At 27.0% G+C, this 115,343-nt stretch carries 108 protein-coding genes, 3 pseudogenes, 1 riboswitch and 2 other annotated features (1 of these 114 running past the window's edge); of the genes and pseudogenes, 97 read left to right on the top strand and 14 right to left on the bottom strand.

The window, feature by feature from the left end; translation table 11 throughout:
- The 24 genes and pseudogenes from IR151_RS14825 to IR151_RS14940 all read left to right on the top strand — a co-directional run.
- Positions 1-239 (top strand): hypothetical protein (locus tag IR151_RS14825; protein ID WP_227435838.1); only part of this gene is annotated, 239 nt, incomplete at its 5' end.
- An 18-nt stretch (positions 240-257) separates the two neighbouring features.
- Positions 258-596, top strand: coding sequence for a hypothetical protein (locus IR151_RS14830; RefSeq protein WP_227435840.1), 339 nt, complete (start codon positions 258-260; stop codon positions 594-596).
- Positions 596-733 carry an XkdX family protein gene (locus IR151_RS14835; protein ID WP_227435842.1) on the top strand — a complete coding sequence of 46 codons (138 nt, stop codon included), beginning with the start codon at positions 596-598 and terminating at the stop codon, positions 731-733. The genes IR151_RS14830 and IR151_RS14835 overlap by 1 nt, the downstream gene beginning before the upstream one ends.
- Positions 734-742: 9 nt before the next feature.
- The gene (locus IR151_RS14840) at positions 743-1,195 is read left to right on the top strand and encodes a hypothetical protein (RefSeq protein WP_227435844.1); all 453 of its coding nucleotides are present in this window, start codon (positions 743-745) and stop codon (positions 1,193-1,195) included.
- Between the two features lie 13 nt (positions 1,196-1,208).
- Positions 1,209-1,886: a hypothetical protein gene (locus IR151_RS14845; RefSeq protein ID WP_227435846.1), complete on the top strand. Its 678-nt coding sequence runs from the start codon at positions 1,209-1,211 to the stop codon at positions 1,884-1,886.
- Positions 1,887-1,902: 16 nt separating this feature from the next.
- Complete coding sequence (locus IR151_RS14850; RefSeq protein ID WP_227435848.1) at positions 1,903-2,193, top strand: hypothetical protein; 291 nt, start codon at positions 1,903-1,905, stop codon at positions 2,191-2,193.
- The gene (locus IR151_RS14855; protein WP_227435858.1) at positions 2,193-2,375 is read left to right on the top strand and encodes a hypothetical protein; all 183 of its coding nucleotides are present in this window, start codon (positions 2,193-2,195) and stop codon (positions 2,373-2,375) included. Before IR151_RS14850 ends, IR151_RS14855 begins: the two co-directional genes overlap by 1 nt.
- 37 nt (positions 2,376-2,412) lie before the next feature.
- Complete coding sequence (locus IR151_RS14860; protein ID WP_227435859.1) at positions 2,413-2,643, top strand: hemolysin XhlA family protein; 231 nt, start codon at positions 2,413-2,415, stop codon at positions 2,641-2,643.
- Between the two features lie 15 nt (positions 2,644-2,658).
- The gene (locus IR151_RS14865) at positions 2,659-2,916 is read left to right on the top strand and encodes a phage holin family protein (RefSeq protein WP_227435861.1); all 258 of its coding nucleotides are present in this window, start codon (positions 2,659-2,661) and stop codon (positions 2,914-2,916) included.
- Positions 2,916-3,728 carry an N-acetylmuramoyl-L-alanine amidase gene (locus IR151_RS14870; RefSeq protein ID WP_227435863.1) on the top strand — a complete coding sequence of 271 codons (813 nt, stop codon included), beginning with the start codon at positions 2,916-2,918 and terminating at the stop codon, positions 3,726-3,728. Before IR151_RS14865 ends, IR151_RS14870 begins: the two co-directional genes overlap by 1 nt.
- 61 nt (positions 3,729-3,789) lie before the next feature.
- On the top strand, positions 3,790-3,930 hold the full coding sequence (locus tag IR151_RS14875; RefSeq protein ID WP_227436121.1) for a DNA methyltransferase: 141 nt from the start codon (positions 3,790-3,792) through the stop codon (positions 3,928-3,930).
- A 167-nt stretch (positions 3,931-4,097) separates the two neighbouring features.
- Positions 4,098-4,841 (top strand): annotated as a pseudogene (locus IR151_RS14880) (ABC transporter ATP-binding protein); the annotation flags it as partial.
- Positions 4,838-5,521 (top strand): ABC transporter permease, encoded by a 684-nt coding sequence (locus IR151_RS14885; RefSeq protein ID WP_227435865.1) that lies wholly within the window; start codon positions 4,838-4,840, stop codon positions 5,519-5,521. The pseudogene IR151_RS14880 and the gene IR151_RS14885, both read left to right, overlap by 4 nt.
- A complete protein-coding gene (locus IR151_RS14890) occupies positions 5,518-6,234 on the top strand; it encodes an ABC transporter permease (protein WP_227435867.1) in 717 nt (238 codons plus the stop codon). The genes IR151_RS14885 and IR151_RS14890 overlap by 4 nt, the downstream gene beginning before the upstream one ends.
- Before the next feature lie 96 nt (positions 6,235-6,330).
- Positions 6,331-6,585 carry a helix-turn-helix transcriptional regulator gene (locus tag IR151_RS14895; RefSeq protein WP_227435869.1) on the top strand — a complete coding sequence of 85 codons (255 nt, stop codon included), beginning with the start codon at positions 6,331-6,333 and terminating at the stop codon, positions 6,583-6,585.
- Complete coding sequence (gene def, locus IR151_RS14900) at positions 6,566-7,021, top strand: peptide deformylase (RefSeq protein ID WP_227435871.1); 456 nt, start codon at positions 6,566-6,568, stop codon at positions 7,019-7,021. The genes IR151_RS14895 and def overlap by 20 nt, the downstream gene beginning before the upstream one ends.
- Positions 7,022-7,072: 51 nt before the next feature.
- Entirely contained in the window at positions 7,073-7,534 is a 462-nt protein-coding gene (locus IR151_RS14905; RefSeq protein WP_227435873.1) for a pyrimidine dimer DNA glycosylase/endonuclease V, read from the top strand.
- Positions 7,535-7,583: 49 nt separating this feature from the next.
- Positions 7,584-8,486: a radical SAM protein gene (locus IR151_RS14910; protein WP_227435883.1), complete on the top strand. Its 903-nt coding sequence runs from the start codon at positions 7,584-7,586 to the stop codon at positions 8,484-8,486.
- 351 nt (positions 8,487-8,837) lie between these two features.
- Positions 8,838-9,668: a class I SAM-dependent methyltransferase gene (locus tag IR151_RS14915; RefSeq protein ID WP_227435884.1), complete on the top strand. Its 831-nt coding sequence runs from the start codon at positions 8,838-8,840 to the stop codon at positions 9,666-9,668.
- A 244-nt stretch (positions 9,669-9,912) separates the two neighbouring features.
- Positions 9,913-11,139, top strand: a complete 1,227-nt coding sequence (locus tag IR151_RS14920) for an RtcB family protein (protein WP_227435886.1) — start codon at positions 9,913-9,915, stop codon at positions 11,137-11,139.
- 239 nt (positions 11,140-11,378) lie between these two features.
- Positions 11,379-11,834, top strand: coding sequence for a MarR family winged helix-turn-helix transcriptional regulator (locus IR151_RS14925; protein WP_227435888.1), 456 nt, complete (start codon positions 11,379-11,381; stop codon positions 11,832-11,834).
- Positions 11,835-11,940: 106 nt separating this feature from the next.
- Entirely contained in the window at positions 11,941-13,284 is a 1,344-nt protein-coding gene (locus IR151_RS14930; protein WP_227435890.1) for an MATE family efflux transporter, read from the top strand.
- Between the two features lie 216 nt (positions 13,285-13,500).
- Complete coding sequence (locus IR151_RS14935; protein WP_227435891.1) at positions 13,501-14,283, top strand: PhzF family phenazine biosynthesis protein; 783 nt, start codon at positions 13,501-13,503, stop codon at positions 14,281-14,283.
- A 195-nt stretch (positions 14,284-14,478) separates the two neighbouring features.
- Complete coding sequence (locus tag IR151_RS14940; RefSeq protein WP_227435893.1) at positions 14,479-14,898, top strand: YjdF family protein; 420 nt, start codon at positions 14,479-14,481, stop codon at positions 14,896-14,898.
- Positions 14,899-15,008: 110 nt separating this feature from the next.
- Here the strand turns inward: IR151_RS14940 and IR151_RS14945 are convergent, their stop codons facing one another.
- Complete coding sequence (locus IR151_RS14945) at positions 15,009-15,269, bottom strand: DUF1294 domain-containing protein (protein ID WP_227435895.1); 261 nt, start codon at positions 15,267-15,269, stop codon at positions 15,009-15,011.
- Positions 15,270-15,508: 239 nt separating this feature from the next.
- Here IR151_RS14945 and IR151_RS14950 point away from each other — a divergent pair, with 239 nt between their 5' ends.
- From IR151_RS14950 to IR151_RS15070, 25 genes are all read left to right on the top strand, one after another.
- Positions 15,509-16,210 carry a B3/4 domain-containing protein gene (locus IR151_RS14950; protein WP_227435897.1) on the top strand — a complete coding sequence of 234 codons (702 nt, stop codon included), beginning with the start codon at positions 15,509-15,511 and terminating at the stop codon, positions 16,208-16,210.
- Between the two features lie 82 nt (positions 16,211-16,292).
- The gene (locus IR151_RS14955) at positions 16,293-16,901 is read left to right on the top strand and encodes an NUDIX hydrolase (protein WP_227435899.1); all 609 of its coding nucleotides are present in this window, start codon (positions 16,293-16,295) and stop codon (positions 16,899-16,901) included.
- Positions 16,902-17,365: 464 nt separating this feature from the next.
- Positions 17,366-18,382 (top strand): type I glyceraldehyde-3-phosphate dehydrogenase, encoded by a 1,017-nt coding sequence (gene gap / locus IR151_RS14960; RefSeq protein ID WP_227435901.1) that lies wholly within the window; start codon positions 17,366-17,368, stop codon positions 18,380-18,382.
- Positions 18,383-18,763: 381 nt separating this feature from the next.
- Positions 18,764-19,933 carry a hypothetical protein gene (locus IR151_RS14965; protein WP_227435909.1) on the top strand — a complete coding sequence of 390 codons (1,170 nt, stop codon included), beginning with the start codon at positions 18,764-18,766 and terminating at the stop codon, positions 19,931-19,933.
- Between the two features lie 387 nt (positions 19,934-20,320).
- A complete protein-coding gene (locus tag IR151_RS14970; protein WP_227435912.1) occupies positions 20,321-24,577 on the top strand; it encodes a 2-hydroxyacyl-CoA dehydratase in 4,257 nt (1,418 codons plus the stop codon).
- A gap of 142 nt (positions 24,578-24,719) precedes the next feature.
- A complete protein-coding gene (locus IR151_RS14975; protein ID WP_227435913.1) occupies positions 24,720-25,214 on the top strand; it encodes a methylated-DNA--[protein]-cysteine S-methyltransferase in 495 nt (164 codons plus the stop codon).
- 86 nt (positions 25,215-25,300) lie between these two features.
- On the top strand, positions 25,301-25,678 hold the full coding sequence (locus IR151_RS14980; RefSeq protein ID WP_227435923.1) for a C-GCAxxG-C-C family (seleno)protein: 378 nt from the start codon (positions 25,301-25,303) through the stop codon (positions 25,676-25,678).
- 327 nt (positions 25,679-26,005) lie between these two features.
- Positions 26,006-26,446: a SufBD protein gene (locus IR151_RS14985; RefSeq protein WP_227435925.1), complete on the top strand. Its 441-nt coding sequence runs from the start codon at positions 26,006-26,008 to the stop codon at positions 26,444-26,446.
- Between the two features lie 92 nt (positions 26,447-26,538).
- Complete coding sequence (locus IR151_RS14990) at positions 26,539-26,871, top strand: helix-turn-helix domain-containing protein (RefSeq protein WP_413927368.1); 333 nt, start codon at positions 26,539-26,541, stop codon at positions 26,869-26,871.
- Positions 26,846-27,043 (top strand): GyrI-like domain-containing protein, encoded by a 198-nt coding sequence (locus tag IR151_RS14995; RefSeq protein WP_227435928.1) that lies wholly within the window; start codon positions 26,846-26,848, stop codon positions 27,041-27,043. Before IR151_RS14990 ends, IR151_RS14995 begins: the two co-directional genes overlap by 26 nt.
- A gap of 530 nt (positions 27,044-27,573) precedes the next feature.
- The gene (locus IR151_RS15000) at positions 27,574-28,881 is read left to right on the top strand and encodes a hypothetical protein (RefSeq protein WP_227435930.1); all 1,308 of its coding nucleotides are present in this window, start codon (positions 27,574-27,576) and stop codon (positions 28,879-28,881) included.
- 86 nt (positions 28,882-28,967) lie between these two features.
- Positions 28,968-29,228: a binding site (T-box leader), on the top strand.
- Between the two features lie 132 nt (positions 29,229-29,360).
- Complete coding sequence (locus tag IR151_RS15005; RefSeq protein WP_227435931.1) at positions 29,361-30,164, top strand: amino acid ABC transporter substrate-binding protein; 804 nt, start codon at positions 29,361-29,363, stop codon at positions 30,162-30,164.
- A 37-nt stretch (positions 30,165-30,201) separates the two neighbouring features.
- Positions 30,202-30,813 carry an amino acid ABC transporter permease gene (locus tag IR151_RS15010; protein WP_227435933.1) on the top strand — a complete coding sequence of 204 codons (612 nt, stop codon included), beginning with the start codon at positions 30,202-30,204 and terminating at the stop codon, positions 30,811-30,813.
- 32 nt (positions 30,814-30,845) lie between these two features.
- Complete coding sequence (locus IR151_RS15015) at positions 30,846-31,517, top strand: amino acid ABC transporter ATP-binding protein (protein ID WP_227435935.1); 672 nt, start codon at positions 30,846-30,848, stop codon at positions 31,515-31,517.
- Positions 31,518-31,975: 458 nt separating this feature from the next.
- Positions 31,976-32,338 carry an arsenate reductase family protein gene (locus tag IR151_RS15020; RefSeq protein ID WP_227435937.1) on the top strand — a complete coding sequence of 121 codons (363 nt, stop codon included), beginning with the start codon at positions 31,976-31,978 and terminating at the stop codon, positions 32,336-32,338.
- Positions 32,339-33,162: 824 nt separating this feature from the next.
- Positions 33,163-33,864 carry a DUF4253 domain-containing protein gene (locus IR151_RS15025; protein ID WP_227435938.1) on the top strand — a complete coding sequence of 234 codons (702 nt, stop codon included), beginning with the start codon at positions 33,163-33,165 and terminating at the stop codon, positions 33,862-33,864.
- Positions 33,865-34,228: 364 nt separating this feature from the next.
- Complete coding sequence (larE, locus tag IR151_RS15030; RefSeq protein ID WP_227435940.1) at positions 34,229-35,047, top strand: ATP-dependent sacrificial sulfur transferase LarE; 819 nt, start codon at positions 34,229-34,231, stop codon at positions 35,045-35,047.
- A gap of 53 nt (positions 35,048-35,100) precedes the next feature.
- The gene (locus tag IR151_RS15035; protein ID WP_227435943.1) at positions 35,101-36,249 is read left to right on the top strand and encodes a THUMP domain-containing class I SAM-dependent RNA methyltransferase; all 1,149 of its coding nucleotides are present in this window, start codon (positions 35,101-35,103) and stop codon (positions 36,247-36,249) included.
- 147 nt (positions 36,250-36,396) lie between these two features.
- Complete coding sequence (locus IR151_RS15040; protein WP_227435946.1) at positions 36,397-37,776, top strand: hypothetical protein; 1,380 nt, start codon at positions 36,397-36,399, stop codon at positions 37,774-37,776.
- A 28-nt stretch (positions 37,777-37,804) separates the two neighbouring features.
- Entirely contained in the window at positions 37,805-38,503 is a 699-nt protein-coding gene (gene walR / locus IR151_RS15045) for a cell wall metabolism DNA-binding response regulator WalR (protein ID WP_227435949.1), read from the top strand.
- A gap of 2 nt (positions 38,504-38,505) precedes the next feature.
- A complete protein-coding gene (walK, locus tag IR151_RS15050; protein ID WP_227435951.1) occupies positions 38,506-39,939 on the top strand; it encodes a cell wall metabolism sensor histidine kinase WalK in 1,434 nt (477 codons plus the stop codon).
- A gap of 21 nt (positions 39,940-39,960) precedes the next feature.
- A complete protein-coding gene (gene truA / locus IR151_RS15055) occupies positions 39,961-40,701 on the top strand; it encodes a tRNA pseudouridine(38-40) synthase TruA (RefSeq protein WP_227435953.1) in 741 nt (246 codons plus the stop codon).
- Positions 40,702-40,806: 105 nt separating this feature from the next.
- Positions 40,807-41,014: a binding site (T-box leader), on the top strand.
- 262 nt (positions 41,015-41,276) lie between these two features.
- A complete protein-coding gene (locus IR151_RS15060; RefSeq protein WP_227435954.1) occupies positions 41,277-42,476 on the top strand; it encodes an argininosuccinate synthase in 1,200 nt (399 codons plus the stop codon).
- Positions 42,477-42,873: 397 nt separating this feature from the next.
- Positions 42,874-43,926 (top strand): BtrH N-terminal domain-containing protein, encoded by a 1,053-nt coding sequence (locus IR151_RS15065; protein ID WP_227435957.1) that lies wholly within the window; start codon positions 42,874-42,876, stop codon positions 43,924-43,926.
- Positions 43,927-44,152: 226 nt separating this feature from the next.
- Positions 44,153-45,316: a MerR family transcriptional regulator gene (locus tag IR151_RS15070; protein WP_227435959.1), complete on the top strand. Its 1,164-nt coding sequence runs from the start codon at positions 44,153-44,155 to the stop codon at positions 45,314-45,316.
- 55 nt (positions 45,317-45,371) lie between these two features.
- Here IR151_RS15070 and IR151_RS15075 read toward each other — a convergent pair whose 3' ends face one another.
- The 5 genes from IR151_RS15075 to IR151_RS15095 all read right to left on the bottom strand — a co-directional run bounded on the left by IR151_RS15075 (position 45,372) and on the right by IR151_RS15095 (position 49,127).
- Entirely contained in the window at positions 45,372-45,752 is a 381-nt protein-coding gene (locus IR151_RS15075) for a DUF4363 family protein (protein ID WP_227435961.1), read from the bottom strand.
- A gap of 2 nt (positions 45,753-45,754) precedes the next feature.
- On the bottom strand, positions 45,755-46,414 hold the full coding sequence (locus IR151_RS15080) for a DUF421 domain-containing protein (RefSeq protein WP_227435963.1): 660 nt from the start codon (positions 46,412-46,414) through the stop codon (positions 45,755-45,757).
- A 107-nt stretch (positions 46,415-46,521) separates the two neighbouring features.
- Positions 46,522-47,493: a 3'-5' exonuclease gene (locus IR151_RS15085; RefSeq protein WP_227435965.1), complete on the bottom strand. Its 972-nt coding sequence runs from the start codon at positions 47,491-47,493 to the stop codon at positions 46,522-46,524.
- A 40-nt stretch (positions 47,494-47,533) separates the two neighbouring features.
- The gene (locus IR151_RS15090; RefSeq protein WP_227435968.1) at positions 47,534-47,884 is read right to left on the bottom strand and encodes a hypothetical protein; all 351 of its coding nucleotides are present in this window, start codon (positions 47,882-47,884) and stop codon (positions 47,534-47,536) included.
- 286 nt (positions 47,885-48,170) lie between these two features.
- The gene (locus IR151_RS15095) at positions 48,171-49,127 is read right to left on the bottom strand and encodes an L-threonine 3-dehydrogenase (RefSeq protein ID WP_227435970.1); all 957 of its coding nucleotides are present in this window, start codon (positions 49,125-49,127) and stop codon (positions 48,171-48,173) included.
- A gap of 441 nt (positions 49,128-49,568) precedes the next feature.
- Between IR151_RS15095 and IR151_RS15100 the strand changes: the two genes are divergently transcribed.
- From IR151_RS15100 to IR151_RS15115, 4 genes are all read left to right on the top strand, one after another.
- Complete coding sequence (locus IR151_RS15100; protein WP_227435972.1) at positions 49,569-49,739, top strand: hypothetical protein; 171 nt, start codon at positions 49,569-49,571, stop codon at positions 49,737-49,739.
- Positions 49,740-50,180: 441 nt separating this feature from the next.
- Positions 50,181-50,549 (top strand): C-GCAxxG-C-C family (seleno)protein, encoded by a 369-nt coding sequence (locus tag IR151_RS15105; RefSeq protein ID WP_227435975.1) that lies wholly within the window; start codon positions 50,181-50,183, stop codon positions 50,547-50,549.
- A 418-nt stretch (positions 50,550-50,967) separates the two neighbouring features.
- Positions 50,968-51,213, top strand: coding sequence for a hypothetical protein (locus IR151_RS15110; RefSeq protein ID WP_227435977.1), 246 nt, complete (start codon positions 50,968-50,970; stop codon positions 51,211-51,213).
- Positions 51,214-51,318: 105 nt separating this feature from the next.
- Positions 51,319-51,582 (top strand): DUF1883 domain-containing protein, encoded by a 264-nt coding sequence (locus IR151_RS15115; protein WP_227435979.1) that lies wholly within the window; start codon positions 51,319-51,321, stop codon positions 51,580-51,582.
- 283 nt (positions 51,583-51,865) lie between these two features.
- Here the strand turns inward: IR151_RS15115 and IR151_RS15120 are convergent, their stop codons facing one another.
- Together IR151_RS15120 and IR151_RS15125 are read right to left on the bottom strand one after the other, a co-directional pair.
- Positions 51,866-52,813 (bottom strand): 4Fe-4S dicluster domain-containing protein, encoded by a 948-nt coding sequence (locus IR151_RS15120; RefSeq protein ID WP_227435981.1) that lies wholly within the window; start codon positions 52,811-52,813, stop codon positions 51,866-51,868.
- A 2-nt stretch (positions 52,814-52,815) separates the two neighbouring features.
- Positions 52,816-54,447, bottom strand: a complete 1,632-nt coding sequence (locus tag IR151_RS15125; protein WP_227435983.1) for an FAD-dependent oxidoreductase — start codon at positions 54,445-54,447, stop codon at positions 52,816-52,818.
- A 127-nt stretch (positions 54,448-54,574) separates the two neighbouring features.
- On the opposite strand from IR151_RS15125, the gene IR151_RS15130 reads away from it, so the two are divergent.
- From IR151_RS15130 to IR151_RS15140, 3 genes and pseudogenes are all read left to right on the top strand, one after another.
- Positions 54,575-55,480, top strand: a complete 906-nt coding sequence (locus tag IR151_RS15130) for a LysR family transcriptional regulator (protein WP_227435985.1) — start codon at positions 54,575-54,577, stop codon at positions 55,478-55,480.
- Between the two features lie 1,151 nt (positions 55,481-56,631).
- Positions 56,632-56,943: pseudogene (locus IR151_RS15135) on the top strand (DUF1835 domain-containing protein); the annotation flags it as partial.
- A gap of 430 nt (positions 56,944-57,373) precedes the next feature.
- Positions 57,374-57,940, top strand: a complete 567-nt coding sequence (locus IR151_RS15140; protein ID WP_227435989.1) for a hypothetical protein — start codon at positions 57,374-57,376, stop codon at positions 57,938-57,940.
- A 51-nt stretch (positions 57,941-57,991) separates the two neighbouring features.
- Here IR151_RS15140 and IR151_RS15145 read toward each other — a convergent pair whose 3' ends face one another.
- From IR151_RS15145 to IR151_RS15160, 4 genes are all read right to left on the bottom strand, one after another.
- Positions 57,992-58,309, bottom strand: a complete 318-nt coding sequence (locus IR151_RS15145; RefSeq protein ID WP_227435991.1) for a hypothetical protein — start codon at positions 58,307-58,309, stop codon at positions 57,992-57,994.
- 804 nt (positions 58,310-59,113) lie between these two features.
- The gene (locus IR151_RS15150; protein ID WP_227435993.1) at positions 59,114-59,695 is read right to left on the bottom strand and encodes a TerD family protein; all 582 of its coding nucleotides are present in this window, start codon (positions 59,693-59,695) and stop codon (positions 59,114-59,116) included.
- A 41-nt stretch (positions 59,696-59,736) separates the two neighbouring features.
- A complete protein-coding gene (locus IR151_RS15155) occupies positions 59,737-60,303 on the bottom strand; it encodes a TerD family protein (RefSeq protein WP_227435995.1) in 567 nt (188 codons plus the stop codon).
- Between the two features lie 510 nt (positions 60,304-60,813).
- Positions 60,814-61,674, bottom strand: a complete 861-nt coding sequence (locus IR151_RS15160) for a YitT family protein (protein WP_227435997.1) — start codon at positions 61,672-61,674, stop codon at positions 60,814-60,816.
- A 148-nt stretch (positions 61,675-61,822) separates the two neighbouring features.
- Here IR151_RS15160 and IR151_RS15165 point away from each other — a divergent pair, with 148 nt between their 5' ends.
- From IR151_RS15165 to IR151_RS15175, 3 genes are all read left to right on the top strand, one after another.
- Positions 61,823-62,713, top strand: coding sequence for an MBL fold metallo-hydrolase (locus IR151_RS15165; RefSeq protein ID WP_227435999.1), 891 nt, complete (start codon positions 61,823-61,825; stop codon positions 62,711-62,713).
- A 251-nt stretch (positions 62,714-62,964) separates the two neighbouring features.
- Positions 62,965-63,648, top strand: a complete 684-nt coding sequence (locus tag IR151_RS15170; RefSeq protein ID WP_227436001.1) for a methyltransferase family protein — start codon at positions 62,965-62,967, stop codon at positions 63,646-63,648.
- 249 nt (positions 63,649-63,897) lie between these two features.
- Positions 63,898-65,643: a cell wall-binding repeat-containing protein gene (locus tag IR151_RS15175; RefSeq protein ID WP_227436003.1), complete on the top strand. Its 1,746-nt coding sequence runs from the start codon at positions 63,898-63,900 to the stop codon at positions 65,641-65,643.
- 87 nt (positions 65,644-65,730) lie between these two features.
- Here IR151_RS15175 and IR151_RS15180 read toward each other — a convergent pair whose 3' ends face one another.
- The gene (locus IR151_RS15180) at positions 65,731-66,333 is read right to left on the bottom strand and encodes a flavodoxin family protein (protein WP_227436006.1); all 603 of its coding nucleotides are present in this window, start codon (positions 66,331-66,333) and stop codon (positions 65,731-65,733) included.
- A gap of 677 nt (positions 66,334-67,010) precedes the next feature.
- Between IR151_RS15180 and IR151_RS15185 the strand changes: the two genes are divergently transcribed.
- From IR151_RS15185 to IR151_RS15195, 3 genes are all read left to right on the top strand, one after another.
- The gene (locus tag IR151_RS15185; protein WP_227436008.1) at positions 67,011-68,222 is read left to right on the top strand and encodes a pyridoxal-dependent decarboxylase; all 1,212 of its coding nucleotides are present in this window, start codon (positions 67,011-67,013) and stop codon (positions 68,220-68,222) included.
- A 232-nt stretch (positions 68,223-68,454) separates the two neighbouring features.
- Positions 68,455-68,607, top strand: a complete 153-nt coding sequence (locus IR151_RS15190; protein WP_227436015.1) for a hypothetical protein — start codon at positions 68,455-68,457, stop codon at positions 68,605-68,607.
- Between the two features lie 268 nt (positions 68,608-68,875).
- Positions 68,876-71,275, top strand: a complete 2,400-nt coding sequence (locus IR151_RS15195; protein ID WP_227436016.1) for a cell wall-binding repeat-containing protein — start codon at positions 68,876-68,878, stop codon at positions 71,273-71,275.
- Between the two features lie 866 nt (positions 71,276-72,141).
- On the opposite strand, the gene IR151_RS15200 is transcribed toward IR151_RS15195, so the two are convergent.
- Positions 72,142-72,615: a DUF2798 domain-containing protein gene (locus IR151_RS15200; protein WP_227436019.1), complete on the bottom strand. Its 474-nt coding sequence runs from the start codon at positions 72,613-72,615 to the stop codon at positions 72,142-72,144.
- 650 nt (positions 72,616-73,265) lie between these two features.
- Between IR151_RS15200 and IR151_RS15205 the strand changes: the two genes are divergently transcribed.
- From IR151_RS15205 to IR151_RS15370, 35 genes and pseudogenes are all read left to right on the top strand, one after another.
- Positions 73,266-73,643: a BlaI/MecI/CopY family transcriptional regulator gene (locus IR151_RS15205; RefSeq protein ID WP_227436021.1), complete on the top strand. Its 378-nt coding sequence runs from the start codon at positions 73,266-73,268 to the stop codon at positions 73,641-73,643.
- 530 nt (positions 73,644-74,173) lie between these two features.
- Positions 74,174-74,842, top strand: a complete 669-nt coding sequence (locus IR151_RS15210) for a histidine kinase (RefSeq protein ID WP_227436022.1) — start codon at positions 74,174-74,176, stop codon at positions 74,840-74,842.
- Between the two features lie 1,129 nt (positions 74,843-75,971).
- Positions 75,972-76,313, top strand: coding sequence for a LytTR family transcriptional regulator DNA-binding domain-containing protein (locus IR151_RS15215; RefSeq protein WP_227436024.1), 342 nt, complete (start codon positions 75,972-75,974; stop codon positions 76,311-76,313).
- 383 nt (positions 76,314-76,696) lie between these two features.
- The gene (locus IR151_RS15220; protein ID WP_227436026.1) at positions 76,697-77,116 is read left to right on the top strand and encodes a DUF1653 domain-containing protein; all 420 of its coding nucleotides are present in this window, start codon (positions 76,697-76,699) and stop codon (positions 77,114-77,116) included.
- 205 nt (positions 77,117-77,321) lie between these two features.
- Positions 77,322-77,963, top strand: a complete 642-nt coding sequence (locus IR151_RS15225) for a histidine phosphatase family protein (RefSeq protein WP_227436028.1) — start codon at positions 77,322-77,324, stop codon at positions 77,961-77,963.
- Between the two features lie 24 nt (positions 77,964-77,987).
- Positions 77,988-79,241 carry an NAD(P)/FAD-dependent oxidoreductase gene (locus IR151_RS15230; protein WP_227436030.1) on the top strand — a complete coding sequence of 418 codons (1,254 nt, stop codon included), beginning with the start codon at positions 77,988-77,990 and terminating at the stop codon, positions 79,239-79,241.
- 48 nt (positions 79,242-79,289) lie between these two features.
- Positions 79,290-79,940, top strand: a complete 651-nt coding sequence (cmk, locus tag IR151_RS15235) for a (d)CMP kinase (protein WP_227436041.1) — start codon at positions 79,290-79,292, stop codon at positions 79,938-79,940.
- Positions 79,941-79,991: 51 nt separating this feature from the next.
- A complete protein-coding gene (locus tag IR151_RS15240) occupies positions 79,992-80,588 on the top strand; it encodes a lysophospholipid acyltransferase family protein (RefSeq protein ID WP_227436043.1) in 597 nt (198 codons plus the stop codon).
- Positions 80,589-80,600: 12 nt separating this feature from the next.
- A complete protein-coding gene (locus tag IR151_RS15245) occupies positions 80,601-81,440 on the top strand; it encodes a 4-hydroxy-3-methylbut-2-enyl diphosphate reductase (protein ID WP_227436045.1) in 840 nt (279 codons plus the stop codon).
- A gap of 270 nt (positions 81,441-81,710) precedes the next feature.
- Positions 81,711-82,865, top strand: coding sequence for a putative manganese transporter (locus IR151_RS15250; protein ID WP_227483118.1), 1,155 nt, complete (start codon positions 81,711-81,713; stop codon positions 82,863-82,865).
- Positions 82,866-83,159: 294 nt separating this feature from the next.
- Entirely contained in the window at positions 83,160-84,857 is a 1,698-nt protein-coding gene (gene ade, locus IR151_RS15255; RefSeq protein ID WP_227436046.1) for an adenine deaminase, read from the top strand.
- A 257-nt stretch (positions 84,858-85,114) separates the two neighbouring features.
- Positions 85,115-85,573, top strand: coding sequence for a thioredoxin-dependent thiol peroxidase (bcp, locus tag IR151_RS15260; protein WP_227436048.1), 459 nt, complete (start codon positions 85,115-85,117; stop codon positions 85,571-85,573).
- A gap of 15 nt (positions 85,574-85,588) precedes the next feature.
- A complete protein-coding gene (gene yaaA / locus IR151_RS15265) occupies positions 85,589-86,332 on the top strand; it encodes a peroxide stress protein YaaA (protein WP_227436050.1) in 744 nt (247 codons plus the stop codon).
- A 129-nt stretch (positions 86,333-86,461) separates the two neighbouring features.
- Positions 86,462-89,119 carry a calcium-translocating P-type ATPase, PMCA-type gene (locus IR151_RS15270; protein WP_227436052.1) on the top strand — a complete coding sequence of 886 codons (2,658 nt, stop codon included), beginning with the start codon at positions 86,462-86,464 and terminating at the stop codon, positions 89,117-89,119.
- Positions 89,120-89,172: 53 nt separating this feature from the next.
- A riboswitch (SAM riboswitch) is annotated at positions 89,173-89,275 on the top strand.
- Between the two features lie 109 nt (positions 89,276-89,384).
- Positions 89,385-90,650, top strand: a complete 1,266-nt coding sequence (locus IR151_RS15275; RefSeq protein WP_227436055.1) for an O-acetylhomoserine aminocarboxypropyltransferase/cysteine synthase family protein — start codon at positions 89,385-89,387, stop codon at positions 90,648-90,650.
- Positions 90,651-90,679: 29 nt separating this feature from the next.
- The gene (locus tag IR151_RS15280) at positions 90,680-91,570 is read left to right on the top strand and encodes a homoserine O-succinyltransferase (RefSeq protein WP_227436057.1); all 891 of its coding nucleotides are present in this window, start codon (positions 90,680-90,682) and stop codon (positions 91,568-91,570) included.
- 152 nt (positions 91,571-91,722) lie between these two features.
- Positions 91,723-92,355 (top strand): TetR/AcrR family transcriptional regulator, encoded by a 633-nt coding sequence (locus IR151_RS15285; protein WP_227436059.1) that lies wholly within the window; start codon positions 91,723-91,725, stop codon positions 92,353-92,355.
- Positions 92,356-92,653: 298 nt separating this feature from the next.
- Complete coding sequence (locus IR151_RS15290) at positions 92,654-93,097, top strand: MarR family transcriptional regulator (RefSeq protein ID WP_227436061.1); 444 nt, start codon at positions 92,654-92,656, stop codon at positions 93,095-93,097.
- A 30-nt stretch (positions 93,098-93,127) separates the two neighbouring features.
- Positions 93,128-94,945, top strand: a complete 1,818-nt coding sequence (gene ftsH, locus IR151_RS15295; RefSeq protein ID WP_227436062.1) for an ATP-dependent zinc metalloprotease FtsH — start codon at positions 93,128-93,130, stop codon at positions 94,943-94,945.
- 298 nt (positions 94,946-95,243) lie between these two features.
- Positions 95,244-97,946 (top strand): sensor histidine kinase, encoded by a 2,703-nt coding sequence (locus IR151_RS15300; RefSeq protein ID WP_227436064.1) that lies wholly within the window; start codon positions 95,244-95,246, stop codon positions 97,944-97,946.
- Between the two features lie 34 nt (positions 97,947-97,980).
- Complete coding sequence (locus IR151_RS15305) at positions 97,981-98,679, top strand: response regulator (RefSeq protein ID WP_227436066.1); 699 nt, start codon at positions 97,981-97,983, stop codon at positions 98,677-98,679.
- A 313-nt stretch (positions 98,680-98,992) separates the two neighbouring features.
- Positions 98,993-99,949, top strand: a complete 957-nt coding sequence (locus IR151_RS15310; RefSeq protein WP_227436068.1) for a CorA family divalent cation transporter — start codon at positions 98,993-98,995, stop codon at positions 99,947-99,949.
- Positions 99,950-100,417: 468 nt separating this feature from the next.
- Positions 100,418-101,431: a 3-deoxy-7-phosphoheptulonate synthase gene (gene aroF / locus IR151_RS15315; protein ID WP_227436070.1), complete on the top strand. Its 1,014-nt coding sequence runs from the start codon at positions 100,418-100,420 to the stop codon at positions 101,429-101,431.
- Positions 101,432-101,452: 21 nt separating this feature from the next.
- A complete protein-coding gene (aroB, locus tag IR151_RS15320; protein WP_227436072.1) occupies positions 101,453-102,517 on the top strand; it encodes a 3-dehydroquinate synthase in 1,065 nt (354 codons plus the stop codon).
- Complete coding sequence (gene aroA / locus IR151_RS15325) at positions 102,517-103,830, top strand: 3-phosphoshikimate 1-carboxyvinyltransferase (protein WP_227436081.1); 1,314 nt, start codon at positions 102,517-102,519, stop codon at positions 103,828-103,830. Before aroB ends, aroA begins: the two co-directional genes overlap by 1 nt.
- Entirely contained in the window at positions 103,808-104,887 is a 1,080-nt protein-coding gene (aroC, locus tag IR151_RS15330) for a chorismate synthase (RefSeq protein ID WP_227436083.1), read from the top strand. Before aroA ends, aroC begins: the two co-directional genes overlap by 23 nt.
- A gap of 2 nt (positions 104,888-104,889) precedes the next feature.
- The gene (pheA, locus tag IR151_RS15335) at positions 104,890-106,086 is read left to right on the top strand and encodes a prephenate dehydratase (RefSeq protein ID WP_227436086.1); all 1,197 of its coding nucleotides are present in this window, start codon (positions 104,890-104,892) and stop codon (positions 106,084-106,086) included.
- A gap of 45 nt (positions 106,087-106,131) precedes the next feature.
- Positions 106,132-106,941: a shikimate dehydrogenase gene (gene aroE / locus IR151_RS15340; RefSeq protein ID WP_227436087.1), complete on the top strand. Its 810-nt coding sequence runs from the start codon at positions 106,132-106,134 to the stop codon at positions 106,939-106,941.
- 11 nt (positions 106,942-106,952) lie between these two features.
- Positions 106,953-107,486: a shikimate kinase gene (locus IR151_RS15345; protein WP_227436091.1), complete on the top strand. Its 534-nt coding sequence runs from the start codon at positions 106,953-106,955 to the stop codon at positions 107,484-107,486.
- Positions 107,487-107,501: 15 nt separating this feature from the next.
- Positions 107,502-108,341 carry a prephenate dehydrogenase gene (locus IR151_RS15350; RefSeq protein WP_227436093.1) on the top strand — a complete coding sequence of 280 codons (840 nt, stop codon included), beginning with the start codon at positions 107,502-107,504 and terminating at the stop codon, positions 108,339-108,341.
- A 367-nt stretch (positions 108,342-108,708) separates the two neighbouring features.
- Positions 108,709-109,386: pseudogene (locus IR151_RS20520) on the top strand (cache domain-containing protein); the annotation flags it as partial.
- 54 nt (positions 109,387-109,440) lie between these two features.
- On the top strand, positions 109,441-110,793 hold the full coding sequence (locus IR151_RS20525) for a putative bifunctional diguanylate cyclase/phosphodiesterase (RefSeq protein ID WP_413927369.1): 1,353 nt from the start codon (positions 109,441-109,443) through the stop codon (positions 110,791-110,793).
- Positions 110,794-110,826: 33 nt separating this feature from the next.
- Positions 110,827-114,276, top strand: a complete 3,450-nt coding sequence (locus IR151_RS15360) for a diguanylate cyclase domain-containing protein (protein ID WP_227436105.1) — start codon at positions 110,827-110,829, stop codon at positions 114,274-114,276.
- A gap of 16 nt (positions 114,277-114,292) precedes the next feature.
- On the top strand, positions 114,293-115,030 hold the full coding sequence (locus tag IR151_RS15365) for a YdcF family protein (RefSeq protein WP_227436106.1): 738 nt from the start codon (positions 114,293-114,295) through the stop codon (positions 115,028-115,030).
- Positions 115,031-115,308: 278 nt separating this feature from the next.
- Positions 115,309-115,343, top strand: the 5' end (the start) of a protein-coding gene (locus IR151_RS15370; protein WP_227436109.1) for a DUF6442 family protein. The gene runs 277 nt beyond the window's last position; only the first 35 of its 312 coding nucleotides appear in the window; it begins with the start codon at positions 115,309-115,311; the stop codon falls past the right edge of the window.

A 115,343-nucleotide genomic window follows, 5' to 3' on the forward strand; every position in this document is an offset into this window, starting at 1 on the left:
GTGGTGTATATTCAGTATGTGTAGATTTACAGAATAATATATATAGTGGAGGCAATGATAATACCATTAGAAAAATATCTTCTAATGGAGCAGAAATTTGGAAATATTCAAACTACAAAGATTGGGTGTTGAGTATATGTATTGATTTAGAAAATAATATAATTACTGGAGATAGAAGCAACTTAATAAAAAAACTACAAAACACACATACAGTACAAAAAATAGCTTATTATAGTTAAACTCGGGAGGTAATAAAAATGAACAATCAAAAATATTTAACAGGATTAGAACACAAAGAAGGAAATATATATAAGGTAAATTTAATACACAATATGCCTTTTGACCAAACATATGGGTTAAATAAATCAGCTCAAGAATTGGAGCTAAATGGGATATTGGTTGATGAAGTAGTAGAAGCAGAGCAAAGAGAAGGTTTTGCATCTATTATGTATGTAGATAAGGTAACAAAAGAGATTACATATGAGTATGTGGAAATACCTCTAACACCAGAACAGGAAGCACTAAAAAAGATTAAAGAATTAGAACAGGAAAATGCAAACATAAACTATAGCTTAATGATGGGGGGATTAATATAATGTTAAATTACGATAAAATAAAATATTATTATGATAATAAAATGTGGACTAAAGAAATGGTTAAAAATTCAGTAGGTAAGAATAAAATAACTGAGGTAGAATATAGAGAAATAACGGGTGAGGACTATATAGGATAGTTCTTTTTTATGTTCAAAATAGAGAGTTACTCTTGTAGCTCTCCAAATAAAAAAGAAGGTGATAAATTGTTAAATGAAGATGTGGTAAAAAAATTAAAAAATGTACCTGGTAATACTAGTAATGAAATTGAAAAAGTTAATACAAATATAGAAACTACTAAGACAGAGATTAACACTAAGATAGGTGATACAACACTACTTGAAACAACAGATAAAACAAATATAGTTAGTGCATTAAATGAGGTAAAAACTAGTGTAGATAGTATAGAAACAACAGCAGATAAAACAAGTATAAAAGATACAGATAACTTATTTGAAAGTGATAATGTTGAGGGAGCATTAAATCAACTAGCAAGAAATTATAATACATTATCAGAAAAACAGAATAATTTAGAAACAGAAGTAAAAGGACAGAGAGCTAAGGGTATTACAATAGCAAATAATCTAATAGACATGATATAAGTGAGGTGAAGATATGACAGAAAAATTAACTGAAAATTCTAGTTTAAGTGAACTTATGATAGCATTTGAAAGTATAAAAAATGACTTACAGATAGGAAAAAATAATGTGGCAAGTACATTAGGAAGCCCTTTTACTGGGACAGATAAGTTAAACATAACTAAAACAAAAATAGAAACTTTAAAAAATACTTTTGCAGCAAATTTGACAAATAAAAATGTTTCTGCAAATAAAACTGAAAGTATGCAAAATTTAATAGATAAAGTGTCAAGCATAAAAAATATAATAAAAACAGCAAAGAGCGAAAGCAATTATATTACAATGAAGCCAAGCTATGTCTTGCCATATGGTCAAACGGATTCAGTGAGACGTGTCTCTCTTGAGATTAATTCGTTGTCTTTTAGACCTAATTTAGTTTTCATGACTACAAAAGATAACTATAGCAACTATACAACTATCGCTTTTGACTCTACCATGAATTTAATGCCTAATTTAATATTATGTATTAGTGAAGAGTACAGGTCTGGTAATAGACAAAATATTGGTAGATTTCAAAATCGCATATTTGACACAGATACTTATTCTAATTCTACCAGTGGTGGATTTTTTACAAATGGTTTTAGAACACCAATTTATTTAAATGATACCAGTATATATGCAGCCGTTAGTTGGTTCGCTATAAAGTACGAATAAAAAAGGAGGACTAAAAATGGAAATAGGAAGAAGAATAATCTTTGACCAAGACGGAGAAATAATTGCAATATATGGAGAAATGGAAGGAGATGTCATACCAAGAAAGGCTATATCAAAAATAGATTATATTGACATTCCTTTTAAATCAATAGCTGATAATTGTTATATAGAAAAGATAGATGTAGTTAATAATGTACCAATCATAAAAGAGATAAAAAGAGAATTAACAGAAGAACAAAAGAGAATACAAGAATTAGAAAATCAGATTTTATTAAATGAAAATGAAAAAGTAGGAGGATTATTATAATGAATATAAACAATGTTGTAGTAAGGATATTGGCAGAGAGGATTCTAAACAAGGGATTAAATCCGTTGAAAAATCGAGAATTTGAATTAGATGATGTAACTAACACGGAGTATAGAAAAGCAGTAGAAGATTATATTATAGAGCATAGTGGAGTAGTAGAAGGAGCAGAACCTACAATTTAAGAGGTTCTTTTTTATTTCAATTAATAAGGAGGTTTTCATGAATGAAGAACTTTTCAAAGATAATTTGAAACGACATGAGGCAACAATAAATAAACATAATGATGAAATAGATGAATTAAAAGTGGCAAATATAGAGTCTAAAGCAGAACTAAAGGCACTATGTGAGAACTTAAATTCACTTACAAGCATGTTGAAATGGCTAATTGGAACAATGATTACAACACTTGTAGGGTTCTTTATATTTGCAATACAGAGAGGAATATTTTAATTAGGAGGAAAATAAATGGATAATTTAATAAGTTTCATACCAGAGCAGTTACTAATTTTAGTTGCTGCTCTTTATGTTATAGGGGCAGGTTGTAAGAAGTACAAACAGTTAGATAACAAGTATATTCCAGTAGTATTACTAGCACTTGGAGTAGGCTTCTCAATATGGATGTTAGGATTAAATGCTGATGCAGTCTTACAAGGTGTAATTTGTTGGGGTATATCAATAGGTATAAATCAAACTTACAAACAGTTGAAGGAGGAAAATAAATAATGAAAATATGTATTACAGTAGGACACAGTATTTTAAAAAGTGGAGCATGTACTTCTGCTGATGGAGTAGTTAACGAGTATCAATACAATAAGTCACTTGCACCAGTATTAGCAGATACATTCAGAAAAGAAGGTCATAAGGTGGACGTAATAATATGCCCCGAAAAGCAGTTTAAAACTAAGAATGAAGAAAAGTCATATAAAATACCTAGAGTTAACGGTGGAGGTTATGACTTACTTATAGAGTTACATTTAAATGCAAGTGATGGTCAAGGAAAAGGCTCAGAGGTGATATATTATAGTAATAAAGGTCTAGAATATGCAACTAGAATATGTAAGAAACTAGGCACAGTATTCAAAAATAGAGGTGCTAAATTAGATAAAGGATTATATATTTTAAATAGTTCCAAACCTACAGCCATATTAATTGAAAGTTTCTTTTGCGATAATAAAGAAGATTATGAGAAGGCTAAGAAACTTGGATATGAAGGTATGGCCAAGTTAATTGTAGAAGGTGTATTGAATAAAAATATAAAAAATGAGGGAGCCAAAGAGATGTATAAACACACTATAGTTTATGATGGAGAAGTTGACAAGATACCTGCAACAGTAGTCGGCTGGGGGTATAGTGACGGAAAAATATTAATATGTGACATAAAAGATTATATACCAGGTCAAACAGAAAATTTATATGTTGTAGGGGGTGGAGCATGTAATAAAATAAGTTCTATTACCACAGAGCATTATTCTGAAATAGTAGGAAAAGATAGATTTGATACTATTAAAAAAGTATTGGCATTCATAAGCAAGTAAAATATAAATAAATACCATATCTAGATTCAACTTGAATAAGACATAATATAAAGAAAATTATATTGTATTAGATAGCTTTGGAAGTGGTGCAACTGGTGTCGCATACGCAAATACTAAAAGAAAGTTTATAGGTATAGAGTTAGATAAGGATTATTTTCAACAAGGTAAAAATAGAATAGAAAGAGCAACAATTTATAAATAAAAAAAGAAGGTGATAGTTAAAAGCTATTGCCTTCTTTTTTATGCTTAAATTTACAATTAAGATGCTAAGGATTAGCTATATAAAGTATCGAAGAAAGTTTCTAAGTGTCTTAAAAACGATTTTAAAAGGTTGTTTTCTAGTAATTTTTTTGTATTAATATATTATTACCATCTGGAGCAGGTAAATCAACGTTACAAAAAATTCTAATTGGTATGATAACCAATTATGAAGGAAGTGTATTTGTAAATGGAATAGAAAGCAAAAAACATTCAAATAAATTTTATGAGAATATAGGCGTTGATTTTGAATTTCCTAGTTTATATGAAAAATTAACTGCAATAGAAAATTTAAAATACTTTGGATCTTTATATTCTAAAAAATTCTTACCAATTGATGAACTACTAAAATCAGTAGGATTAGAAAGTGAAGCAAATAAAAAAATATCAGAATATTCAAAGGGTATGAAATCAAGACTAAATTTTATAAAAGCTTTATTACATAATCCAGATATATTGTTTTTAGATGAACCAACAAGTGGACTTGACCCATCAAATAGTAAGATTATGAAAAATATGATTTTGTCAGAAAAATCTAAAGGTAAAACTATTATTTTAACAACTCATAATATGTTGGATGCAACAGAACTTTGTGATAGGGTAGCATTCATTGTAAATGGGAAAATATCTGCATTAGATACACCACATAATCTTATTATGTCAAAAGGTGCTGTTAAAATTAGATATACATATTTTGATAATGAAGAAAAAACTTCTGAATGTTTTTTAAATGATACTAGTAATGACAAAAAATTAAATATGCTTATTAAGGAAAATAAGCTCTTATCAATACATAGCAGTGAACCGACATTAAATGATATTTTTATTGAGATAACAGGGAGGAATTTACAATGAGATTAAAAAATCTTATCTTAGGAGATGTAAAGTTTCAATTTAAATATGGATTTTATTTTTTATATGTTACTTTAAGTATTGTATATATTTGTTTGCTTAATGCCTTTCCAACATTATTGAGAGAAAAGGTAGCTATAATTATGATTTATTCTGACCCAGCAGCAATGGGACTATTTTTTATGGGAGCAATTGTACTTCTTGAGAAGAGTCAAAGAGTTTTAAATTCCCTAGCTGTATCTCCCATAAAAATATCAGAATATATTTTATCAAAGGTGATTTCATTGTCAATAATATCTAGTATTGTATCTATGGTAATTGCAATTACAGCAAATTTAAATAATATTTTGATAGTAATTATGGGAACTTTCTTTGCATCCATAATATTTTCATTACTTGGGCTTATACTTGCAAGTAGAGCATCAAGTTTAAATCAATTTATTGTTTTAACTATTCCTATTGAGATTGTCTGCTTTGTGCCACCAATAATTAATGTATTGATGGATTTAAGTGTATTCACCAATTTGTATCCTTTTAATATATGTATTTCTCTTATTAGTGGAGATAAAAATTCTTTAGTAACTAATATATTAATTTTAATATTGATGACTATAATAGTTTACTTTATAACATATTATTTTGTTTGTAGTATTTGGAAAAAGGTAGGTGGTATAAAGTTATGATAAAAATTATTAATGCTTTTAGACAAGAATTTGAGCAAATAAAAGGTGATGCTATGCTTTTTGTAGTATGTATTTCTCCAATATTATGTGGAGGACTTATAAAATTTGGAATACCATTAATTCAAAATATATTAATTGATAGTTCTTATTATAAATTAACTTTAGAACCATATTTTTTAGTATTTGACTTGCTTTTAGCTTTTATAACACCTTTTATGTTCTTTTTTGCTTCTACTATGGTTATGTTAGGAGAAATTGATGATAATATTTCAAAATATTTGATAATCACTCCTATTGGAAAAAGTGGTTATCTTATTTCAAGACTTGGAATACCAGCTATATTAGCCTTTGCCATTACAGTAATTTTATTATTAACTTTTTCGCTAACTAAAATTTCTTTTTTATTAAATTTGGCAATTTCTTTAGTATCTTTGACTCAGGGAATTATTATATCAATATTAATAATTTCTTTATCATCAAATAAATTAGAAGGTATGGCACTTACAAAGTTATCAGGACTTTTTATGTTAGGTATTCCAGCACCATTTTTTATTTTAAATAAAATACAATATATTTTACTTTTCTTACCATCATTTTGGTTAGCAAAGGCATTTAAAGATAGTAACTACATATATATTTTTACCTCATTTATTGTATCATTAATTTGGATTGTTTTATTACTTAAAAAATTCAATAAAAAAATATCTAGTTAAATAGATTATCAAAATAAATGTAAGGTTGACTTGACATAAAAATTAGAAAATGTTACAGTTTAAATGTAAGGTTAACATTACATGAATGGAGTATATATGAAAAATAAAATCAAGGTATTAAGAGAAAAATTGGGGTTAACACAAGAACAACTAGGAGAATTAGTTGGAACATCTAGGCAGGCTATAAATGCTATAGAGACTGGAAAAAATGAACCTTCAATATGGTTAGCATATGATATTTCAAGAGTTTTTAATGAACCAATAGAAAGTATATTTTTATTTGAACAAAGTAAGAGAAAATCAAGAGCTCAGATAAGTAGGGGGGAATATTATGGCTCTAAGAGAGATTAGAACTTTTGACGATGAAATTTTAAGAAAAAAGAGTAAGAATGTAGAAAAAGTAGATAATAAGATAAGAGACCTATTAAACGATATGGCAGAAACCATGTACAATACACCAAATGGTGGGGGTTTAGCTGGATGCCAAGTGGGAATATTAAAACGTTTAGTTGTTATAGATTTAGGAGAGGGACTTATTAAACTTGTCAATCCTGAAATTATTAAAGAAGAAGGAGAGCAAATTGTTGTTGAAGGTTGTTTAAGTTTTCCTGATGTATGGGGAAAATTAAAAAGACCTAAAAAAGTTACAGTTCAAGCTTTAAATGAGAATGGTGAGAAAATAATAATTAAAGGTTCAGGACTTATGGCAAAATGTCTTTGTCATGAGATAGACCATTTGGATGGCATAGTTTTTACAGATAAAATTATTGAACGTGTAAAACTATAAGGTAATTTAAGTACTAAATTTAGATAATATTTTATAGTGAGGAGTTAGATTATGAGATTATGGCATAAAGATTTGATTGATGTATTACCAAAAAATCAATTAGTAAGTCAATGGAGAGAACTATTCGCTATAAAAGGTTCTATAGAGAAAAAAGGTACTCCAAATCATCTATTAGTAAATAAAGTATTAAATTATAGTATTGATGAATTTAAATTTTATGCTAAAGTTGTACATGATGAAATGGTAAAAAGGGCTTATAGACCTAATGAAACTAAGTTTATAGAAATGCTAAAATGGAACAATAACAATTTCTCAATGGATGTATCTGTAGTATATAATCTAAATTTAGAAAATTTATATAGAGATTGGCATAATGAAATATATTTAAAGCAATGTCTATATAATTTAGAAGAAAAAGCAGTGTGTGGAGGAATATCCATGAATGAATGGGATATATTACTTTGTAAATACGGTGATGACTATGAATTATGGCATGGTAATAACTTACTTTAATTACTATAATTTAATATTATGATATTATTAGATGTAAAGAGGTGATTGTTTGTATAATAAAGTAAAATATATTCCAATAAATTGTGAAACTGCTTGCAATAAACTAAAAAGAAGTATTCCATATAAATGGGATTTAAATATTTATCGTGGATGTGAACATGCATGTAAATATTGTTATGCTATCTATTCACATAAGTATATTAATTCTAATAATTATTTTGAAGATATCTATGTAAAAACAAATATAGTAGAAATGCTTGAGAAACAATTGAGTAGCAATAAGTGGAAGCGAGAAGTAATTAATATAGGTGGAGTGACAGATAGTTATCAACCTATAGAAGCTGAGTATAAAATTATGCCAGAAATATTGAATCTATTAATCAAATATAAAACCCCAGCAATTATTTCTACAAAATCGGATTTAATTTTAAGAGATTATGATTTGGTTGATAAATTATCTAGAATTACATATATTAACATAGCATCTACAATTACGACTGTAGATGAAAAGACACAAAAGCTCATTGAGCCAAATGGAGTAGATTCAATGAGAAGATTTGAAATGTTAAAAGAATTTAGAAAAACTAACGCTTCAGTTGGTCTTCATATTATGCCAATGATACCTTATATTACAGATAATTTTGATAACATAAATTCATTATTTAGATATGCAAAAGAAAGTAATGTACACTATGTGCTATCTGGAACTCTGTATTTAAGAGGTATAACTAGAGGTGTTTTTTTTGACTTCATTAAAAAAGAATTTCCTGATTTATTTGATAAATTATCAGTATTGTACAGTACAGGTTCAGCTAATAAAGAGTATAAAAACCAACTTTATAAAATGGTCAATCAACTTAGAAATAAGTATTCTTTATCAAGTAGTTATGACAAAGTAATGAAAGAAAAATTAAAACATTCAAGCGATATTCAGTTGTCTTTTTTTGATTAATTTTAGATACAATAGTGTACTTTTTAATTTAATATTATAAATTATTTAAACTGAAATTTATTGACAAATAGAGATAGTAAGTATACAATACATCTATAAAATAAAAATATGAAAGGATGATGTTGTTCGGGGTACTTGATATCATAAAATCGTTGATGTAAGTATTGCTGGAAAAGAGTAAATAAAATCAAATTTAATAAGTAAACAAAATAAAGCGATAGTTTTATTGTTGTGCTTAAAAATATTTGATTCTATTTTACTCTTATTTAAACTCATCTTTTTGAAGTTAAACCACAGAGTAAAATCTGTGGTTTTTTTATTTTATAAATAAATTTTAAGGAGTGGTATGTTTTGTTAAACAAATTATGCATGTATTTAGAAAAACCAGAACTTTATAAGGAAAGTAAAGTTAATTTTTGGGATGATGAATATATCTCAAAACAGTTATTAAAAGCACATTTAGATGTTGATTTTGAAGGAGCAAGTAGAAGTCTAGACTTTATTAATGATTCTGTAGATTGGATAGTTAAAGTTGCATCTCCAGATAAGTATCCAAATTTAATCGATTTAGGATGTGGTCCAGGATTATACTCAGAAAGATTTGCACAGAAAGGTTATAAAGTAACTGGAATTGATTTTTCAAAACGTTCTATTAATTATGCACAAAGTAGAAATGAAAAGAAAAATCTAAATATAACATATTTATTTCAAAGTTATTTAAATATGAATTACAGTGAAGAATTTGATATAGCTACTTTAATTTATTGTGATTATGGAGCTTTATCAACTAAAAACAGAAGTCTATTGATGGAGAATATTTACAAGAGTTTAAAACCTGGAGGAAAGTTGATATTAGATGTATTTACAATAAATAAATACGATGATTTTAAAGAAGTTAAAATATGGGAAATAAATGAAAATGGAGGCTTTTGGAGTAGTGAAAGATATATGTGTATACAAGATAATTGCAAATATAGTGATTACAATACATTAGAACAAACTCTTGTTATAACAGAAGGAAGTGCAAATGTATTTTATATTTGGAATAAATACTTTTCAAAAGAGAGTTTTTTTACAGAAATTAAAGATATTGGCTTTAAATCTATTGAAATTTTTAATAATGTCAAAGGTGAAGCATATTCTGATGATAGTATGACTATGGGATTGGTTTTACAAAAATAGTAAAAAAATAATGAATATATTTAAATGAATAAAAACTTGAAATCTACAATGATATCACATAAGAAAAGTATATATATTGAAATATGGATATTTTTATGTTATTTTTAATACATTATAAATTTGATTATATAAAAATAAAAGCAATATTTTTGTTATTATTTTTTATATAAAATTTATTTGAATATATTTTTTTAAGAGAATATGATATTAAAATTAATATATAGTTTAGAAGGATGTGGTATTAGTGCTAGAGATTCAAGGAAAATACAATAAAGCAAAAATATTTACAGATAATGTAGATAGTACAACAATAAGTCAAATAATAGAATTATGTAATCAGGAATTTACAACAAAATCTAAGATAAGAATAATGCCAGATTGTCATGCAGGTTCTGGCTGTGTAATAGGTACTGTAATGACAATACAAGATAAAATAGTCCCAAATCTTGTTGGAGTAGATATAGGGTGTGGGGTTATATGTGTAAATCTGGGTAAAGTTGATTTGAATTTGAAACAGATAGATGATTTTATAAGAAAAAAAATACCTCATGGATTTAATATAAATAAATATAGTAAAGCAAACTATAAAAAAGAGATAGAATCATTATATTGTATAAAAGGTATAGGAAAAGCTACAGAGGAATATAATCGAGCTATTGGAAGCCTTGGAGGGGGAAATCATTTTATTGAGTTAAATGAAGATAGTGAAAAAAATAAATATTTAATAATACACTCTGGTAGTAGAAATCTTGGCAATAGGGTAGCAAAATACTACCAAAAAAAAGCTTATGATTACTATGTCAGAATTAGCAATAGCTTTGAGGAAGACAGTAAAAGACTTGTTGAGCAGTACAAAAAGGAAAATAGAGAAGAAGAAATTCAGGATGCATTGATAACGCTTAAAGAAGAACATAATTTTACCCCTAAAATACCAAAAGATTTATGCTATTTAGAAGGAAAATTGATGGAAGATTATCTTCATGATATGGATATTATACAAAAATATGCTGAACTAAACAGAAATACAATGGCTAAAAGAATAATTGAAGAATGTATAGGTCTTAAGTTCAATGATTTAGACCATTTTCAAACTATACATAATTATATAGAAATTGAAAACAGAATACTAAGAAAAGGAGCTATAGCATCGTATGAAGGAAGAAAGTTATTGATTCCTATAAATATGAGAGATGGTGTTATCTTGGGAGTAGGAAAAGGAAATTTAGATTGGGTTAATTCTGCACCTCATGGAGCAGGACGTATACTTTCAAGAGGAGAAGCCAAAAGAAGTATAAATATGAAAGATTATGAAGATTCTATGAAAAATGTATTTACAACGAGTGTAAATATTAAAACCATTGATGAAGCACCTCAAGCGTATAAGCCAATTGATGAGATTGTAGAAAATATAAGAGAAACAGTTGACATAATTAATATATTGAAACCAATTTATAATTTTAAGTCAAATTAACAATTTGGAAGATTAAGATAATATAGTAATCTTAATCTATATAAAAAATAAAATTTATAAAAAAGGAGTACAAAAAATAGTACTCCTTTTTTATATGGAGGTTCAGAAATAAGGATTCATTCAATTATGAAAATAAATCCTTGGATATTTCTTAAAGAGAAACTTGACAATTGATAAGTAAAGATATAATATGTATAGTAACTAAACAGTAATGAAACTAAACAAATAGAGGTGAAAGTATGAGAGATTATTCTAAACTAATTACATTGATGGAACGTATTATTCACAAATACAATCAGTGGGAAGATAAAAAGCGAACTTATGGAACAGAGATTCTATTATCAAAATCAGAAATTCATACAATATCAGCTGTTGGTGATAATCCTGGAATAAACATTACATCTCTTGCAGATGTTTTGGGTATTACAAAAGGAGCAGCTTCTCAGATGATTTATAAACTAGTAGATAAAGGAACTGTAGTAAAAAAAGTATCTCCTGATTCTGATACAGAAGTAGTTTTGAGCCTTACAGATGATGGAATGAAAAATTATAAAGCTCATCAAGAATATCATAAGCAAACTAATGATGAATCACTCAAACTGTTAGATGATATGCCAGAGCCTTTTTATGAGTATATGTTGAGTTATTTTTCTGCTTTTGAAGAAAGTATTGATAAAAAATTAGAAGAAAAGTAATGGCTGTGTGTGAAAAAATTGCTATCGTAGAGGGTAGCAATTATTTTTAAAAATATGTTTAGTAACTATACTGTATTGAAACAAAACATTTGAAAGGATGATTGATATGAATGGAAATCAAAAAAGAATCTATCTTTTAGAAAAAGAAGATGTAAGGAAATCACTGTTAAAATTAGGAATGCCTACTATGATGGGGATGATAGTATCAGCATTATATAATATTGTTGATGCTTTCTTTGTAGGTCGTTTGGGGACACTGCAAACTGCTGCAGTATCCTTAGTATATCCATTAACTATGGTTGGTACTGGAATAGGATTGCTTTTTGGAAGTGGTGCAGGTTCTTATATTTCAAGGCTTCTTGGTAAAAAAGAATATGAGGAAGTAAAGGCTTGTAGTAGTATAGCTTTCTTTTCAGGTATATTTTTAATCACTGTTTTGGTTACAATTATGCTATTATTTTTTAATCCTCTTATGAATATTTTAGGGGCAACAGATAGCACACTTTATTATGTAAGAGAATATGGTTTGATATATATTTTGGGGCTTATATTCAATGTTTTAAATATAATGATGAATAATATGATAGTTGCAGAAGGGAGTTCTTCATTTAGTATGACTGCTATGTTGCTTGGTGGATTAACAAACTTCATATTAGACCCAGTTTTAATATTTGGATGTCATATGGGAGTTTCTGGTGCAGCTATTGCAACATTAATTTCACAACTTGTCTCTACCTCATTTTATGGATTTTATATTTTAAAAGGGCATACATTTTTGAAAATTTCTTTTAGTTATTTTAAAATCAAGCGTACTATTTACACAGAGATTTTCAAAATCGGTCTACCAGTTTGCTTCTTCCAATTTTTGACTGGTGGGGCAGTGAGTTTAACTAATATTGTTGCTAAACCATTTGGAGAAGCTGCTATTGCAGCTATGGGAATTGTTAACCGCCTTATGTCTTTGGAATCAAATGCTTTATATGGTTTTTTAAAAGGTTATTCTCCTCTGATTGGATATAACTATGGTGCAGGAAAAATAGATAGAGTTGAAAGAGCTACTAAGACAGCAATATATTGGAGTACTGTTGTAAATGTATTGTTTGGAGCTTTGTGCATTTTATTTTCAAAGCAATTTATTTATATATTTAATCAAGAATCAGTTAAAGTATTGGAAATTGGAAGAACTGCTTTAATTGTTGATGCTATTTCATTTATGACATTAGGGGTTCAAATTGTCATAGGAAATTACTTTTTAGCAATTGGAAAAGCAAAACAAGGTGGTATGCTAAGTATATGTCGTCAAGGTTTGCTGTTCATTCCATTTTTGTTGATCTTCACAAATTTATGGGGTATGAAAGGTCTTATTGCAACTCAATTGGTAGCAGATGTATGTGCAACAATTATTACTGGCATAATGTGGTTTAAAGAAAAGTCACTACAATTAGTATAGAAGAGATTTATAGAAGAGATTTTATCAGAAAAGAAAATATTATTGAAATATTGATAAAGAAGTATTCTAGTTTTGTATTTCAATAAATACTTGTCGAGAGTAAGATATTGAATTATATAAATTCATAAGAAATAGTAATTTGTTTTGATTATTTAAATATGGGATAATATAATATGAATGTATTCCTAACTTTAAATTAGAAAGAAGGTGTGAATAATGAAATATTATGTAGTTGATTCATTTACAAATAGATTATTTAAAGGAAATCCTGCTGGTGTTTGTGTTCCTGAAAAGAGATTATCACTAGAATTAATGCAGAAAATAGCAACAGAGAATAATCTTCCAGAAACAGCTTTTGTAGTTAAAAATAATGGAAATTATGACTTACGATGGTTTACACCTAAAGAAGAAATTGATTTATGTGGTCATGCAACTTTAGCTGCAGCTTATGTTATATCCAATTTTATTGATATAGATATTAAGAAAATTTGTTTTTTTACTCAAAGTGGAACTCTTGAAGTTACACGAAATGGGAATCTATATGAAATGATATTTCCAAACAGAGAACCTATTGAAATTGAATTATCAGTACAACAACGTAGTTTACTGGGTTGTACACCAGTGGCTATCTACTCTTCAAGAGATTTAATATTGTTACTAAGTAATGAACAAGAAGTTATAGACTATACACCTAATTATCAAGATTTACGTAAATTAACAGGTTGGCTAGGTGTTATAATTACATCACAAGGAACTGATACAGATTTTGTATCTCGATATTTTTGTCCAGAATTAGACTCAGAAGATTCTGTTACAGGTTCATCTCATTGTAGTCTTATACCATATTGGGCTGAAAAGTTGGGAAAAGATAAAATGATAGCATCACAACTTTCTAATCGTGGTGGCATTATTCAGTGTGAATTATTAAAAGATAATGATGTAAAAATTTCTGGAGAAGCAGCTTTGTTTATGCATGGAGAAATAATGGATAATATTTAAAGTTGTTAATAGCAATAGTAAGGAAGATAAATTTATATCAACATTGACAAATTAAAATAAAAAAGTTAATATTTAACTGATGAAGATAAAAACACAGTCTGGTTGGTAGTCCAGACGCAGCAATTGCTGTCAGTAACCTGCCTCCTTGGTTGTCCATTCTTTAGAAATAAAGCAAATAAATAGGAGGAACTAGCAATGGATAATGTTAGTGGAAAATTAACAGTCTTATTTGAAGAACCGTTTTGGATAGGTATATTCGAAAGACAAGATGGTAAAAAATATGAGGTGTGTAGGGTAGTTTTTGGAGCAGAACCTAGGGATGTAGAAGTATATGAATTCATACTTGAAAAGTTCTTTTCATTAAATTTTGGAAGTATCAAATTGGATAAAAATGTATCTAAAGACAACATTGGATACAAAAGGATGCGGAGAAAAGTAAAAAAAGAACAGTCTAAAGAAACTATAGGAACTAAAGCGCAAAATGCTCTTAAGATTCAACATGAAGAAAGAAAACAAGATAAAAAAATACTAGCTAAGTCTAGAAAAGAAGAAGAAAAAGAAAGACTTTTTACTTTGAAACAAGAAAAAAGAAAAGCCAAACATAAAGGTCATTAATTTAATTGGTTAGATTTTTATGAATTGCTAGATAATAGGTGTATAAAATTAAAAAATTTATACACCTTAAATTATTAATAAAAATAGAATTATTATATTTAAAAATCACTTTAAAGCATATAATAGAATAATAACAATTGTAGTAATATTATAAATGGTATCCCAAGTGTAAATTTAATATGCTTAGTTTTATGTCTAAAAGAATACATTCCAATGATAGAACCGATGCTACCTCCAATTATTGCTATGGCAAGAAGGGTAGCTTCTTTTATTCTCCATTTATTTTTTATTGCTTTTTTCTTATCAATATACATTGAAGATAAACCAATAATATTAATAATTATAAAATATATAGAAATCAAATTTTTCACAATATTACCTCCATAAGACGTATAATAAAAATATATTATACATTATAAAGCAAGAATATTTTTTTTAAAAGCTTAATCTATAATTACTATATATAAAATATTTCATAAGAACTAATATTGTATTAATTGGAAAATTTAAAAAAATTAAACAATTGCTAAAATAGGGGGTATATTTATAAGACATAAAGTGATAAAATTTACTTAGAAAATAATGTAAAATAACAGGAGGACAAGGCAAAATGAAATTCATAGTAGAAAAAGAAGTATTTGATAAATTAGAAAATGTATGTTTTGGTGTAGTAGTTGCAAAAGGAATAGACAATACTAAAGAAATTGAAAGAATAAATAATCTTTTAGATATAAGCATAGACAGAGTAGAAGAGTACTTTAAAGATAAAAAGGTAAAAGAAGCAGAAGAAATTATACCATACAGAGAAGCATTTAGAAGTTTAGGGATGAATCCAAATAAATTTATGAGTTCGATAGAAGCAATGACAACAAGAGTTGCTAAAAATAAAAAGCTTCCACATATAAATCCTATTGTAGACTTAGGAAACTCTATTTCTTTAAAATATCTACTTCCAATGGGTGCACATGATATGGATTTTAGAGATGATGATGTATTTGTTAGATTTTCAAAAAAAGGGGATAAATTTATTCCATTTGGAGAAACTGAAGTTGAGTTGATGGAAGAAGGAGAATTAATTTATTCTGTTGGAGATATGGTAAAAACTAGAAGATGGATATGGAGACAAGGTGAAGAAGGAAAAATTACAAGTAGTTCAAAAAATATATTTTTCCCTATAGATGGTTTTACTAATGCAAATTTAGATCAAGTAATGAGTGCAAGAGAAGAGTTAGCAAAATTATTAAAAGAAATATTTGATTGTGAAATTAAAGTAGGGTTCATAGATAAAGATAACTTAGAAATGGAGATATAAGAAACTGTATCCAATACTTATTTTAAAGTATTGTGTCTATAATTACTTAAGGATATTTAAATAAAGAGAGGTCGTAGTAAATTTGAAAAAAACTATAATAAAAAATATAAATCCATTGGTTGAAAGTAAGTTTATGGGACTTTTTGAAATTGAGTATAAAAATAAGCTAGATGAAGATAAGATATGGATGGTAGCATCAAGAAAAAGCAGTGAACAACTAAAAAGTATTTATCTTGAAAATAAAGAAGATAGTGCAGATGCAGTTGCAATAGTAGGTCTTCATAAAAGTAGTAAAAAATTAATTTTAATAAAACAATTTAGAGTACCCATTAATGGATATATATACGAATTGCCAGCAGGTCTTATCGATAAGGGTGAATCTATAGATATTTCTGTTGAAAGAGAACTTAGAGAAGAAACTGGGCTTGCTCTTTTAGAAATTCAAAAAAATAAGAGTAATGAGAAAGTATATCTATCTCCTGGTATGAGTGATGAATCGATTGCATTTGTTTACTGTATATGCGATGGTAATATAACTGATGAATTCTTAGAACCAGATGAAGATATTGAAGCTATTTTAGTTTCACAAGATGAAGCAAAAGAAATTTTACAGAGTAATCATAAGATAGATACAAAAGCATTTTTAATTTTACAAATGTTTGTAAGTTTAGGAACTAAATTATTTGAATAATTATACAAAAAAGAGATTGTATTATGTAAGTGAGTAAAGTATAAAAATTTATTTTATTCATATAATGATATAATCTCTTTTTTGTTTTATTTTTTAAGATGTAAAGTAATCAATACAAAAATTTAAGGGTTATTTTTAGGTAATTTTTAGATGTTTTTGTATTGAGAGATAATCTTTTAATACATATTGTATTTTCAAATATAGATATAGTTTAAAAATTCAAAAAAATGGTGGTGAAATATGTCCCAAGGGACATTGGGCAAAATACGTCCCTCCAGCCTCTTTATATTAAAAAGTATATACTAAATAAGGGTTAAAAGAGATAAAAATGATACACTAATTGTCTTTTGACAATAAAAAAACACAGAATTTAATTATTTAATCTAGAAAAAGTATTGAACAAATGAATTATTTAGTGTACAATAATCATGTAAAAACATAGTAATGGAGGGAGACATTTCATAATGAAAATTAAGGTAGGAATGAACGGATTTGGAAGAATAGGAAGAGCTGTGTTGAGAATAGCTCAAGAAGAATTAGGAGATAATATAGAAATTGTAGCCATAAATGCAAGAGCAACAACAGAGTCTTTGGCACATTTATTTACATATGATTCATGTTACGGAACTTTTAGAGGTGAGGTAGAAGCAAAGGATGAAGATACACTAATAGTAAACTCTAAAGAAATAAAAATACTGAGATACAATGACCCGGAAGAATTACCATGGAAAGAGTTAGGGGTTGATATAGTTATAGAATCAACAGGATTATTTACACAAAGAGAAAAGGCAGAAAAACACATTAAAGCAGGTGCAAAAAAAGTAATAATAACAGCTCCAGGAAAAAATGAAGATATAACTATAGTTGTTGGAGTTAATGAAGAACAATATGATAATGAAAAGCATAATATAATCTCAAATGCATCTTGTACTACAAATTGCCTAGCACCATTTGCTAAAGTATTGGACGAAAAATTTGGTATAGTAAAAGGTTTAATGACTACTGTACATTCATATACTAACGATCAAAGAATATTAGATAAGAGCCACAAAGACCTGAGAAGAGCGAGAGCAGCGGCTGAATCTATAATACCTACCACTACAGGAGCAGCAAAAGCTGTGTCAAGAGTATTACCACAATTAGAAGGAAAATTAAATGGTTTTTCACTTAGAGTGCCAACACCAACAGTTTCACTTGTTGATTTAGTATGTGAACTTAAAGAAAACGTTACAGTTGAGCAAGTGAATTCTGTATTAAAAGAAGCTGCTGAAGGAGAATTAAAGGGTGTTTTAGGATACTGTGACAAACCACTTGTTTCTATAGATTATAGAGGCGATTCAAGATCATCTATCATAGATGCTCTGTCCACAATGGTTATAGAGGATAATATGGTCAAAGTAGTTTCATGGTATGACAATGAATGGGGATATTCCTCAAGAACTGTTGATTTAGTAAAATATATAGCTGAAAAATTAAAATAATACATAACTAAAAAAAAATTTTTGAAAAAAATTTATAAAAATAGAAAAAAAGATTATGAAAAATATTGAAGGAAAAAATTTTTCATAATCTTTTTTGATTAATATAAAAGTTATAAGTTACAACTTGTTATTAGATATTAGGTCGTTAGAGGAGGTTATATCTATTTAGTAAGAAATTGTATCATTTTATATATGAAAGATAATATGTCGAAAACTTGCAGAAATCTGAAAAATTTTTATTATTGGAATACTGGTTTTCATTTTATTTATGATAAAAAAATGACAAATAAAGTTGCAAAGAGTAATATTTATAAGTATAATTAAAAAAGAGAAAAGGTTTTGTTAAGCTTTACAACAAAAGAAAAGAAGGGATGATTCAAAATGGAGAAGTTAACAGACAGGAGACAGGTTAAGGCAGTAAGCATGGAGACATTCGTTTTCATAATATTACTAATAGTTGGATTTGGCTATGTTGGTAGTATTATGGGCGCAGGAATGATGTTTAAAGTAATAATGAGTACAGCACATGCTTTACTATTAGAGACAGTTTTCTTAATTATGGCTATGGCAGTTCTTGCAGGCGCATTAAGCGCACTACTTTCAGAGTTTGGAGTAATAGCATTAATTAATAAAATTTTCGCTATATTTATGAAGCCTTTATACGGATTACCTGGTGCTAGTATAGCAGGGGCTATAACAACTTATTTATCAGATAATCCAGCTATTATACCTTTTGCTAAAGATAAAACATTCACACAGTATTTTAAACAATATCAAGTTCCAGCACTATGTAATTTAGGAACAGCTTTTGGTATGGGACTTATCTTAACAACGTTTATGATATCTCAAGGTACAGAATATGTATTGCCAGCATTGATTGGTAACTTAGGTGCAGTAATAGGTAGTGTTGTAAGTGTTAGAATAATGTTGACATTTACTAAGAAGTTCTATAACTATAATCCAGAAGAAGATAAAGCAGCAGGAATATTAGAGAAAAAAGCTGAATTTAGAGAAATAAGAGAAGGAAATGTGTTCCAAAGAGGCCTAGATGCTATTCTTGAAGGTGGTAAGATGGGTGTAGATATGGGAATGGCTATAATCCCTGGTGTCCTAGTAGTATGTACATTAGTTATGCTATTAACTTTTGGACCATCTACAGACCCTGCTACAGGTCAAGAGGTTTATACAGGAGCTGCATATGAAGGAATAAAATTACTTCCAGTTCTTGGGGATAAGCTTGGATTTATATTAGAGCCATTATTTGGATTTACATCACCAGAAGCAATAGCATTCCCTATAACTTCATTAGGAGCTGTTGGAGCAGCAATGTCTTTAGTTCCAGAATTTATAAAATCAGGAGCTATAACTCCTAATGATATAGCAGTATTTACAGCAATGGGTATGTGTTGGAGTGGATATTTAAGTACACATATTGGTATGATGGATGCATTAAATGCTAGACAATTAGCTGGAAAAGCAATTCTTTCTCATACAATAGGTGGTTTATGTGCAGGAGCAGCAGCTCACTTTATATTTATGCTCGTATCATAAATATGATAAATAGAAGTAATTAAAATAAAAATAATATACAAAAAAATGGTTGTCTATATGCAATAAGGAATTGTGTACTGACAACCATTTTTTTTGAATGAAGATATTTTATAATATACGAACATTAAATTGGTATTAGAGTTAAGTTATATTTATGTAAAAAGTAACAAAAATCTGTAGAAATTTATGACAAAATTTAGTACACTAACTATATGTTCTTATTTAAAATTTAAAGGTATTATTAGAAATTACCTAGTAGAGTAAGCTTGGTTAATAAAAGAATCATAAAATAAAAATATTAATCATAAAAATTATAAAATAACTTACTTAAAATAAAGCCATAGAACTTACAAAAATTAAAAAAGCATATAAGTATGGAGGGGTACAATGGATGAATTATTTCATATAGGAATTGATGTAGGTTCTACAACAGTAAAGGTTGTGGTACTTAATAATAACAATATAGTTCATAAAGAATATAAAAGACATTATTCTGATGTGAAGAAATCAGTTAAAGAAGTACTAAATGGAATATACGAAAAATTGGGAGATATAAATGCAACCATTATAATAACTGGTTCAGGAGGAATTGGAATCTCAAAAAAACTTGGGGTAAAATTTGTCCAAGAAGTTATATCTAGTACAAAATCAATAGAATATTTCCATCCGGAAACTGATGTTGTTATAGAACTTGGAGGAGAAGATGCAAAAATAACCTATTTAAGTGGAGGAATAGATCAAAGAATGAATGGTATATGTGCAGGTGGCACTGGAGCATTCATAGACCAAATGGCTTCCCTTTTAAAGACAGATGCTAGTGGTTTAAATGAATTAGCTAAAGGCTACAATGTTATTTACCCAATAGCCTCAAGATGTGGTGTTTTTGCTAAAACAGATATTCAACCTCTTATAAATGATGGAGCTAAGCAGACTGATATAGCAATGAGTATTTTTAATGCAGTTGTCGTACAAACAGTAAGTGTTCTTTCTTGTGGAAGAAAAATAGAAGGCAATGTTGCATTTTTAGGTGGACCATTGTATTTTTTATCTGAACTTAGAGAAGCTTTTAAAAGAGTACTAAATTTAAAAGATGAAAATGTAATTTTCCCAGAAGATGCACAGCTTTATATTGCTATTGGAGCAGGATTATTATCAGTAGATGAAGATAGTATAAAACTTAAATCTCTAATAGAAAAACTAGACAATATAAAAAATATTGAAGATGGAGAAGTAAATTTATTAGAACCTTTATTCAAAGATAAAAACGAGTATGAAGAATTTTTAAGAAGACATGAAAAAGAAAAAATAGATTATGTAGATATAAATTCAATTAAGAAAAATTGTTATCTAGGAATTGATGCAGGTTCTACTACTACTAAGGCTGCGCTTATTGATGAAGATGGGAATCTAGTATATTCTTACTATAATAGTAATGAAGGGAATCCACTAAAAACAACAATCAAGGTCATAAATGAAATATATGATATATTACCAAAAGACGTTAAAATCTTAAGTTCAACTGTAACTGGATATGGAGAGGGACTTATTAAAAAAGCATTAAAAATAGATAATGGAGAAATAGAGACTATAGCACATTATAAAGCTGCTAAATTTTTTAATAAAGATGTAGACTTTATACTTGATATTGGTGGTCAAGATATGAAGTGTTTAAAAATAAAAGAGGGTGTAATTGATAATATAATATTAAATGAAGCTTGTTCATCAGGTTGTGGTTCATTTTTAGAGACATTTGCAAGTTCTTTATCTATGACAATCGAAGAATTTGCACATGAAGGTATCTATTCTCAAAGCCCTGTCGATTTAGGTTCAAGATGTACTGTGTTTATGAATTCGAGAGTAAAACAATCTCAAAAAGAAGGGGCAAGTGTTGGAGATATATCAGCAGGCTTATCTTATTCTGTAATAAAGAATGCTTTATTTAAAGTAATAAAAATCAGAGATTTAAATGAGATTGGAAATAATATTGTTGTACAAGGTGGAACATTTTACAATGATTTAGTACTTAGAAGTTTTGAAAGGTTAATTGGCAAAAATGTAATTAGACCTAATATTTCTGGAATTATGGGTGCTTTTGGTTCAGCTCTTATAGCTAGAGAGAAGTATGAAAGTGGATATCAAACATCTTTATTATCTAAAGAAGAATTGAATAGTATAAAATTAGAATCAAGTGTAATTAGATGTAAAGGATGCTCAAATCATTGTCTTCTTACAATAAACAAATTTTCTGATAATGAAATTTTTATTTCAGGAAACAGATGTGAGAAGGGAGAAGCTATTTATGGCGATAAAAAGATAGGTTTAGAAAAGAAAAACCCCATAAATCTATTTAAGTATAAATATGATAGGATTTTTAAATACAAACCATTAGAAAAAGATAAAGCAAAAAAAGGAGAGATAGGAATACCAAGAGTATTAAATATGTATGAAGATTATCCATTTTGGTTTACATTTTTCAATGATATGGGATTTAGAGTTGTACTTTCAGATAGGTCATCAAAACAATTATATGAAACTGGTATAACTAGCATTGCTTCTGAAACAGTGTGTTATCCTGGGAAATTAGTTCATGGTCATATAGAAAATTTAATTTCAAAAGGAATAAAGAATATATTTTATCCTAGTGTAACCAATGAAAATAAAGAAGATTTAAGTGCAGATAATTATTATAATTGTCCTGTCGTAATATCCTATTCTGAAGTAATAAAAAATAATGTGGAAAATATAAGAAACAAAAATATAAATTACATAAATCCATTTATAAGTCTAAATGATAAGGAAAAGTTGAAAAAGAGACTTCATGAGGAATTATCAAGACGTTTTAATGGTATAAATATAACTAAGGCAGAAATTAATCATGCAGTTGATAAAGCGACTGATGAACAAAATTCATTTAAAATGGAAATGCAAGCAGCAGGTGAAAGAGCACTTAAGGAGATAAAAGAGAGAAACTTAAAGGGAATTGTATTATGTGGTAGACCATATCATATAGATCCAGAAATAAATCATGGAATGCCAGAGCTTATAAATTCTTTAGATATGGCAGTACTTACTGAAGATTCTATATGTCACTTAGCAAATATGCAAAGACCACTTAGAGTTGTAGACCAATGGGTCTATCATTCAAGATTATACAAAGCAGCTAGTTTTGTAAGAGATAAAAATTATTTAGAATTGGTTCAACTTAATTCATTTGGGTGTGGTTTGGATGCAGTAACTACAGACCAAGTTCAAGAAATACTTAATGAAAAATCTAAAATATATACTATTATAAAAATTGACGAAGGTAATAATTTGGGAGCTGCAAAGATAAGAATGAGGTCTTTAAAAGCAGCTATGTTTGAGAGAGAAAGTAAAAATATAGATGTAAAAAATATGAAAGTAGATAGAATACAGTATGCAAAGAATAATCAAATAACGAACAAACATACTATATTAGCACCACAAATGTCACCTATACATTTTCAATTCCTTGAAGAAGCTGTAAATCTGAGTGGATATAAGATAGAAATTTTAAAAGATACAGATAGTAGTGTTATTGAGGAAGGTTTGAGGTATGTAAATAATGATGCTTGTTATCCAGCTATAATAGTAGTAGGTCAATTAATAACAGCATTAAAGTCTGGAAAATATGATTTAAATAATACATCTGTTGCAATAACTCAAACTGGTGGCGGTTGTAGAGCTACAAATTATATTGGATTTTTAAGAAAAGCTATGTATGATGCAGGGTTTAAAGATGTTCCAGTTATTGCACTTAGTGTAAATGGAATAGAAGATAGTGGGATAATGGATAATGTATCTCTAAAATTAATCAATAGACTTTTTATGTCTGTTGTATATGGAGATTTATTGATGAAAGTACTCTATAGAGTGAGACCATATGAGAAAGTTATTGGAAGTACAAATACTCTATATGAAAAATGGGTTGATATATGTAAAAAATCTCTAGTCAAAGCTAAAATTTCTGTATTTACTAAAAACATAAAAGAGATAGTAAATGAGTTTGATAACCTAGAGATATTAGATATTAAAAAACCTAAAGTAGGTTTAGTTGGAGAAATATTAGTTAAATTTCATCCAATTGCAAACAATAATCTAGTGAATATATTAGAGCGAGAAGGTGCTGAAGCAGTTGTACCAGACCTTACAAATTTCTTTTTAAGTTGTGCGTTTAATACTATTTATAAACACACTCATTTAGAAGGAAGTAGAAAAAGTAGAATGATAGGAGAAGCCTTTATATACATAACAAGTATATACCAAAGAGTATATAAAAAAGCACTTGATAAAAGTAAAAGATTTTACGCTCCAGGAAATATAAAAACAGTTGCGAAAAATACAGAACCAGTAGTATCATTAGGAAATCAAACTGGAGAAGGATGGCTTTTAACAGGTGAGATGGTTGAATTGTTGAATGAAGGTGTGGAAAATATCATTTGTATGCAACCTTTTGGATGTTTACCTAATCATATAATTGGTAAAGGTTCTATAAAAGAATTAAAAAGATTATATAAGAATGCAAATATAATTCCTATTGATTATGACCCTTCTGCAAGCGAGGTTAATCAGCTTAACAGGATAAAACTTATGCTTTCTAAAGCTTTTAAAAATATAGAAGATTAATGTTTCACATATTGAAAATTTATAGCTATCTAAATAAATTACTATTGTATAACAATTATAAAAAGAGTTACTCTATTTTTTAGGGTAACTCTTTATTACTTGAAAAATTATATGTATACTAATATAAAAGGGGGGACGTTATATGAATTTAGTATATGATGTTTATGAGTCTAAAATAGGAAATTTGTACATATTGAGTGAAGATGGTTTTGTAGTTAGTTTAGATATAGGAGATGAAAAATTTAATAATTTAAAAGAAGAATATATTAAAAAAGGAATAGATATAAAAAGAAGTGAAGAAGATTTAAAAGAGGCAATAAATCAGATAGATGATTATTTTAATGGAAAAAGAAAAACATTTGATTTGAAAATACGTGTTGATGGTACTGAATTTCAAAAGTCTGTCTATGAAGAAATGTTAAAAATACCTTATGGAAAAACACTCTCATACTCAGAAATAGCAAAAAATATAAATAATCCAAAGTCTGTTAGAGCAATTGGACAAGCAAGTAAAAGCAACAAAATTCCAATAATAATACCTTGTCACAGAGTTGTTGGTAAAAATAATATTGGTGGATATATGGGGAATCATTCTGACTTAAAAAAAATACTATTAGATTTAGAAGAAAATAGTTAAATTGGTTAAAAGTGATTTTTTTGTTAATATTTGATATAATTACGTTAGAAGAGATTTTTAATTTACATTGATAAGGGGGAGTTTTAATGTGCAATAAAGTTATAGCATCAAAATACCATGAAAAAGGGTTTAATTGTGCAGAGTCAGTTATAAAAGCATATAATGAAGAGTTTAATACAGATATACCAGTTTGTTTAGGTAGTGGATTAGGTTCAGGTTGTGGAGTTGCTAGTTTATGTGGTGCAGTAAATGCCTCAAATATAATAATTGGATATGTAAGAGGTAGAAACCATGAGGGTGAAAGTACTAAAGCTAAAGCATATGCTAAAGATTTGACAACAACAGTAAGAAATGAGTATGGTTCAGAGTTATGTATAGACTTAAAGAAAGATTTAGTTGCTTGTAGAGAAATAATGGATTTTGCATATGATACTTTAAAAGAAACTTTAAAAAAGGAACTATAATAAATATAAGTTATATAATATATTTATTAAGTCTATTTATTATATAACTTATTAATTACAAATAAAACGCAATGAACTTTAAAAGAATATTAGATTTTTATATTATGAAGACGCTCAGAAAGGAGCGTCTTTTTACTAGTATAATTTAGAAAAAAATTATATTACTTATTAACAGAATTTAAATGAAAATTGAGTATTAACATGCATTGATGTAAATCAGATTGATTAACAGATAATATTTATATAGGTATCGCAATTATTTCTATTTATTTTTTGTTATGTTATACTCAGCTTAAATAAATATTTGTTACAAAGGAGATGAAAATATTGGAAAATATTGATTTACTTATTAAAGAATTATGTTCAAAAAATCATACTGAAGCATATAAAACTTTTTTATTTCTAGAAAATGAAAGTAAAAAATCAAACATTACATACTGTTTTTTTGATTATTTTCTAGAAATGATTAATAATGAAAGTTCATATATTCGTACAAGAGGATTGTTGTTAATAGTTGCAAATGCTAAGTGGGATACTGATAATAAAATTGAAATGAATATAGATAGTATACTAAGTCACATTGTGGATAAAAAGCCTTCTGTATCGAGAAATTTTATTCAGTCATTACCTAATATCATAAAGTATAAGAAACAACTTATTCATCGTATAAGAGCGGAATTAAGTAATGCAGATATAAATATTTATAATGATAATATGAAGTCATTAGTAGAAAAGGACATAAGAAATACATTATCTAACCTTGAGTAATGATATATTATCCAAATTTTACGGGTTGCCATCATTATTAGTGATTAATTTTTTTTGACAATAGCAAGAAATGTGAAAATAGCTAAGACAGAATTAGGTACAATCATACTAGAAGGTTACTAATTTTTACAGATAAGCCAATTATGGAAATTTCACTATTTGCTGGATATGAAACACAACAATCATTTACAATTGGATTTAAGGCTATGCTTAAATGTAGCCCACAATCATTTAGAAAAAAAGGAGATTTTCATCCTGTACAATTAAAGTTTACTGTTGATGGAAAAGAAACTTTGAGAGGTGATAGAATAATGGAAGTTAAAATGGTTGAAAATGACAAAATTCTTTTAGTAGGCTATAAAGGAAATACACGACTAGGTTTTTCTGTTATAGGTGAATGTGCAAAATATAGTTTTTACCTTTAAAGCAAAGAGAGAAGATAGCTTACAACCTGTTGTAGATTATGCTTATAAAGAATGGTTACCTCAGTCAACATGCCAGTTAAATGAAAATGCTAAATATGATTTTGCGAGATATGGAGAATTAGTTGATAAGGATGGTAAAAGTTTGATTGAATTTTGGGTTCCAATTTTATGAGTGCCATAATATTTTGAATATATAGACTAAATAAACGTAGTAAAAATCGTTGTAATGAGTAAAAGCTTTATATGTTAAAAGAAAATATACATAATCTAATGGTAGTTTTGAAATAACAAATTAAAGCTACCATTTTTATTTTGAAAAATCATTTAATGAAATAGATTCAGTTTATTAAATATATTATTTATAAGATTATAATAATATATTGTTAAAGAAAATATTTAATAAATTAAATGTTTTCTTTGACAATGTACATATATGAATGATAATATCTAAATGAATAAAAGCTATGGTAATAAAATGATTTCTTAAAATCTATTTTAGGTATTATTAATAAATAAAAAATTATAAAATACATAATGTCTCTAACAAACGATGATACTAGAATGATACTGTTTTTATAAGAAATTATAAAATACATAATTAATAAAAATAATATATTGAATTATATAATAGATTGGGTTTTACTAAATAAAAAAGAAATGAAATCCCCATGTTATTATACAAAAGCAAAGGTGGGAATAAAAATGAAAGAAATTGATGATTCTATAACATCAGAATATTTAAGCTATGGTATCAATGAAGATATTAGTATCTATGAAGGTAGATTTTGTATATATTTAGATAAGAAATATAGATGTAATGGAAAAGTTTATTATAAAATGACACCTCCAATATCCATAAGTTTTAAAGCAGATATAGGTTGCATTGAAGATATAGAAAATGAAGATGAGAACTTAGTTTTGGACTATGATAATGCTATTCTTGAAGTCTATGGTTATAAGATTATTTCTATAACAATAAACACTCTAAGTGATTTTGTGATAGAGGGATATATCAATGATGATTGTATAAAATCTAAAAACTCTTATGTTGAACATGTAGATTTTAATATAATAAACTTAGATAAAATACCTGGAAAACTTATAAAATACAATGATAAGGTATATGCAGGTAGAATTGAATTTGATATAAATGATTATGTTGTTACTATAGATAAACGGTATGATTATAGAAAAGAATTGAAGTCAGATTTAAAGTCTAAATCTGGTGCAATAATAACTCATATAGGTAGGATTAGAAGAAAAGATGGTAGAATTTTTAGAACTAATAATACAATAAATCTTTTAGATAGAATATCAACAGCCTTGAGTTTTATGTGTGGCAGATATGTTGGATTTTGTTTGGCAAAAGGATATAGAAATGGGAATGAAGTTTATAGAATTTGGAATGAAAATCAAATAACACCTTTTAGATATGTACCAACATGGTCAGATACGCTGTCGAACTATCATAATATAGAAAAATATATAAGTCTCATGTGTAAAAAATTAGAAGATTTTTATTATGGCTCCGCGATAAAGAGTGTCGTTGATTGGTATATAGAGTCTCTTGGAAGTGTGACTATGGAAAATAATATAATATCTGTACAGATTGCACTTGAAACTTTGTCATATGTAGTGCTGGTAGAGCAAAATAAGGTGCTTACAGATGAAACTTTTGACCATAATTTGGCATCTAAAAATATCAGACTTCTACTTGATATATGTAAGATACCATATGGTAAATATGAGTTAGACATATTTGATAGCATGATAAAAAAGAAGTTTGATGATGGAATAGATTTAGTTATTTATTTAAGAAATAGTATAGTTCATCCAAGTAGAAAAGCTCATAGAGCTACATTAGAAGTTGAAGACATTTGGAATATCATTTCAATAGGAACAAGATATATTGAGCTTGTTTTGCTTTTTATTTTGGGATATAAAGGAGAGTATTCTAATAGATTGGTAGAACGATGCTATGGTGAGGTAGAAGTTGTACCTTGGAATTAGATTTTTATATTTATTTTAAAATATATATTGACAGATATTGCCTTATGATATAAAATCAATATCATAAATAAGAATTCAAAACAACATTAAATGCGATGAAAAGAAATAGTAAAAGTAGGTAATCTTAAACAGAGAGTTTCCGATTGGTGAGAGGAGCAATAGATTTTACTTTGAACACATCTTTGAGCAGGACTCTGAAAGAGTAAAAATACTTTACTAGGAGTTTCCCGGTATCCTTGCATCCGTTATAGTGCTAGAGTATAATTTTTATTGTACTTAAAGAGGTTAGTGTCGTGAGGCATTAATGAACAGAGGTGGAACCACGAGATTTAACTCCCGTCCTCTAGCAATAGCTAGAGACGGGAGTTTTTTAATATAATTTTTTAAGCGCGCAGAGAATTATATTGCAATAGATACATTTTTTCTGAAATAATCAAAATATTTAAAATTTAAAAATTTAAAAGACGAGGGAGAATATTATGAAAAATATATTAAAAAAATTAGGATTATTTACAATTATGTTAGGTTTAGTAAGTGGAATGGCAGGTTGCTCAAAATCAGATAATGAAAAGGATAAAGATGCTTCAAATGCATCAAAAAAAGAGGTAATTGTAGGATTTGATAATACATTTGTACCAATGGGATTTTTAGATGAAAAAGGAGAAACAGTGGGATTTGATGTTGATTTAGCAAAAGAGACATTTAAGAGACTTGGAATGGAAGTTAAATTTCAACCAATAGATTGGTCAATGAAAGAAACAGAGTTAAATGATTCAAAAACTGTAGATGTATTATGGAATGGATATTCTATAACAGATGAGAGAAAGAAAATAGTATCATATACAGAACCTTATTTACAAAATAAACAAATAATAGTTACTTTAAGTGATTCAAAAGTAAATACAAAAGCTGATTTAAAAGATAAAGAAGTTGGAACTCAACAAGGTTCAACAGCTCTTGATGCAGTAGAAAAAGATAAAGATTTTATGAATAGCTTAAAGGGTGGAGCACCAGTTCTTTATGATACTTACGATAAAGCACTTAGAGACTTAGAGATAGGTAGAACTAGCGCAGTTGTTGGTGATGAAGTTTTAATTAGATACTATATGGGACAAAAAGGTGAAGATAAATATAAAGTATTAAAAGAAGATTTTGGATTAGAAGATTATGTTGTAGCAACATCTAAGGAAAATCCAGAACTTTGTAAAAAAATAAATGAAACATTAAAAGAAATGAAAAAAGATGGAGCTTTTGACAAAATTTATGATAAGTGGTTTAAATAAGAGATAAGTTAGCTGTTAAGAAGGGGGCACTAAAGGCATGTTACAAGGTTTAGAAATAGTTATAGCAATGTTTTGTATAACATTAATAGTATCAATTCCATTGGGGATTGGAGTTGCATTTTTAAGATTATCAAAAAATAAATTAATAAGTGGTATTACACAATGTTATATATTAATAATGAGAGGAACACCTTTACTTTTACAAATGATAGTCATATTCTATGGTTTACCTCTTATAGGAATTGTATTTGACAGGTTTACAGCTGGAATAGTAGCTTTCTTCTTAAATTATGCAGCATACTTTGCAGAAATATTTAGAGGTGGAATACAATCAATAGATAGAGGTCAATATGAAGCTTCAAAAGTACTAGGGTTTGACAAATTTACGATGTACAAGAGAATAATATTTCCACAAGTTTTTAAAAGAATACTAGCACCTATTTCAAATGAAGTAATTACATTAGTAAAAGATACATCTTTAGTATATATATTAGGATTAAATGATATTTTAAGAATATCTCAAATAGCAATGAATAGAGAAGCAAGTTTGTTACCACTATTTGAGGCAGGAGCAATATATCTTATATTTGTAGCTATACTTACTAAGGGATTTGAATTACTTGAAAAAAAATATTCTTATTACAGATAAAGCTACAATAATTATAGGAGGAGGTTTTTTATATGTTGAAAATCAGGAATTTAAATAAATCATTTAAAAAAAATAAAGTGCTTAAAGATATTTCTTTTGAACTAGAAGAAGGTCAGATTGGAGTTTTGCTTGGTAAATCTGGTGCAGGGAAGACCACAATATTAAGATGTATAAATGGTCTTGAAGAATTTGATAGTGGAGAAATTATAATAGATAATGAAATAATAAAAAGTAAGAAAGACATGGCAAAAATACGTGGTAAAATAGGTATGGTTTTTCAAAACTTTAATCTATTTCCTCATATGACTGTCCTTGAAAATATAATTGAATCTCCAGTTAATGTTTTTAAAGTCCCTAGAGAGGAAGCTGAAAATAGAGCTAAAGAACTTTTGAGACTAGTTGATTTGGAAGAAAAATTGAACTCATATCCATTTGAGTTGTCAGGAGGACAGCAACAAAGAGTTGCAATAGCTAGGTCTTGTGCATTAATGCCAAAAGTTCTTTGTTTTGATGAGCCTACTTCTGCACTTGATATTGATACTATTCAAAAAGTAGTAAATATAATGAATAGGCTTAAAGATAAAGGCATGACTATACTGATAATTACACATGATGTTGTATTTTCAAATAGTGTTGCTGATAAGATTATAAGTATAAAAGATGGTATAGTTGAGGATATTCAAATAAAAGAAAAAATTGTTTAAATTTTTAAAAACGAAATTTATATTGAAATTTTATAAAAAAATAAGAATTGTTTGTCTGACTTTTACAATGAAAAATATAAATTTTGATATATTAGAGCAGTTAAAATTTAATTTAACTGTGTGGTAAAAAAGTCGTGATATCAAACTGTCACGGCTTTTACATGTATACAAATTCAAAAAATGTATAATGTAAGATTAAAATTATAGAAATGCCATACTTCACACCAAAATAGCTAAAGAAAAAGTATGAGGAGGAAGAATTTATCATCAACAGTAGCAATTATAAATTTAATGAAAGCAAATATGGAGATTTTAATATAACTAAGACTGTATCTATTGATGCTAGAAAATTTGAACTGTTCTATCGTATTTATGATAAAACTTGATTATAATATACATATTATGGGTATAAAAATGTAAATATAGAGATAAAAAATTAGAAAGGAAGTTTTACTATAATGATTAAATTATATGGATATACAAAATGTTCTACAGTTAAAAAAGCAAAAAAATGGCTTAAAGAAAATAATTTGGAATTTGAGGATATAGATATGGTTCAAAATCCACCAACTAAAAATGAATTAGAATTAATTTATAATATTAGTGGATATGATATAAAAAAGTTTTTTAATACAAGTGGAATGAAATATAGAGAATTAGGTCTTAAAGATGTAGTAAAGACTGAGTCAGATGATAAACTGCTAGAAATATTAGTAAGTGATGGTATGCTTATTAAAAGACCACTACTATTTGATGGTAAAAATGTACTATTAGGGTTTAAAGAAGATGTATGGAAAGATATTTTATTAAAGGAAGAATAGAAATCAATGGGTGTATTAGTTAAAATTTTTAATTGGTACACCTATAAATTTATGTATTAAATTTACTTTTGTTATACATAAATAATAAGAAATACACGTGAATATACAACTCTAATAAATTTTACAGGTATATTATTCTACTATTTTCTCAATGCAGTTAAAATTTATACATAGTAATTACTGTTAATTACAAGTTAGAAAAGTACATTTCTAGTCTCTATGTAAGTGTTTTTAGTATTGGGATTAAAAGCACATCAATAGAATTATTAGCTATTAGATAGTAGAATCTTGTACTTTCTGAGTTTAATATATTAAATAAATACATATCTTTTCACATAAAAGTACTATTAAATCTAAATCTTGATTTTAATCTATTAATTCTTGCAAACATGCATGTGATTTATTAGAATTTATACTATACATAAAGTCTAATATTATTTATTATTTTGGGGATATTTGTTACTATTAAAAAAATTCACATTGACATTGTCTCAAATAAATTTAATGTGAATAAATATACCCTTTCTTATACAAATTATATCATTTATTTTATTTAAAATAACATAATATTACAACGAATTATTACAAAATTACTTATTATTAACCATGAACATTTGTTTTGTGATATTATATTTATATGAGGATATTGTCATAAAAACGTTATATTTATACAAAAAATTAAATGAAAATTTATTTAATATGAATGTTTTTTATAAATTATACCTCTACTTATAGTTTTACAAATAATAATAGTATTTAAAAATTTGACAACAAAAAAAGAAAACTTTCAAAAGAATTAAATCTAAAAAGAATAGGAGATAAATATGGGTATTGAAGATTTATATGGTTTTGAATGTGTTCCTGTGAACAATGAGATTGATATTGACAATTTATTGGAGACAATGATAGAAGATGGAAAAGAAAAAGGATATACACCAATTATAATTATCGATGAAAAGGTAGGATTGCTAAAAGAAAACATTGATATTGTCAATAAAGAGTATGGTTCTCTTGAGAACTACAAAGAGCATTGTCTGAAAAAATATAATGAAATTGATGTAAATGAATTTTTCAAGTGTAGGAAGAGTGAAATTTCAGAGGTGGTAAAGGAACTCATAGAGTCAGAAGATATTTTTTGTGATTATAAAAGTTTTAACCCAATTACAAATATAGATATATTTCAAGAAAATAACAAAGTTTACATAGCTAAAGTTCCAACAACTAAACCTTATGAAGTATTTGCATATATACCAATTGGTGGATTTAACGATTGTCCTAGTGATGAAGAGCATATAGCAGTTGCAAAATATTGGTACGAAAACTATGGAGCATACCCAATAGCAATTGGATGTGACACAGTCCAATATTTTTCAAAAAATATACCTAGTGACAATACAATGTTCAATAACCTATGCATAGAGTTAATCTTGTACTGTGAAGATATTATTGTACAAGGATATGAGACATTAAGAGCTCTAAAAGAGGTAATACAAGATTCTACCATATGGCTTTTTTGGTGGGATTGATATAGAGCTCTGTAAACTATAAGTATTAAGTTTTTAAAACATTTTTAATGATAGTATCTTTTTGTAATTTACAATTATATCGATAAGAAGAGTAATTATATGAGAATAAAATCGTGAACTTAGCCATGAAGATAGGCTATTTAGGCTTCATGGCTTTTAAGTATATTACTGTATTACACTGTTTTGTTTTTATATAGTGTAATACAGTAATATACTTAAATTGTAAAGATATAAATAAAAGTACTTTAATATTATAATTAATATATTTAAAAGTCATTCTAATTTTTTAAATATATACTTTATATGTTATAATCATTAAGTATGTAAAAAATAAGAATAGTTTTAGAGTTCATATTTTCTTGATATGGAGGTAGATTTAGTGAAGGAAAGAGAAAAGTTAGAAAAATTAAGAGAAAAATTGATTGGATTAGAAAGTGTGGCAGTTGCTTATTCAGGTGGAGTTGATAGTAATTTCTTACTTAAAGTAGCAAGAGATACATTAGGAGATAATGTTATAGCTGTAACTATTCATGCAATGATGCACTCAAATAGAGAAATAGAAGAAGCAAAACAATATACTAAAAATTTTGGAGTTAAACATATTATATTAAAAATAGAAGATTTTGATTTAAAGGAATTCAAAGAAAATGGTGTTGAAAGATGTTATTATTGTAAAAAATATATATTTACTAAAATAAAAGAGGTCGCAAAGGAACATAATATAAAGTACATAGTAGATGGAACCAATGTAGATGATTTAGGAGACTATAGACCAGGTCTTAAAGCACTAAATGAACTAGAAGTAATTAGTCCATTGAAAGAAAGTGGATTAAAGAAAAATGAAATTAGGTTACTTTCAAGAGATATGAAGTTAGAAACTTTTAACAAACCATCATTTGCATGTCTGGCAAGCAGAATTCCTTATGGTGTTGAAATTACAGATGAAAAGCTTAGGATAATAGAAAAAAGTGAAGAATATTTATCTGATTTGGGCTTTTCTCAATTTAGAGTAAGAATGCATGGAGATATAGCTAGAATAGAAGTTAATCAGGAAGAATTAGGTAAATTTTTTGAAAATAACAATTTTAGTAAAGTTGACACTAAATTAAAAAAATTTGGCTTTAAATATGTTACACTAGATATGTCAGGATATCAAATGGGAAGTATGAATTTAAACATGTAAATAGGTTAAAAAATAAATAATCGTTGTAATTAATATAGTAAACAGGAGGTTTTATGAAAAACTATACATTAATATCGCCATGTTTTTTTGGAATGGAAAAAATGTTGGCTAGAGAAATTACTAATTTGGGATATGAAATAATAAAAACAGAAGATGGAAGAATAACATATAAGACTGATGAATTTGGGATAGCAAAATCAAACATGTGGTTAAGATGTGCAGAAAGAGTACATCTTAAGATTGCTGAGTTTGAAGCAAAAAGCTTTGATGAATTATTTGAAAATACAAAAAGGATAAATTGGTCTAAGTATATACCTTATGGAGCTCAATTTCCTATTTCAAAAGCTTCTTCTATAAAATCAAAATTATACAGTACACCAGATGTACAAGCTATAGTAAAAAAAGCTATTGTAGAAAGCTTGAAGAAAAGTTATTTAGAGGATGGTTTGCTTAAAGAAGATAAAGAAAAATACCCTATATTTGTATTTATACACAAAGATAAAGTAACTCTTTCAATAGACACAACAGGAGATGCTTTACATAAAAGAGGATATAGAGAAAAAGCAAATAAAGCTCCAATAAGAGAAACTTTAGCTTCTGGACTTATCTACTTAACTCCTTGGAAAGCAGGTAGGACTTTAGTAGACCCTATGTGTGGTTCTGGTACTATATTAATTGAAGCAGCTATGATAGGTATAAATATGGCACCTGGATTAAATAGAGAATTTATATCAGAAAAATGGAGAACGCTTGATAAAAAGATTTGGTGGGATGTAAGAAAAGATTCTTTTAATAAAATAGACAATGAATCTAAATTTAAAATTTATGGATATGATATAGATGCAGAATGTATAGATATAGCTCGAGAAAATGCAGAAATAGCAGGTGTAGATGAATATATAGAATTCAATGTAGGAGATGCAACTGAGTTTGAGAGTGAAGAAGAATTTGGATTTATAGTTACCAATCCTCCTTATGGAGAACGATTGGAAGATAAGGATAGTGTTAAACAATTATATAAAGAGCTTGGTTATGCATTTAGAAAGTTAAAAAATTGGTCATATTATCTGATAACTTCCTATGAAGAATTTGAATATGAATTTGGACAAAAAGCAGCTAAAAAGAGAAAATTATATAATGGTATGCTAAAAACTAACTTTTTCCAATATCCAGGGCCTAAACCTCCTAGAAATAATAATTAGATTTTATATTTATCATAAGTTTTATCAAAATATAAAGTTTTGTTAAAATAAGTAAAACCTTATGAGGATTTGAAACGTCTAACTATTGTGAGGAGATTTTTGCGAGAAAAAAGAAAAATTTAAGATTGTAGGATTAGGAGGGGTTAAATGAAGTTATTAAAGCTTATTATTGTATCAGGCTTAATGATGTTATTTGTTACTGGATGTAATGTTAAAACTGAATCTCCAGAACAATTGGCAAAGATACCTAACTATGATGATACAAAAAAAGTATTGTACGATGGTATAGATCAGCTACTAAAACCAGACTCATCTATGATATTGCCTTCTAATACAAAAGAGGTAGGAAAAATAAATAAGGTAGATTTAAATAGTGATGGAGTTGATGAATTAGTAGTATTTGAGCAAAAAGAAGATTTAAGTAATAATGTTAATAAAGTAGGTTTTGTAACTTTAAGTTACAATGGTGAAAAATATGTACTAGGAGACCATTATTTAGAAAATGGAGAATCAATAGAATATGCTAATTTCTATGATTTGGATTCAGATGGATATAAGGAAGTTATTTTACTTGTTAAATCCAAAGATAAAACTAATATGCATATATACAAAGTAAGGGATAATGAAATCACAAAAGTATACGATTTAGATGCTTCTTGGATTCAAAATAAAGAAGATTTTAACGATATGAAGGTAAAGATTGGTTATATAGATGGAGATGACAAGATAGATATATTAATGCTTCATTTGAATAATAAAACTAATGAGATGTTTGCAACTGTTGCAAATTTTGATGGAACTATGAAGGTTAAGGATTATGTCAAATTTGAAAATGTAAAAAATCTAAATGAGTTATATATAACTCTAGGTAATGTTGCTTCATCTGTTGGAAATTCAGCTGCATCCATCAAAGGTGTTGTACTAGATATTCCCATGTTAAAAGAAAATAATTATATCACACAGATATTATATATGAAAAATGATAAAATTCAAAAAGTGTTTAGTGATTATGATAAAACTATTACTAAACCTTATTACATACCTGTTGATGATGTTGATAAAGATAAAATTATAGAGATACCTATAGTTGCTGGAGGGAATAGAAATACTTATACCTCTAAAGCATCTGCTAATATAAGTTGGTACAGATGGAATGGGAAAGAAGATTCTAATTCAAAATTAATATTTATAAGCCAGATATACTATAATTATAAATACAATTTTAGATTATTTATGCAAAATAATTTAGTAGATAAAATAATTGTTGAACAAGAATTTGTTGGGGAAAAAGCTGTATTTAAATTTTACTATTTTGATTATTCAGAACGTAAGAATTTATTTAATATAATAGTAGAGAGTAAAAATAAACTTGAAGATAGAAAAAGTGCAAATACACAAAATTCTATTGTACTTCAAGAAAGCGATGAATATACTTTTTTACTAACTATAAATGATGCAAATGAAATGGATAAGTTAGATATTACGATAGACGCATTAAAAGAGTATTTCTCATTAATATATGGTTAATATTACACTCAATTGGAGGTTTTATTTTATGAAGGAAAAAATACTTATACTAGAAGATGAAATTGGAATTAGAAGTTTTGTCAGTATAAACTTAAAAAGAGAAGGCTATGAAATAGTTGAAGCAGGTACTGGTAGAGAAGCTATAGAAAAAATGACAACAGAAAGTGATATTACAATAGCTCTTTTAGATGTAATGCTTCCAGATATAAGTGGGATAGAGGTTTGTAAGTTTATAAGGGAAAATTTTGATCAAGTTGGGATAATAATGCTTACTGCAAAAGCTCAAGAAGATGATAAAATAGAAGGATTTATTTCAGGAGCAGATGATTACATCATAAAACCATTTAGTATAAAGGAACTTTTAGTTAGGGTTTCTGCTCTTATCAGAAGAGTTGCAAAAGATGATTCAAATGTTAAGTCAAGTGAGATAGTCTCGCCACCATTTATACTTGATATAGATAAAAGAAAATTATTTAAGAATGGTAAAGAGATTGAACTTACTCCAACAGAATTTTCAATAGTAAAATATTTGATATCAAATGCTAAACAATCATTAAGTAGAGATCAGATATTAGATGAGGTATGGGGAACTAATTATTTGTATGATTTTAAAATAGTAGATGTAAATATAAGAAGGATAAGAAATAAAATAGAAGATGACCCATCAAAACCAAAATATATACAAACTATTTGGGGTTATGGATACTGTTTTAGAAAGGAAGAATAATAGTGTTACATTTTGAAGGTCTGAGAAAAAAAGTAATAAAAAACTATTTTATAATAATTATTATAATGGTAACTCTGTTTGAAGGGCTATTCATGTTTTATATACAAAACTATTACTATGATTCTGTTAAACAGTTACTTGAATCTGAAATAAAATACGCTGATGAATATAATGCTATTACAATGGAAACTACAAGCTTTGAGAAAAAAGTTAAAAATATTTTTGATAAACAGCCATTAACAAAGAATTCAGAATTTGGGATTTCGATAATAGATAAGAATAAAAATGTTATATTGGACCAATATGGATTTAAAAGTAAAGAAAAAGCAAATTATGAAGATGTAGATAATGCATTAAGAGATGTAAAGACTAAAAATTTAACACCATATACTTATAAAATACCAGATACAGGAGAGCATGTCATGAGCATCTCCTTACCACTCAAAGTAAATAATATTATAGAAGGTGTTGTTAGATATACTGTTTCATTAGATGGAATTGATAACGCCATATTAAAGCAAGCTACATGGCTTATATTGGCGGGAATATTTATACTTATTATAGCTATATTAATAAGTCTCAAATTTGCTGAGACTCTTATAAAACCATTGAGAGAGCTAAAGAAGTTTGCAAACGAATTAGCTGTAGGAAACTACAATATAAAATTGGAAAATATGAAGATTGTAGATGATGAAATTGGTGATTTAGCACAGACATTTGAACATATGGCACATGAAATTGATAAGAGTGAAAAATTGAAAGAAGAATTTATATCTTCTGTATCTCATGAGTTGAGAACCCCTCTTACATCTATAAAGGGATGGAGTGAAACATTAGGATATGAAAGTATAACTAGAGAAGAGTTAGATTTAGGTCTAGGTATTATACAAGATGAGACAGAAAGACTTATAAAGTTGGTAGAAGAATTATTGGATTTCTCAAGGCTTTCTTCTGATAGGATAAAGCTTCATATTGATATAGTTGATGTTGAAGGATTAGTTGTTGGGGTTGTAAATCAGTTGAAAGTTAAAGCAGCCGAAAAAGATATATCACTTTTATTTGAATTTGAAAATGAATTCATAGAAAATATCCAAGGAGATAAAAATAGACTAAGACAAGTTCTTATAAATTTAATACAAAATTCATTTAAATTCACTAGTCAGGGTGGTTACATAAAAGTTGTAGCTTCTCAGGATGAAGATATAACAACTATATCAGTTGAAGATAATGGTTCAGGTATAGAAAAGCAAAATTTAAATAAAGTTTTAGATAAATTTTTCCAAGAGGATTACAACAAGGCTGGCAGTGGATTAGGTCTTGCAATTAGTAATGAAATTGTAAAACTTCATGGTGGAGTAATGAAAATAGAAAGTGAAAAGAATGTTGGAACAAAAATAACTTTTAATATAAAAAATAAATTTGCTAAACAGGCATAAATTCTTAGAAAGAGGATTAAGATGAGAAATATAAAAATGATAGTAGCATATGATGGTTCAAGATACAAAGGTTATCAAAAATTAGGCGATAATGACATGACTATACAAGAAAAGCTTGAGTCTGTCTTAAGTAAAATGGCCAATGAAACTATTGAGATAATTGGTTCTGGGAGAACTGATATGGGAGCACATGCAAGAGGCCAAGTTATAAACTTTAAAACAAATTGTATAGATTCAGTAGATAAAATTCAAAAGTATCTATATGAATATTTGCCAGAGGATATAGTTGTAAAAACTGTTGAGGAAGTTGATGAAAGATTTCATTCAAGATACAATGTAAAATCAAAAACTTATTTATATAAGATTGATAATAACAAATATCACAGTCCTTTTATGAGAAAGTATGCTGCACACATAAGTAAAAAATTAGATTTAGATAGGATGAGAAAAGCAAGTGAGTATTTAATAGGAGAACATGATTTTACTAGCTTTGCTTCTTCTAAGTCTAAGAAAAAATCTAATGTAAGAGAAATTTACTCAATAAATATAAAAGAAAATGATGATATTGTAGAAATATATATAGAGGGAAATGGATTTTTATATAATATGGTAAGAATAATAGTAGGAGCATTAATAGATGTTGGCCTTAAAAGAAAAGCACCACAAGATGTTAAGCATATGCTTGAGTCGAAAGACAGAAGCAAGTCATCAGACACCGCACCAGCTAAAGGACTATGCCTTTGGAAAGTAAAATATGAGTAAGCTTAAAGAGAAAATATTTTAAAAAGAAAATAAATTATATAGTTGACATAAATGGAAAAATAAACTATTATATATTCTATAAGAGATGTCTAAAAAATTTGATATTTAAATCCGATGAAAAAGAGAGTAACTTTTATGTATTTTATAGAGAGCTGAGGATGGTGGAAGCTTAGCAAATAAGTATTAGTGAAAAGAACTTTGGAGGATGCTAATTGAATTTAGTATGTTAGTAGGTAATCTCGCCTTAAGAGAAAGAGTGGATAAGTTTATCTTATCAATTAGAGTGGTAACGCGGATATATTTCGTCTCTTGGTTTTTCCAAGAGGCGTTTTTTAATATATTTATTTACTAATATGTATTTAGTAGTTATACATTTACTGATTGATTAGCTAAGTTTATCAATAAGAGTGGTACCGCGGATATTTCGCCTCTTAGTATTTAAAAATACTGAGGGGTTTTTTTAGTATTAAAATGATTTTATAAGAATCTATATTTTTAAAGTCATTCAATATTAAGAGTTTCTATTAAAAAATAAAAAATATAAAATTATAATTTAAAATTGGGAGGAATTAACAATGAAGGAAAAAGTAGTATTAGCATATTCAGGAGGACTTGATACATCAATTATAATACCTTGGTTAAAGGAAAATTATGAAGATATAGAAGTTATAGCTGTTTGTGGAAATGTGGGTCAAGAAGATAAAATGGAAGATGTTTATGAAAAAGCTTTACAAAGTGGAGCATCAAAAGCCTATGTAGATGATATAAGTGAAGAGTTTGTGACGGAAACTATATTTAAAGCTGTAAAAGCAGAAGCAAAATATGAAGGAAAATACTTATTAGGAACTTCTTTAGCAAGACCTATAATAGCTAAAAAATTAGTTGAAGTTGCTCATAAAGAAGGAGCAAAATATATATGCCATGGATGTACAGGAAAAGGTAATGACCAAGTTAGATTTGAAGCTACAATTGCAGCCCTTGACCCAACTATAAAAGTTATAGCTCCTTGGAGAATATGGGATATAAAATCAAGAGAAGATGCTATAGATTATGCTGAGAAACACAACATAAAAGTAACAGCAACTAAAGCTAAAATATATTCAGTAGATGCTAACCTTTGGCATGTATCAACAGAAGGTGGAGACATAGAACATTTACAAAATGAACATAAAAAGGATGTATATAAACAATGTGTAGACCCTGAGGATGCATGTGATGTAGCTGAATATGTAGAGGTTTATTTTGAAAAAGGTGAGCCTAAAAAGATAAATGGTGAAGAATTATCTCCAGTGGCATTAATTCATAAATTAAATGAGTTAGGTTGTAAGCATGGAATTGGAGTTATAGATATAGTTGAGAATAGACTTGTTGGTATGAAATCAAGAGGTATATATGAAACTCCAGGAGGAACAATTCTTTATGAAGCACACAATATTTTAGAAAGTGCTACTTTAGATAAAGACACACTACACTTTAAGCAAATGATATCTTACAAATATGGAGAGCTTATTTATAATGGATTATGGTACTGTAAATTAAGAGAATCTATAGATGCATTTATGGAACAAACTCAAGATAATGTTACAGGGACAGTAAAAGTTAAACTTTACAAAGGTAATATAAAACCTGCTGGAATATTTACTGAAAATGCACTTTATGATGAAGGAATATCTTCTTTTGGAGATAGTGAACTTTATGACCATAAAGATGCAGAAGGATTTATTAATTTATTTACTTTACCACTAAAAATTAGAGCTATGAAGGCTGGGAAATAATAGAATATAGTAAATTAAAATTATTAGAGTATATAAGAAACGTTTTTTAGTTTTTTATATACTCTTTTTTATATAAAATTATTATATTATTTGTAATAATTTATTTGATTACAATACAAGAAATTTTAAAACTTATTTTTCTCAAGATTTTCTACTTATTTACAAGCATTAAAAGTCTAATTTTATTATAAGTTACACAATATGAATACTTATTTTTGAATTTTGCCATTGACTCTCACATTATAGGAGGGTTTATACTAGGTTTAATTAAAAATATACATGAAAAAGCTACTAATCGTAGAAGGCAATAACCATATCATTTGAAATTATAAAGATATAATTTATGAAAACACTATTAATTCCATAATGAAATTATTTATAAATGGAGGTAAATTAAATGAGGAAAATAATTGAAATAAAGCACCATTTACATGATTATGAATGTATGTGGAATGGTATAGAAGATATATATATGAATAAAATGGGTGAATCTCTGCCAAATGATTTTTTCTTTTTATTATCAGGTTTTGGCTCGTTTTGTTATCTAAAAACAAATAAAAAAGAATTAAAGAGAATGGTTGCTTTGGGGGATGGAAGAACCAAAAAAATGTATGAATTTTTAGCACCTATTGTTGGTTTTGAATATAAACACTATGAGTTTAAAAAGTATGAACAAGCTTTAAAAAAAGCAAAATCAGAAATTGATTCTGGTTATCCAGTTGTTTTAGGAGCCTTAGATATGTATTATCTGCCATATTATGAAAAATTATATCATAAAGAGCATATTCCTTTTCATTATGTGCTTATGGTAGGGTATGATGATATAGAAGAAAGAATATATTTATATGATTGTGGGATAACTGATTTAATCTCTATTTCTTATGATGAACTATGTGAATGTATGAATTGTAGTTATCCTGGATTAAGCAAAGCGAATACAATTTGTACAGTTAGAATGAATAGTTCAAAGAATAAATATCAGATTGCTCAAGAAGCACTCGCTATAAAGCGTGATATGTTTTTAAATCCACCTACAGGGTTTTTAGGATATAAAGGTTTTGAAAAGTTTATCAAAGAATTGTCACAATGGAAACATGAACTGGAAAAAGATGACTATGATAGGATTTTAGCTAATATGGTTATGTTTTTTGGAACAGTACCAACTATTCCAAATGCAATCAAAGGAATTGAAGAACCAGATAGTGTCGAATTTAAAGGTGGTTTTGATAAAATGAGCAAGATGCTTAAATCTATTGGAACTGAATACAAAAATGACTGTTGGGTAGAAGTAGCAGAGATTTTTGAAGAAAGCGCAATTATAATTGAAAAAATATCTAATATAATAATAGATTATTTATTGAATAAGGTTGATGAAACTGAAAAACTTCCTTTACTATTTTCCGAAATTTTGAAACAAATGAAATCTGGATACTTAATGTTAGGTATATGAATATAGAACAAGATTTCTTTTTAATAAAAAGTATATTAACTAGATAATCAAAATTTAAATATGAAATGAGTTCAAAAAATCAAATTATATATTTATAAAGTGTTGACTCTAACACCACGTTATATTGTAATATGAAAACATAGTTTGAAAATATTAATAAATACTGATAGGTATATAAATATTTATTAATATTCGTAGCTGTAAAATAAAATTTTGAGGTGAGGCAATGAGAACAGTAAAACAAGTTTCAGATTTGACAGGAATAAGTGTGCGCACATTACATTACTATGACGAGATAGGTTTATTAAAACCAAGTGAAATTACAGAAGCAGGGTACAGGTTTTATGATGATGAAGCTATTAAAACGCTTCAACAAATTTTATTTTTTAAAGAGCTTGAGATACCTTTAAAAGAAGTTAAAGATATAATGTTAAGCCCATACTTTGATAAAATGCATGCTCTAGAAAGTCAAAGAAAGCTACTTATTATAAAACGTAAAAGATTGGATAGTCTAATAGAAATTATAGACAAAACGTTAAAAGGAGAAAATGTAGTAAACTTCAAAGAATTTGATATGAGTGAATATTTTAAAGTATTAGAGGAATTTAAAATAGAGCATGAAGATAAAGTAATTAAAATTTATGGTAGTGTAGAGAAATATAATGAACATATTGAGAAGTTTAAATCTAAAGAAGATGAAATTGCTAAAATGGCTATAAAAATATATGGAAGTATTGAGAAATATTCTGAGGCTATAAAGAAAAATTTTAATAGTGATATATTGACTTTAGCAGAACAATTTGATGAATTTAAAAAAGACTGTTTGGAAGATAATCATCCAAAATTAAGTGAACTATATAAAATACTTGTAGCAGATTTAAATAAAAATCCTTTATCAAAGGAACTTCAAAAAATTGCTAAAGAGATAACAGATACATCTAAGAAAGATTATGAACTTTTTAATATGGAGTATGGAGATGATAATTGGTATAGCATGGTGCAAAATTATTTACTAAATCCTATATGGATAAAAGAAGTTGATAAAAAGTATGGTAATGGAGCGTGTAAATTTATTGGAGAAGTTTTGAAGAGTTATTTAGGTAATAAACAACCCAAAATAAACATATTATATGAAAAGCTTGTGGCAGACTTAAGTAAAAATCCTTCTTCAGAAGAGATTCAAGATATTGTTGGAGATATAGTATATGAAACTAACCGAATGAATGAATTTTACAAGATAGATGAAGGAGAGAATCATTTAGATTATTTGTCAGAACTTTATTTACAAAATTCTAGCTATATACAGGTGACTGATAAGAAATATGGTAAAGGAGCATCCAAATTCATTGGAGAAGCTCTAAAAATTTATTCTGATAGTAGTAAATTGTAAATAAACAAATAAGGATATAGAATTATTACTTTATCTATATCCTTATTTGTGACTGTTAAAATATATAATTTATATCAAACTTAACACTTTCAACAATATTTCCTAAATATGTTTTTATGCTTTCAACTTCTTCTAAGGATTTTAATTTATTTTCAGTATAAATTGCTTTATCAAGAATATTAAATTTTAGACCTATTTCGTCAAAGTATTCATGATTTAAAACTTTATACCAATGATTTCTTTCTTTAGACCATCTAGTAGATATAGAATCAGCTTCTTTTTGAGCTTTTTCCCATTCTTCATTTTCTATAGATTTCTCTAATATAGACATATTGTTTTTGTAATCTTCCGTAAAATCATATAGTTTATTATTAACATAAAATCCAAATAGCATAAATAAAACAGCCCATAGTATAACAAATGTTGTAGATTTCAATATTAATCACCCTTCTTATTTTGAATAAATATTTTGTCATTTTCATCTAAAACACAAATAAGAACATCTTTAAAAGTTTCTATGTGGTTAGACTTTAAGATACCCATTAACCAGTTAGTATCTTTTTCAGCCATATCAAGATTTTTATTTATTATTTTACCATCCAAAATAAGTGGAATTGGTAAATGGTTAAAAGCTCTTGGAGGAGTACTATTATAACTTGATGCTGGAACCACACTTAAATTACCATCAGTCTCTAAAATAGCATATTGTACATCTTTTATGTTGAAGTAACCTTGAATTCTCAATTGTTCTAACAACTCATCTATACTAACTCTTTCTTTTTTAAGTTCATTATATACAATCTTTCCTTTGTCAATTAAGACAGAAGGTTTACCTGATAAAAATGAACTTAATTTTCTGCTTTTTAAGGATAAAAATGAAATTAGAGTCTGCATAATTACAAGGCCAGTTATTGCTGCAACACCATTTATAATTGGTATATTATTATTTTCCATTGGGACGGATGCAACTTCTGCAATTAAAAGTGTTATGACCAAATCAAAACAGTTCATTTCAGCGATTTCACCTTTTCCCATGACTCTAAGTGCAATCAACACTGTTATGTATAATATAATACTTCTTATTAATACCACTGTCATATCTATCAATTACTCCTTTAAAAAATATTTATACTAAGTTAGTATATCCTATATAAAAAAAATAATTCAGATTATAAAAAATACCTTAAACAATTGAATTCAATCATTTAAGGTACTCTTGATAATCTCAATATTAAATTTTTTATGGATTTTCTATTACTTTTATTTATCTTAACTACAGATTCAACAAAATTCTTTTTATCACCTAATTTCAATACAAAATCAGGATATTCTTCAAATTCATTGAGCTTTATTAATTTAAAAGAAGAAGATAAGTTTTTGAAGTTGATAATTTTAGAATTATTTACTAATACACTTCTTTTTTTAAAATAAATGTCTTTTTTACTTATATTTAATATATTGAATATTTGTTTAAGATACATTATTATATCTTCTGGAGTCTTATCAAATTTAAGTTCAAAATTTTCATCCTCAAAATAGGGAATATAATATAAAGGATTTTTAATAGGAGGCAGTTTATTGTATAATTCTTCAAGTGTATTAGTATCTTTAGGATAGTTAAGGTAAAAGCATTTACATACATTCATTAAATCCAGAGCATCTGAAAGTGAATTATGTTTAATTTCTCCCTCTACAGAAAAAATCTTTTTCATATTTAGTAAAGATAGTTGCTTAGATAAGACTCTATTTTTATATGTAATATGCTGAGATATAAAAGGTTGAATATCAATCATCATATTGAATAACTCTAAGCAGGTACCCGCATATTTATATACTCTAAAGGAATTTAGAAGACCAGCAATATCAAAATCACCCCAATTATATATTGTAACATCGCTAAATTTTTTAAACCATTTGAAAAAATCATCCATAACATATAAAAGATTAGGAGCATTATTAATTTCTAACTGGTTTAATTTAGTGAGTTTTTTACACTTAAATGAAAGTATTTCATTGTATTTTGGTTTAACTAAAGAATAATAATCATCAACTATATTAAAGTCATTATCTACCAAAACACAACCTATTGAAATCAATTCAGCTCCACTATATTCTAGCTTGTATTTATTATCATCTAATATATTAAATTCAAAGTCTATAAATAACTTGTATTTCATAAATTAAAAGCACATCCTCATAGATATTTATTTAATGAGATTAAGCGTCATAAGAATCAATTGATATAATGATTCTGAACATCAAAGGCTCATTACAACTTTTATTTATTTCGTAATTTAAATCAAAGGAATCTTTTAAGATAGAATTTATAAGTATTCTTTCCCAACCTATTTTTAGATTAACCTTAGCTTCTAACAATTTAGTTTCTATCTTTTTAAATATTTCTATATTCGCGGGTATTATACTGAGTTCAATATTACTTTTAAATGGGTTAGATTTTAAATCAGTTATAAGAATGTTCTTTAATTCTTCTGTAAGTTCAGAGATTAAATTATTGCCTATATATTCTTTAATTATTTCTTCTCTAATTTCTCTTAAATTTAGCAACATTAACACCTACTACTTGTATTATAATATGCAAAGTATAGTAAAATTTGATTAAGTTTTTTTATTATACTTGCAATAGTAGCTTTTTCCTTTCTGTTTATTTTTATATGATTAATCCATATTAGAAAACTACTAATATGCTTATAAAGAATAGTTTGTTGTATGTTAAAAATAAAAACTGTTAGTCTTTCAGAGAATAAAAGCTATGTAAAAGTGAAGATTATAAAATAGAATCATAAATATAAGATGTTTTATTCTCTGAATTTTTTGGTACTAAATTCTTAATTTATTATTTGCCAATTCCTTTTTCTGATAATTTTTCTAGCATATCCTTAGTCATTTTATCTAAATCATAATTAGTTTTAAAACTCCATTCATTTACAGCACTGCTACTATCTAATGAATTAGGCCAAGAATCAGCTATACTTTGTCTTACAGGGTCTACATCATACTCTATTGTAAAATCGGGTATGTATTTTTTTATAGAATCAGCTATTTCTTCAGGAGCAAAACTCATAGCAGTGATATTAAAAGCATTTCTATGAATAAGTTTTTCAGCTGGAGCTTCTATTAAATCTACTATAGATTGAAGAGCATCAGGCATGTACATCATATCCATTTTTGTACCTTCTGCTATGTAAGACTTATATTTTTTATTTTTTAATGCTTCATAATATATGTCAACTGCATAGTCTGTAGTTCCACCACCAGGAGGAGTAACGTAAGAAATAAGACCAGGAAATCTAACTCCTCTAGTATCCACTCCAAATTTTGAATGATAATAATCACATAGTAATTCACCAGATACTTTAGTTACACCATACATAGTATTAGGTCTTTGTAGTGTATCTTGAGGAGTCATGTTTTTTGGAGAATTTTCACCAAATGCAGCTATTGAACTAGGTGTAAAAAACTTACAATTCAATTCTCTAGCTATTTCAAGACCATTTATCAATCCATCCATATTTAAATTCCAAGCTTCTAAAGGTTTACTTTCTGCAACTGCTGAAAGCAGAGAAGCTAGATGAATTATAGTATCCACATCATATTTTTTTGCGATTTCAAAGAATCGATTTTTATCTGTGACGTCTAATATTTCAAATATACCAGATTCACATACAGGATTTCCTTCTTTTGTTCTTCTTGAGCTAGCAATTACATTTTGTTCTCCATATTCATTTCTTAGCTTGAGTGTTAATTCTGAGCCTATTTGTCCTAATGCACCTGTTATAAGTATTTTTTTCAATTTGCTAACCTCCTTAGAGTTTAATTTGTGTATTATTGCTTATTTTTATTTTAGCAAATCTTTTGTTTAAATACAAAGAATTAAACTACTTAATGCATTACTTAATTTAATAAATTATAATAAATGTTTCAGAGTTTAATGTAATAAATATCAAAATTAAGTATATAGCATATAGGTAAGACATAGTAATAGTAACGTTTATATATATTATTTATGAAATTGTTTTTAAAGATAGGTAAAGTACAAAGAGAGTCAAAGTGGACAGTGGATTAAGTTTAAAAAGTAATATTTATAAGATTACTTTTGTTTAAATTCTAAATTTATTCTAATGTACTTCACATATATCACATATATAAAGTTTAAAATTACTACAAAGATAAGTATTAAATAAGATTAAAAATTAAATTAATTTGTATAAAAGTTTAAAGGAGATAAATTTATATGTTATATAGAGTTGATAGAGATAAAATATCTAATATTGGAATACTGGAATGTGCTACATTAATAAGAAAATTAGCACAAAAAATAGCTAAGGAAAAGGGCATAAAGGAACAAGAAGCATGGAATGATGCTGTTAGTGTATATAAACAAAAGTATAGGTATTTAGTTTAAAGAATAACTTTGATATATCCTTCCCATAAAATCTGAGAATAAAAATTATATGTTTTTATAAGCGTATTTCTTATTAAATTAAATCTTAATGAGGTATAAATATAGAGTATGTGACTAAGTCACAGAAATCAAAGTGAATTTAGGATATAATATTAAGATATAACAAAGATGTTTCTACAAATAAAAAAGTATCATAAGTATTGAACTGAGTATAAATGTTGTTTTTAGTTTAGTTGTAACTTATTGTAGTTTTTTGTTAAACATTGTTTTGTAATATTTGAAGTATTAGACAATCAAATGAATAAAATTATGAATTTTTTGAAGTAAATACAATTCTAAGTTTATAGTCATAATAAATATTATATAAAAAGGTTAATAATATTTTATTTAGACACTATGAGAACACGTAAACTAAAATAAAAATTGAAAGGAAGTATAAAAATGACAAGACCATCAATATATCATAGCCAAGGATACACTTGTGCAGAAGCATTAATAAAATCTTATAATGAAGAACATGAGACAGACATACCAATTTCAATAGGAAGTGGTATGGGAGTTGGAATTACTGTAGGGAGTGTCTGTGGAGCTGTAAATGCAGCAGTTGTTATAATAGGATATTTAAATGGACGAAATAATAACTTAGATGAAAATATGGCAAGAAAGTATTCAAGAGAATTAATGAATAAAGTAAGGGCTAAATACAGTACAGAAATATGTGCTTCATTGAAAAAAAATAAAGTAAGCTGTGGTGAAATAATAAATTTCACATATGATGCCTTAAATGATATACTAGAAGATCAAAAATAATCTTGAAAAATGAGCATTTCCCATTTAGGGGAGTGCTATTTTTTATTAGATAAATATTATTTTCTTTTAATATAATTTTTAAATCAATTTGATTATATTTTAGCCAATATAATTTAATATAGAAAATATTAATTGACAAGAAAAAATATACTATGCTAAATAAAAATAAATTATTTAACATAAAGAGAGTAGATATAATTATGTCTATAAGATTGTAGAAACTAATAAAAAAATATATTAATTATAAAGAAATATATAAGAAAATAAAAGAATTAATGAATATAATATAAAGTAAAAAAGTATAAAATTATATAATACTCTTATAAAATAAAGAAAAAATAGAAATTTCCTATAAAATACATAGATTATGACATAATATGGTATAATTAGTAAAAATATAGAGATTGGAGGAATTAATTTGTTTATAGAGGAAGAATTAGAAGGATATATAATAAAATGTAAAATATCTGAAGACTTTAAAGATAGACCTGAATATAGTGATGAAGAATTTTATGTTACAATCTATAAAGATGAAAGTTCTGACTCTGGGTATTATGCTTTGTTAGAAAATAAGGATGAAAAAGTAACATGGGATGGAAAAGTTGTTGCTAATAATATTTTAAATAGACTTTGGGTTGTAGTAGATAAGGTTAGAGCTGGTTAATCATGTAATTATATAGTATTTATGATATTTTAAATAAATTTTCAGATATAGAGGACTAATATGTAATAAATAAGAAAAGTTATTCAATTGTGGAGGGTTAATTAAATGGAATATAGTTATAGTAAGATGCATCTGCAAAAAGGGGATATTGTAGAAGTAAACTTGGAGAAACAAGCTAATGTGATATTATTAGATCATATAAATTATGTTAAATTTAAAAATCAAAGAAACTATGATTATTATGGTGGATTTGCTAAGAAAACTCTATGTAGAATGAAAGTTCCTAATACAGGAACTTGGTATTTGGTTGTAAATGAAAATGGAAATAGTGGTATAGTAAACTTTTCAATTAATACAATTCAAAATTAATTTAATACTAAAAGGCTTGGATTAATATCTAGGTCTTTTTATTGTATCATGGTTTATATATAAAATTATCTTAATAAATATTAAAAAGAGTGTTGATATATAATTAGAATAAAATAAGTATACAGTTTTGATAAAGAAAGGATTTATAAAGATGCATTAAAAATTTATCTTTATAAATCCTTTGTGTCTATATCTATCTGGCATATAATTACTATATTATTTTTATATAGATTATTTATATACGCTAAATATACTCTTAAAATTTAAATTAAAAGTACTCTTATTAACACTGAGCTCCACCTTTAAGATGTAAAGGAGCATCAAGTATAGCTTGCTTTCTTTCCAATACAGAATCTGATAAAAGCATTTCTATAAATTTATCAACACCAATTCGATCAATCGTAATTCCAAAGCGTTCACCTGTTTTACCTTGTTCTCTAAATAAAAGAAGAGTTTTTTCAATTAAAGTCATAAGTTCTTCTTTTGAAAATAGTTTATCAATTTGTGTTCCAGGGCGAACAGATTTGCCCCATTTTCCTCCTATGTATATTTTGTAGCCAGATTCTTTTTCTTCAATACTATCAAAATTACAACTTTCTATACATTTACCACAGTTATTGCACAAATTATTATCTATTTCAAGCTTTCCTTTATTTGTTAATTTAGCGGCTTTGACAGGACAGACTTCCATAACAGAACATTTTTTGCATCCAACACATATTTCAGGGTCATAATCAGGTACACGTTGACCAACAATTCCAAGGTCATTTAAGTCAGGTTTAATACAATTATTAGGGCATCCACCAACACCGATTTTAAATTTATGAGGTAACTTTACATCGTACCATCCTTTATAAAATTCTTGATGAATTTCAGCAGCTAGTGCTTGTGTATCAATCAATCCATGAACACAAACAGTTCCCTTACATGCTACAACAGGACGAACTCTTGAACCTGTTCCACCTGTGATTAAATTTTCACTGGCAATGAATGCACTTAAAGCTTCAATATCTTCAAATTTTACACCAGGTAATTCTACTGTTAATCTAGTAGTAAATGCTACTTGACCATTTCCAAATTTTTCAGCAGCCTCAGCAATCTTTTTCGTTTGTGAGGTATTGATTACTCCATTTACAGTTATTATACGTGCAGCAAAATGTTCTCCATCTCTACTTGGTAAAAAGCCTCTACCTTTTAATTCCTTTTTTTGTTCTGTTGTAATCTTATTCATAATTAATCCTCCATTGCTTTAAGATTTGGATAAAATAGTATTCCACCTTCAAGGACTTTTGTATTTGTATAACCAAATCGTCTTAAACGATTTTGAGCCATGTAGCTGTTTTTACCTTTTGCACATAGAAGAAGAATCTTTTCATCTTTAGAAAGACCTTCAATTTCTCCATTAATTTCACCAACAGGTAAATAACGTAGGTTAGGAATAGAAGGGGCTTTTGAAACATCAAGTTTAGTCCAGCTATCAAAATCTTCAATTTCATCAAGTAAAACACTATCGAGTTCTCCATCAAGTTTATTTTGTAACACGTTTACTGCCACTACAAAAGGATGAATAGCTGTTGAGAAAGGTGGTGCATATGCAAGGTCCATACTTTCTAATGAATAAAGGTCTGCTCCCAAAGTTATTGCAGTGGCAGCTATATCTACTATCTTATCAGTTGCACCAGGGCCCATAACTTGAACACCTAATAACTTTCTAGTATGTTTTTCAGCAACCATTCTTATTATAAAATTAGATGCATCAGGATAATAGTGAGCCTTATCATCAGTAGCTATAGTAATAGAACAAACATCATAACCTTCTTTTTTAGCTGACTCTTTACTTAAACCTGTTTTTCCTACATTAAGTTCTGGCAATTTGACTACAGTTGTTCCAAGAACTCCTTTATAAGTTTTAGATTTTCCAGCTATATTTTGAGCACAAATTCTACCTTCATGATTTGCAGATGAACCCATAGGTGACCATGTAGGTTTATTTGTCAAAGCATTTTTTACACAAGCACAATCTCCAACTACATATATATTTTCATCAGCTGTAAGCATAAATTCATCAGCTATAAGTGTTTTGTTTGGAGCAAATTCTAAATCTGTATCATTTAAAAAGGCTGTATTAGGATGAATTCCAACTGACATAACCACTAAATCTGTTTTAATAACTCTATTTTTGGTACGAAGTTTTTCTACTTTATTTTCACCTTCAATTCCTATAACTTGGTCGCCTGTGAAAATCATAATACCTTTATCAGCTAGGTGATTTTCAACATATTCAGCGAAATCGGTATCAAATCCAGGCATAACATGTTCGGCCATGTCAATAACACTTACACGTATACCCATAGCAGAAAGATTTTCAGCAATTTCAAGACCAATAAAGCCTCCACCAATGACAACAGCTCTCTTGACTCCATTTTCGACAGTATCTCTTAATGCTATTGCATCATTTGGAGTACGCAGGAAGAATACTCCAGATAAATCGATTCCAGGTATTGGTGGTTTTATTGGGTCTGCTCCTGTGGCAATTACAAGTTTATCATAACTAATAGTTTCTTCTTCTCCTGTTGAAATTCTTTTCAAAACTACTTGTTTTGATTTTCTATCAATAGATGTAACTTCAACTCCACATCGAACTTCTGCTCCTGTTAGTTTAGAAAAGCTCTCAGGTGTATTTACAATTAGAGATGATTTATCTTCAATAACCTTACCAACATAATATGGTAAGCCACAGCCTGCATAAGAAATATGTTCGCCTTTATTGAGGATTGTAACAGAACAATTGTCACCCATTTCACGTTTTATTTTTGCAGCAGTTTTTGTTCCAGCAGCAACTCCACCTATAATTAATACTTTCACAATATCACACTCCAATCCTTTTTATAACTCTATGCTAAAATTATAGTTCTTGACAATGTATTTGTAAAATACTAAAATGTTAATAAAATCATAAGTATTTACTAATATTTGGTAAGGTCGTGATAATATGACTATTCGTAGCCTTGAGATATTTGTAAGGGTTGCTGAATGTGGCAAAATGAGTGAAGTTGCAAGAAATATGTATATTACACAGTCGTCAGTTAGTCAAGCTATTTCGGAAATAGAAAGAGAGTATGGAGTTAAATTATTTGATAGAATTTCAAAAAAACTATACCTAACTGAAGCAGGAAAAAAGCTTCTAGGATATGGAAAGCATCTTTTATCTATAAATGAAGAGATGATTGATTGTATGAAACATTGTGCTAAAAATATTAGAATAAGAGTTGGAGCAACAGTAACTGTTGGCACTTGTGTGATAAGCCCAATAATATTAGAGTTATATAAAAGAAACCCTTTAGTGGAACCTGAAGTGTTTGTTGAAGATACAAGTCTAATTGTAAAAAAATTACTTAATAGTGAATTAGATATTGCAATTGTAGAAGGAAAGATTAATCATCCAGATATTGTGATAAAAAGCATTATTAAGGACCACCTTGTACTTGTATGTTCCAATAAGCATAAATTTTACAATCGAGATTCAGTAAAAGTTTCAGAACTTTCAAACCAGCCATTAATTATGCGTGAACTGGGAAGTGGAACAAGAGCGCAATTAGAAAATCAATTGAAAGAATTAAAAATACCAATGAATATTAGATGGTCATGTTATAACTCTGAAGCTATTCTAAGAGCAGTTACAGATAATTTTGGTATTGCTGTTATATCTGAACTTCTTGTTGAAGATTACGTAAAGAAAAATCTTTTATGGTCTTGTGATATTGAAGGCATTGACTTATGCAGGACATTTGATATTGCATATCATAAAAATAAGTTTTTTACTGAGAATATAGCATCATTTTTTGATATTTCAGTAGAGTTTGGGAAAAAAGAAATGAGAAAAAAGATTAGGAGGTAGCAACTAAGTATAGTTGTTACCTTCTTTTTCATATCTAAAGTATATTCATAACTACAAAGTTTTGAATTTAGAAGTTGAGTGGTTATTATGTCATATTTATTGTTTTACTATTTTTAATTTGCAGCAACTAAATAAATAACTGCATAAGAGGGCTAAACCAAAATGCTAGTAAAGTGTAAAGACTAGTATTTAAAGTATTTTTAGTCGAAACTCTATTACAAGCGATTAATAGTATTATAGACAAAATATGAGCAATAATTTCTAATATGTTTGAACTAAAGTCTTTAAAAAAGACTAAAAAAGAAAAAATATAAGAGATACTCATACATATAAAAAAACAATAATTCAGTATTTTAAATTTTAATAGTTGTTTTTTATTATCATTGATTGTCATAAGTATTCCTAAAATTATAGACAGAATGATAAATGTGTTTGATTCTTGCAAATAAGAAAAGACAGTCATAAATTTATTCTCCTAATATTAACTATAAATTGTAAAAAAATAATCTAAATACCTAATAATTGAATAACCAATGAAATATGTAAATAAATAAAAAAGAAACTTTTTAAATCCATTTAATTTGAAACTTTTTTCTATCTTTTGACAAATGGAATTTATCAGAATGAAAACAAAAATCGCAATTAAAAAAGTTATTAAATACTTTAACATAGGATAATAGTCCATAAATAATTACCTCATAAATTAGTATAACTCTAGAGTAATATGAGTTGTTAATAATAGCAATCAATTTTGCAGAACTGTAAATAAATTGAAATAAATTATTCAAAAGGAAAAGGAGATATGGATTATGGATGAAAATTTAAGTAAAGAAATCAAAATGCTATGAACTATAGAAGTAGAAAAAATAAGATTATTAAATAATTCAGTTATCAATAGTAAGATTATTAATATGTTATATCTCAAAATAAAGGAATTTGAATTACCCATTTTTTCATGAAAAGCTTGAAAATGAGACTATTTAGAAACTATCCTGAGATTTTTTATTGATAATTATGTAAGATAATAATATTGTGGAAATGAATAATTTTACTATCAAAACTAAATATATACTAGGCTAGAATTAAGAGATTACTCTAGCTTATTGAACTGACTAGGCAGGGTGTGAGGATGCTGTTATTTATTAAAAGAAGCAATGAAGTTAAAGTTAATACCACATAATAAAATTGTATCATTTGAAGATAATTTATCAATAGGTAATATTTCAGATGTAAATAATCAGGAATTAAGAGAAAATAATCCTAAATTATTATTTAACCTAAATTTACTAGAAGATAGAAAATTAGTAAAACATAGAGATATAATAATATGGTATGCAAATAATCCAAGATTTTTCTCTAAAGTCTCAAAGAAATGTTCTGATTTATGTTTAGGTTGTTGTGAAATATTTAGAACTTACATAAAAGATGATACCAATAAGAAGTGGTGTAAAGGTAAAAAATAGATTAAGTCAAAAGGTCATCTTGATAGATGGTCTTTTTTATATAATAAATTAAAAGAAGATGTTAGGGGGATTAAGTTTTTGAACTTATGAAACGAGCAACAAAACTTAATAGGAATTAGCTTTATTCCTTATTGTATGGTATAATATAAAATAGAGATAAGGAAGTGGTTAGTATAGGAATATTAAAAAATGCTGAATTAGTTAGAAAGATAGCACAGAGAATTGCTAGAGAAAAGGGAATAAGAGAGCAAGAGGCATGAAATGATGCTGTTACAGAGTATAAACAAAAACATAGATACTTAGTCTAGAGAATCATCTTGATAGATGGTCTTTTTTTATATAAGAAATTTGTGTAATAAATTAAAAGTAAATGTAAAAAATATTATACAACTATAATAAGATAAAGTAATGTTTTTAAGGAGAAAAAGATATGCTCAATCAGTTTAATGAATTTCTTGGTAATTATGTAAATATAATTTCTGTAATTGCATCATTTGCAGCAATAGCAGCCTTAATTATATCAATTATGGCTTTTATGGAATCTAATAAACAAGCCAAATTGATATTAAAATATAGAAGAAATAATGAGAATAATATGGCGGGTGATTATTATGAGAATGGTAATGGATATATTAGACTTGATTCAAATAAGTTAGATGATAAAGCTAATATTTATGCTGAAATTCATAGTAATAACTTAGTTGATTTTGTAATAGAAAATAAAAGTACTATTGTTGCAAAAAGCCCCATATTAAGTTTGAAATTTATTAATATGGAAGTAGATATTGGAGAAAATAACAATTTTGAACAGATAAATAAAGAACTTAGATGGCACCCAAAAGATAATACTACAATTCATAAAGGAATAAATTTTAGAATAGAACAATTTAATTTTAAAAATTGTATTATGCTTAAAAAAGAAGCTTATATAGAAGTAGTATTATCAGCTGATAACATGGAAACAAAAGAATTTAGGATACCAATAAAGGCGTATTAAAGAACTCAATAACAGGAGTTCTTTTTTTAATTTAATTAATCTTAGTGGTTCTTATAGAGTTATATATTTCTTCCTAACTAAATAATAAGATACTAGTGTTATAATAGATACTAATATCACTGATATTATTGCAGTATCAAATTTTTTTATTAATAAACCCATTATTATGTATTCTAAACTTATTAAATAGTTAAAAAATAGTTCTAGTTTAATAGCTTTTTCTCTGTCTATATTTCCATATTTCAATTCTAACTTATCTAAATATTTTTTCTTGCAATAATTAGCTTTACCTTTAATTAAGTATCTTATTGTAGTTCCTATTGAGAATATTACTCCTATACTTAAAAGTGTATTGTTCCAAAAATCCATATAGCATTATCTCCTTTATAATATACTCTATTAATGCTTTCTGTTTTGTCTTAAATATAAAAATATTATACGTATTAGAGAACCTATAAGCACTCCAGCAAGTAAAAAAATAAATAGTCTAATTGTATAAAAGCTTATTTCTTTTTTAGAAATAAATTCATAAGATATACATATTAACGCACCAATACAAAACCCTAGTATAGTACGAAAAGAATTCTTTAAAATATCTTTCATAAATAATCACCAACTCATATTATATTTACTTTTCTTAATCAAAGTATATCAGTAACATAAGTATAAAGAGTGTCTAAAATATTACAAATATTAACAAAGCACATAAAACTATAGTATAAATTGTAATAAAATGAATGAAAATTATCATCCTAAAACATAAGATATTTTATGGTGGTATTAGAATGAGAGAAAATTGAGTTGTATTTGTTTGGCTTAGCCGAACAATGCACACAGTAGATTATTTATATTTTCCAATATATGAAAGGTAGGCAATATGGAAACAAACCAATACAATAGACCACTATAACAATTACAATAGGGATAGTTGGCTTGTATTAAAGTATGGTTCAGTGAGTTTCTAACTACAATGCATTATATTGAGAAGCATATAATATTCAGGAAATAAGATATATATTTATTATTATCTTTCAAAACTATAGGAGAAAGAATAATTTAAGGGCGATAAAATGGAAGCATTAGAAGAATGAATAAAAAGTCAGCAAGAATAAGAGGAGTAGATTGAAAGGTAGCACTTAAAATAGTAGCTACCTTTTTATTTTAAACTACTTATTAACCTATATTAACACCAAAATTTCCACATAATCCTGCAAGCCCATCTTCAAAACCAGAACCTAAGGCATTGAATTTCCATTCTTCATTATGTTTATATAACTCTGCAACCACTATTGCTGTTTCTATACTAAAATCTTCACCTAACTCATATTTGATAAGCTCTTCACTAGTTTCTTCATTATAAATTCTTATATATGAATTTTCAACTTGTCCAAAGTTTTGTCTTCTTGTAACAGCTTCATTTATAGTAACAGTGAATGATATCTTTGCAATGTTTTGTGGTATTTTAGATAAGTCAACGCTTATTTGCTCATCATCACCATCTCCAACTCCTGTTCTATTATCTCCCATGTATTCAACTGCTCCAGAAGCATGTTTTAAATTATTGTAGAATATGAAATCCCCATCATTTGTTACCTTACCATCAGCTCCAGTTAAAAATGCAGAAGCATCTAAATCAAAATCAAAACCACCATCATATTTATTAGTATCCCATCCTAATCCTACCATTACTTTCTTAAGACCTGGGTTAGTTTTTGTTAAACTTACTTTTTGTCCTTTTGCTAAAGTTATACCCATTTAAAACAACTCCTTTTATAATTTTTTTGTTATAGTTAGTATTAACGATATATATCAGTTAATTCATGAAGCTCTTCATTTTGACCAATTCCTAGGGCATTAAATTTCCATTCGTTATTTCTACGATAAATTTCGCCAGCCAAAACGGTTACTTTACCAGAAAAGTCTTCTTGAAGGTTATATTTAAATAATTCTTGTCTAGAATTTGAATCAACTAGCCTTATAAAAGAATTATTCATCTGGCCAAAATCTTGATTTCTTTTTTTAGCTCTGTATATAGAAACTCCAAAAACTATTTTATGTACATATTCAGGTATATCACATAAATTGACATTTATTTGTTCATCGTCTCCTTCACCTCTTCCAGTTAAGTTATCACCAGTATGTATGATAGATTTAGAAGGATGTTTAAGGTGTCCAAAATAAACTAAATCTTTTGATGATTTCATTTTATCTTCACTAGTTAATGCTATTGCAAATGCATCTAAATCATAGTTTTTTTTACCTAATTTGTTCATATCCCATCCTAATCCTACAATTAAATTTTTTACAGGATTAGCATCTTTTACTAAACTTACTCTTTGTCCTTTTTGTAAATTAACACTCATTTTAAGTTCTCCTTTTAATATTTTTAGTTTTATTGACAGTGTTAAATATAATCATCATATTATTTTTATTATATACATATTTAGAGCAATTTGGCTATATTTATGAATCATTTTTATATAAATATCTTATAATCTATAAATATAGGTCTTGTGTAATTTTAAAACACTTTATAGTTAGTAATTACATAGGTGTTTAAGTTTATATTTGCTTTAATTGTTAAAAAAATCAATAAATGATATAATGGAGAATAATAATTATAAAAACTTCTAGTTTGCAGATAAGATTATATGCATAGGAATTTATACAAAGTTGGGAGATAATTATAATGTAATTATAGATATTAAACTAATAAATAATGTGAACTTAGAATAATGAGATAAATCTTAAAATAAATCTAAGTAGTGTATTTTTTGACTGTTTATTGTATGAAAAACAGCAAGCACAATTTTCAAATATAAAAATATAAGTTTTTTATATTTGAAATTTATGCTTGCTGTTTGTTTTTGTGATTATTCTATTTTTTTAAATCCATTTCCTAAAGCTTCATGTATATCTGTAATTATTATAAACGCATTAGGGTCGACACTTTTCACTAATTTTTTTAGTTCGACAACTTCTTTTTTTTCAACTACAACTAAAAGCACATTTTTATTTTCTCCAGTATAAGCACCTTCACCTTTTAGAATAGTTGCGCCTCTATCTAAATCTTCCATTATTCTTTTACTTATATCTTTTGACAGGTCAGATATAATAGTAAATGATTTTGAATAATTAAATCCTTCAATAAGTAAGTCACTAATCTTTACTAAAATGTATAGTGCCACAGTTGAATAAAGTGCAATCTCAACTTGCTTATTTACTATTCCCGATAGTACTACTACAACACAGTCAACAATACCCATCAAAACAGGAATACTAAGTGTAGGGAAATATTTATTCAATAGGAGTGCCATCAAATCGGTTCCACCTGTAGAGCCATTTATTCTAAAAATAAGGCCTTGACCAACTCCCATTAAAATAGAACCAGATATAATTGCAAGATACATATCATTTGTAATATCTAGTGTAGTCATATTTGCAGTAACTTTAAGTGCTATAGTAAGAAAAATTATTCCTAAGACTGTTTTAAAACAATCTTTCTTTGAAAGTATTCTGTAAGCAAATATGAATAGAGGTATATTTAAAAGTAAATTGACAATCCAAAGTTGTACACCAAATAATGAATTTAAAACAACTCCAAGACCTGTTATACCACCAGCAGCAATTGCATGTGGATTAAAAAACATGTTAAGAGAAATTGCCATTAATATACAGCCTACAATTAATATTAAAATTTCTGAAAAAGTTATTCTATCTTTTTTCAATAACATCACTCCTTATATATAGATTATAATATATATTATATAGTTTTTCCAATTTTTAATAAAAAAAATAAAAACATATTATAAAAATAATTTGATTGGAATTTTCTGAAAATTAATGCTATAATTAAAAATAAATTTAAAGGGAGGTTATAAAATGGCTAAACTGACTTTAGAGAAGATAAAAGGAAATACATATTATATTCCACTTCCTACAATAGTAGGTGTATATGTAGATGGAAATAATGCAATTTTAATTGACAGTGGAAATAACAAAGATACTGCTAGACAAATTCTTAGACTATTAGAGGAGCATAATTTAAATCCTAAATTAATAATAAACACTCATTCAAATGCAGACCATATAGGAGGGAATGCATATTTGAAAAATCAAACAAAATGTAAGATTGCTACAACTAAAATAGAAGGATACTTTACAGAAAATCCAATATTAGAATCGGCATTTTTGTATGGAGGGTATCCAAGTAAAGCACTAAAAAATAAATTTTTATTAGCAAAAGAGAGTGAAGTTGATTATATTATACCTTCAAATGGAAAAATTTTAGATACAGAACTTGAGGCGATTTCTCTTCCTGGTCATTATTTTGAAATGATTGGTGTTAGAACTCCAGATAATGTTTTGTTTGTTGCAGACAGTCTTACACCAGAAAATATAATTAGTAAATATCATTTCTTCTTTTTGTTAGATATAGATTCACAATTTAAAACGTTAGAAAAAATGAAAACTCTTAATGCAGATTTTTTTGTTCCAAGTCACTCTGTCAAGACTACAAGTATACAAGATTTAATTGATGTAAATAAAGACAAGATGGAAGAAATAATATCTAATATTAAAAAGGTTTGCTGTGAACCAATTATGATTGATGAAGTCATTGAAAAAATGTGTGATGTGTACAATGTTAAATTAGATGCTAATCAATACGTTCTAGTTGGTAGTACAATACGTTCTTATATAACATATTTATATGAACATAATATGGTTGAGTATGTATTTGATGGTGGCAAGATGATGATAAAAGCTGTATAAATATTGAAAAATATCAAACTATGCAATAAAAATATTTTAATATAAGTATATTCTAAAAAATGGGATAGAAATAAAATTTGCTACCAAATTGCCACAATAACAAACAATGGTAGCAAATAATTTTATAATATATTTAAAAGTCTAAGGAACTTAATTTTTTATTAACTTATAATTGTTTTCTATATTTATCTTAATTTATCTTACATATAGTTTATTGCTTTTATAGAAAAAAGCTGTGCTGGAGGTTTTAAATGCAAGAAAAAATAAAATCTTTATACATTTTAGCAAGTGTATCTGTTATTGCTTTTATATTAGTTTTAGCATGCTTAATTTTTGGTTTAACTGGTACAATTGATTTTTGGCAAGGATGGATATTTCTGACTGCCTTTTGTATTCCAACTTGTATAATTACAATTTACCTGATGATTAATTACCCAGTATTACTTGAACGTCGCATCAAATCAAAGGAAACACGTCCACAACAAATACTTGGTCAAAGTATCGCTGGATTTCTTTTCTTATTTGGATTGCTAGGAGTACCAGCTCTAGACAACCGCTTTGCTTGGTCTAGTATTCCAATTATTTTGACAATAATATCAGATGTACTTATTTTAATTGGATTTATAATTGTATTCTTTGTTTTTCGCTACAATTCTTTTACATCAAAAGTTATAGTTGTTATGAGTAATCAAAAAGTAATTACTGATGGACCATATTCAGTTGTGCGACACCCTATGTATCTAGGTGCTATATTAATTATACTTTTTACACCTCTAGCACTGAATTCATGGTGGGGAATGATTGCTGTAATTCCTTTATGCATAATAGTTGTGTTTCGTATATTAGATGAAGAAAAGTTGCTTAGTGCTGAACTTGATGGGTATAAAGAATATTGTCAAAAAACAAAATATCGTATTATACCTTATATTTGGTAGAGTGCAAATTTTTAGTTTATTAATCGGATTAAATAACTTTGGTAAAAAGTCGAACATTTTAAGCTGTATTTCTATTTATTAATTAATAGTCAAGTAATTAATAAATAGAAATACAGCTTTTTTATATTAAATAATTTTAGGTGAATAGATATTTAATTATAAAATTATGCTATAATTTGTAAGTAAAGAGGTAAATTTATAAAAATTAAAAAAATAATTAATTATAATAAGGGGGAAATATTAGGAATTATGAATAAAAAGTTCAAAAAATTCAGTAAAAAAATAGGTATATCAACTTTGGCTTTGACTCTAATTCTTTTTAATAGTTTAACTGCAAGTGCACAAATCAAAGAAGATTCTATAATAGGAACTGATAGATATGAAACAGCAGGGCTTATAGCAGATAGGCAGACTTATGACACTGTAATATTGGTTAATGGAGATAAAAATTTATCTGATGGACTTTCATCAAGTGGACTAGCTGGGGCTATTAACGCGCCAATACTTTTGACTAAAAAGGATGAAATACCAAAGGCCACTTCAAATAGACTAGATAACAAGAATTTGAACGTTGTAAAAAAAGTGTACATAATTGGTGGTTATAATACTATTGAAAGTTCCGTGGAAAAAGATATAAAAAGAAAAGGTATTGAAGTAGAAAGGATAAGTGGAAATAATAGAATTGAAACTAGTTACAATGTAGCAAAAAAAATAAATGAAGTTAGTAAGGTAAAAGATGTCATGTTGACAAATGGGTTTGTAGGAGAGGCTGATGCTATGAGCATAGCACCTGTAGCTGCAAAAAACAAAGGAGCTATAATACTTACAGATGGTAAATCAATTCCATTTAAGATTGAAGGATTAAATATTTATGCTATAGGTGGCAAATCTGCAATAAATGAGGATTTGGTAAGGGAGACTAATGCAACTAGAGTTGGTGGAAATGATAGATTTGAAACCAATAAAAAAGTAATAGAAAAGTTTTATAATGAATCAACTGACTTTTACATAACAAGAGGATATCAATTAGTAGATGCATTAACACTATCTCCACTAGCAAAAGAAAAGCCAATTGTTTTAGTTGCTGATGGAAGTAATAAAAGTATTTTAAAAGGAGCTAAAAGTATAACAAAAGTTGGAGGAATTGATGCCAATATATATAAACAATGTTTAGATATGGTGGAATATAATAATATGAATATAACTCCAAATATTGTAAAACACTTAACTTCAATTGAAGGAAATGAAGTTTCTGAAGTATATATAGAAACTGATAATTTAGGTGTAGTTGTTGAAAAGACGAATACTGATAAATTTGAGTTTGATTATGTAAGTGTAACTAATGAAAAAAATTGTACTTTTTCTGTGAATAAAGAGACTGCTTCTAATAATGGAAAAAATGGAAAGTTGGTTGTAAGTGCTAAGAAAACAATAGAGAAGAAAGATGGTTCCTTGCAAGATATGAATGGCGATAATATGATAAATGCAAATAAAGATAAGAGAGTAAATGTAATAAAGATTGGAATTCCAGATAAAGTGTATTCTAATTTTAAAGTAGATGTTGAACGAGGCTCAGTAGAACTTTATAATATTAAGGGGGGAGCTACAGTTGATGTCAATGATGGAATTGCGAAAGTTATCGACAAAAGTGTAACATATCCTTTTAATATAAATACTAATAGTGGGATTTCAGGTGTAACAGCCGAAACTATATCATCTGAGATAAAGTTTAGAGGAAACAATGGAATTGTAAATGTAACAGCTACAAATATAAGTGGCAATATAAGTTTGTTTGGAAAGGACAGCAAAGATACCTTTGATGGCATATTCAAATTAAACTTGAAAAAAGAACCATCAAATTTACACTTGAAGTTGATTGGAAATGGTCTGAATAAATTACCAGAAGGTTGGTCTAAAGATTATATCTTAGGAAATGGACAACCAATTGTCGAAGTTAAAAACAGTGGCATAAATAATATATCAATTGGAGAATAAAAACATATAAAAATAGAGCTTATATAATTTTAAAATTATTATAAGCTCTATTTATATTACCAATACTTTCCATGTAGCATTATGTACTTAACAGTTATCTGCTTTAAATGAATTCTCTAAAATATCATAAATTTGTTTTGCAAATTGACGAGAATGTTCTTCTTTTTCTGTATCCATAAAATTAGGCTTACCTAAATCACGTTCAACAAGCATTCCTATATATTTTAACTGTGAATGTTTGCAATAACGCTTTATACCATCTTCCCAGATATCAGCTCCTTTTTCAGGTCTATATCCACAAGTTGTAATAAGTGCTACTGATTTTCCTGACCATAGTGCTGGTCCTTTTTCATCACCATAGTATTTATTCATACCATATACCAATCTATCGAGCAATGCTTTCATTGGAGAAGTGCAATACCAAGAATAAATTGGAGTTGCAAGAATAATTAAATCACACATAAGAACCTTTTTGAAAATTTTATGAACATCATCTTGACGACAACATCCAAAAGAAGATAAATTTTCTTGACATTTTTTACAGGCAATACAAGGTTCTATTTGATAATCATACAACCGTAACATTTCAAGATTTGCATTATAGTTTTCTAGTTCTTCTATAAATGGTTCTAAAATAGAAGCAGTATTACCATTTTTCTTAGGGCTTCCCATAAGAATACATACTTTCATATTAACACCTCCATATTATTTTAAAATAATGTTTAATGATATAGTAATATTTAAATTTTATAAAAACTTTTTAAATATATATTCTATAAAATGAGTTTCATTTCATTTAGTAGTTTAAAACCAACAGCCTAAAGAAGTGATTTTAGAAAACTAGCAATATTAGTAACTATGTAGAATGCTAATAAAATTAAAATCATCCATGTAAAAATATGATTTTTGTATGGATATATCTTATTAATTCTTTTTCCAATACGTACCAGTAAAATATACATTAAAAAATATGCTAAAAAGACCATTAAAAATTTCATATATAACCTCACAATTTTAAAGTTTCATATAAATTTAGGATACTACGAGAATACATTAACAACAATACACTTTTTTAATCTGTAATAAAGTTGAAATAAATCATTCAAAAAATTAGGCAAAAACAATTAAGATTGGATATAAAATATATTCAATATAATAATTTTAAGTTATATTTTTTTATTAGATAGATGAATTTATGGCATAAAAACTTATAAATATTACTATTGAATGTTTACTATATAAAATACTTGAAATGCATACTTTAAGCATATGTATATAGTTAACTATACCAATCTATAGTAAAATATATTATAAACAGTATAGGAACTTAATTAATAAAATCATCTATAACTTTGGAGGTATAAAATATGTATTTAAATCAAGAATATAGTTTTATAAAAGAACATGCACCATGTTATATATATGATGAGATTAATATAATCGAAAGGTGTATGGAGTTAAAAAATAGTATTTTAGGTTTTGATTTTTTATATTCCATCAAAACAAATCCATATAATAAAATTGTAAAAAGCATTGCTAAACAAGGGTTTGGAACAGATGCAGCATCCATGAAAGAAGTATTGATTTCAAAAGAATGTGGAGTGGATAGAGATAATATTTACTATTCTGCACCAGGAAAGCTAGAAGAGGAGCTAGAAGCTGTTTTAGATAAGTGTATAATTATTGCAGATAGTATAACAGAAATAGAACTTATAAATAAAATATCAGAAAAACAAAATAAAAAAATTAAAATAGGCATAAGAATAAATCCTGCTTTTACTATGGATGATGATAGCTCTATATCAAGCAAGTTTGGTATTGATATAGAAGATATAGATAATGTTTTTAAAATACTAAATCTTTGTAACTATATATCTGTGGTTGGAATTCATATACATATTAAATCTCAAGTGTTAGATTTTGAAAAGTTAGGATGTTATTATGAAAAATGTTTTCTCATAGCACTAAATTTAAATAAAAGTGAACATATAAATATTGAATTTATAAATTTTGGTAGTGGTATTGGAGTAGTATATGACAATCTTAAAGAAAGTCCAGTTAATCTTAAAAAGCTTTCAATATTAACTGAAAAGATTGTTTCTACTAATGCAAATACATTAAAGGCTAGACTCTTTATTGAATCAGGTCGTTTTGTAGTTTGCACATCAGGTAATTACTATACTAAAATTGTCGATATTAAGGTATCAAGAGGGATAAAGTATCTTGTTGTAAGAAATGGTCTTAATGGATTTATGAGACCTATTATTTCTAATTTAATTGAGAAAGTAACTTGTGGTGTAGAATTAGAAGGGCAAGAACCATTATATACATCAAATCATGCATTTTATTTTTCAGTATTAAGTAGTTCAGAAGAAGAAGAATATGTAACAATAGTTGGAAATCTTTGTACATCATTAGATGTGTTAGCTAATAATGTTAAATTAAAAAAGGCAGTTATAGGAGATGTGATTTCAATTAATAATGCAGGTAGTTACTCATATTCTCTATCTCCATTAATGTTTTCAAGCTATGAATTTCCTAAACAATACTATAGAAGAAAAGATGGATGGATTGATTAGTTAGGATCTAAATATATATAATAAATATGATTTTAAGTTTATAATGACTTTTTTAATTATTTAATAACTTTTAAAATTGATTTAAAGTATGCATCATTTGCTTAAAAATTATAAAATTTAATACTAAAGCTATAAGTATAAGGTATATAGGGATTAGTAATAACTCTTTATACTTTATTTATTTTAAGGAGTTACTATTTCAATAATAGTTTATTGTGGAGAAGATAAACTATTGGCAAAGATAATAGAATTATATTATAAAAGATTAAAGGAAAGCCATGTGGTAGTAATTGTAAAAGATTATAAACCATATCAAACAGAAAATATGTATGTTATGGGGGAGGAATTTGGAACAAAATTCAAAGAAACAAGTAAGGCTATATGAGAAAAATTCACTTCAATATATGATGATGACCTATAGTCAACAATGTACAAAGCAGAAACTTTGTAAAAGAAAAATACAGGTTAATGTCCTTGTCTTAATATCCTATATGTTTTTTAATAAATTTATTGTACTAAATTTTTATAAACAAAAATATTCTTTTATTTTATTTCAATATAGATATTATATTTAAGGTGACCTTGATGTTTATTTAAGGCTATAAATATGATACTATTTAGATAATACTATTATTAATATATGGGGGTATATTATGAGTTTTAAGAAATATGTAAAATCATTATTAATAGTTTCTAGTCTAATATTGATAATGAGTAAAGCTGGTTTTGTAGCAAATGCATTAGATTTAGGTATTGATAGTGATATTCAATATAATAATAGAAAGAATATGAATGAATTAGATATAACAAGTAGTTTTCCAGATGATTCTTTTAGAAGAGATATTGTAGAAATGGTATTGGAAAACAGAAACGATCCAACAACAAATGAAATTGCATCAAAAGATAATTACAAGATATATAAAAGCGATTTAAATAAAATTGAGAATTGTTTAGAATTAAATTTACATAAAAATCCAGATGTTCCTAATCCAAAAAAAATAGATAACTTAGATGGAATAGAAAATTTTAAAAGTCTAGAAAAACTTGATTGTAGTTCAAACAATTTAGAAAATATAGATTTAAGTGAAAATATAAAATTAAAGTATATAGACATTAGTGGAAATAAGATATTAAATATAGATTTAAAAAATAATAGTCTTATTAATGAATTAAATTGTGATGCAAATAAATTAACCAGTTTAGACCTTAAAAATAATAAAAACTTGGTAAGTTTATTTTTTACGAGTAATGAATTAACAGAAATAAATTTAAGTAATAATAAAAATTTAGAAAGTTTGCAATTTCTTAATAACAATTTAAAAAGTATAGATTTAAGCCATAATCCAAAATTACAATCTTTAAATTGTACTAACAATAAACTTGAATCTCTCAACTTAAGTAATAATGTTATTTTAAAAAATTTAAGCTGTTCAGGTAATAATCTAAGAGAATTAAACATAAAAGGGCTTGTAAATCTTGAGTACTTAGGGTGTGCTAAGAATAAATTACAAGATTTAAATGTGTCTACAAATATAAATTTACGTTCTTTACTTTGTGGTAATAATAGTTTAACTAAAATAGATATCAGTAAAAATAAAGAATTAAATTCACTAGAGTGTAGTAGCCAATATATAGAAAAAAGTATTATAAAAATAGGTGAAAACATAGTTGTGGACATAGGAAAAGAAAATTTAAAATTAAAAGAATTATATCCACGAAATTATGACACATCAACTGGTCTTTTAACATGGAAGAATGCTTCTGATTTTCCAAGTAATGTAAATTATAGTTTGCAATATAAGTATGGTCCAGTAGATGACACACAATATATGGACGTAAATATATCAGTAGATAAATTAGTAAAATGTAGAATTAGATATATAGATTATGATGGGAGTATAATTAATGAAAAAGAGATATTAGACAATTCAAGTATGAATGAAATTCAAGCTAATCCTCAAAGAGAAAACTATGAATTCAGTGGTTGGAGAAATAACAAAGATGAAAAAGTATATACATCAGAACAGGTAAGTAGATTAGTTTTTAATGATAGTATTGACTTTATAGCAACTTATAAAAAAGAATCAACGGGCTCAAGTGGTTCTTCTGGTGGAACTTCAAGTAAAGAGGACTTTAATACAATACTATCTAAGGAAAAAATAACAGGTACAGATAGAAATGATACCTCTGTGAAGATAAGCCAAAAAGGTTGGAGAAAAGCTGATAATATAGTATTAATAAATGATTCTAGTATATCAGATGCTTTATCAGCAACACCACTTGCTAAGTCAAAAGATGCACCAATACTACTTACTCAAAATAATAACTTAAATAAGTTAACAGAAAAAGAAATAAATAGATTAGAAGTAAAAAATGTGTATATAGTAGGTGGATTAAAGTCTGTAGGTGAAAAAGTAGTATCTGATTTAAAGACAAAGGGATTAAATGTAATTAGGATATCTGGAAATGATAGATACGAAACATCAATAAAACTTGCAAAAGAATTAGATAAAAACTCCAAGTTGTCAAAAGTGGTAGTGGTTAATGGAGAAAAAGGACTAGCTGATGCAGTAAGCATGGGAGCTATATCAGCAAAAGAGGAAATGCCAATTCTTCTTACCAATCAAAATGATGATATGAAAGATATAAAAGACTTAATAGCTAATAAAGATATATCAAAGTCATATGTAATAGGTGGAGAATCTTTATTTAATACTAAAGAAGTGAGTAATACATTACCATCTGTAACTAAAATAGCGGGTTCTGATAGAACAGAAACTAATTCAAAAGTAATAAATCATTTCTATAGCAAAGAGATACTTAATGACTTATATGTAGCTAAGAATGGAATGAATAAACAAGATGATTTAGTAGATGCTTTATCAGTAGGAGTACTTGCAGGTAAAACTGAATCTCCAGTAGTCTTAGTTGGAAGTGGATTAGATAATAGTCAAAAAGAGTTAATTAAGAATAAGAAATTTAAAAATATAACTCAAATTGGTGGGAATGGAAATGAGAAAGCTTTTGAGGAAATAGAAAAAATAGTTAAGTAGATTAGAGGGTAGCAACTATAATTAGTTGTTACCTTCTGTTTTGTTTTTACTATAAATTCAATACCTTTTATTCTATATTCATCAAATCAAAATAGGCATATACTATTGCTTGAACACATACCTGTTTGCTTATAAAAACTTATTATTTTCTTTTACATATAATTATATACAAAGTTTGTTTTTCCATTTGAGTCATCTATTTTGTAATCCCTCATGTTGTTCAGAATTATTGAAAGTACCTATTAAAACATTCATAAAAGTATTTAATTTGATCATACAACATCCTCCTATATTATTGATTAACTAGTACTGATCGATTATGATAAGTATACTTTATTTTTAGAAGGGTGGAAGTATAGAAGTACTGGAAATCTACTATATAATAAAATCTTCACTTGATTATACAAAGTAAAAAATACATTGGAATGAGTGACCTTGAAGAGAATGTGAAAAATAAGAAATATTACTAGAACAATTATTAAGAACAGAAATTATATTAATAAATTATCTATAAAATAATATCTTTTGATGGTTAAAAAAGAGATAAATGTAAATTTTATAAAATGTTAGCAAAAGAAATATCAAAAATTTGAAATAAAAAGATTTATAAAGAACATACATAAAATTTAACTTAAGATTTTAATTTCAGTTTTAATAAATAGAAAAGATGAAAAATTAGATGTAAATAAATTAAATGAATTTGAATAGTATTTCATAAATCTAAAATACGATTAAGAATAAATTTGCTGGCAAAATAAATTTGGTAATAAATTTATTTTGCCATTAATTAAAAATTATTGTATAGTGTAGTAGTTTGCTTTAGGATAAACATACTTATAGTATAAAGTTTTATGTAGTTTTGTGAATTATAAACAGTCTACAATTGTTCCTTCAGGAAATAATCTCCTAAAAACAAATCTCACTAAAGGGCCTGCAATTAGTAGTTGCAACGGCAATGCAATGATAAAGTTGTTGAGTATATTAACAGCCCATACAAATAAGGTTGTGCTAGAGAAACCAACTGATTCAATGGCTCCAAATAAAGACATACATATAACCATCCCACATACCATACAACTTGATATAACAATGGCCTTTGCAATTTGTTTACTTTGTGGATTTACAATGCAAAATGCAATTTTTTTAGCAATTTTAGAAACAATAAACCAATCAAAAATCATACCTACTACATAGGCTAGCGGAAACCCCATCCAAGCATTTTTTACAGTTTCTGATGAAAGACCTTCATGTAAAGAGATATTATAGATACTCATAAAAAATACCATAAAAGCACACATAAGCACTGTGAATATCAAACTTTCTTTTTTATTTTGTGGCATACTTATTTACCTCCCAATTTAATTTATTTATATTAGGATTATACATTAAGAAAAATTTTAGTGTAAGTAATTTTTTTTATTTTTCATTTTTTTATTTAATTGAAAATTATTTTGATATAATGAAAAATTAAATTTAAATATAGGATATGATTTTAAGAGGATAAGTAATTAGAATAGTTATTATAAATTAAGTTACAGTTTATGAAAATTACTATTTTATATTGTCTAAAATAAGATAGAATAAATCAAAGATTTAAAAAAAACTTTAACTTAAAAATAGACATATTATTGAAATCTAAATTAATCTTAAGAAGAATATTCCAAAAAATTAAATACAAATACACTTTTAGTTTTTTGAAATCATTTCTCTACAAAAATAGGAAATATAAACATGTCTATGATATATATGGTCTCTAATATATGAATCAATAAGAAAATTTAAATTTTTATTTCTTTGATAATCTATATCTTATTTATGTACTTAAATTTATTATGTAGAATAATCATTACTTATGTAATTTGTTATAGAATTATAGCAAGAAATAAATTATGGAAAAAATTGGAAAATATTATTATCGACAAAATCTTTGACTTAAAAACTATATTGCGATAGTATTAATTTAATAAAAGTTTGAGAGGGGCGTAAGGCTATGACAATTTCAAAAATACCACAAGCAGAGTTAAAAGTTATGAAGTTTATTTGGGAGAAAAATGATACAGTAACATCAAAAGAAACTATTGAAGCTATGGAACAAAAATATGGATGGAAACAAACAACAACATTGACACTTTTATCAAGACTTGTTAAAAAGCATTTCTTGAATGCAGAAAAAATAGATAGATATACTCATTATACGATAGTTGTTGGTCACAAAGAATATTTGAATGTTGAGACAAAAGATTTTTTAAGTAATATACATGATAATTCTTTACAAAGTTTACTTTCAGCATTACATGAAGATGAAGTGATTGACAAAGATGCATTAGATTTATTTGAAAATCATTTTAAAAATTTAAAGGATGAATAAATATATGTATTTATATGTTTAAGTTTTTAATAGATAGATATATACAAAAATCTATATTGGTATTATTTAATAAGTTACCAACTATTTATAAATTGATGATTAATAGGCGTAAATTCAATAAAATACCTATTAATAATTAAAGTAAGTGGTATCAAGTTAAATGATACCACCTATTTTAGTTCTCCATGCTTTTAGCTTTAAAAATAATTTTTTAATTCATTACTTTTCCTTAATTCAAGCCGTTATTTTATTTAATCATATCAAACGTCCTTAATTGTTTCTAATTGTTCTTAGAGTCAACTTATATTTTTGAGCATAATTAAAATAAAATGAGGAAATAATTTTTATATTTTCTAATTGTAATGTTAACAATTTAGTGGTTAATATTTCGTTAGTTGATTTTATACTATTACTAAAATCATTAAGTGATAATATCAAATTTAAGTGCCATTTTATGTTATAATTAGTATGTATTTTTAACGGTATATTTTATTGTGAAGATATAAATTAATTATTTTTGGGGAGTTATTATGTTAGACACGTTTATAACAATTGTTTCTTCTATTATAGAGATATGGGCATGCAAGAAAGTTTTTGATTATACAAGTAAAGTAAAAACTAATTTAATGAAGCTAAATATATCTTTTTTATTTTCTATTTTTCTTATTATCTGTTCTTTTTATATAAATGTAGGAGCTAATGATAGAATATGGATATGTATTCTTATAACTTTTATTTTTTATAAGTCTAATTATAAGGTCAATATATATAAATGTTTAGTGGTTTTGTTTTTTTATTGGATGGTGTTAATAGGTATAAATGCATTGAGTATGCTATTAGTAGTTTCAATGAACAATTTAGATAATATGAATATTTTACTTAGTGGAAATTTATACAGGTATGAAGCTATCTTTTTTGGAAAATTGATTTTAATTATATTATTATACATTTATAAAATTTCTTGTACTAATTTTAAAATTAGTACAAAAGAATTGTATATATGTGTTCCAATGATAGCAAATTTATTATCATTTTTTATACTTTACGATTATATTATTAATCTTATAAAGATTTCTCCTGAAAGAAGAGTTGTCTTTCTAGCAATAGTTTTACTATTGATATTATCCAATATCTCAATATTTGCATTAATACGTATAATACTTAAAATTAAAGAGAAAAAAGATAATATAATAAATTAATTAATACATATAAAAATAGCTTAGTATATATTTCTAATTGATATATTATAGCTTATTTGTTTTAAAAGATTGAAAATTGAATTATCTGGTGAAGTAGATAAAGTTGATTATGCTAAGACTTTCTAAAATGAGCGTATTAGTGACATAAGTAAGATTACATAAATGTATTCTCAAGTTGTATGGTAGAAGAACTGATAATATTTAAAAAATTATCAAGTTTTAGTTTATAGAGCAGTTTATTTTAACATATAGACTGTTTTTTTATGTCTATAACTATACCATGTAACATTTGTAAAATTACTTATAGACTTTTTAATAACTTCAAGAAATGCCTATTTTGTAAGGAGAGATATTAGTAAATATAAGAAAATGTAATGTTAACATCCTAGCTATGTACCAACCAAAATCACTTTTATGCGTTCTTTATATCTAGACATATGTGTAACAACTATATTGCAACACATGTACTCAAGTGAAAAACACTCTGAACAGACTCCAGTTACTCTGCAAGGTGTTTTACGTTTTCCATTTGCTTCTAGTTCAGAACAAGCAAATGTTCGAATTCTTTCAACAGAAATTAAAAAAATTTACAAATATGAACTTCATTGTTTTTTTGAAAAAATGAAATGTATGTGTAAAATATATGGGAACACTTTTATCAAGTTTTTATAGTAAAAAGATTATATTATTAAATTTGCTTAGATATAACTTGAGGGAGTAACAGAATATCAAAAAAGAAATACATAAATATACATATATATTTATAATATGTCTATTGAGATTTTAATTGATAATTAAGAAGTATAAAATTATTTTAACAAATTCATAATTAAATCTTAATTTTTTAAATTATACATATAAAAGTCAATATTTACTTTTATATGTATAATTTTACACAATTTTATTGAAAAGTTATTTTATTAAAGAAATATGTATTTATAATTACTGATGTTATTTATAATAAGCTATTTTAACTTTAAAAATTAATGTTAAAAAAAGAGTCTGTAGGTCAGTATCAAAAATAACTTTATAAATATCTCAAATAGACTAATCTTACATATATTTCCGATAGATTATATTGATAAAAAACACTAAAATTAAATTAATAAGAATACTTGGAGGGATGGTAATGAAAGAGGAATGTTTTATTAATATTGAATACGAAGATAAACGTTTTTCAATTAACATTAAAGAAATTTTGTACATAGAAAAGCAAGAGTATGAATCAAAAATTTATACAGAAAATGGAACTTATTATATTGGAGAAAATTCTTCTAGTGTAAGAAAACTACTGAAAGAAGAAAATTTTTTCAAATGCAGTAACAGTTATATTGTAAATTTAGATAAGTGTGAATTTTATCTCAGCAATAATTGTATTTTTGTAGGAAATAATTTTATAAGAGTTTTAGGTTTAGATAGAAAAAAGAAATTAGAAAAGAAGTTAGAAAAATTATATGATTATAAATATTAACTTTGAGAGGCTGTATTTTATACAGCCTCTTTATTTATTTTATTGTATTATTAATAAACTTTAAATTATGATAAAATATAAGACAAGCATTGCTTTTAATAAATAAAATATAGGATAAGTTTTATATAACTATATGATTTTATATAACTACATAATAAGAAAAGTAGAATATATTTATATAAATAAAAATTAAATTCATAAACAACTAAATATATTATATGATGTGTAAGAATATTAGACAAATTATAATATATAATTTGAATATTAAAAATTGCTGTATTTTGAAAAAGTTTAAATAACTTAGTTTGTAAATTTATTTTAAAATAAAAAATAATAAGATAAAGCATATTTTTTAAAAAATACATATAGGAGAGGATAGTAAAATGGATAAACCAAAAAATAGTCTAAACATTGATGAAAGAAAATTAAAATGTCCTTGTATTTATAAACATTTTAAAGGAAAATATTATGCTACAATGGGATTGAGCAAAGCCATTGATAATAATGATATAGAAAAAATCTGTGAAACATACAATGGAAAAAGTTCAACTAAAAACAAAATTAGGTATAAGCTAGATGTTAAGCATACTGAGCTAGATGAAAATATTTATATATATATAGACATGAATGGAAGTTTTTATCATAAAAAAGAAAAAGATAATAATAATTTGGTTTTATATAAAACTCTATATGATGATACAGGGATATTTGCAAGGCCATTAGATATGTTTTTATCAAAAGTAGATAGAGATAGGTATTTTAATCCAATTCAAGAATATAGATTTGAAGAATTTTATAAATAAAATATGATGATTGTTTTTTATAAGTTGAGAAAAAAACTGTTATTATATAATAAATTGTGGTAAATATAAATAGTATGAGCTAAGAAGGATATATTAGATTAAGTTATAAAATAGAAACATAGTAAACTATTATATGGTATAATTAAAGTTTGAGAAGTGACAATTTATATTTAATAAAAAATAGACAGATATATTAGGAGGAAATATGGGAAATACTTTTTATATAGTAAGACATGGACAAACAGACTGGAACTTATTAGGAAAGACACAAGGTCATGGTAACTCTGACCTTACACCACAAGGGATAGAACAAGCAAGAGAACTTTCTGAAGACATTGGTAAGTATTCGATTGATTATATTTTTAGTAGTGATTTAGGAAGAGCAATGCAAACAGCTCAAATTTTAGGTGATAAGCTCAATATTGAAGTACAAAAAACTGAAGCACTTAGAGAAATGGGATTTGGAGTTTGGGAAGGTCTTTTAATAAAAGAAATTCAAAAAGACTATTCAGATATATATTCAACATGGAGAAATGAGCCACATTTAGTAAATATACCAGAAGGAGAAACTCTTAAAATTATAAAAGAAAGAGTTGATACTTTTATAAAGGAATTAAATGAAAAATACAATGATAAAAATATAGTTCTTGTTACACATTCAATTACATTGAGAGTTATGTTACTATCATTCTTAGAGTCAGGTATGGAAAATATATACAGAATTAAGCAAGATAATACTGCTTTAAATATAGTAGAGTTTAAAGATTATGGTCCAGTAGTAATAAAGATGAATGATACAAGTCATATAAAAAATCATGTAAAAATAAATAATTCTGCACTTGAGTAAGTATCAAATTATAAGGAGAAGTTTATGAGTAAAGTTATAGTGGTTGGTGGAGGTCCATCTGGCATGATGGCAGCCTTGTCAGCTTCGAAAAATAATAATGAAGTAATATTGATTGAAAGAAATGGAGAGTTAGGGAGAAAGTTAAGAGCAACTGGTGGAGGTAGATGTAACTTTACCAACAATAGAGAGATAGAAGATTTTTTTGATAAGGTTGTGAACAATAAAAAATTTCTATACAGTAGCTTTTATACATTTACAAATAAAAATCTTATATCGTACCTTGAAAGTAAAAATTTAGAATATAAGATTGAAGAAGAAAATGACCACAAAGTCTATACTAAGAATGATAAATCTATAGAAGTAATAGAATTATTAAATAAGGACTTAATTAATCATAATGTAAAGATAATGTATAATAAAAAAGTTGTGGATATTATAACTGAAGAAATTACTGAACAAGATGACCATAACAATAATAAAACAAATTATTCAATAAAAGGTGTCATTTTAGATAATGGGGATAAGATATTAGGAGATAAAGTCATTATATCAACTGGAGGAGTTAGTTATTCAAAAACAGGTTCAGATGGTTCAATGTATAAGGTTCTTCAAAATCATGGACATACATTAAATAAACTATATCCTGCTTTAGCACCACTTACAATAGAAGAAAAATGGATTAAAGCTTTGCAAGGAATATCTATGAGAAATGTAGAAATATCTTGTAAGATTAAGAAAAAGAAAATATCAAAATCAGGAGACATGCTATTTGCACATTTTGGGATAACAGGTCCTTGTGTACTTATAATCTCTTCTTATATCAACAAGATTATTGAAAAAGATAAGATAGAATTAAATATAGATTTTTTACCAAACTTAGATGTCAATGAAATTTCTAATATAATTAGAGAATTTCCAAATAAAAATATCTTAAATAATCTTAAACAGATATTACCTCAAAACTTCTTAAAAGAAATTCTTTCTATATTATCTTTAAGTGATAAAAAAGCAAATGATTTATCTAAGGCTGATGAGATTAAAATTATTGAGTATATAAAAAATATGAAACTAACTTGTAATGGAACTACAGGGATAAACACTGGAATGGTTACTTCTGGTGGTATTTCAGTTAAAGAAATTAATTCTTCTACAATGGAGTCTAAGTTAATAAAGGATTTATTTTTTACAGGTGAGGTGATAGATGTAGATGCAGAAACTGGTGGATATAATTTACAAATAGCATTTTCAACTGGATATCTTGCAGGGATTAGTGTATAAGTTTTTGATAAGTCGATTATTAAATATAAATAAAATAGAGGTGTAGGTATGAGTAATTTGATTATAGCTGTGGATGGACCAGCAGGGGCTGGTAAAAGTACAATAGCTAAGATAGTATCAGAAAAACTAAATATAAATTATATAGATACAGGTGCTATGTATAGAGCTGTTACTTATAAGTGTTTAAAAAATAATATTGATGTTAATAATGAAAAAGAGGTTATTAAAATAGCTAAAAATTCAGATATAGATTTTGAAAATAATAACATATACTTAGACCAAAAAATTATAAATAATGAAATAAGAACAATAGAAGTAAGCAATAATGTTTCCAATGTAGCTAAGATAAAAGAAGTAAGAAAGTTGATGGTTGAAGTTCAACGAAAAATTGGAACAAAAAGTTCAGTAATATTAGATGGTAGAGATATAGGTTCATATGTTTTTCCAAATGCAGATTATAAATTCTTTTTAGTAGCTACACCAGAAGAAAGAGGAAGTAGACGTTATAAAGAACTTTGCAATAAAGGATATAATACTACTTTAAAAGAAGTAATTGAGGATATAGTAAAGAGAGATGAAATTGATTCAAATAGAGAATTTGCACCACTAGTAAAAGCTGAGGATGCACTAGAAATAGATACAACAGGAAAGACTATAGATCAGGTTGTACAAGAAGTTGTATCTAAGATAAGTTTTTAAGCTCAATTTATCTAAAATGAAAATATAATGTAGTATTGAAGGGAGATAAACGTGAATTTTTATAGATTTGCAATAAATATTTTTAGATGTTTTTCTAAAGTGTTTTTTAAATATGAAGTTATAGGTGCCGAAAATATACCAGACAGAGGAAATATAGTGGTGGCTTCAAATCATAAATCAAATCTTGACCCTGTATTTTTAGCTGCAGCTATAAAGAATAGAGAGATAGCAGCTATTGCAAAACAAGAATTATTTAAAGTGAAGCCACTAGGTTTTATATTAAAAAAATTGCATGTTATGCCTATAAATAGAGAAAAGCCAGATGTATCCACTATAAAAACTATTTTAAGGTCAATTAGAGATGGTTATATATTAGGAATATTTCCAGAAGGAACAAGAATTAAAGGAGACAACTTTGGCAAAGCTAAGGCAGGTCTTTCTCTATTTACAATAAAGAGTAAATCTAAGGTTGTACCAGTATCGATAATATCTAAGTATAAACCTTTTAGTAAAGTAATTGTGTACTTTGGAGAGCCAATATCATTTGAAGAACATTTTAAAGAAAAGTTAAGTAATGATGACCATGAAAGAATGTCGCAAGAAGTTTTAGAAATAATAAAACAGAATTACTTTAAATATTCAAAATAAGGGGGGGATTTTGTGAATGTTAAAATAGCAAAAAATGCAGGATTTTGCTTTGGAGTAAAGAGAGCAATGAAAATGGCATGGGATGAAGTAGAGAAAAATGATTCTGGAATATATGCTTTAGGACCTCTTATTCATAACAAGCAAGCAGTAGCAAGATATGAACAAAAAGGTCTTAAAACTGTAGATGAAATCGATATAATACCAGATTATGAAAATATGATAATAAGATCTCATGGAGTTCCTGAGAAAGTATACAAAGAAGCTAAAAATAAAAAACTTAAAATTGTAGATACTACATGTCCATTTGTAAAGAAAATACATACAGTAGTGAGTGAGTATCATAATAAGGGTTATGAAATAATAGTTATTGGAGATATGAAACATCCAGAAGTGATAGGTATAAATGGATGGTGCGAAAACTCAGCAATAATAATAAAAGCTGTAGAGCAAATGGAGAATATGGAATTTGATAATTCAAAACAATATTGTGTTGTTGCACAGACAACAATAAATCCAGATTTATATTCAAATATAGTTAATAAATTAGCTGATAAACTAGAAAATATAGTATTTAATGATACAATCTGTTCAGCCACAAAAACTAGACAAGAAGCAGCTAAAGCATTAGCAGGAGAAGTTGATTGTATGATAGTTATAGGTGGAAAACACAGCTCTAATACTCAAAAGTTAGTAAAAGTTTGTGAAGATTTAGTTCCAACTTTTGCAATAGAAACTAAAGACGAATTGGATGTAAATATGCTTAAGAAGTATAAAACTTTAGGAGTGACAGCAGGAGCATCTACACCAGATTGGATAATAGAGGAAGTAATAACATTTATTGAAAATTTATAAATATAGTAAACGATGAAAAAATGTGTAATATCGGTATAATATATAAAATTTGTTGTAATATCTATATGTAATTTTATATTATAATATAAAATTACATATGGCAACTAGATAACCTAATATCAGAAAGTGTGTATCTTAATATGCAAGAAATTAACAATATAAGATATGCACTTTTTAATATTAGAAATTTAAAAGATATAATGATATTGATTATCAATAATAAATGAAATATAATATAATTATTGCGAAATTAATATAGGAGGTAAATTAATGGAAATGTTAATATCTGCTTCTGAAGAAGCATTTTTACATGTGGGTTCTATGATTGGATTTTTTATTTTGCTATTTGGATATATAAACTATAAAACTAGTGGTAATTTTACTAATATTATATCAAAAAATAGAAAATATCAACCTTTAATAGGAGCTTTGATAGGAGCTATACCAGGTTGTGGTGGGAGTTTGGCAATAATGCCATTATATATAAGTGGAAAACTAAGCTTTGGAGCAATCATTGCAAGCTTAATAGCAAGTATGGGAGATGCTGCATTTATACTTATTTCATCAAATATTAAAATGTATTTTTTTGTGACTATAGTTAGTACAATTACAGGAGTAATAACAGGACAACTAGTAGATTATTTTAAGTTAGAAGAAAAATTGAAATTAAATAAATATGGAAAATCAGAAAAACATAATACAGATAAAAATTACCATAAAGATAATGAAGAATCGCATAATCATGATGATATAATTTTGGATAATTTAGCTAAATCTCATGGAAATACAAATAGACTTGCATTTATAATAACACATGGTAAAGGGTACAAAATTTATATAGGAATTGTATTAATAGGTTTTATATTTATGTCTCTTGCTCATTCTGGAATAAATCTTCCTATTATTGAAAAATTACATTCACTAGAAGAAGCAATAGCAGTTATAGGAATACTATTCTCAATAGTTTATATGTGGTGTTTTAAAAAGGTATTTAAAAATTCTAATCAAAAAGAGGAAGAAAATAAGAAAATTTCCCTAAGAGAAATGCTTATACATTCTGTAGGTGAAATTTCATTTGTTATTACATGGATTTTTATTGCATATCTTATTTACGATTTGATAATATTGGTTTTAGGTGGAGATGAATACTTAGTTAATTTAGTTTTATCAACAGGTGTAATTAGTGTATTTATAGGTGCAGGTCTTGGACTTATTCCAGGGTGCGGTATACAAATTGTACTTATGTCATTTTACTTGAAAGGAACTATACCACTTGGTGCAGTAATAGCTAATTCCATATCTCAAGATGGAGATGCACTTTTTCCGCTTTTAGCAATGGATAAAAAATCTTCCTTATGGGCTATGATTATTACTACTATACCAGCTATAATCGTAGGAATTATAGTTTATGCTTTTTTAGGTTAATTGAAAGTAGATTTTAATATAAATGATAAAAATACATAAATCTATACTATGGATATAGTAACAAGTATTAAAAATATAAAAAATAAAATTTAATACAATTAAAATATTTATAAATAACATGAGAAATAATATTATTGTTTCTTATGTTATTTTTGTTTAATTTAATAAGCTATGGAATAAATTTCAATCAATACTTTTTATTGAAACTCATATATAATATATATTAATAAATCAAACTATAATATATGATACAACAAGTATATTGATATAAAAAATTTAAGAGGAGTTGTAAAAATGAGCAATTTGAAAAAAAAGTGTGATGTTGCAAGTGGAAGAAATAAAGCTGATATTGTACTTAAAAATGGAACAATTATAAATGTATTCACAGAAGAATTAATAGCAGGAGATGTAGCAATAGTAGATGATACAATTGTTGGAATCGGCGAATATAGTGGTAAAATAGAGATTGATTGTAGTGGTAAATACTTATCACCTGGTTTTATTGATGCACATATGCATATTGAATCTACAATGGTAATGCCAATTGAATTATCAAAAAAATTACTAAAGTCAGGTACAACAACTGTTATAGCTGACCCTCATGAACTAGTCAATGTAAAAGGAGCAAGTGCAATAGACTTTTTACTAGAATCAACAAAAGAAATACCCTTAAATGTATATATTATGCTACCATCGTCTGTCCCTGCAACAAGATTTGAAACTAATGGAATAGGAAATTTTAGTGCAAAAGATATGGATGCTTACATAAATAATCCTAGAATCTTAGGATTAGGAGAGGTAATGTGTTTTAATGATGTCATATTTGCGGAAGAGGAAATTTTAGATAAATTAGAGGCTTTTAAAGATAAAATTGCAGATGGGCATGCACCAAATATAAGTGGGAAGTCACTTCAAGCATATGTATGTGCAGGAATAAAAAATGACCATGAATGTATAACTTTTAATGAAGTGTATGAAAAATTAAGAGCAGGTTTAAAAATTTTTATAAGAGAAGGAAGTGCAGCAAAAAACTTAGAAGCCATAATAAAGGGATTATTGAAACACAACTTACCAATTGAAGAATTTATGTTTTGTACAGATGATAAACATTTGGATGATATAGAAAAACAAGGTCATATAAGATGGAATATAAAGTGTGCAATCGATTTGGGTATGGAGCCAATTAAAGCTATTAAAATTGCAACTTACAATTCAGCAAGAGCATATGGTCTAAATAGAATTGGAGCAATAGGTGCTGGGTATAAAGCGGATATTGTTGTTTTAAACAATTTAGAAAACATGGAGGTAGGTAGTGTTTATAAAGATGGTAAATTGATAGATGAGGGAATTTTTTCTGATTATAATTATGAAATTAAGGATAAAGATTTACTCAATACAGTCAAATTTAAAGACGTTGATAGAGAAAAAATACAATTAAAGTCAAATGAAAAAAATTATGTAATGGAAATTGTACCATATCAAATTCTGACAAATAAATTATTTGAATCTATACCAAACAAAAATGGATATTTCAATCCAAATGAAGAATATTCAAAGCTTTGTGTTGTTGAGAGACACAGAATGACTGGAAACATATCAGTTGCACCATTAAAAGGGTTTGGCATAAAAAATGGAGCAATAGCAACTACTGTAGCTCATGATTCACATAATATCATAGTTGCAGGAGATAATGATGATGATATTATAGTTGCAGTAAATTACTTGAGAGATATACAGGGTGGCTATGTAATTGTATCAAATGGAAAAGTACTTGCTCACTTAAGTCTTAAAGTAGCTGGATTAATTAGTACTCTTCCAGCAGATGAAGTGCAAGAAACAACTGATAATATGTTAAAAATAGCAAGAAAAATGGGAGTTCCAAAGTATGTAGACCCTTTTATTACACTTTCATTTATGGCTCTTCCTGTTATTCCAAAAATAAGACTTACTGATTTAGGTCTGTTTGATGTAGAAGAATTTAAATTTATATAGATTAGAGTATTAGAAGAATAAAAATAAATAGGCAGGATTTAATACATAAATTAAATCCTGCTTATTTTAATTACTTAACATAAATTCCAGTTTAAATGTTCTAATCAAATAAAGCTTGAAATTTTCAGTATATAAGATTTACATATTCATGAAATTTTCTATATAAAAAGTAAAATATTTTATTTATATATAGAAATATAGGGTAGTAATATAAATATAGTATAAATTATTGATTAAAAACAAAAGGAGAGATATTTATGTTAAGTATAGGTACAAAAGCACCAGAATTTACATTAGAAGATAAAGATGGAAATAAAATCAGTATGTCTGATTTTAAGGGGAAAAAAGTGGTAATATATTTTTATCCTAAAGATAATACACCAGGATGCACACGTCAGGCATGTGCATTTAGGAACGCATATGAAGGATTTAAAAATAATGATATACCAGTTATTGGGATAAGTAAAGATAGTATTAAATCACATCAAAAATTTGCAGAAAAGCATGAGCTTCCTTTTATTTTACTTTCTGACCCAGATTTAACTACTATTAAGGCTTTTGATGTGTGGAAAGAGAAAAAAATGTATGGGAAAACTGCTTTAGGAGTTGTTCGTGCAACTTATATTGTAGATGAAAGTGGAATTATTGAAAAAGTTTTTGAAAAAGCAAAACCAGATACAAATGCACAAGAGATTCTTGAATATTTGGAAAAATAGGAGTAGTAGAAATTTATGATTATAATGTTATCACCAGCTAAAAATATGAAGAATGTACAAGAATTTGATAGAGATTTAAGCTTGCCCTGTTTCATAGATAAAGCAAAAGAAATATCAAAGAATATAAAAACCTTTAGTGTAGAGGATTTCAAAAGTAAAATGAAAATCAACGAAAAATTAGCTATATTAAACAAGAGTAGATTTGATAATTTTAAATTTGACAGTTTAGGTACTCCTGCAATCTTAACTTATGCTGGAATACAATATAAAAATATAGAAGCAGAGAATTTTACAAAGCAAGATGAGGAATTTGCAAATAGTTGTATTAGAATCATAAGTGGATTGTATGGGGTCGTAAAACCCTATGATAGTATATATGAATACAGATTAGAAATGCAGACAAAGTTACAGATAAGAGAATTTAAAAATTTATATGAATATTGGGGAGACAGTATATATAACGAATTAAACAAAGAAAATACAGCTATTGTCAATCTTGCATCAAGTGAATACAGCAAAACTGTGGAAAAATTTATTGATGACAATCATACATATGTAACATGTAATTTTAAAATAAATAAAAATAATATGTTAAAAGTCGAATCTACACAAGCAAAGAAAGCTAGAGGAATGATGGTAAAATATATTGTTAAAAATAAAATAGAAGATATTAACGACTTAAAAAAGTTTAACTTAGGAGGGTATAAATATCGAGAAGATTTATCTAATAATAAGGAGTATGTGTTTGTAAAAGAGTAGATATTTTTATATAGACTTTAAATTGAATTGTTAAATTTAGGTAAAATATAATTACTGAGTATTGAATTGAATTGGATTTTAAAATATAATTATTCTTAAATCAAAAAAAGAAAGGAGTGATCTTCCAAAATGGAAAATCACAAACAGATGCCTTGGCATTCGATGGCAACACATGAAGTATTAGAGAGTTTAGACTCATCAGAGGAGGGGCTCACCGATACCGAGGCGGAAAACAGGATTAAAGAGTATGGTTTAAATGAACTGAGAAAAAGACCACCTAGAACAGTTTTACAAATGCTTTGGACCCAAGTTACAGATGCTATGGTATTGATACTAATAGGTGCATCAGTATTATCTTTAGCATTTGGAGAATTTACAGAAGCTTTTGTAATTCTAATAATTGTAACAGTAAATGCAGTTATTGGTATTGTTCAAGAAAAAAAAGCAGAATCATCATTGGAAGCACTAAAAAATATGAATTCACCTACAGCACGTGTTATACGTGATGGTGAAGAAAATGTTATTCAAGCAAGTAATCTTGTAATAGGAGATATTGTTTTTTTAGAAGATGGAGCGATGATTCCAGCAGACATTCGTTTAATAGATACATCTAGTTTAAAAATTCAAGAAGCTTCTTTAACAGGAGAGTCTGTCCCATCAGAAAAAGATTCAGATGGCATTTTACCTGAAGAATGTGTATTAGGAGACCGTAGTAATATGGCCTATACGTCTTCAATTGTCACATATGGTAGAGGTGTAGGTGTTGTAGTTGCAACTGGGATGGACACAGAAGTAGGTAATATAGCACATCTTTTAGATTCACAAAATGATTTTGATACTCCTATAAAACGTAAACTTAATACTGTTGGAAAAACATTAAGTGTTATAGGTATTATTGTATGCGTTATTATATTTGCAATAGGTGCATTTTATCAGAGACCTCTCTTACCAATGTTTATGATTGCAATTTCACTTGCTATATCAATCATTCCAGAGGGATTACCTGCAACAGCAACCATTGTAATGGCTCTAGGTGTGCAACGTATGGCTAAAAGAAACGCTTTGATTAGAAAGTTGCCAGCAGTTGAAACATTAGGAGGAGCTACAGTAATATGTTGTGATAAAACTGGTACATTAACCTTAAATAAAATGACTGTTACACATATTGCTGTAAATGGCGATTTTGAATCTGGAAAAGTAACATCAATAGATACTGCGTCTGAGAAACATCCACTAGTATATAAAGAGCTTGTTTATGCTGGTGCACTTTGTAACGATGCATGTATAAATCCAGATAAAAAAGATGAAATATTAGGTGATCCAACAGAAGGTTCATTGATTTTTATGGCTAATAAATTTGGAATAGATCAAGAAGCTCTTGAAGAGAAATATCCACGTGTATTTGAGCAACCTTTTGATTCTGACAGAAAATGTATGACAACTGTTCATGATATAGATGGAAAAATCACAGCATATACTAAAGGTGCAGTGGATGAACTTCTCCATTTATGTACCAAAATATTAACATCAAAAGGTGAAAGAAACATTACAGAGATGGACAAAAAAAACATACACGAATTATGTCTTACTATGTCTAAAGATGCATTACGTGTACTTGGTTTTGCTAAGCGTGAAATTTTATCGATACCAAAGGAAGATAGTGAAAACATAGAATATGATTTGACATTTATTGGTATGGTTGGTATGATTGACCCACCAAGAACCGAGGTAACTGATGCAGTAAAAACTTGTAAAGAAGCGGGCATAAGAACCATAATGATAACAGGTGACCATAAAGTCACTGCCACAACAATAGCTCATGAACTTGGAATTTGGAATGAAGGAAATACTGTTATATCTGGTGATGAACTTGATAATTTAAGTGATGATGAACTTGATAAAGCTGTTAAAAATGTGACAGTATTTGCTCGTGTATCACCATTTGATAAACTTAGAATTATACAGTCTCTAAAAAGAATTGGAGAAGTACCAGCAATGACTGGAGATGGGGTAAATGACTCCCCTGCATTAAAGTCTGCTGATATTGGTATAGCTATGGGTATAAGTGGTACAGATGTGGCAAAAGATTCTTCAGATATGATTTTAATGGATGATAGTTTTACCACAATTGCATATGCAATAAAAGAAGGTAGACGTGTATATAGAAATATACAAAAGGTTATACAATTCTTGCTTGTTGGAAATATAGCAGAGATACTTACACTATTTGTTGCAATATTGTTAAACTGGGATACTCCACTTCTTGCTGTGCATATTCTATGGGTAAACCTTGCAACAGCAACTCTTCCAGCTCTTGCTCTTGGAGTTGACCCACCAAGTAGAAATATAATGAAGCATCAGCCTGTTAAATCAGAAAGTTTGTTTGAAAAAAACCTTGTACAAAGAGTTATTACTCAGGGGATATTTGTAGCAATAATGACCATTTTAGCATATAAAATTGGTCTTAATATAGGAAACCATACTGTAGGTCAAACAATGGCATTTTGTGTATTAGCATTTTCACAAATGTTGCGTGCATTTAGCCAGCGTTCAAATACAGATTCTATGTTTACTAGAAATAGTGCTAAAAACCCATTTCTTTTAATCTCATTTTTAACTTCTGCTTTGCTTATGGCAGTTATATTATTTGTCCCTAATTTTAGAGATGCATTTAATTTAACTGTTTTAAATAGCTCACAGTGGCTTGTAACAGTGATTTTAGCTATAATGTCTGTAGTGCAAGTAGAGATTGGAAAAGTTCTTAAAAGAAAATTATATGAAAAATAGTTGACAAAATTAGGAAAAAAATATAAGATATAAAACATAGAAAAATTAAATAAATCTTATCCAGAGAGGTGGAGGGACTGGCCCTATGAAACCCGGCAACCAGTATATTTATATACATTGGTGCTAAATCCTGCGGCGAAAGCTGAGAGATGAGTATAATTAAGCTTATACAGAGCCTGAGTTATATACTCAGGCTTTATTTATTTTAAATCTCATCTGACAAATAGTTTAATTTTCTTAATTAAAATCTAAGGGGGATACAAAAATGTATAACAAAGAAACAATATGTGTGCAAGGAAATTATAAGCCAGGAAATGGAGAACCAAGAGTTTTACCTTTATATCAAAGTACAACTTTTAAATATAGTAGTATAGACCAACTTGCTGACTTATTTGATTTAAAAGCTGATGGTCATATGTATTCCAGAATAAGTAATCCTACAGTTCAAGCTTTTGAAGAAAAGATAAGTTTGTTAGAGGGAGGAGTATCATCTGTTGCTGTATCATCAGGTCAATCTGCAAATATGTTAGCAGTTTTAAATATATGTAAATCTGGAGATAGTATACTTTGTTCTTCAAAAGTATATGGAGGAACATTTAATTTATTAGGGCCTAGTCTTAAAAAATTTGGAATAGATTTAATATCATTTGATTTAGATGCAAGCGAAGATGAAATAGTAGAACTTGCAAATGAAAATACTAAAGTTGTATTTGCAGAAACACTTGCAAATCCAACTCTTGAAGTTATAGATTTTGAAAAAATAGCAAATGTAGCTAAAAGAATTAATGTTCCATTTATAGTTGACAACTCATTAGCATCACCAGTACTTTGTAATCCGCTAAAATATGGAGCAAACATAGTCACTCATTCTACTACAAAATACTTAGATGGCCATGCTTCAAGTGTTGGTGGAATTATAGTAGATGGTGGAAATTTTAACTGGGACAATGGAAAATTTCCAGAATTAGTTGAGCCAGACCCAACATATCATGGAATAAGTTATACTGAGAAGTTTGGCAATGCTGCATATGCTACTAAAACAAGAGTTCAATTACTTAGAGACTATGGAAATTGCCTGAGCCCATTTAACGCATATCTTACTAATTTAAATATTGAAACACTACATCTTAGAATGGAGAGACATAGTGAAAATGCACTTAAGATAGCTGAGTTTTTAGAAAAACATAAAAATGTAGATTGGATTAACTATCCAGGGCTTGAAAATAATAAGTATTATGGAAATGCCAAGAAATATCTATCAAAAGGATGTAGTGGAGTTTTATCATTTGGAGTAAAAGGAGGACTTGAAAATGCTAAAAAATTTGTGGAAAAACTACAAATAGCAGCATTAGTAACTCATGTATCAGATGTAAGAACTTGTGTTATACATCCAGCTTCAACTACTCACAGACAATTAACAGAAGAACAATTAATTGCGTCTGGAGTATTACCTTCCCTAATAAGATTATCTGTTGGAATAGAAAATGTAGAGGATTTAATAGCTGATTTAAATCAAGCTTTAAATTTCTAATAGTATAAGAGAAAGAGAAGTGAAAAGATATGGCTTTAATACTACCAAAGGGACTACCTGTTATTAATAAATTATTAGATGAAGGAATAGATGTAATTTGTAAAGAAGACTTTAATAAAGATTTAGAATACAAAGAAAATATAGATACTAAAATAGCTATATTAAATCTAATGCCAATAAAAATAGATACAGAGTTAGATTTACTTAGAAGAATAGACAAGACAGGTTTTAATGTATCTGTAGAATTTATTAAAATCTCAACAAGAGAGAGTAAAAGAAGTTGTAATGAATATGTTAAGAATTTTTATAAAACATTTGATGAAGCAAAAAAAGAATCTTTTGATGGTTTTATAATAACAGGAGCTCCAGTTGAACAAATGGAGTTTGAAGACGTTGATTATTGGGATGAACTAAAAGATATTATGGATTATTCTAAAAGAAAGGCTAAATCTACATTATATATATGTTGGGCAGCTCAAGCAGGTCTTTACAAATACTACAATGTAAAAAAACTTCCATTAAGTCAAAAATGTTTTGGAGTATTTAAGCATGAAGTGGATAAAAATAGTAAGATAGTAGATGGATTTGAAAAAGAGTTTTTTGCTCCACATTCAAGACACACTACTGTAAATATTGAAACTTTGAAAAATAATGATGAATTGAGCATTGTAAGCCATTCTAAAGAAGCTGGTCCTTATATAATTACAAATTCAAGAGATGTATTTGTAATGGGTCACAGTGAGTATGATAAATACACTTTAGATAAAGAATATAAAAGAGATGTAGATAGAGGTGATAAAATCTCAATACCTAAAAATTATTATATAAATGATGATCCTTCAAAAGAACCAACTGTTAAATGGAAAAAGCATTCAGAACTTTTGTTTAGAAATTGGATAAAAAACTATCTAATAATATAAAACGCAACTAAAAAATATGAGAATCTATAAGGTATAAAAGTAATTATCATACTTCTTTATACCTTATTTTTATTTTATAAAATTGACATTATAAAAGTAGTTTTATATAATAAAACTAAACCGACTGTTGGTCTATTGAAAGGAGAAAGTATATGAGAATTATAAAAGACCCTGAAGAACGTAAAAATGAAATACTTGATACAGCTGAAATGCTTTTTTGTACTAAAGGTTATACAAAAACTACTGTAAATGATATTTTAAATGAGATTGGAATTGCAAAAGGAACATTTTATTACTATTTTAAATCTAAAGAAGAGGTAATGGATGAAATTATAACTAGAATTATAGATAATGATATAAAGATGTTGAAAGAAATTGCTTCAAATCCAGATATTCCAGTTATTGAAAAGTTCTTTCAGATATTAATATCTCAAAGACCTAAAGTTGGAGGAAGTAAAGAAAAAGTGATTAACCAATTTCAACAACCCAACAATGCTGAGATGCATCAAAAGACAATAGTCAAAACTATTTTAAATTTTACACCTATATTAACAGAGGTAGTAGAACAAGGTATAAGAGAAGGTGTATTCAATACAAAATATCCAAAAGAGACAATAGAGTTTTTACTTGTTTCTTCTGAGTGTATATTTGATAAAGGCATGTTTGATTGGGATAATGATGAAATACTGCAAAAAGCAAAGGCATTTGTTTGTATTATGGAAACGACCTTGGGAGCACATAAAGGAAGTTTTGATTTTGTATATAATATGTTAACAGAAGATTAAATTTATTGTAATAGTAAATAACTTTAGATTTTTATTTTTGAATAAGATTAAAATGAGAGGAATCGGTGTAAAATAAATACATCGATTTTTTATTAAAAATATCTTATTCAAAAATTTCAATAAGATAAGATAAACTATTTATAACTGAAGTTACAATATTGTTATTGACAATAAATCCTTAATACTATAATATTTAATACATTAAATATTTATAGTGTTAAGGATTATTTATAAAATATTTTTGAATTTAAAGTTAAAAATATTAGTAAAATAAAGTATTTTTACAGGGAGAATTTATATGGATGAGATAAGTTTTAAAAAAGCACTGCTAGAATTAACTAGAGATATAAATATCAAATTTACAACTTCATTAAGTCAGTTCTATCAACCACTTGGGATTACAGCAGTACAAGCTTTGATTTTATCAGAACTATGTGAACATGGAGAGAAAAAAATAAGTGATTTAGGTAAAAATTTGAATATGACAAATAGCAATGTGTCAGTAATATGTCAAAGACTCGAAAAAAATGGATTTTTAAATCGTATAAGAGATAAAGAAGACCAACGAATTGTAAAAGTTAAAGTTACAGAAAAATCGCTGGATATACAAGAAAATATTTCAAGTAGTATTTTTGATGACTATTTTGAAAATATGACTAGTGAAAAATTGCAAGATATGGAAGATATAATAGAGGGCTTAGAAAAATTAAATAGGCTTTTAACTCATATTGATTGCAAATAACATAAAATTAATTTAAAGGAGAACAAAATTATGGATGAACACAAACCACAAAAGAGGTCAATACTCTATTATTATACAATAATAATAATAGTAGTAATGTTTTTAAATGCTTTAATATTTCCAAGTCTAATGGATAAAAAAATGGTTGAGATTGATTATGGAAAATTTCTTACAATGTTAGATTCAGGAAAGGTTAAATCTGTTGAAATAGAAAGTAATAAAATTGCAATAAGCCCATCTAGTAGTAAGGATAAAAATATATACATAACTGGTAGAATGGATGACCCAGAACTAGTTGATAGATTAAAAGATGCAAAAGTAGAATTTACTAAGATTATTCCTAAAGAAAATTCACCTCTTTTGAGTATTTTACTTACATGGATAGTACCTATAGGTATTCTTATGCTATTTGGTAATTTAATGATGAAATCAATGCAAAAACGAATGGGTGGCAATAGTATGCAATTTGGAAAGAGCAATGCCAAAATGTATGTATCTGCTCAAAGTGGAAAAAGATTTAATGATGTAGCTGGTCAAGATGAGGCAAAAGAAGCTCTAAGTGAGATAGTAGATTTCTTACACAATCCAGAAAAATACAAAAAAATAGGAGCACAAATGCCAAAAGGTGCACTTTTAGTAGGGCCTCCAGGAACAGGAAAAACACTACTTGCAAAAGCTGTAGCAGGCGAAGCAGATGTACCATTTTTCTCAATATCTGGTTCTGAATTTGTTGAGATGTTTGTAGGTATGGGAGCATCTAGAATACGTGATTTATTTAAACAAGCTAAAGAAAAAGCTCCATGTATAGTGTTTATAGATGAAATTGATACTATAGGTAAAAAGCGTGATAATGGAAGTGGAATAGGCGGAAATGATGAACGTGAACAAACTTTAAATCAATTATTAAGTGAAATGGATGGATTTGATGGTGGAATAGGTGTAGTAATACTAGCTGCAACGAATAGACCTGATAGTCTTGATAAAGCATTACTTCGCCCAGGACGATTTGATAGACGTATACCAGTTGAACTTCCAGACCTTGGAGGACGAGAAGCTATCCTAAAGGTACATGCTAAAAATGTAAATGTAGACTCAAATATAGATTATAATGCAATTGCTAGGTCTACATCAGGTGCATCTGGAGCAGAACTTGCAAATATTGTAAATGAAGCAGCACTTTTAGCAGTTAAGTCTGGCAGAGATGTAGTAGAACAACAAGATTTTGAGGAATCTGTTGAGACTGTAATTGCAGGATATCAACGTAAAGGAGCTGTGATTTCTGATAAAGAAAAGAAAATCATAGCTTACCATGAAATAGGTCATGCACTTGTTGCTGCAATGCAGAAACATTCTGCACCTGTCCATAAAATTACAATAATACCTAGGACTTCAGGTGCATTGGGTTATACTATGCAAGTTGCAGAAGATGAAAGTGTACTTATGTCCAAAGAGGAAGCCATTGATAAAATAACTACTTTTACAGGTGGTCGTGCTGCTGAAGAAGTTATTTTTGATACTTGTACATCAGGTGCATCAAATGATATAGAGCAAGCTACTAAGATTGCAAGAGCTATGGTTACTCGTCTTGGTATGAGTGAGGAATTTGATATGGTTGCTCTTGAAACAGTAAGTAATCAGTACCTAGGAGGAGACTCTTCTCTTGCTTGTTCTTCAGATACTGCAGCTAAAATTGATGAAGAAGTATTTAGAATAGTAAAGACTTGTCATAAAAAAGCAATTGAGATTTTAGAGAATAATATTGATAAGCTACATGAACTTGCTGAATATTTATTAGAAAAAGAGACAATTACAGGTGATGAGTTCATGGAAATACTGAATTTAAAGTAACCATGTTGAAATAAAGATTGTAGTAATAGTTTTATTTAAAGATATATTTGCATATTTAAAAATGTTAATGTATTTTCAATAAAATATAAATAAATATCTATATAAATCAAAACAAGAGAATCGATAAAAATGACTGTGTAAAAAATAAAAATGCCTAAATAATAGGCATTTTTATTTTACAATTAAACTACATACTTGTATCTTTACATAATCTTAATCATTAAAAATACATCTTAACTACATTTTTATACTAGAATTGATATTATAATAGTAATGAAATGTACAAGGAGGTTGTTTGATGGACAGACCAAATCCTGATATTCTATTAAAAAAAATAAAGAATGAAGAAAAAAAACTAAATAGAGGTCAGTTAAAAATATTTTTTGGGTATGCAGCAGGTGTAGGTAAAACTTATTCTATGTTGGAATCTGCACAAAATTTAAAAAAAGTAGGGGTTGATGTAGTTGTTGGATATATTGAACCACATACTAGACCAGAAACATTAGCATTACTTGACGGATTAGAGACTCTTCCTGTAAAAGAAATAGAATATAAATCTATAAAATTAAAAGAGTTTGATTTAGATGCAGCATTAGCAAGAAAGCCAGAAGTTATATTAGTTGATGAGTTTGCTCACTCTAATGTCACTGGGTTAAGGCATACTAAAAGATGGCAGGATATAGAAGAATTATTACTAGCAGGTATAAATGTATATACTACTGTAAATGTACAACATCTAGAAAGTTTAAATGATATTGTGGAGATAATTACAAATGTATCAGTCAAAGAAACTATACCAGATAAATTTTTAGATACAAGTACACAATTAGAGCTTATAGATGTTGAACCTGACGTACTTCTTGAAAGATTTAATGAAGGTAAAATATATAAAAAGGAACAGGCAATTAGAGCAAAAGATAATTTTTTTATAAAAGACAATCTAGTTGCACTTAGGGAAATTGCACTTAGAAAAACAGCCGAAAGAGTAAATAAAGAAGTTCAAATGACTAGATTATCAAAGGGTGATGTAACAGTAATACCTACATCAGATACACTTCTTGCATGTATAAGCCCATCTCCATCTTCAGCTAAGGTTATTAGAACTGCATCTAGGATAGCAGATAGTACGTTTGCTAAGTGGATAGCTTTATATGTTGAAACTCCAAATACAGCAAAATTGCCTTTTGAGGAGCAAAAACAATTACAAAACAATTTAAAACTAGCTAAGAAGTTGGGTGCTGAGATAATTGTTTTACATGGTGAAAATGTAATAGAACAGATACTTAGAATTGCCAAGATAAGAAATGTAACAAAAATTGTAATAGGCAGAAATCATTCAAATACTAAAAAATTGAGTAAAAAACTGAAAAAAGATATAGTTGACAAATTAATAGATGAAGTTGATTATATAGATATACATATAATCCCTTATAAATTTGCTTCAGAGGTTAAATATAGACCTAAAAAAGATAACTCATCAATAAAATCAAAATTTAAAATTAGTAAAACTGATTTTATAAAACTTATAATTATTACTTCAGTGATAAGCATTTTGGCATATATAGTACAAAGTATGGGATTTATAAGAGAAAATATATTACTAATATATATGTTAGGTGTAGTTTTGGTTTCTATGTGGACTAAAGGATATAGTACAGGTATAATAAGTTCTGTATTTAATATAGTACTGTTAAATTATTTTTTTACAGCACCTTTATATACACTGTCAATAGCTGATTCAAATTATATAGTAACATTAGTTGTATTCTCAATAGTTGGTATAATAACTAGTACTCTTACATCCAAGATACAACATGAAGCAGATACAGCTGCTAAAAGAGAAGAAAATACAAAAATGATATATCAAATCATTAAGGGATTTTTAAGATTGTCGAATAAAGATGATATAGTAAATAAGGGTATAGAACTTTTATGTCTTAGTCTAAGTAGAGATATAGTTTGTTATTTAAATGTGGATAAGGATAAGAAATCAAAGTTCTATAAAAAAAATACTGCTAATAAGGACAAAAATGATTTAGATATAGAAGATGAAAAGGCTGTTGCAAGTTGGGTATTGTCTAATTCAACAGTAGCAGGTAGTGATACAGATACACTTCCTGGTTCAAAAGGATATTATATACCAATTATAGGTATGAATTCAACTTTGGGAGTCATTGGTATATCATGTGTTGATTCAAAATTAGATACAGAAGATATAAGTTTAATTGAAACAATAACTGCTCAAATGGCAATAGCTCTTGATAGAGAAATTCTATCAGAAGCAAAAGAAAACACTAATCTTGAGATAGAAAGAGAGAGGCTTAGAAGCAATCTTTTAAGAGCAGTTTCACATGACCTCAGAACACCATTAGCAGGAATATCTGGAGCAGTTAGTACAATTATAAAAAATAATGATACTATAGGTCAGGATATAATAGACGAATTACTTAGTGGTGTATATGAAGATACTCAGTGGTTAATAAGACTTGTTGAAAATTTGCTTAGCATGACTAAGATAGATGAAGGAAAGTTAGAAGTCAAAAAACGTTCTGAACTTGTTGAGGAAATTATATCAGAGTCATTGCAAAATATAAAAAAAAGAATTGAAAATGCAATTATAGATATTAATATACCAGAGCAAATATTATTTGTTCCTATGGATGCCAAATTAATAGAACAGGTTTTAATTAATCTAATAGATAATGCTTTAAAATATTCAAAAGAGGATTGTAAGATAAATATAATTGTATATGAAAAAGAAGATTATGTTTGGTTTGAAGTGTCTGACAATGGTCCTGGAATATCAAAAGAATTGAAAGAGCATATATTTGATCGATTTTTTACTGGAGAAGAAGGTACTAAGGATTCTAGAAAAGGTGTTGGACTTGGATTATCAATTTGTAAATCTATAATTCAAGCTCATAAAGGTGAAATTTTAGTAGTAAACAATAAAGATAAAGGTTCAACTTTTAAATTTAGTTTGCCAAAAGAAAATGAATAGTATGAAATTTTGAAATTTAGTTTTGGAGGAAGAAATGAGTAAAAAACTTATATTGTTAGTAGAGGATGATAAAACAATAAGAAAATTTATATCTACTGCACTTGCAACTCAAGATTATGATGTTAAAGAGGCTATAACTGGTAAAGAAGGAATATCAATTGCTGTATCATATTCTCCAGATGTCGTTCTATTAGATTTAGGGTTAGAAGATATGGATGGAATAGAGGTAATAAAAGCTATTAGGCAGTTTTCAAATATACCAATAATTGTAGTTTCAGCGAGAGAACAAGACAGAGAAAAGGTAGAAGTGTTTGATGCAGGTGCAGATGATTACTTAACAAAACCATTTTCTATAGTAGAGTTATTAGCTAGGGTCAGAGTAGCGTTTAGACACTCACAAGTAGAATTACAACAAAAAGAAGAGATTAGGTCTACGTTTGAAGTAGGTGAATTATTTATTGATTTTGATAAAAGAAAAGTTATTGTTGACAATAATGAAGTACATTTGACACCAATTGAATATAATATTCTTTCATTACTTGCAAAGCATCATGGAAAAGTACTTACTCATAATTTTATAATAAAAGAAATATGGGGTAGTATTATAGGCAATGAAACTAAGTCTTTAAGGGTTTTTATGGCAACATTAAGACGAAAAATAGAGAAGCAACCTGCTGACCCTAGGTATATAATTACAGAAGTTGGTGTTGGATATAGACTAAATGATGAATAGGCAAAATGGATGCTAAAATTGTATAATTTAGATTAAGTTAAAATGAAGTGTGTATGCTATTATTAATTTAAGTATATGCATTTCATTTTTTAGTACTTTTTTAACATTGATAATATTAAACACATTTTAAAATAAAAGTATGGTATAATTTGTAAGAAAAGTCTAAGTTAAAAAATAAAAGATTTAATATTTATTTTCTAATAAATTTAATATAAATAAATATTAAATAATAATTACTGAAATAGTGAAAAATAATTACAGTAATAAATATATATAATTTTAAAAATGTAAATTGAGGTTTAGGAGTAGATTTATGTATATATTGAATTTAAATACAAGAGAGATTGCAAAAGATTTTAGAACAAAATTTTATATACCAGAAAATTCATATCTTATATTAAGTGCTCCAAAAAATTTAAAATTACTCAAGGAAACTTTGGATATAGATGAAATAACATTTAATGATTGTCTTAAATTTGATGAAATAACAAAGCTTGATTTATTTGATAATTATGATTTTTTGAGCCTAAATACTTTTGAATTGAGAAATGGAGAAGCTGTTATAGAAGAAGTAAATATGTATTTATCAGATAATTTTATATTAGTTGTTGTAAATGAAGAGCATTTTCTATTTGAATTTGTAAAGAATCTTATTTTAAAAAACTCTCAACTTGAAAAAAATCCTGTCATAAACCTTTTTAAGATAAATTATTTAATTTTTAGAGAAGTTATAAAAAATGGTTTTGAATCTTTAGAAAAAGTTGAAGAATTAATTCTTGAAATAGAAGATGAGATGATGGACAATATTCATAAAAATCATGTTTCTAGAATAAGTGATGTAAGAGGATTGACTAGAACTATAGTTAAAAACACCAGACCACTTTTATATATTGGAGATAGAATAGTTAAAGAAAATATACGATATTTAAAATACTCGAATGTAAAAAAATATAATCTTGAAAATTTTCAAGGGATAGATTTTGGTATTGATAAATTATATAATTTTGCACTATCAACACGTGAGCTAGCAGATAAACTCCTAGATATTTATTCTTCTAGAGTAGGTGAAAAAACGAATCACTTAATTACAAAATTGACCTTACTTACGGCTATCTCTGCACCACTTACAATTATAACGGGAATATATGGAATGAACTTTAGGTATATGCCAGAACTAAACTGGCTTTATGGATATCCAGCAACATTACTTTTGATGTTAGGCATAGTTTTTGTTGGAATTATAATATTTAAAATAAAAAAATTATTGTAAAAATAAGATGCTTTTTAAACGATTTTAGAAAAATATATTAAAAGAAAAAGTGTATTAAGAAAATAAAAAAATATTTTAAATTGAAAATATTTATAGAAAATATTGACAATTATATTTTCTTTGCTATAATTATTAAACAAGAAGATTAATAAATTATAAAAATGGAGGATAATACTATGAAAGGGATTTTAAAAGAACTAGTGGCAAAACTTTATAGCTTTTTTTATTTTATGTTCTGGGGCTTTTATTTTAGCGCTGGCTATTTCTTTTACAAAAATACATGTAATTCCTTTCTGGTGAGGCCTTGATTTTAATAACCTTGGGCATAGGTCAATTTTATAAAAATGATTATTTTATATGGTCATGTAAGATTTGATGCTTAATAGATTATTTTAGAGAACTCATTAATGAGTTCTCTTTTTTATTTTAAACTCAAGTATAAAAATATAACATTAGGGGGTAGTAAAGATGATAGTGGTATTAAAAGTAGGAGCAGATAAGAGAGAAGTTAAGAAATTAATAGAAGCTATTTGTAAAGAAGGTGTAGAAGTGAATCCTATAGATGGAAAAGAATTAACTGTTTTGGGGTTAGTTGGAGATACTAGTAAAATAGATGCCAAAAGAATAGAAGCAAATAAGGTGGTTGAAAAAGTTATGCATGTAGTAGAACCTTTTAAAAAAGCAAATAGAAAATTTCATCCAGAACCTTCAATTATAAATGTAGATGGTATGGAAATTGGGTCAAAAAAACTTACTATGATAGCTGGTCCTTGTTCTGTTGAAACAGAGGAACAAATAGTTTCTATAGCTGAAGATGTAAAAAAATCAGGAGCAGGATTTTTAAGAGGAGGAGCATTCAAGCCAAGAACATCTCCATACGCTTTCCAAGGATTAAGATATGATGGATTAGATTTATTAAAAAAAGCAAAAGAAAAAACAGGTCTTCCTATAGTTACAGAAATAATGTCAACACAAGATATAGATGTATTTGAAGAAAATGTAGATGTAATTCAAGTTGGAGCAAGAAACATGCAAAACTTCGATTTATTGAAAGAATTAGGAAAAACAAATAAAACAATACTTTTAAAAAGAGGATTATCTGCTACAATTGAAGAGTGGCTAATGTCAGCTGAATATATAATGGCTGGAGGAAATGAAAGTGTGGTTCTTTGTGAAAGAGGTATAAGAACTTTTGAAACATACACTAGAAATACTTTGGATTTAAGTGCAATCTTAGCTGTAAAAAAACTTAGCCATTTACCAGTTATAGTTGACCCAAGTCATGCAGCAGGAAAATCATGGATGGTTGACTCTCTATCTAAAGCAGCAATTGCGGTTGGAGCAGATGGTTTAATAATAGAAGTTCATAATGACCCAGCTCATGCACTTTGTGATGGTAAACAATCAATTAAACCAGATGAGTATGAAGGATTAATAAATGAACTAAAAACTATCGCATCAGCAGTTGGAAGAGAAATATAATCTATAGAAGGATGGTTAAACGTGGAAGAAAAATTATTAGTTAATCTAAAAGAGAATAGTTACAATATATTTATAAAAAAAAGTATATTAAAAAATATAGGTAAAGAAATTAAAAAAATATATTCTGGAAATAAGATTTTTATTGTTACAGATGAAAATGTAGCAAAATTATATTTATATGAAGTTAAAAATAATTTGATTGAATCTGGATTTGAAACTAAAGCTATAATATTAGAAGCTGGTGAAGAGACAAAGTCATTTAATACTCTACCTAAAATATATGAAAGTTTACTTGACTTTAAGTTAACTAGAAAAGATTTGATTATCACATTGGGAGGTGGGGTAATTGGAGATTTAGGAGGATTTACGGCAGCAACTTTTTTAAGAGGTGTAAATTTTATTCAAATTCCAACATCTCTATTAGCTCAAGTGGACAGTTCTGTAGGTGGAAAAGTTGGAGTTGACCTTGAAAGGGGAAAAAACTTAGTAGGGAGTTTTTATCAGCCGAAAGCAGTATTTATTGACCCAGATGTATTATCATCTCTTCCAGAAAAATTTTATAGAGATGGAATGGCAGAGGTTATAAAGTATGGATGTATAAAAGATAAAACTTTTTTTAATAAGCTTGCAAACTTAAAAAATAGGGAAGAAGTGATGCAACATATAGAATACATTATACACAAATGTTGCCTTATCAAAAAAACTGTAGTTGAAGCTGATGAGAGAGATTTAGGAGATAGGATGCTTTTAAATTTTGGACACACACTAGGTCATGCTATTGAGAAACACTATAACTTTACAGGTTATACTCATGGAGAAGCTGTTGGTGTAGGCATGTATAAGATAACATTAGAGAGTGAAAAAAAAGGGATTACAAAACAAGGTACATCAGAGCTTATAAAATCAATTTTAATAAATTATGATTTACCTTATGATGTTGAATTAGGAGATAATAAATCCATAATAGATACTATATCTCTTGATAAAAAAAATCTAGGTGATACACTAAAAATAATACTTTTAAAGGATATTGGAGAAAGTATTATATATGATACTACTTCTAAATTTTTTCAGGAGGTAAAATGATGGGAAGCTTAAAAATATATCCAAGCAAATTATCAGGAGATGTGAAAATTCCTCCATCAAAAAGTATTGCACATAGAGCAGTTATTTGTGCAGCTTTAAGTGATGGAAAAAGTAGAATTTCTAATATAGATTTTTCTGATGATATTATAGCTACTATAAGAGCAATGATATCATTAGGAGCAACCATAGAAAAAAAAGAAGACATTTTAGAAATTACAGGAATCTACTCTAAAGAAGCAATTTTAAATAAAGAGAATCAATTGAATCAACCTAAATTGACTATAGATTGTAATGAATCAGGTTCTACTTTAAGGTTTCTGGTACCTATATCTTTATCCTTTGATGGAGTAAAAAGATTTATAGGAAGAGGTAATCTTGGAAAAAGGCCACTTGATACTTATTATGAGATATTTGACAGACAAGGCATAGAATACAACTACAAAGAAAATAAACTGGATTTAATTGTATCAGGAAAACTTAAACCAGACGAATTTAGAGTAAAAGGAAATATAAGTTCTCAATTTATAACAGGATTATTATTTATATTACCTACATTAGATAGTGACTCAAAGATAATAATTACCACTGAACTGGAATCTAAAGGGTATTTAGATTTAACTATTTCAACTATGAAAGATTTTGGAGTAGAAATTGTAAATAATAATTATAAAGAATTTATCATAAAAGGAAATCAAACTTATAAATCTATAGATTATAAAGTTGAAGGAGATTATTCTCAAGGTGCATTTTATTTATCAGCAGATGCTATTGGAGAAGATATTAACATACTTGACCTTAAAGAAAATTCTCTTCAAGGAGATAGTGAAGTTATTGAGATTTTATCAAGGATGGGTGTGGAAATTTTAAGAGAAGACAACAAAATTAAAGGAATAACAAATTGTCTAAATAGTACTTTGATAGATGCATCTCAATGCCCAGATATAATACCCGTTTTATCTGTGGTAGCAGCTTTAAGTATAGGGAAGACGACTATAATCAATGCTGGAAGACTTAGAATTAAGGAGTGTGATAGACTTCATGCAATAAATGTTGAGTTAAGTAAGCTTGGGGCAAATATAGAAGAAAAAGATGATAGTTTGATAATTGAGGGAGTAAGCAAATTAAATGGAGGTGTAGAGGTATGGAGTCACAAAGACCACAGGATTGCCATGACACTTGCAATTGCTTCTTGTAGATGTGATAAACCAATCATATTGAAAGATTTTGAGTGTGTATCAAAGTCTTATCCACATTTTTTTAAAGATTTTGAGATGTTAGGAGGAAGAATTGATGAGTGGAATATGGGGAAATAATTTAAAAATATCCATCTTTGGAGAATCTCATGGAAATGCTATAGGTATAAATATAGATGGTCTTCCAGCTGGCATTGAGTTAGACCTTGATAAGATTGATAAAGAAATGAAGAGAAGAGCACCAGGAAAAAATTCTATATCAACTTCAAGAAATGAAAATGATATACCAGAAATTTTAAGTGGATATTTTGATGGAAAAACTACAGGAACTCCATTATGTGCAATTATAAGAAATAGTGATACTCGCTCAAAAGATTATGGAGAAGTTAAAAACTTGATGAGACCAGGTCATGCAGACTATACAGGTCATATAAAATATTCTGGGTTTAATGACTATAGAGGAGGAGGACATTTCTCAGGAAGAATAACTGCTCCATTAGTATTTTGTGGTTCTATATGTAAACAAATTTTATCACAAGAAGGTATAGAGATAGGAGCCCACATAAAAAAAATCAAGAATATAGAGGATAAGGGTTTTAATTATATAGACATCTCAATACAAGAATTATTAAATTTACAAAATTTAGAATTACCTTTGCTTGATTTATCAAAAGAAGAAGCTATAAAAAATACTATTCTAGATGCAAAAAATCAGGGAGATTCAGTTGGTGGTATAATTGAATGTGCAGTGGTAGGTGTTAATGTAGGTGTTGGAAATCCGTTTTTTGATTCTGTTGAATCTACTCTATCACATTTACTATTTTCTGTTCCATCTATAAAAGGTGTAGAATTTGGATTAGGATTTGATAGTACAGACATGTATGGTTCTCAAAGTAATGATGAAATGTACTATGATGGAGATACAGTAAAAAGTAAAACTAATAATAATGGTGGGATTGTTGGAGGGATTACAACTGGAATGCCAATAGTTTTTAAAGTAGCAATTAAGCCAACTCCATCAATTAGTAAACAACAAAATACTGTTAATATAAAAGATAAAAAAGATGATGTTTTAGCTATTAAAGGTAGACACGACCCTTGTATAGTTCAAAGAGCTGTACCTGTAATAGAAGCAGTAACAGCTATTGGAATTTTTGATTTGATGAAAGGACGATAATAATGGAGGATTTAACGAGATATAGAAATAAAATTGATGATATAGATAAGGAACTTGTTCAACTATTTGAAAAAAGGATGAATATAGTTCTCGAAATTGCTAGATATAAAATGAAAAATAATACTACTATACTTCAAAAAGATAGAGAAGAAAAAGTATTGAGTAAAGCAGTAGATAATCTAGAAGATAAAAAATATTCACAAGAGACTGTACAATTTTTCAATTCAGTAATGGAAGTTAGTAGAAATTTGCAAAAAAGATTAATAGATAATGATGTAGAGGAAAAAAATGAAAACAGTTCAAATTCATCAAATGAAAATTTTGATTTGTTAAATCTATATAAATATAAATCATTAAAAAGTGAACTTAATAAAAAAAATCTCCTAGTAGGATTTCCTGGTATATCAGGTTCATTCACAGAAGAAGCACTAACAAAATTTTTTAACACTCAAATCACAAAAAAACAATTTAAAGAATTTGAAGATATCTTTATAGCACTTCAAAATAAAGAAATAAATTATGGAATAATACCTATAGAAAACTCCTCTACAGGAGCAATTTCTGAAACTTACGACCTTTTAGGAAAATATGGATTCTATATAGTTGGGGAAGAGTGTATAAAAATAAATCAAAATTTAATTGGAATAAAGGGCACAAACCTTGAAGATATTAAAGAAATATATTCACATCCACAAGGAATAGGTCAGAGTAGTGAATTTTTAAAACAAAATAGTCAATGGAAATTGATACCTTTTAATAATACAGCAACTAGTGCTGAACTTGTTAAAAGGCTTCAAGATAAAACAAAGGCAGCAATTGCTAGTAAAAAAGCCGCAACGATTTATGGATTAGAAATAATAAGTCCTTGTATAAATGATATAACAGATAATTATACTAGATTTGTGGTAATTAGTAATGAGATACACATTGAAGAAGAGTCAAATAAGATGAGTATTGTATTTTCTGTTGAGAATGAAGCTGGAAAGCTTTATAAAATACTTGGATACTTTGCTGAAAACAATATAAATATGACAAAAATAGAATCAAGACCAATGAAAAATGCTTCTTGGAGATATTTCTTTTATATAGATTTTGAATGTTCTATATATGATTCAAAAGTATGTAGCTTATTAGACATGATAGAACGTAATACAGCATACTTCAAATTTATCGGTGTATATAGAAATAAAATTGAATAGATAAATGTAATTTTTTCTTTAAACAGAATGATTGGAGGTGTAAAGATGAATTTTTTTGGTCTAATAGGTGAAAAGCTATCTCATAGCGTTTCACCTCAAATTCATAAGAGGTTATTTGAAGTATTGAATATTGAAGGTGCTTATAAGAACTTTGAGATTTCAAAAGAAAATATACCAATGTTGGATGATGCTATAAAATTATTAAGAATCAAAGGTGTAAATGTTACTGTCCCATATAAAGAAAGAGTCATGGAGTTTTTAGATTTTATATCTCCAGAAGCAAAGCGTATAGGGGCAGTTAACACCATTTTACTTAAAGAGAATAAATTATATGGCTATAATACAGATTATTTTGGACTTGACATTATGTTCAAAATAGCTAATATTGATATTCAAGGAAAGACAGCTGTTATATTAGGTACTGGAGGTGCATCTAAAGCAGCCATAACATACCTTCTTGATTCTGGAATAGATAAAGTTTATGTTTCAAGTAGAAAAAAAGATAATAAAAAGCTATCAAATAATTCAGCTATATTAATAGATTATGAAGAACTTAAGAATATAAAAGGAGATATAATATTAAATGCAACTCCAGTAGGAATGTACCCTAATATAGGATTATCACCTGTCTCAAAATCTATTATACAAAATTTTGATATATTAGTAGATTTGATTTACAATCCTAAAAAAACTTCTTTTCTAGAAATTGGTCAGAATCTAGGTAAAAAAACGTGTAATGGATTATATATGTTGGTTGGGCAAGCAATAAAATCTCAAGAAATATGGCAGAATACTAAAATAGATAATGGTGTTTTAAATATTATATATGAAGAAATAAAATTAAACTTTTTATAGGGGGATTGATTATGATAAACAAAGAAAAAGTAATATTAATAGGTATGCCAGGTAGTGGAAAAACTACAATTGGAAAACTTTTAGCACAGGAATATAATTGTAGTTTTTGTGATATGGATGATTATATAAATAAAATATCTCAAAAAAGTATAGCAGAATTATTTTTAGAAGGAGAAGATGTTTTTAGAAATTATGAAACTCAAGCATGTAGAGAACTTTCTACTAGTGATAAAACAGTAGTCTCTACTGGTGGTGGTGTAATAAAAAAAGATATTAATATAGAAATACTCAAAGAAGCAGGAATAATACTTTTTATTAATAGACCTATAGAAAAAATTTTAGAAGATATAAATATTAATTCAAGACCCTTATTACAAGATGGAAAAGAGAAATTATACAATCTTTATAATGAAAGAATAAATCTTTATAAAAATGCTGCGGATATAGAAATTTTAAATGATAAATCATTAAATGATGCTGTATATAATATCAAAAATGCAATTAATAAAAATTTTAAATTTGAATTTAATGAAAAAATAATCTAGGGGGAAATAAGAATAATGAATATTGTTGTTGTAGGATTAGGAGTTATAGGAGGTTCTTTTGCTAAGGCATTGAAAAAAGCTGGATATGAAGATGTGTTTGGAGTAGATATAGATTCTGAAACTCTGAAAAAAGCAGAAGAGTTAGAAATCATCAAAAAAGGATGTACTACAGGGAAGGAATTTTTCAAACAAGCTGATTTGATTATATTATCTATATATCCTAGATTAATTGTAACTTTTTTAGAAAATAATAAAGAGTATTTTAAAAGAGGAACTATAATTACTGATACCACAGGAATAAAAGAAGTTCTTATAAATGATGTCTTAAAAATTATTCCAGATGATATAGATTTTATATTTGGTCATCCAATGGCAGGTAGAGAAAAAAAGGGAATTGATTTTGCGAGTGATGAGGTATTTAAAGAAGCAAATTATATAATTACTCCAACTGGCAGAAATAATATAAAAAACTTGGAGTTTGTTGAGAATTTAATTTTAGAGATAGGATTTAAAAGAGTAAAAAAATTAACTGCACAAAAACATGATGAAATGATAGCTTTTACATCTCAATTACCTCATGTAATGGCAGTTGCTCTTATAAATAGTGATGAAGAAGGTAGAGATACAGGCAAATTTATTGGAGATAGCTATAGGGATTTAACTCGTATTGCAAATATGAATGAAGACCTATGGAGTGAACTTTTTTTAGGAAATAGAGATAATTTATTAAAATCTATAGAAAATTTTGAGATGGAAGTGAATTTAATAAAAGAGGCTATCTTTAATAATGATAAAAATAAACTTGTTGAATATTTTAAAACATCTTCAGTAAGAAGAGAGTATTTAGAAAAATAGACTCTTATTTAAATTATATAAATTTAAAATTACATGTAAGTGGGTATAAATATAAACAATAACATATTTAATCATATTAGTCTTATTGTTACTAATGTAATTAAATATGCTATTGCTGTATTTATACCCTTAATTTTATTATCCTATAAATAATACTTATTTAATATGTTCTTTATTAACAATTTATAAAACTCAATTGTAAAAAAGAGTTTTTAATAGTAAAATAAAGTGAATCAACTAAATATAACTAGTGGAGAGGGTGAGGTGTAGCTACTTGAAATATAGTAGGCAAATATTAAAAAGTATATTAATAGCATTTATGGTACTATTCTTTTTTAGTGTATTTGCGTTTTTTTATATAAGTAATATGGATAATGTATTAGAATATGAGACAAAGAATTATTTATCAGAAATTAGTGAAGAGAGTAAGATTGCAATTAATAGTAAGTTGAAAAGTAATTTAAATGAATTAGAAAGTATTTCTAAGTTTTTAGAAATAGAAGATAATTTTAATTTAGAAAAAACTTTAAAAATCTTGGAATCATATAATAAAAATAGTAACTATAATAACATTGGTATGATTTTACCTAATGGCAAAGGCTATGCTAAAGGTATTTTTGGAACAGATTTTTCAGATAGGGATTATTTTAAGTTGGCCATTAAAGGTACAGCTAATATATCAAAGCCTTTAATAGATAAAGATACTGGAAAATTGACGAAAACATATGCAGTCCCATTATACAATAATGGTAAAATTGTTGCTGTTATTGCTGCTGATTATGATGTTGAGTTTGTATCTGAGTTTTTGTCTATTTCAACTTTTAATGGTGAAAGTTTTTCACTTATATGTGATAGTAATGGTGAAATAATTATACCATCTTATCACAAAAATTCAAATTCAAATATTACAAATCTTTCACAAGTTAATTTTAAAAAAGCATTTACTTTTAAAAATATGAAAATATCGGATAAAGGAGTAGTAGAGGCTAAAGAATCAGGAAAAGAAATCTATATGGCATATACTTCTTTAGGAATAAATGACTGGTTTATAATATCAATCGTTCCAAAGATAGTTGTATCTAAAAAGCTAAACAATTTAATGATGATTACAATTATTGGATGGATTATACTTTCATTTTTGTTTTTAGGTGTTATATTGTACATATTATATTCAAAAGCAAAGAGTCAAAAGACTATAGAAAAAATAGCATATACAGATCTTGTAACTGGTTATTCAAATTGGCGAAAATTTGAATCAGATGCTATAAATTTACTAAAGAAAGCATCACAAAATGATAAACATGCAATGGTAACATTTGATATTGATAAATTCAAGGCAATTAATGATATATATGGCCATAAAAAAGGCAACTCAATTTTAAAAGATATTGCAGATACATTAAATAATATGACTCATGATAATGAGACTTTTGCTCGTGTTAGTTCTGATAATTTTAATATCTTATTAAAATATAATACAAAAGAAGATATAATAAATACTATTAAAAAAATCATTATTAGTAATGACTTTGTAAATTTGTCTTTTGGAATCTATGAAATTAAGGATAAGAACTTATCTATAAGTGCATATAGTGATAGAGCTTCACTTGCGAAATTATCAATAAAAAACAATAGAGATATAAATTTTGCTTTTTTTAACGATGAGTTAAGGGATAAGTTATTACTTGAAGATAAAATAGAGAAAGAAATGGAATATGCACTTGAAAATAATCAATTTATAATGTACTTACAACCAAAATACAATATTAAATCAGATAAATTTTGTGGAAGCGAGGCACTGGTTAGATGGCAATACACAGAAAAAGAATTTATATATCCAAGTGATTTTATTCCTATATTTGAAAAGAATGGTTTTATTACAAAAATTGATATGTACATACTAGAACAAGCTTGCAAAGAAATTAGAACTTTATTTGACAAAGGTATTTTACCTTTACCTATATCTGTGAACTTTTCAAGAGTTGACTTTTTAAAAAAAGATTTTATCACAAAAATAGTTAATATATGTGATAAATATAAAATACCATATAGTTTAATAGAAATTGAAATTACTGAATCTAGTATGTTTGGTGATACGGACACTCTATTTGATGTAAGTAGAAGACTTCAAGATATTGGATTTATAATTTCAATGGATGATTTTGGGTCAGGATATTCTTCTGTAAATATGCTTAAAAATATACCTTTAAATGTAATTAAATTAGATAGAGGCTTTTTTATTGATGATAAGAATATTGATAAAAGTCAAATTGTTATAAAAAGTATAGTTTCGCTTATTAAACAATTGGGAATAAGAGTCGTTGCTGAAGGAATTGAAACAAAAAGTCAGGTGGAAATGTTAAGGGAAGCAAATTGTGACATTATTCAGGGTTATTATTTTTCAAAACCATTACCAGTTAAAGAGTTTGAGAAATTAGTCTATAAAATATAGGTCAATAAATTTTAATTTGGAGGTGGTAAGTAAGTGATAAGAGCAAAATCGTTGAAAAGCGTAATGAGTATTATATTAATATTTTTATTCACAATAATTTCTTTTTCTGATTTTGCATTTAAAACTAATGTTCAAGAAGAAGAAAACAATAAAGTTAGTTTAAAAGAAATATCTTTACAAAGTTCTAATGCTATAAAAATAAAGCTAGACAGTTCATTATCATTTGTTAAGAGTATAGCGAATATGGTTTCATATTTTGATACTATAGATAATCCTGAGATAATCCCGTTATTAGCTAAAATATCAAAAGAATCTGATTTTCAAAGAATATCAATTGCTTCTCCTAATGGAATAAGTCGTACTAGCGATGGGAAAGTTGTTGATATATCAAATTACCAATATTTTAAGAAAGCTATTAGTGGAGACAGTAACATATCTGAAGTAGTAAAATCTCCTATTGATGGAAAAGATACTTTTGTTATAGCTACACCTGTATACAAAGAAAATAAAGTGATTGGTGTTTTATATGGTTCATACTATAATGATAAATTAGCTGAATTCATTGACATAACAAGTTTCAACAGTGAAGGATATATAGATATATTTGAATCTAGCGGACAATTTGTTTTGAAATCTTCACATACAAATGCTATAGTTGGAGCAAGTAGTAATATATACGATATATTCAAGGAAGCTTCTTTTGATGCTGGTTATAGCTATAAAAAAGTATATGAAGATACAAAACATAAAAAGAGTGGATTTATTTCATATAAATACAAAGGTAAAGAACGTTATGCAACATACACACCAATAGGTGTAAATGACTGGTATGTTCTCTCAGTAATACCACAATATACTGTAAGAAAAAATATTGATAAAATAAATCAATTAGCATTTTCTTTAATTTGTAAGGTGTTCTTATTATTTATTGCACTAATAATATATATCTTCTATAAAAATAATAAATCACAAAAGCATATTCTAAAAGCCAATAAGGAAATATCATCTATTACAAATAGCATTCCTGGAGGAGTTCAAAAATGTACTGTTGATGAAAAATTTGAGTTTGAATTTTTAAGTGATGGATTTGTTGATTTGTTTGGTTACACAAGAGAAGAAATAAAAATGCAATTTAATAATAGTTTTTATAAAATAATACACAAAGATGATGTTGAAAGAGTAAAAAAAGAAATCTCTGAACAACTTTATAAAAATAAAACTATTGAATTGGAATACAGAGTTAGAACTAAAAGTGGTGATATAGTCTGGATATCTGATAAGGGGGAACTTATAGTAGAACCTGATGGTAAAAAATATCTTTATTGTGTTACAGTAGATATTACCAAAACAAAACAATTAGAAAAAGAAATGGAACAAAAGAATTTAGAACTTGAAATGGTATCAGAAAATATATTAGGCGGAATACTTATAACAGAATTTGATGAAGATTTTACTATACAATATGCTAACTCTGGTTATCTATCAATGATTGGATATACACGTAAACAGTTAGAAGATGAACTCCAATATAAATCATGTAATCTTGTTTTTTATGATGATAGAAAAAAGATTCTTGAAAATTTAAGACATCAGTTGATTATTGGAAATATCGCTGTAGGTGAATATAGAATAAAGAAATGTGATGGCAAGATGATATGGGTTTCTTTAAAAGGAAGGCTTATTACTGATAGTGATGATAGCAAAAAAGGAATTTGGATTTTAACTGATATAACTGATTTAAAAAATGCAGAACAAAAACTTAGAATTAATGAAGAAAGATTTAGAATTGCATTAAATCAAACATCAAATATTATATTTGAGTATGATATAAATACAAAATCTCTTGTAAATACTAATAAGAGTATGGAAAATTATAATATTGATAAAATAAATGAAAATGTTCCTTATTCCTTAGTTGAAGCAGGAATTATTTATAAAGACTTTAGTGAAGATTTTATAAAAATGTATGAGAAGATAATAAGTGGAGAAAAAACTGCAAGTTGTGTTGTTAAAATAAGAGTTCCAGATCAAGGCTACATATGGAACAAAATTACATTAACTACTATTTTTGATGAAGATGGTAAACCTATAAGAGCTATTGGGATACAAGAAGATATAAGTGAACAAAAAGAAGCAGAAATAAGATATAATCAAGCATACAAATATCATTCCGCTATATTATCAGAAGCAATAATAACCTATGAAATAAATGTATCAAAGGATATTTTTATAAGGGGTAATGAAAATTGGTATCGACAATTTGGAATTAAACCAAGCAATGACTACTCTGAAATGGTAAAATCTATATCAGAGACTGTTATTTATAAAGATGATAAAGAAGTCTTTTTAAATACATTTTTATGTAGACATTTATTAGAAGCCTATAAAAATAATATAAGTGAAATAAAGTTGGAATATAGAAGAATGAATCAAGATGATAAAATGATTTGGGTACTTTGTACAATGCATTTAATAAAAGACTCTATTACGAATGATATAAAAGCACTTGCTTATATTAAAGATATCGACGAACAGAAAAATGAAGAAATTAAATTAAAATTAAAAGCTGAAAGAGATACTTTAACAGGATTATATAATAAGGGTACTACAGAAAATCTTATTAATGATTTTCTAAATTCAGAAGAATCAAATTCAGGAATTCATGCCTTTTTAATTATTGATATAGATAATTTTAAATCAATAAATGATAATTTAGGACATGTTTTTGGAGATAAAGTTTTGTATGAAGTTTCTAAACAACTAAAGCCTATATTTAGAAATAATGATATAGTGGGGCGTATTGGTGGTGATGAATTTATAGTATTCTTAAAGAATATTCAATCTTTTGAAAATGCTAAAAGTAAAGCAGAAAAAATATGTAATATATTTAGAAATTCTTATACTGGAAATAAAAAAACGTATAAGATATCAGGTACAGTTGGAATTTCATTCGTACCAGAACATGGAGCTGTATTTGAAGAACTTTATAAAAAAGCAGACATGGCACTTTATTATGCAAAGAATAAAGGAAAAGATAAGTATTCACTTTATAATGATTGTATATGTGAAAATAAACTTGAAACCGATATAAGTAATGGTAGTGTGAAAGAAGAAAGTCTAAAAGGTGAAATTGAATATGAAGATTCTAATCTATCACTAAAAGAAGTTCTTGATTCTATTGATAATTATATATATATAGTAAATCCGAATACTTATGACCTTATTTTTATTAATAATAAGGTCTCAAATTTAGACTTAGAAATAAAAATAGGAGATAAATGTTATAAATCATTATTAAAATCTAATATTCCTTGTAATAACTGCCCGATTAATGGATTAAAAGAAAATAGAGATTCAAAATTTAAAACAGAGACAAATATATTTGGAGAAAATGTATCAATTGCAAGTTGGATTAATTGGATAGATGGAGAATATAACTGTCTTATAGAGTGCATAGATATTTCTCTATATAAAAACAAATAAAAAGGATTATAGAAATATGATTAATTTAATATTGAGTTTAATATTTATAATTTACTATTTTTATCTTAAAATAGTTTTTGGTGGTATTTCATTTAGTGGATTTTTCTTAGTTATAGGAATACTATTAATTGTTTATCGAATCTTAAAAAAGAAAATTAAAGAAGAGAAGGTTTTTTATAAAGTGCTAAAAATACTAATTAGTGTTTTCTTAATAGTATTCATGATTACTGAAAGCTTAATAATCTTTTATCCTAAAAATAGTTTTGAGACAAAAAGTGATTATCTTTTGATTTTAGGAGCTTCTGTAAAAAAGACTACACCAAGTACTACATTGAAGGGAAGATTAAACACTGCTTTAAAATATTTAAAAGTTAATAGTGAATGCTATGTAGTAGTATCAGGTGGTAAGGGTAATGGAGAAAATATAACTGAGGCAAAAGCTATGAAAGATTATCTTGTTAGAAATGGTATAGATAGCAATAGAATAATAGAAGAAGATAAATCTACAAATACTTATGAAAACTTTAAATATTCAAAGCTAAAGATAGAAGAGCATAGTAGAAAAAGAATAAAAAATATAAAAGTAAAAATTGTAACAACTGATTTTCATGTTCTTAGGAGTAAAATACTAGCATCTAGAAATGAATATAAAAATATTTCTTTTTACGCTAGTAAGTCAAAGCTTTCATTTGTTCCAACATATTATACAAGAGAATTTTTTGCAATATGGAAAACAATTGTTTTTGATAGGTGAAAGTGATATGTGACAAATAAAAATACTAGATATAAATCATAAATTTATATCTAGTATTTTTTATGTAAAAATCCAGTGCAGATTTCAAAGTATGAATTGACCTTGAAGAAAGGCGATAACTGAAAGATAGTAAGGTAAATCATAAAAGCGTGCATTTCTATATAAGATTTGCATACTTTTAATTTGACAATAAAACTTTGCAAAAGTTATTGACAAGTAAACTTGGTAGTGTTATATTATAAATGACAAGTAAACTTGGCAATAAAAGGAGAATATAGATGAATAAAGAAGAAATTTTAGAAAGAAGTAGACA

Origin of the sequence: Clostridioides sp. ES-S-0006-03, assembly GCF_020662275.1 — a bacterium.
Taxonomy (GTDB): Bacteria; Bacillota; Clostridia; order Peptostreptococcales; family Peptostreptococcaceae; genus Clostridioides.

What these genes read in the sequence shown, in the direction of transcription:
- IR151_RS14965 (WP_227435909.1), top strand. Translation starts at nt 18,764, where the DNA reads ATGGAGAAGTTAACAGACAGGAGACAGGTTAAGGCAGTAAGCATGGAG.
- IR151_RS14890 (WP_227435867.1), top strand. Translation starts at nt 5,518, where the DNA reads ATGATAAAAATTATTAATGCTTTTAGACAAGAATTTGAGCAAATAAAA.
- IR151_RS15215 (WP_227436024.1), top strand. Translation starts at nt 75,972, where the DNA reads ATGAAAGAGGAATGTTTTATTAATATTGAATACGAAGATAAACGTTTT.
- IR151_RS15250 (WP_227483118.1), top strand. Translation starts at nt 81,711, where the DNA reads ATGGAAATGTTAATATCTGCTTCTGAAGAAGCATTTTTACATGTGGGT.
- IR151_RS15305 (WP_227436066.1), top strand. Translation starts at nt 97,981, where the DNA reads ATGAGTAAAAAACTTATATTGTTAGTAGAGGATGATAAAACAATAAGA.
- IR151_RS14925 (WP_227435888.1), top strand. Translation starts at nt 11,379, where the DNA reads ATGAGAGATTATTCTAAACTAATTACATTGATGGAACGTATTATTCAC.
- IR151_RS15160 (WP_227435997.1), bottom strand. Translation starts at nt 61,674, where the DNA reads ATGTTATTGAAAAAAGATAGAATAACTTTTTCAGAAATTTTAATATTA.
- aroE (WP_227436087.1), top strand. Translation starts at nt 106,132, where the DNA reads ATGAATTTTTTTGGTCTAATAGGTGAAAAGCTATCTCATAGCGTTTCA.
- IR151_RS15140 (WP_227435989.1), top strand. Translation starts at nt 57,374, where the DNA reads ATGCTCAATCAGTTTAATGAATTTCTTGGTAATTATGTAAATATAATT.
- IR151_RS15300 (WP_227436064.1), top strand. Translation starts at nt 95,244, where the DNA reads ATGGACAGACCAAATCCTGATATTCTATTAAAAAAAATAAAGAATGAA.
- IR151_RS15365 (WP_227436106.1), top strand. Translation starts at nt 114,293, where the DNA reads ATGATTAATTTAATATTGAGTTTAATATTTATAATTTACTATTTTTAT.
- IR151_RS14975 (WP_227435913.1), top strand. Translation starts at nt 24,720, where the DNA reads ATGAATTTAGTATATGATGTTTATGAGTCTAAAATAGGAAATTTGTAC.
- IR151_RS15275 (WP_227436055.1), top strand. Translation starts at nt 89,385, where the DNA reads ATGTATAACAAAGAAACAATATGTGTGCAAGGAAATTATAAGCCAGGA.
- IR151_RS15170 (WP_227436001.1), top strand. Translation starts at nt 62,965, where the DNA reads ATGCAAGAAAAAATAAAATCTTTATACATTTTAGCAAGTGTATCTGTT.
- IR151_RS14865 (WP_227435861.1), top strand. Translation starts at nt 2,659, where the DNA reads ATGGATAATTTAATAAGTTTCATACCAGAGCAGTTACTAATTTTAGTT.
- IR151_RS15080 (WP_227435963.1), bottom strand. Translation starts at nt 46,414, where the DNA reads ATGACAGTGGTATTAATAAGAAGTATTATATTATACATAACAGTGTTG.
- IR151_RS15000 (WP_227435930.1), top strand. Translation starts at nt 27,574, where the DNA reads ATGAAAGAAATTGATGATTCTATAACATCAGAATATTTAAGCTATGGT.
- IR151_RS15175 (WP_227436003.1), top strand. Translation starts at nt 63,898, where the DNA reads ATGAATAAAAAGTTCAAAAAATTCAGTAAAAAAATAGGTATATCAACT.
- cmk (WP_227436041.1), top strand. Translation starts at nt 79,290, where the DNA reads ATGAGTAATTTGATTATAGCTGTGGATGGACCAGCAGGGGCTGGTAAA.
- IR151_RS15065 (WP_227435957.1), top strand. Translation starts at nt 42,874, where the DNA reads ATGAGGAAAATAATTGAAATAAAGCACCATTTACATGATTATGAATGT.
- IR151_RS15005 (WP_227435931.1), top strand. Translation starts at nt 29,361, where the DNA reads ATGAAAAATATATTAAAAAAATTAGGATTATTTACAATTATGTTAGGT.
- IR151_RS15025 (WP_227435938.1), top strand. Translation starts at nt 33,163, where the DNA reads ATGGGTATTGAAGATTTATATGGTTTTGAATGTGTTCCTGTGAACAAT.
- IR151_RS15180 (WP_227436006.1), bottom strand. Translation starts at nt 66,333, where the DNA reads ATGAAAGTATGTATTCTTATGGGAAGCCCTAAGAAAAATGGTAATACT.
- IR151_RS15220 (WP_227436026.1), top strand. Translation starts at nt 76,697, where the DNA reads ATGGATAAACCAAAAAATAGTCTAAACATTGATGAAAGAAAATTAAAA.
- larE (WP_227435940.1), top strand. Translation starts at nt 34,229, where the DNA reads ATGGAGGTAGATTTAGTGAAGGAAAGAGAAAAGTTAGAAAAATTAAGA.
- IR151_RS14855 (WP_227435858.1), top strand. Translation starts at nt 2,193, where the DNA reads ATGAATATAAACAATGTTGTAGTAAGGATATTGGCAGAGAGGATTCTA.
- IR151_RS15210 (WP_227436022.1), top strand. Translation starts at nt 74,174, where the DNA reads ATGTTAGACACGTTTATAACAATTGTTTCTTCTATTATAGAGATATGG.
- gap (WP_227435901.1), top strand. Translation starts at nt 17,366, where the DNA reads ATGAAAATTAAGGTAGGAATGAACGGATTTGGAAGAATAGGAAGAGCT.
- IR151_RS14830 (WP_227435840.1), top strand. Translation starts at nt 258, where the DNA reads ATGAACAATCAAAAATATTTAACAGGATTAGAACACAAAGAAGGAAAT.
- IR151_RS15105 (WP_227435975.1), top strand. Translation starts at nt 50,181, where the DNA reads ATGACAAGACCATCAATATATCATAGCCAAGGATACACTTGTGCAGAA.
- IR151_RS15145 (WP_227435991.1), bottom strand. Translation starts at nt 58,309, where the DNA reads ATGGATTTTTGGAACAATACACTTTTAAGTATAGGAGTAATATTCTCA.
- IR151_RS15345 (WP_227436091.1), top strand. Translation starts at nt 106,953, where the DNA reads ATGATAAACAAAGAAAAAGTAATATTAATAGGTATGCCAGGTAGTGGA.
- IR151_RS14835 (WP_227435842.1), top strand. Translation starts at nt 596, where the DNA reads ATGTTAAATTACGATAAAATAAAATATTATTATGATAATAAAATGTGG.
- IR151_RS15040 (WP_227435946.1), top strand. Translation starts at nt 36,397, where the DNA reads ATGAAGTTATTAAAGCTTATTATTGTATCAGGCTTAATGATGTTATTT.
- IR151_RS15230 (WP_227436030.1), top strand. Translation starts at nt 77,988, where the DNA reads ATGAGTAAAGTTATAGTGGTTGGTGGAGGTCCATCTGGCATGATGGCA.
- IR151_RS15290 (WP_227436061.1), top strand. Translation starts at nt 92,654, where the DNA reads ATGGATGAGATAAGTTTTAAAAAAGCACTGCTAGAATTAACTAGAGAT.
- IR151_RS14840 (WP_227435844.1), top strand. Translation starts at nt 743, where the DNA reads ATGTTCAAAATAGAGAGTTACTCTTGTAGCTCTCCAAATAAAAAAGAA.
- IR151_RS14895 (WP_227435869.1), top strand. Translation starts at nt 6,331, where the DNA reads ATGAAAAATAAAATCAAGGTATTAAGAGAAAAATTGGGGTTAACACAA.
- bcp (WP_227436048.1), top strand. Translation starts at nt 85,115, where the DNA reads ATGTTAAGTATAGGTACAAAAGCACCAGAATTTACATTAGAAGATAAA.
- IR151_RS15225 (WP_227436028.1), top strand. Translation starts at nt 77,322, where the DNA reads ATGGGAAATACTTTTTATATAGTAAGACATGGACAAACAGACTGGAAC.
- IR151_RS14940 (WP_227435893.1), top strand. Translation starts at nt 14,479, where the DNA reads ATGGATAATGTTAGTGGAAAATTAACAGTCTTATTTGAAGAACCGTTT.
- aroC (WP_227436083.1), top strand. Translation starts at nt 103,808, where the DNA reads ATGAGTGGAATATGGGGAAATAATTTAAAAATATCCATCTTTGGAGAA.
- IR151_RS14930 (WP_227435890.1), top strand. Translation starts at nt 11,941, where the DNA reads ATGAATGGAAATCAAAAAAGAATCTATCTTTTAGAAAAAGAAGATGTA.
- IR151_RS15100 (WP_227435972.1), top strand. Translation starts at nt 49,569, where the DNA reads ATGTTATATAGAGTTGATAGAGATAAAATATCTAATATTGGAATACTG.
- IR151_RS15115 (WP_227435979.1), top strand. Translation starts at nt 51,319, where the DNA reads ATGGAATATAGTTATAGTAAGATGCATCTGCAAAAAGGGGATATTGTA.
- pheA (WP_227436086.1), top strand. Translation starts at nt 104,890, where the DNA reads ATGGAGGATTTAACGAGATATAGAAATAAAATTGATGATATAGATAAG.
- IR151_RS15200 (WP_227436019.1), bottom strand. Translation starts at nt 72,615, where the DNA reads ATGCCACAAAATAAAAAAGAAAGTTTGATATTCACAGTGCTTATGTGT.
- IR151_RS15285 (WP_227436059.1), top strand. Translation starts at nt 91,723, where the DNA reads ATGAGAATTATAAAAGACCCTGAAGAACGTAAAAATGAAATACTTGAT.
- IR151_RS15120 (WP_227435981.1), bottom strand. Translation starts at nt 52,813, where the DNA reads ATGAATAAGATTACAACAGAACAAAAAAAGGAATTAAAAGGTAGAGGC.
- yaaA (WP_227436050.1), top strand. Translation starts at nt 85,589, where the DNA reads ATGATTATAATGTTATCACCAGCTAAAAATATGAAGAATGTACAAGAA.
- IR151_RS15155 (WP_227435995.1), bottom strand. Translation starts at nt 60,303, where the DNA reads ATGAGTGTTAATTTACAAAAAGGACAAAGAGTAAGTTTAGTAAAAGAT.
- IR151_RS14980 (WP_227435923.1), top strand. Translation starts at nt 25,301, where the DNA reads ATGTGCAATAAAGTTATAGCATCAAAATACCATGAAAAAGGGTTTAAT.
- aroF (WP_227436070.1), top strand. Translation starts at nt 100,418, where the DNA reads ATGATAGTGGTATTAAAAGTAGGAGCAGATAAGAGAGAAGTTAAGAAA.
- IR151_RS14870 (WP_227435863.1), top strand. Translation starts at nt 2,916, where the DNA reads ATGAAAATATGTATTACAGTAGGACACAGTATTTTAAAAAGTGGAGCA.
- IR151_RS14950 (WP_227435897.1), top strand. Translation starts at nt 15,509, where the DNA reads ATGAAATTCATAGTAGAAAAAGAAGTATTTGATAAATTAGAAAATGTA.
- aroA (WP_227436081.1), top strand. Translation starts at nt 102,517, where the DNA reads ATGGGAAGCTTAAAAATATATCCAAGCAAATTATCAGGAGATGTGAAA.
- IR151_RS15270 (WP_227436052.1), top strand. Translation starts at nt 86,462, where the DNA reads ATGGAAAATCACAAACAGATGCCTTGGCATTCGATGGCAACACATGAA.
- IR151_RS15195 (WP_227436016.1), top strand. Translation starts at nt 68,876, where the DNA reads ATGAGTTTTAAGAAATATGTAAAATCATTATTAATAGTTTCTAGTCTA.
- def (WP_227435871.1), top strand. Translation starts at nt 6,566, where the DNA reads ATGGCTCTAAGAGAGATTAGAACTTTTGACGATGAAATTTTAAGAAAA.
- IR151_RS15015 (WP_227435935.1), top strand. Translation starts at nt 30,846, where the DNA reads ATGTTGAAAATCAGGAATTTAAATAAATCATTTAAAAAAAATAAAGTG.
- ftsH (WP_227436062.1), top strand. Translation starts at nt 93,128, where the DNA reads ATGGATGAACACAAACCACAAAAGAGGTCAATACTCTATTATTATACA.
- IR151_RS14860 (WP_227435859.1), top strand. Translation starts at nt 2,413, where the DNA reads ATGAATGAAGAACTTTTCAAAGATAATTTGAAACGACATGAGGCAACA.
- IR151_RS15020 (WP_227435937.1), top strand. Translation starts at nt 31,976, where the DNA reads ATGATTAAATTATATGGATATACAAAATGTTCTACAGTTAAAAAAGCA.
- IR151_RS15310 (WP_227436068.1), top strand. Translation starts at nt 98,993, where the DNA reads ATGTATATATTGAATTTAAATACAAGAGAGATTGCAAAAGATTTTAGA.
- IR151_RS14885 (WP_227435865.1), top strand. Translation starts at nt 4,838, where the DNA reads ATGAGATTAAAAAATCTTATCTTAGGAGATGTAAAGTTTCAATTTAAA.
- IR151_RS15165 (WP_227435999.1), top strand. Translation starts at nt 61,823, where the DNA reads ATGGCTAAACTGACTTTAGAGAAGATAAAAGGAAATACATATTATATT.
- IR151_RS15010 (WP_227435933.1), top strand. Translation starts at nt 30,202, where the DNA reads ATGTTACAAGGTTTAGAAATAGTTATAGCAATGTTTTGTATAACATTA.
- truA (WP_227435953.1), top strand. Translation starts at nt 39,961, where the DNA reads ATGAGAAATATAAAAATGATAGTAGCATATGATGGTTCAAGATACAAA.
- IR151_RS15350 (WP_227436093.1), top strand. Translation starts at nt 107,502, where the DNA reads ATGAATATTGTTGTTGTAGGATTAGGAGTTATAGGAGGTTCTTTTGCT.
- IR151_RS15035 (WP_227435943.1), top strand. Translation starts at nt 35,101, where the DNA reads ATGAAAAACTATACATTAATATCGCCATGTTTTTTTGGAATGGAAAAA.
- IR151_RS14905 (WP_227435873.1), top strand. Translation starts at nt 7,073, where the DNA reads ATGAGATTATGGCATAAAGATTTGATTGATGTATTACCAAAAAATCAA.
- IR151_RS14850 (WP_227435848.1), top strand. Translation starts at nt 1,903, where the DNA reads ATGGAAATAGGAAGAAGAATAATCTTTGACCAAGACGGAGAAATAATT.
- walR (WP_227435949.1), top strand. Translation starts at nt 37,805, where the DNA reads ATGAAGGAAAAAATACTTATACTAGAAGATGAAATTGGAATTAGAAGT.
- IR151_RS15150 (WP_227435993.1), bottom strand. Translation starts at nt 59,695, where the DNA reads ATGGGTATAACTTTAGCAAAAGGACAAAAAGTAAGTTTAACAAAAACT.
- IR151_RS15185 (WP_227436008.1), top strand. Translation starts at nt 67,011, where the DNA reads ATGTATTTAAATCAAGAATATAGTTTTATAAAAGAACATGCACCATGT.
- ade (WP_227436046.1), top strand. Translation starts at nt 83,160, where the DNA reads ATGAGCAATTTGAAAAAAAAGTGTGATGTTGCAAGTGGAAGAAATAAA.
- IR151_RS15130 (WP_227435985.1), top strand. Translation starts at nt 54,575, where the DNA reads ATGACTATTCGTAGCCTTGAGATATTTGTAAGGGTTGCTGAATGTGGC.
- IR151_RS15060 (WP_227435954.1), top strand. Translation starts at nt 41,277, where the DNA reads ATGAAGGAAAAAGTAGTATTAGCATATTCAGGAGGACTTGATACATCA.
- IR151_RS14845 (WP_227435846.1), top strand. Translation starts at nt 1,209, where the DNA reads ATGACAGAAAAATTAACTGAAAATTCTAGTTTAAGTGAACTTATGATA.
- IR151_RS14970 (WP_227435912.1), top strand. Translation starts at nt 20,321, where the DNA reads ATGGATGAATTATTTCATATAGGAATTGATGTAGGTTCTACAACAGTA.
- IR151_RS15090 (WP_227435968.1), bottom strand. Translation starts at nt 47,884, where the DNA reads ATGTTGCTAAATTTAAGAGAAATTAGAGAAGAAATAATTAAAGAATAT.
- IR151_RS15070 (WP_227435959.1), top strand. Translation starts at nt 44,153, where the DNA reads ATGAGAACAGTAAAACAAGTTTCAGATTTGACAGGAATAAGTGTGCGC.
- IR151_RS15280 (WP_227436057.1), top strand. Translation starts at nt 90,680, where the DNA reads ATGGCTTTAATACTACCAAAGGGACTACCTGTTATTAATAAATTATTA.
- IR151_RS20525 (WP_413927369.1), top strand. Translation starts at nt 109,441, where the DNA reads ATGATGATTACAATTATTGGATGGATTATACTTTCATTTTTGTTTTTA.
- IR151_RS15205 (WP_227436021.1), top strand. Translation starts at nt 73,266, where the DNA reads ATGACAATTTCAAAAATACCACAAGCAGAGTTAAAAGTTATGAAGTTT.
- IR151_RS14935 (WP_227435891.1), top strand. Translation starts at nt 13,501, where the DNA reads ATGAAATATTATGTAGTTGATTCATTTACAAATAGATTATTTAAAGGA.
- IR151_RS15085 (WP_227435965.1), bottom strand. Translation starts at nt 47,493, where the DNA reads ATGAAATACAAGTTATTTATAGACTTTGAATTTAATATATTAGATGAT.